Below are 115,343 nucleotides of genomic sequence, written 5' to 3'. Positions count from 1 at the left end.
CGGCCAGCTGCGTCTGATAAGCGTCGGTCCGGATAACCCGAAAGAGGCCATCCGGGAGATGATCAAAGAAAGCCAGGTGGGCGCCATCTTTAACACCGTCACCCGCCAGGATATCCGCAAAATGCAGGATCAGGTGATGGCGCTTAGCCGCCTGAAGATCCCTCTCTTCTTCGCCTATGACGTGGTACACGGCCAGCGCACCGTCTTCCCTATCAGTCTCGGCCTGGCCTCCTCCTTTAACCTCGATGCGGTGAAAACCGTCGGTCGCGTGTCGGCTTATGAAGCGGCGGATGACGGCCTGAACATGACCTGGGCTCCGATGGTCGATGTCTCGCGCGATCCGCGCTGGGGCCGCGCATCGGAAGGCTTCGGTGAAGATACGTATTTAACCGCCACGATGGGCAAAACCATGGTGGAAGCGATGCAGGGCAAAAGCCCGGCAGACCGCTATTCGGTGATGACCAGCGTCAAACACTTCGCGGCCTATGGCGCAGTGGAGGGCGGTAAAGAGTACAACACTGTCGACATGAGCCCGCAGCGCCTGTTCAACGACTATATGCCGCCGTACAAGGCAGGGCTGGATGCAGGCAGCGGCGCGGTGATGGTGGCGCTTAACTCGCTGAACGGCACGCCGGCGACCTCCGATTCGTGGCTGCTGAAAGACGTGCTGCGTGACCAGTGGGGCTTTAAGGGCATCACCGTGTCTGACCACGGCGCGATTAAAGAGCTGATCAAACACGGCACTGCATCCGACCCGGAAGACGCCGTGCGCGTGGCGCTGAAGTCTGGCATCAACATGAGCATGAGCGATGAATACTACAGCAAATACCTGCCGGGGCTGGTGAAGAGCGGCAAGGTGACGATGGCGGAGCTGGACGATGCCACGCGCCACGTGCTGAACGTGAAATATGACATGGGGTTGTTTAACGATCCTTACAGCCACCTGGGACCAAAAGATTCCGACCCGGCGGACACCAATGCTGAAAGCCGCCTGCACCGCAAAGAAGCGCGTGAAGTGGCGCGCGAAAGCCTGGTGCTGCTGAAGAACCGCCTCGACACGCTGCCGCTGAAAAAATCCGGCACCATTGCCGTGGTGGGCCCACTGGCTGACAGCAAACGCGACGTGATGGGCAGCTGGTCTGCGGCAGGCGTCGCCGATCAGTCCGTGACCGTGCTGACCGGTATCAAGAGCGCCGTCGGTGAAAACGCCAAAGTGGTGTACGCCAAAGGGGCAAACGTCACCAATGATAAAGACATCGTCACCTTCCTCAACCAGTACGAGGAAGCGGTGAAGGTCGATCCGCGCACGCCGAAAGAGATGATCGACGAAGCGGTAAACGCGGCTAAGCAGTCGGACGTCGTTGTCGCGGTCGTGGGCGAAGCGCAGGGGATGGCGCATGAAGCTTCCAGCCGTACCGATATCACTATTCCGCAGAGTCAGCGCGATCTGATTGCCGCCCTGAAAGCCACCGGCAAGCCGCTGGTGCTGGTGCTGATGAACGGTCGTCCGCTGGCGCTGGTGAAAGAAGACCAGCAGGCAGATGCCATACTGGAAACCTGGTTCGCCGGTACCGAAGGCGGTAACGCTATTGCCGACGTGCTGTTTGGCGATTACAACCCGTCCGGCAAGCTGCCGATGTCCTTCCCGCGCTCCGTCGGGCAGATCCCGGTTTATTACAGCCACCTGAACACCGGTCGCCCGTACAACGCCGACAAGCCGAACAAGTACACGTCACGTTACTTCGATGAAGCCAACGGCCCGCTGTATCCGTTTGGTTATGGTCTGAGCTACACCACCTTCAAGGTCTCCGAGGTGAAAATGTCGGCCCCGACCCTGAAGCGTGATGGCAAAGTGACCGCCAGCGTCGAGGTGACCAACACCGGCAAGCGCGAAGGGGCAACGGTGATTCAGATGTACGTGCAGGATGTCACTGCGTCGATGAGTCGTCCCGTGAAGCAGCTGCGTGGTTTCGAAAAGGTTGACCTGAAGCCGGGTGAAACCAAAACCATCAGCTTCCCGATTGACGTGGATGCGCTGAAGTTCTGGAACCAGCAGATGAAATACGATGCGGAACCCGGCAAATTTAACGTGTTTATCGGGGTGGACTCCGCTCGCGTGAATAAAGGCGAGTTCGAACTGCTGTAACCTTTCCTGCCTTTGCATCCCCCCGTCCTGCGGGGGATGCATCTTACCTTATGCTAAAAAGGCATTTTGACGGTTAATTCTGCCGTTTTAAGCTACGCTTTTCTCTCAAGCCTCTGAAAAAGGCAGCAAAAAAATGAGGATAGCGGAATGACGATTATTAAGGGGATGTTGGGATCGGCGGCATTACTGGCGGCGCTGAGTGTGCCGTTACAGGCGGCGGAGCCGGTAAAAGTGGGTTCCAAGATCGATACCGAAGGCGCGCTGCTCGGGAATATTATTTTGCAGGTGCTGGAAAGCCACGGTCTGAAAACCGTCAATAAAGTCCAGCTCGGCACCACGCCCGTGGTGCGCGGGGCGATTACCTCCGGCGAACTGGATATCTACCCGGAATACACCGGCAACGGGGCATTCTTCTTTAAAGATGAAAACGATCCGGCATGGAAAAACGCCAAAGCCGGGTATGAGAAAGTCAAAAAACTCGACGCGGAACAGAACAAACTGGTCTGGCTGACCCCGGCTCCTGCCAACAATACCTGGACCATCGCTGTGCGCAAAGATGTGGCGGAGAAAGGTAAGCTTACCTCACTGACGGATCTTAGCCGCTACCTGAAAGAGAAGGGTGATTTTAAGCTTGCGGCGTCCGCAGAGTTTATCGAGCGTCCTGACGCGTTGCCCGCGTTCGAAAAAGCTTACGGTTTCAAACTCGACCAGGCGCAGTTGCTCTCTCTGGCGGGCGGGGATACTGCGGTGACCATCAAAGCCGCGGCGCAGCAAACCTCGGGTGTTAATGCGGCCATGGCCTACGGTACCGATGGCCCGGTGGCGGCGCTCGGCCTGCAGACCCTGACCGATCCTAAAGGCGTTCAGCCGATTTACGCCCCGACCCCGGTCGTGCGTGAGGCGGTGCTGAAAGCCCATCCGGAGATTGCCGACTGGCTCAAGCCGGTCTTCGAAAAGCTGGATGAAAAAACGCTGCAGCAGCTGAATGCCAGCATTGCCGTCGAGGGACTGGATGCCAAAAAAGTGGCCGCCGACTTCCTGAAACAACAAGGGCTTGTGAAGTAACGGGAAAGGGCTGTGCCAATAAAATGTCATAACCGCGTACTGCTGCTGTTGGCCTGCACGGCCATCGCGGCGGTTGCGTTACCGTTTGTGAATGTCGCCCCTAACCGCCTGATGTCGGGGGAGGGAAAAGCGCTCTGGCAGGTCTGGCCGTTTACGCCGGGGTGGCTGGCGGCGTCGCTGGGCGCGTGGGTGATCCTGTCGCTCTGGCAGGGACGCCCGGCGCAGTGGCTGACGCTGCTCCTCTCCGAAGGGCTGTTTATTATCCTGTTCTGGAGTGCCGGACTGGCGGCGACGCATATGGCGTCGGCGGAAAGTCCACTGGCGAGGACCTCTATAGGCAGCGGCCTCTGGCTCTGGCTGGCGCTCTGTTTGCTGGCCTGCAGCGATGCGATTCGTCGACTCATCTCCAGTGCCGTCTGGCGCTGGGTACTGAATGCGCAGATATGGTGTATACCCTTGTTCCTGCTGTTCAGCGGGGAGCTGAACAATCTCTCGCTGTTAAAAGAGTACGCCAACCGCCAGGAGGTATTTGATGATGCCCTGGCGCAACACCTGACGATCCTCTTCGGCACGCTCCTTCCGGCGCTTCTGCTCGGGATTTCGCTGGGCATGTGGTGTTACCGCCATCCTTCCCGCCAGGGCGGCATTTTTGCCGTGCTCAACGTCATCCAGACGATTCCTTCCGTTGCGCTGTTTGGCCTGCTGATTGCCCCGCTGGCCGGGCTGGTGAAGTCGTTTCCGGTGCTGGGCGCGGCAGGCATCGCCGGAACGGGATTAACCCCGGCGCTTATCGCGCTGGTGCTCTATGCACTGTTGCCGCTGGTGCGCGGCGTGGTCGCGGGGTTAAGCCAGGTCGCGCCGGATGTGCTGGAAAGCGCCCATGCCATGGGGATGAGCGCGCGGCAGTGTTTCTGGAAGATACAGCTCCCGCTGGCGCTACCCCTGCTGCTGCGCAGCCTGCGGGTAGTCGCCGTTCAGACCGTGGGCATGGCGGTGATCGCCGCGCTGATTGGCGCGGGTGGCTTTGGTGCGCTGGTGTTCCAGGGGCTGCTGAGCAGTGCTCTCGATTTGGTGTTGCTGGGCGTGGTGCCCACGATTGCGCTGGCGGTGGTTGTCGACGCGCTGTTTGCCTTATGGCTCGCGCTGCTCAGGAGAAGCGCCAATGATTGAATTTCATGATGTCAGTAAAACCTTTGCGGGTCGCCCGGCGGCGAGCCATCTCAACCTGAACTTTGCCGAAGGCGCGTTTTCCGTGCTGATTGGTACGTCAGGGTCGGGAAAATCCACCACGCTGAAGATGATCAACCGTCTGGTCGAGCATGACAGTGGGCTGATCCGCTTTGCCGGGGAAGAGATCCGCAGTCTGCCGGTGCTGGAGTTGCGCCGTCGGATGGGCTATGCCATTCAGTCCATCGGACTGTTTCCCCACTGGACGGTGGCGCAAAACATTGCCACCGTGCTGCAGCTGGAGAAATGGTCGCGGGCTAAAACGGCTGACCGGGTGGAGGAACTGATGTCTCTGCTGGGGTTAGAGCCTGCCCTGCGCGACCGCTATCCGCACCAGCTTTCCGGTGGGCAGCAGCAGCGCGTGGGCGTGGCGCGCGCGCTGGCGGCCAATCCGCAGGTGTTGCTGATGGACGAACCCTTTGGTGCGCTGGATCCGGTGACGCGCGGGGCGCTGCAGACGGAAATGACCCGTATTCACCGCATTCTCGGAAGGACGATTGTCCTCGTGACGCACGATATTGATGAAGCTCTGCGTCTGGCTGACCATCTGGTCCTGATGGATCACGGCGAAGTGGTGCAGCAGGGCGCGCCGCTCGCGCTGCTGACCAGCCCGAAGAACGACTTTGTGCGTGAGTTTTTTGGCCGCAGCGAGCTGGGCGTCAGGTTGCTCTCCCTGCGCACGGTCGGTGACTATATGCGTCGACAGGATACGTCGCTCGCCGGTGAACCGCTACAGGCGCAAATGACCCTGCGGGATGCTCTCTCCGCGTTTGTGGCGCGCCAGTGTGAAGTGCTACCCGTTTCGGATGCCCGGGGGGCACCGTGCGGAAGCTTACATTTTCGCGATCTGCTGGCCGGGGAGGTGACGCGTGAAGGCTCTGCGTGATCCGCTCCTCTGGCTGGTAGCGCTGTTTGTCGCCTTACTGTTTTTGATGCCTCACAGCGCGGTACTGTTCAGCGCACTTTTCCCTGGGCTGCCGCGCCCGGTGTACCAGCAGGAGAGCTTTATTAATCTCGCCGTGGCGCATCTCTGGCTGGTGGCGATCTCCAGTTCTGTCGCGATTGTGCTGGGCACCGGCGCGGGTATCGCGGTGACCCGGCCTGCCGGGCGGGAGTTTCGTCCCCTGGTGGAAACCATCGCGGCTATTGGACAGACGTTTCCGCCGGTGGCGGTGCTGGCCATTGCGGTGCCGGTCATGGGATTTGGTCAGCAGCCTGCGCTTATCGCGCTGATTTTATACGGGGTGTTGCCCATTCTGCAGGGCACGCTGGCGGGTATTGCGGCTGTCCCGGCATCGGTGTTAAGCGTGGCAGCAGGGATGGGGATGAGTCGCTGGCAGCGGCTGCGCAAGGTGGAACTGCCGCTTGCAGCACCGGTTATCATTGCCGGGATCCGCACGTCGGTGATTATTAACATCGGGACGGCGACCATTGCGTCTACGGTGGGGGCCAATACGCTGGGAACGCCGATCATTATCGGCTTAAGCGGGTTTAACACGGCTTATATTGTGCAGGGGGCGGTGCTGGTCGCGCTGGCGGCTATCGTCGTCGATCGCCTTTTCGAGCGGCTGGCGATGTACCTCAGCCGACACCGCCACGAACAATAAACGAGTACCCTGCCAGCATTACGCCGCCGATACCGCTTACGGCCATCAGGACAAAAAGGGTAATCACGGCCAGTTTGGTTGCCTTCATCATGTGCTCCTGTTGTTAACGGAACAATTATACGGTGAAGCGCGGCTGTTAATGAACCATTAAATGCCGTTATGGCTCATCCGGGCCAAGGGAATAAACCGGATACCCATTCTCACGCCATTCCGTCAGCAGCTGTTGCTGCGTGGCGGACGGCACTTCGCCACACCAGACCAGCAGAGTCTGGCCGTCGAAAAACTCAGGCTTAAGCTGCGCCAGCGAGTGCGCAAGGACATCCACGCGCCAGCCCTGCTGGGTGGCAATCCACGCTTCCAGCCACAGGCGGGTGGTGTCGTGCACGTTCCATCCGACCACCAGCGCATCTTTTCCGGCCTTGTTCTTCGCCGAGGCGAGGCAGACGGCAATGTAGTTAATCAGCACGCCGTCGAGCATGCTGAGCAGCGCCTGCAGGGTGGACTGCTGGCATTGCAGGCGTCGACGGAGCGGAATGAAAAGATGGGCGATGAGCGTCTGTGCCGGATAATCGCGGCCCTGCTCTTTGATCCATGCGCGCAGGCGCTGCACATTACCCGCCTGCAGGAGCCGCAGCAGGGTTTCCTGCTGTTCGCGCCAGAGGTGCTGCGTGTCCGGGTCGTCGTGGCTCAGCAAGGACTTCACTTTACCGACCTGCACGCCGTTGTCTATCCAGCTTTTAATTTCGCGGATCCGGTCGATATCGGCATCGTTGAACAGGCGATGTCCGCCGTCCGTTCTCTGCGGTTTAAGCAATCCATACCGTCGCTGCCACGCCCGTAGGGTAACGGGATTGATATCACAAAGGAGTGCCACTTCACCTATCGTGTAAAGCGCCATATTTGCCCCCTGGCTTACGCGTTCCCAGCTTAACTGTAGACCCACTTTGCCGAACCAGGAAGGATTGATTGATTTTTGAACAAATAATGCGAAGGATGCGCGATGATCGGAAAAAGGTGTGATAACGGACACGATTTTGCGCTTTTTTGGGATGCTTCAAAGAAAGCAAACCTGCAACAGTGTATGTTACGCGTTTTTAGCGTGTGCGGTTTTGAGTATGTACGAGTTTAATCTGGTGCTGCTGTTGCTTCAGCAGATGTGCGTGTTTCTGGTCATCGCCTGGCTGATGAGCAAAACGCGTCTTTTTATCCCGCTGATGCAGGTCACCGTACGTCTGCCGCATAAGCTGCTCTGCTACGTCACCTTCTCTATTTTTTGCATAATGGGGACTTATTTTGGTCTTCATATCGAAGATTCTATCGCCAATACGCGCGCGATCGGCGCGGTGATGGGCGGGCTGCTTGGCGGCCCCGTCGTCGGTGGCCTTGTGGGGTTAACCGGCGGGCTGCATCGTTATTCCATGGGCGGGATGACGGCGCTCAGCTGTATGATCTCTACGATCGTGGAAGGGCTGCTTGGCGGCCTGGTACACAGCTACATGATCAAGCGTGGTCGCCCGGATAAAGTCTTTAGCCCGCTCACTGCCGGGGCGATCACCTTTGTTGCCGAAATGGCGCAGATGGCGATCATCCTGCTGATTGCCCGTCCCTATGACGATGCGCTGCACCTGGTCAGCAGTATTGCGGCCCCGATGATGGTGACTAACACTGTCGGCGCGGCGCTGTTTATGCGCATTCTGCTTGATAAACGCGCCATGTTTGAGAAGTACACCTCGGCCTTTTCTGCCACGGCGTTGAAGGTTGCCGCCTCGACCGAAGGGATCCTGCGCCAGGGGTTCAACGAGGAGAACAGCATGAAGGTGGCGCAGGTGCTCTACAAAGAGCTCGATATCGGCGCGGTCGCCATCACCGATCGCGAAAAGCTGCTGGCGTTTACCGGCACCGGAGACGATCACCATCTGCCAGGCAAACCTATCTCCTCAACCTATACGCTGCGGGCCATTGAAACCGGCGAAGTAGTGTATGCCGATGGTAACGAAGTGCCTTATCGCTGCTCGCTGCATCCGCAGTGTAAGCTGGGCTCCACGCTCGTCATTCCGCTGCGCGGTGAAAATCAGCGGGTGATGGGCACCATCAAGCTGTATGAGGCGAAAAACCGCCTGTTCAGCTCCATCAACCGCACGCTGGGGGAGGGGATCGCTCAGCTGCTGTCAGCGCAAATCCTCGCCGGGCAGTATGAACGGCAGAAAGCCCTGTTAACGCAGTCTGAGATTAAGCTCCTGCATGCGCAGGTTAATCCGCATTTCCTGTTTAATGCCCTGAATACGCTTAAAGCGGTGATCCGCCGCGACAGCGATCAGGCCGCGCAGCTGGTGCAGTTTCTGTCGACCTTTTTCCGCAAGAACCTGAAACGTCCGTCAGAGATAGTGACCCTGTCCGATGAGATTGAGCACGTGAACGCCTATCTGCAGATTGAGCAGGCGCGTTTCCAGTCTCGCCTGCAGGTGTCGCTTTCCGTCCCGGATGACCTGGCGTATCAGCATCTTCCGGCCTTTACCCTGCAGCCTATCGTGGAAAATGCCATCAAACATGGAACTTCGCAGCTGCTCGGGATCGGAGAGATCACGATTGCTGCCAGCCGTTTTAACCATCATCTGGTGCTGGATATTGAAGATAATGCCGGGCTTTATCAGCCTTCCACGTCGGGCGGGCTAGGGATGAGCCTGGTGGATAAACGTCTGCGTGCCCACTTTGGCGACGACTGCGGTATTACCGTGGCCTGTGAGCCGGACCGATTTACCCGTATTACCGTTCGACTGCCGCTGGAGGAAAACGCATGTTAAGAGTGCTGATTGTGGATGATGAGCCGCTGGCACGGGAAAACCTGCGCGTTCTGCTGCAGGAGCAGCCAGATATTGAGGTTGTGGGAGAGTGTGCGAACGCCATTGAGGCCATTGGTGCCGTGCATAAGTTGCGCCCTGACGTGCTGTTCCTCGACATTCAAATGCCGCGTATCAGCGGGCTGGAGATGGTGGGTATGCTCGACCCGGCGCATCGTCCCTACATCGTGTTTCTGACGGCCTTCGACGAGTATGCCGTTAAGGCTTTTGAGGAGCACGCGTTTGATTATTTACTCAAGCCGATTGAAGAGAAGCGGCTGGAAAAGACCCTGAACCGGTTACGCCAGGAGCGAACCGTCCAGGATGTCACGCTGCTGCCAGAGAACCAGCAGCCGCTGAAATTTATCCCGTGCACCGGGCACAGCCGAATCTATCTTTTGCAGATGGATGATGTGGCCTTCGTGAGTAGCCGACTGAGCGGCGTGTTTGTCACCAGTGCAGAGGGAAATGAAGGATTTACCGAACTGACTCTGCGCACGCTGGAGAGCCGCACGCCGCTGATCCGCTGTCATCGCCAGTATCTGGTGAACATGGCGCATCTGAAAGAGATCCGCCTGGAAGACAACGGCCAGGCCGAGCTGGTCCTGCGCGCCGGGCAGACTGTTCCCGTCAGCCGCCGCTATCTGAAAAGTTTGAAAGAGGCGATTGGCCTGTAAAGCTGGTACACTGCGCGCCATTGCATCATCGACATTCGAAGGCTCTATGCTCAGTAACGATATTCTCCGTAGCCTGCGCTACACCCTGAAAGCAAACAACAACGACATGGTGCGCATTCTTGCACTGTCCGACATGGAATCCACGTCTGCAGGCTTTGACACCTGGATGACCAAAGAGGATGAAGAGGGCTTCGTGCGCTGCCCCGACATCATTCTGTCGGGTTTCCTGAACGGTCTGATTTATGACAAGCGTGGCAAAGATGAGTCCGCCCCGGAGCTGGCGCTGGAGCGTCGCGTGAACAACAATACGGTACTGAAAAAGCTGCGCATCGCGTTCTCGCTGAAAACGGACGATATTGTGGCGATCATGACGGAGCAAAAATACCGCGTATCCGTGCCGGAAGTGACTGCCATGATGCGCGCGCCGGACCACAAAAACTACCGCGAGTGCGGTGATCAGTTTCTGCGTAATTTTCTGCGCGGGCTGACCCACCGGGTGCATCACCCTAAAGCGTAAAGACGGCATGGGTGCGGCCTGATGCCCTCACCCCGACCCTCTCCCACAGGGAGAGGGAGAACAAAAAAGCCGGAGATAATCTCCGGCTTTTTTGTTATTTCACCTGCTGACCCGGCTTCGCGCCTTCGTCAGGGCTTAACAGGAAAATGTCTTTCCCGCCGGGGCCTGCGGCCATCACCATCCCCTCAGAGATGCCGAAGCGCATTTTACGCGGTGCCAGGTTCGCCACCATCACGGTCTGACGGCCAATCAGCACCTGTGGATCCGGGTAGGCTGAACGGATTCCGGAGAAGACGTTGCGCTTCTCGCCGCCCAGATCCAGCGTCAGGCGCAGCAGCTTGTCAGAGCCTTCCACGAATTCCGCGTTTTCAATCAGCGCTACGCGCAGGTCAACTTTGGCGAAATCGTCAAAGGTGATGGTTTCCTGAATCGGATCGTCCGCCAGCGGGCCGGTCACCGGTGCTGTAGCGGCCTTCACCTCTTCTTTAGAGGCTTCGACCAGGGCTTCAACCTGCTTCATCTCAATGCGGTTATACAGCGCTTTGAAGGTGTTCACCTTGTGGCTGAGCAGCGGCTGCTGGATAGCATCCCAGGTCAGTTCGGTGTTCAGGAAGGCTTCAGCACGCGCGGCCAGCTGCGGCAGAACCGGTTTCAGCCAGGTCATCAGCACGCGGAACATGTTCAGACCCATGGTGCAGATCGCCTGCAGGTCGGCGTCGCGGCCTTCCTGTTTGGCAACCACCCATGGCGCCTGCTCGTCTACATAGCGGTTGGCAACATCTGCCAGCGCCATGATTTCACGAATGGCTTTACCGAATTCACGGCTTTCCCACGCTTCGCCAACCGCAGCGGCGGCGTCAGTGAAGGTTTTATACAGCTCAGGATCGGCCAGCTCTGCGGAGAGCACGCCGTCAAAGCGTTTGGCGATAAAGCCTGCGTTACGGGACGCCAGGTTCACCACCTTGTTGACGATGTCCGCGTTCACGCGCTGGACGAAATCTTCCAGGTTCAGGTCAATGTCGTCGATGCGAGAGGAGAGCTTCGCCGTGTAGTAGTAGCGCAGGCTGTCCGCGTCGAAGTGGTTCAGCCAGGTGCTGGCTTTAATGAACGTCCCGCGAGATTTAGACATCTTCGCGCCGTTAACCGTCACGTAGCCGTGCACGAACAGGTTGGTCGGCTTGCGGAAGTTGCTGCCTTCCAGCATTGCCGGCCAGAACAGACTGTGGAAGTAAACGATGTCTTTACCGATGAAGTGATACAACTCGGCAGTGGAATCTTTCTTCCAGTATTCGTCGAAGCTGACGGTGTCGCCACGCTTGTCGCACAGGTTCTTGAAGGAGCCCATGTAGCCGATGGGGGCGTCCAGCCAGACGTAGAAGTATTTGCCCGGTGCGTTCGGGATTTCGAAGCCGAAGTACGGCGCATCGCGGGAGATATCCCACTGTTGCAGACCGGATTCGAACCACTCCTGCATCTTGTTCGCCACCTGCTCCTGCAGCGCGCCGCTGCGGGTCCACGCCTGCAGCATTTCGCTGAAGGATGGCAGGTCAAAGAAGAAGTGCTCGGAATCACGCATCACAGGCGTAGCGCCGGACACCACGGATTTCGGCTCGATAAGCTCAGTCGGGCTGTAAGTTGCGCCACACACTTCGCAGTTATCGCCGTACTGATCCGGTGATTTGCATTTCGGGCAGGTGCCTTTGACGAAACGGTCCGGCAGGAACATGCCTTTTTCCGGATCGTACAGCTGAGAGATGGTGCGGTTTTTGATAAAACCGTTCTCTTTCAGACGCGTGTAGATTAGCTCCGACAGCTCACGGTTCTCGTCGCTGTGGGTGGAGTGATAGTTGTCATAGCTGATGTCAAAGCCAGCAAAATCGGTCTGATGCTCCTGACTCATTTCGGCAATCATCTGCTCCGGGGAGATAACCAGCTGCTGCGCTTTCAGCATGATCGGCGTGCCGTGAGCATCGTCTGCACAGATGAAGTTTACCTCGTGGCCGCGCATTCGCTGGTAACGGACCCAGACATCAGCCTGGATATGCTCCAGCATGTGGCCGAGGTGGATTGAGCCGTTGGCGTACGGCAGGGCGCACGTTACCAGAATTTTTTTCGCGACTTGAGTCATAGTAGGCATTACTTCTTTTAACTGTGAAAAGGGTTTTCGATATTACCAAAAGGGGCATTATTAAGTAAGCACAAACCGCGGCCTTTCAGGTAAACTTGTTGTCTAAGGTCTTATTCACAAGAACAAAGGAGTCGGGATGAGTTCTCAATCCCAGGCCAAATCACCGGAAGCCTTACGAGCAATGGTCGCCGGGACGCTGGCTAACTTTCAGCATCCAACCCTGAAACATAATCTCACGACGCTGAAAGCGTTACACCACGTTGCGTGGCTGGACGATACGCTGCACATTGAGCTGCAGATGCCCTTCGTCTGGAGCACCGCCTTTGATGCGCTGAAAGAGCAGACCAGCTCTGAGCTGCTGCGCATTACCGGAGCGAAAGCGATCGACTGGAAGCTGAGCCACAGCATCGCCACGCTGAAGCGTGTGAAGAATCAGCCTGGCGTGAACGGTGTGAAAAACATCATCGCCGTGAGCTCAGGTAAAGGCGGGGTGGGCAAATCGTCTACCGCAGTAAACCTGGCGCTTGCGCTGGCGGCGGAAGGGGCGAAGGTGGGTATTCTCGATGCCGATATCTATGGTCCGTCCATTCCAAACATGCTGGGTGCGGAAAACCAGCGTCCAACCTCGCCGGACGGTACGCATATGGCGCCGATCGTGGCGCATGGGCTGGCGACCAACTCAATCGGTTACCTGGTGACTGACGATAACGCCATGGTCTGGCGCGGCCCGATGGCCAGCAAAGCGCTGATGCAGATGCTGCAGGAAACCATGTGGCCGGATCTCGATTATCTGGTGCTGGATATGCCGCCGGGTACCGGTGATATCCAGCTGACGCTGGCGCAGAACATTCCGGTAACGGGCGCTGTGGTGGTGACCACACCGCAGGACATCGCGCTGATCGACGCCAAAAAAGGCATCGTCATGTTCGAAAAAGTGGAGGTGCCGGTACTTGGTATCGTTGAGAACATGAGCATGCACATCTGCAGCAACTGTGGGCACCACGAGCCAATCTTTGGTACTGGTGGCGCAGAAAAGCTGGCCGAACAGTATCATACCCAACTGCTGGGTCAGATGCCGCTGCATATCACCCTGCGCGAAGATCTGGACAGTGGAAAACCGACGGTTGTTAGCCGTCCGGACAGCGAATTTGCGGATATGTATCGTCAGCTGGCGGGGCGCGTTGCGGCGCAGCTTTACTGGCAGGGCGAAGTCATTCCGAGCGAAATCGCGTTCCGCGCGGTGTAACTCCTCTGCACTTTAATGCCGGGTGGCGCTTCGCTTACCCGGCCTACAAATGGCACCATCACGTAGGTCGGGTAAGGCGAAGCCGCCACCCGACGTTAACCCAGCCGATAATGCATCAGATAGTACTCTCCGTCCGGAGAATCACCCGTTGCCTCAATGTGCCAGCCATGTCGCTGGTAAAACGCAATAGCCCGCCTGTTCTTCACCAGACACTTCAGTGCACCCGTGCTGGTAAACGTTTTCTGTACGTGCTCAAGTAACAGATGTCCGACACCCAGGCTCTGATACTGCGGATCAACAAACAGGTTGTGCAGAAAATTATCGTTGGTCCAGACGGAAGCAAACCCCAGGCGATGGCCGTCCTGCTCTGCAACCCAGATGGCTTCGTCCCGGGTAGCGGCGTCGAAATCTTCCAGATGCCAGCCAGAGTCATCAAGCCAGGGCCAGGCATCGCGTCGGGCGTGGAGATAGAGCGTGCGCAGGAAAGGCCGATCGCTCTCCTGCCACGGACGGATGACGATCGTATCAGCGATGATAGAAGATATCCCCATTATAGGCTTTGTAGATTTTGCCATCTGCATCGCCAATCAGGACGTAGTTTTCGCCCATGTAGGTCCAGTGGGTCCCTGCATCCGGTGCCGGCAGGTTACGCAACTGATACTGTTTGATGGTGTATTCGGGCGTTTGATACTGCGCCGGTGCGGTATCGCCGATTTTGAACTTAGTGAAATCAGCGATGAACTCTTGTTCCTCATAGGCTTTGATGCCTGATGGCGCAGCGGCGGTTTGCGGGGCAGAAAATGCGGGTCCCGCCAGAGACAGTAATACACCCAGAAGCAGCAATTTACGCTTAGCCATTTTTTCTCCAGTGATATCGTTACAGATGTTTTGTCTGCGGGCGCGCGTATGAAGCAAGGCAGACAGTCCATTTTAAGGATCAACGCAAGCCGTGTATGAAAAAAATGTAACAAAAATGGACGGTTTTGTGTAGTCGAACCGTGTGGGTCTTATTTGTGTGGTCGATATTTACCATTACTAATATTTGTTATTTTTATTAATCTATTCTGAAAATAACTTTTAGCATCAAAATTGCGCGGTTAAGCGAATGCTTTACTGAGGAATACCCTTTAGTATCGCCTTCGGATGAAGTGATATTACTTTTGATTTTATTAGACGATTGTGCATCGGCTCAGTTTTTTAAAGCGAATGTATTCGTTTTTAGAATTTCATGGTAATGCCATTAAAATAATAACTAATTATATTTCATGGTGTTAGTTGCATTCTTTTTGCAGATGTAACGCCTGGCGCAACGATAAACCAACATTTTATATAAATGAAAAACACAACTGCATTCCCACTACTCTTTCTTTTTCTTAGCCAGTTAACAGGGTGTGTATTTTCACCGGGTCAGCACTTAAGTCTGTCTGGAAAAAAAGTTACGCCGAGTGAAGGAATTAATCATCAACTGGATAAACGTGTAGAAATTTTTCCAGTGACCCCTGGGTTGATTGAAAAACTGCGTCCGCCCGTATCGAAATCTCAGGCGAATCCTAATCTGGATGAGCAGCTCAAAAACTGGGAATACCGTATTGGCACAGGCGACATCCTGACGGTCACCGTCTGGGATCACCCTGAATTAACGACGCCTGCCGGGCAGTATCGTAGCGCGAGCGATGCGGGCAACTGGGTCAACGCCGACGGTACGCTTTTTTACCCCTATGTCGGTAAGCTGCACGTAGCGGGCAAAACAGTTTCACAGATACGTGAAGAGATTACCGCGCGACTGGATAAGGTCATTGAGAGCCCTCAGGTGGATGTCAGCATAGCCTCCTTCCGTTCGCAAAAAGCCTATATCACTGGTGAGGTAGAGAAATCGGGCCAGCAGCCCATTACCAATATTCCACTGACGGTGATGGATGCAGTCAACGCTGCTGGTGGGCTATCTGCGGATGCCGACTGGCGGAATGTGGTACTCACGCATAATGGTCAGGACTCACGCCTTTCCCTCTATGCCCTGATGCAGCACGGCGATTTAACGCAAAACAAGCTGCTTTATCCTGGCGATATCTTGTTTGTTCCCCGAAACGACGCGCTGAAAGTGTTCGTGATGGGGGAGGTGGTTAAACAGAGCACCCTTAAAATGGATCGTAGCGGCATGACGCTGGCCGAAGCGCTGGGAAATGCTGGCGGCTTAAACCAGAACATGGCCGATGCCACCGGCATTTTTGTTATTCGACAGGTAGCGAAAAAAGGCGACGCGGACAAAATTGCCAACATCTATCAACTGAATGCAGAAGATGCGTCAGCCATGGTACTAAGCACGGAATTTCAGCTGGAGCCGTATGACATTGTCTATGTGACCACCGCACCGCTTTCACGCTGGAATCGCGTCATTACCCAACTGGTGCCGACTATCACAGGTGTTCACGATCTGACCGAAACCGTCCGCTATATCAGATCGTGGCCGCAATAATGTTCAATTCAATCTTAGTGGTTTGCACAGGCAATATTTGCCGTTCGCCAATGGGTGAACGGCTGTTGCGCCAGCAGCTACCCGGCAGGCAGGTGACCTCGGCAGGTATCTTCGGTCTCGAAGGATGCCCGGCGGATGCCGCTGCGCAGGCCGTGGCCTGGCGTCATGGTATTTCGCTGGAGGGGCATGTTGCCCGCAAGGTGACGCGTAGCCTGTTACAAAAATCCGATTTGATTCTGGTGATGGAGCCGAAACACCTTCGTTTTATCGCCACTATGGCCCCGGAGAACCGGGGAAAATCGCTGCTATTTGGACAATGGCTGGAAACCAAGGACATTCCCGACCCGTATCACAAAAGTCGTGAAGCCTTCGAATATGTTTTCAACCAATTGGGAAAAGCCAGTCAGGAATGGGCTCGTCGTTTGAGTCAACAAGGAATGAAGCAGTAATGTCGTCTTCTAAATCAGACAAATTTGGTGCTGCGACACCGCAGAATAATGAAATCGATCTCATTCAGTTGCTTGCTGAGATGTTTGATCACCGGATCATGATTGCGTGTATCACACTCCTGTTCACGGTATGTGCGGGGATTTATGCATTCAGCGCCACGCCAGTTTATCAGGCTGATGCCCTGGTGCAGGTCGAGGCGAAGCAGGATAACTCGCTACTTAAAAGCTTAAGCCAGTTCGGGTCCGATCTCTCCCCCGATGTCGCCCCAGAACTTCTGCTCCTTAAATCACGGATGATTCTGGGAGAGACCGTTGATCAACTCGGGCTAACATACCACGTTAAGCGGCGCGTACTCCCTGTTATCGGTCCTGTGTGGGAACAGATTCGGGGACGAAAATCTGATGAAATAACGATTGGCGCACTGACTATTCCGCTTCTGGAAGGTGAGCCACAAACGCTTTTACTCACCGTACAGGACCAGGGGCGATTTCATCTTGAGGGAAAGACGCTGGCTGTAGACGGCGTTGTGGGAAAAGCGCTGGTTAAAGATGGGGTATCTCTGCTGGTGACATCCCTCGATTCGGTTCCGGGTACCCAATTTATCCTCAAAACCGTCACGAAACTTGAAGCGATCAACGCCATTCAAAAGAGGCTTACGGTTGCTGAATCGGCGAAACAGAGCGGTATGATCGCGTTAACCATAGCGGGTGAAGACCCCAGTAAGATCGCCAGAGTGCTTAATACAATCGCTGAAAATTATCTCAGCCAGAATATCGCGCGTCAGGAAGCTCAAGATACCCGGAGCCTGACGTTTTTACAGACTCAATTACCGAAGATCAGTCGGGAGCTGGATGAAGCCGAAGCACGACTGAATGCCTACAGAGAGAAGCGTGATTCTGTCGACTTGTCTCTGGAGGCAAAGTCGGTTCTTGATCAGGTTGTTAATGTGGAAAACCAGCTTAACGAGCTGACATTCCGCGAAGCAGAGGTTTCTCAGCTTTTCAAGAAGGATCACCCCACTTACCGCGCGTTACGGGAAAAGAAACAAACGCTCGAGCAGGAGCGTACGCGCCTCAACAAACGCGTTTCAGCCATGCCCTCCACGCAGCAGGAAATATTACGCCTGAGTCGTGACGTGGAATCCGGGCGTACCATCTACCTGCAGCTTCTGACGCGGCAGCAGGAGCTGAATATCTCCCGCTCCAGCGCGATTGGAAACGTGCGGATCATTGACCCGGCCGTGACGCAGCCCATTCCGATTAAACCGCGTAAAGCGCTTATTATTGTGCTGGGCATGCTGATGGGGTTAATGCTCTCGACCGGAACGGTTTTCGTGCGTTCGGCCTTTAAGCGGGGCATTACGTCATCTGAGCAACTTGAAGTGCAGGGAATACCGCTTCTGGCGACGCTCCCGCGCTCAGTCTGGCTCTGGAAAAAGACGCATCTGCGCAGGCGGAACCTGTTTGCTTCCCACTGGAAACACAGAACATCAAACGTACCTTTCCTGCCTGTTGACCGGCCGACCGATATGTTTATCGAAGCGGTGCGCGGGCTCCGTACCAGTCTGCATTTTACGATGATGGATGCAACAAACCGGATCGTAGTGGTGTCAGGCCCTACGCAGGACTGCGGAAAGACCCTGGTCAGTACCTCACTGGCGTCGATTGCGGCTCAGGCGGGACAGCGAGTCTTGTTTATTGATGCGGATATGCGCAAGGGGTATGTCCACAATATTTTCAAACTGAACAATCATCTTGGATTGTCCAGCGTGCTCGGAGGAAACGTAGAATGGCAGGACGCGGTTCAACGCTTTGACAAAGGCGGTTTTGATGTCCTGACCTGCGGACCCCGGCCTTCACATCCCGTTGATTTGCTCATGAGTGAACGCTTCCAGGCGGTAATGTCACGGATCGACACACTTTATGACATCGTCATTATCGACACCCCACCCGTACTTGCCGTGACGGATGCATTGCTGATCACCAGAGCCGCGGCCACCACGCTACTGGTTGCCCGTTTTGGAAAAACCAGCGGTAAAGAGGTCGAGCACTCACTGAAGCGTCTGCGGCAAACGGGCGTGCAGGTGAATGGCGCCATCCTCAACGATATCGTGAAATCCGCTGCGCTCTATTACAACTCGGGGTATAGCCACTACGACTACGGTTACACTCAGGAATAAGCGTGGCGCGACACTTCTTTACAGCACCGCGCCGAACAGCCCGTTAAGATGACCTCCGTTACAACGAGAGGTCATAATGGATAACCGTAAATTGAGTCGACTGCGCCGTTGGGCGCGGGAAGGGATCATTTTCTTTTTGCTCGCGCTGGCCGTGATGTGGGGCGTGGATCAATACCGCAAGCCCACACTCCCCGCCAGTTTTAGCGCCACCCCAATGCAAAGCATTGACGGAAAGCGCCACGATATCGAAGCGCTCAGCCAGGAGCGGCCACTGCTGATCTACGTCTGGGCAACGTGGTGTAGCATCTGCCGTTATACGACACCGGCGGTGGATAAGCTGGCAGAAGAGGGCGGTAACGTCATCAGTATTGCCATGCGTTCCGGTGATGATGCGAAGCTGGCTCGCTGGGTCGAGAAGAAAAGCCTGAGTATGCCGGTGATTAACGATGCAAACGGTGCGGTGTCACAACAGTGGCAGGTGAGCGTAACGCCGACGCTGGTGATTGTATCGAAGGGGAATGTGGTCAGTACCACAACGGGCTGGACGAGCTACTGGGGATTAAAAGTCAGGATGTGGTGGGCAGGTCTGTAAAAATAACCCCTCTCCCGGTGGAAGAGGGGTTTTGTATTACTTAGCCAGAACTTCCTGCGCGGTGCGCTCAACCAAAGACAGCAGGGTTTTAATATCCTCCAGCGTCACGGTTGGGTTCAGCAGCGTAAGCTTCAGGCAGGTAACGCCGTTATGCTCGGTCACACCGACGTTCGCGCGACCAGACTCCAGCAGCGCATCACCAATTTTCTGGTTCAGCAGGGCGATACCCGCATCGTCCATCTGCACCTGGCCACGGAAGCGGAACAGCACGCTTGCCAGCTGTGGCTGCATAACCAGTTCCAGAGCAGGCTGCTCTTTCACGTAGGCGGCAACCTGCTGCGCCAGCGTCACGCCGTGATCGATGATCGCGGCGTATTGCTCCTGACCCAGTGCTTCCAGGCTCATCCACAGCTTCAGCGCGTCGAAACGACGGGTCGTCTGCAGAGATTTGGACACCAGGTTTGGCACGCCCGCCTCTTCGTCGAACTCAGAGTTCAGGTAGGCAGCCTGATAGCGCATCAGTTCATAGTGACGTGCTTCTTTCAGCAGGAACGCGCCGCAGCTGATGGTCTGGAAGAACTGCTTGTGGAAGTCCAGCGTGACGGAATCCACCAGCTCAATACCGTCCAGGTAATGACGATACTGCTCAGACATCAGCAGCGCCCCGCCCCAGGCCGCATCAACGTGTACCCAGATGTTCTGCTTCGCCGCCAGTTCAGCAATCGCACGCAGCGGGTCGATAGCACCGGCATCGGTGGTACCGGCTGTCGCGACGATCGCCAGAATCTGCTCGCCGTTCGCGTTGCACTGCGCAATTTTCGCCGCCAGATCGGACAGATCCATACGGGAGAATTCATCCGTTTTCACCTGCACCACGGACTGGTAGCCCAGACCCATCAGCGCCATGTTTTTCTGCACGGAGAAGTGCGCGTTTTCGGAGCACAGTACGCGGATCTTACGCAGATCGCCCACCAGACCGTCCTGCTGAACGGAGTGACCCTGACGCGCGAAGAACGCATCACGGGCCAGCATCAGACCCATCAGGTTGCTCTGAGTGCCGCCGCTGGTGAAAACACCTGCGTCGCCAGCCTGATAACCCACGCGGGTACGCAGCCATTCGATCAGTTTGATCTCAATGATGGTTGCGGACGGGCTTTGATCCCAGGAGTCCATACTCTGGTTAGTGGCGTTAATCAGCACTTCTGCCGCCTGGCTTACGACCAGACTTGGGCAGTGCAGGTGCGCCACACACTGTGGGTGATGAACGGACAAGCTGTCTTTCAGGAAGAACTCGACGGCGCGTTCAATCGCCGCTTCGTTGCCCAGCCCTTTCGGGTTGAAATCCAGCTTAATACGGTCGCGCAGTTCCGCGACCGTTTTGCCCTGGTACATCTCAGGCTGTTTCAGCCACTGCATCACAGCCTGAGTGCTTTGTTCAATCGCCTGCTGATAAGCGTCAATGCTCTGCGCAGAGGAGAACAAAATTGGGTTTGAATCTGACATCGTAATCAACTACTCCGGTTACGCCGGGCGAACGCCCGCAGCAAGCAGTGCCTGCTCGAATTTATCCAGGAAGATTTTCAGCTCTTCATCGCTGATCAGCAGAGAAGGCAGCAGACGCAGAACGATACCGTTGCGACCACCACGTTCCAGAATCAGACCGGCTTCGAAGCATTTCTTCTGAATCAGTGCAGACAGCTCTCCGTCGCCCGGGAAGCAACCCATGTGGTCAGCCGCTTCGTGTGGCTTAACGATCTCAATACCGATCATCATGCCCAGACCGCGAACGTGGCCGATGACCGGATAACGTTTCGCCATCTCTTTCAGCTGGCCTTTCAGCCATTCGCCCTGTGCAGCCACTTTGCCTGCGATGTTCTGGTCTTTCAGGATTTTCAGCGTCGTCAGACCGGTTGCCATCGCCAGCTGGTTGCCGCGGAAGGTGCCGGTGTGGTGACCCGGTGCCCATGCGTCGAACTGCTTTTTGATACCGAGCACGGCCAGCGGCAGACCGCCGCCAACGGCTTTAGACATCACGATAATGTCTGGCTCAATGCCCGCGTGTTCGAAGGCGAAGAATTTACCGGTACGGGCAAAGCCTGCCTGAACTTCATCGAGGATCAGCAGAATGCCATGTTCCTGCGTCACTTTACGGATGCGCTGCAGCCACTCAGCCGGAGCCGGGTTCACGCCGCCTTCACCCTGAACGGCTTCGAGGATCACCGCTGCAGGTTTACGCACGCCGCTTTCAACGTCGTTAATCAGGTTGTCGAAGTAGTAGGTCAGCGCTTTAACACCCGCTTCACCACCGATACCCAGTGGGCAGCGGTATTCGTGCGGATAAGGCATGAACTGCACTTCTGGCATCATACCGTCAACCGCTTCTTTCGGAGAGAGGTTACCCGTCACGGACAGTGCGCCGTGGGTCATCCCGTGGTAACCACCTGAGAAGCTGATGATACCGCTACGGCCGGTCACTTTTTTCGCCAGCTTCAGCGCCGCTTCAACGGCGTCAGCACCGGATGGACCGGTGAACTGCAGGCAGTACTCTTTGCCCTGACCCGGCAGCAGAGAGAGCAGGTATTCAGAAAACGCGTCTTTCAGAGGCGTCGTCAGATCCAGTGTATGTAACGGCAAGCCGCTGGTAATGACATTTTGGATGCTTTTCAGCACATCAGGATGGTTATGTCCAAGCGCAAGGGTCCCTGCACCTGCTAAACAGTCAAGGTATTCTTTATTATCTGCATCGGTGATCCACACGCCTTCTGCTTTAGTGATCGCTAAAGGCAGTTTGCGCGGATAACTCCTGACGTTAGATTCAAACTCGGCCTGACGGGCCAGATAGGTTTCGTTGCTTTTGTGGGCATCTACAGTGTCAATACGGACTTTATCCGTCATCATATCACTCCTACAACCGCCGCTTCGTTATGAGCCACGATTGAATAAAAAGTTAAAAAACAGATGGGGCCTGAAAAAAACGCCGCCAATATAGAGCCTTTTGCCACGGGGCTCAATGGTTAATTTGTTTACTGTTTTGTGACATGGGTTACAGGGGCGGGTTTATCCCCGTTTAAGGAGAGGAAATTACACTTTATGGTAAATAAAAACAGCCTGTTACGTACTTTACGCCCTGATTGTAAAATCATAAAAAAGAGTGTGGCAAATTGTGCGATTCGCTTGATGAAAAGGAGGTAAGCCGCCTCCTTTGCACGCTTATTTCTGCGACCTGTGCAAAAAGCTGCGGTCAGGATGCATGCGCAACGGAATCACGCTTTAAATATGGACTTTCAACACGTGTGGTTTCCAGGTGTTGCTCACCGTTAATAATATGCAGGGCGCTCAGGCGACCAATTTCATAATGCGGCAACTGAACCGTAGAGAGCGGAGGGAGGAAGAGTTCCCCAATGCCGACCATATTGTCGTAGCCGATAACCGCGACATCCTCGGGAATGCGAAGCCCTTGCGCCAGTAGCGTCTGATAGACCATCAACGCGATGCGGTCGTTGCCGCAGATCACGGCGTCGAACCGTGGGACACCATTCTGGATGCGCGCCAGCAACACTGAGGGAATGTCACGATAGTGCTCATCGCCGGGCGCCATATAGTTGTGCTCCAGGCTATCCGGGTCGATTCCCGCTTCAAGGCATGCGCGTTCCAGCCCCTGACGGCGTCGGGTTGTGGCCAGGTGGCCCGCAGGCAAATGCAGGCAGAGTGGTTGTTGATAGCCCTCCGCAAGCAACGCGCGTACGGCGGTGTACTGCCCCAGTTCGTCATCTGGAATATAGCTGGCTACCCGTTCACCGTCACTTTCGCAATTGGCCAACACACAGGGCAGGGTGAGCAACTTAGCCGGGAGAGGAACCTGACGTAGCCCCATGGTGGTGTAAATAATCCCGTCAGGCCGATGAGACAGGAGAAGGTCGACAATGGCGTCCGGGTTATCATCGCTAAACATATTCATCACGAAGCTGTTCCAGCCGTGCATCCTGGCGGTCTCTTCAATGGACAGCGTAATCTCCACCGAGAAAGGTGTCGTCACCGTATCAAGGGCCAGCACGCCGATGGTTTTAGGTGAGGCATGTGCACCACGTATCTTCTTGGCGGACAGATCGGGCACATAGTTGGTCTGCTCGATGGCCCGATGTACGCGCGCCAGCGTTTCCGGTTTTAGGCGCTCCGGGCTGTTAAGCGCACGTGATACGGTCATCAGAGACACGTTCGCCAGCTTTGCGACGTCCTTCAGGGAAGCCATTTTCTTACTCCGTCAATGATCTGTAAGAGAGAATATACAACTAAGTAACTGATGTAAAAGGGAAGCCTGTTCAAGGGTTGTGTCGTGCAGCGATCACAGATGAATATTTGATCGCGATCGCACTCCTTCAATGTTAACGTTAACTTTCGTGATTAACATCATAAATCTTAGTCAAACAGCATGAGAATAAAATTATGTTAACGTTACCATCGCGTCATTACTCCAACATGAGAATGTCATGATGAAAACGCATCACTCTCACAGCTACCCTTTATTGAGCGCATTACTGTTTTTCTTTTTTGTGACCTGGTCGTCTTCCGGCTCGTTGCTTTCTATCTGGCTCCACCAGGAAGTGGGCTTAAAGGCAGGGGATACCGGCATTATCTATGCCGTGCTTTCAGTCTCTGCGCTGTTTGCTCAAATCTGCTATGGATTCATTCAGGACAAGCTCGGTCTGCGAAAAAACCTGCTCTGGTTTTTGACCAGTCTGCTCATTCTTTCGGGTCCGGCGTTTTTGCTGTTTGGTTATCTGCTGCAGATTAACGTTTTACTCGGCAGTATTTTCGGCGGGGTTTTTATCGGTTTGACGTTTAACGGCGGGATAGGGGTACTGGAATCCTATACCGAGCGCGTGGCACGCCAAAGCCAGTTTGAATTCGGCAAAGCGAGGATGTGGGGATCGCTTGGCTGGGCAGTGGCGACCTTTTTTGCGGGACTCTTGTTTAACATCGATCCGAAGCTGAATTTCGCTGTCGCGAGCTGCGCAGGACTGGTGTTTTTTATTTTGCTGGCGCGTCTCAGGGTCTCTTCGGCACCGCACGCCATGCAGGAAGCGGTCTCCGGCGGCAAGGTCACGCTGGAAGACGCGCTGCGCCTGCTGACGCTGCCACGCTTCTGGGCGCTGGTGTTTTTCGTAATCGGGACCTGCATTTACGGCGTTTACGACCAGCAGTTTCCGGTCTATTTCTCCTCCCAGTTCCCAACGTTGCAGGAAGGGAACGCCATGTACGGCTACCTCAACTCCTTCCAGGTTTTCCTTGAAGCGGCGGGGATGTTCTGCGCTCCCTGGCTGGTGAATCGCCTCGGCGCGAAGAATGGCCTGATTTTCGCGGGAATGGTGATGGCGATGCGTATGGTGGCATCGGGTCTGGTTGAGGGGCCGGTATTGATCTCCATAACCAAACTATTGCACGCAGTAGAACTGCCTGTTTTGCTGGTCTCAATCTTTAAATACAACAGTTTACATTTTGATAAGCGGCTCTCTTCCACCCTTTATCTGGTGGGCTTCGCCTGTACAAGCTCGGTAATTGCCTCAGTCCTGTCGCCGCTGGCAGGTTACAGCTATGAGAAATACGGTTTTGCCCAGTCTTATCTGATTATGGGGCTGTTAGTGTTCAGCACCACGTTTATCTCCATCTTCCTTTTGCGCTCGGGTAAGTCCTCTTCTGACCCGCTCATGCCGCAACCTTCCACTATCTGATCGAAAGAGTAGAGCAATGACGTATTCCATTACGAAAGCAGAGCAGGAACTTCTGTCCAGACGCGAGGGGCTTAACCTGCGCTGGTATCCGCGTTACCACCTCGCTGCACGCGCTGGCTGGATGAACGACCCTAATGGCCTGGTCTGGTTTGATGGCTGGTATCACGCCTTTTATCAACATCATCCGTATTCGACCCAGTGGGGCCCGATGCACTGGGGCCATGCGCGCAGCAAGGATTTAGTTCACTGGGAACATCTCCCGGTTGCACTGGCGCCAGAAGGAGCAGAAGACAAGGATGGCTGTTTTTCCGGATCGGCAGTGGTGGATGGCGATACGCTTGCGCTGATTTACACCGGACATAAATTCCACGGCGATCCTGATGATGAGGCAAATCTCTACCAGGTGCAGTGTCTGGCGACCAGCCGTGATGGTATTCATTTTAGCCGGGAAGGCATGGTTGTTGACACGCCGCCTGGCCTGCATCACTTCCGTGACCCGAAAGTGTGGCGTGAGGGGGAGAGCTGGTACATGGTCGTCGGTGCGCGGGACGGCGAAACGGGTCAGGTGCGCGTGTATCGCTCTGAAGATCTGCACGCGTGGCAGGATATGGGCGTGCTTGCGGTGGCAGAAAAAGAGATGGGGTATATGTGGGAATGCCCTGACTTTTTCACTCTCAATGGCAAGCGCGTACTGATGTTTTCACCTCAGGGAGTGGTGGCTGAAGGATACAAAAATCGTAATCTATTTCAGAGTGGCTATCTGTTGGGCGAGTGGCAGCCTGGTCAGCCTTTTGTGCGAGAAGGTGAGTTTGTGGAGATGGATCGCGGACATGATTTCTATGCGCCACAAAGTTTCCTGACCCCTGATGGCCGCCGTATCGTTATCGGCTGGCTGGACATGTGGGAATCCCCACTGCCGGAGCAGGAAGATGGATGGGCTGGCATGCTCTCTTTACCGCGTGAACTGACGCTGAGTGCGGATAACCGCCTGCAAATGCGACCGGCCAGAGAGGTCGAAGGCCTCCGGGGAGAGTGGTTCCCCTGGCCAGTAAGTACTCTTAAAAACCAGCAGATTACTCTGGTGGAACACTGCGACGCGATGGAGGTCATGCTGAAGTGGGATTGCGCCAACAGCGGTGCAGAGCAATACGGCATTCGTTTTGGAGATGGCTTACGCGTCTATGTTGATGCGCAGATGCAGCGCCTGGTGCTGGAGCGTTATTATCCGCAGTATGGCCTGTGCGGTACCCGAAGCGTCGCGCTGAACCTGAACGACACGCTAAGCCTGCGCCTGTTCGTTGACAGCTCGTCAGTGGAAGTGTTTGTCAATGAAGGGGAGGCGTGCCTGAGCAGCCGCATTTACCCTGATGCAGAGTGTCGCGAACTGGCGTTGTTCGCGTGGACCGGGGCCGCTTCGCTTATCGATGCCGGAGCATGGCAATTAGGGTAAACGAATGACGTCAGGAATAACGTCCTGAATTTCCTGACGTCATAATCCGTATGGTCTGCAAATAAAAAGGCGACAGGCGACGCCTTTGTTTTACGTTGCTTCTTTACTCACCGCCGATCTGCTCTGACAGAGTAATAAACGAAGATGAACAGGTGATTCCTTTCCCGGTCTCTGCTGTGATGAGTACCGCGATAAATCGAAACCCCTTGCGCCTGGCACGCCGCCGCGGTTACACTAAACAACAGCAATAAGCGTTAATTAACTCATTGTTTTAAAAGTATTTTGACTCGGGGTGCCCTTCTTTGTGAAGGCTGAGAAATACCCGTATTACCTGATCTGGATAATGCCAGCGTAGGGAAGTCAGATGCCTCACCGGTCATCGCTTCTTCACGCAAGGCAGGAGCGAACCCATGCAGCCTGACCTGCTCGATTTACACGTTTTACATCATTTCCGTACCCGTTCTCCGCTTACCCATTGCATGACCAACGATGTCGTACAGACCTTCACGGCTAACGTGTTGCTGGCGCTTGGCGCATCCCCTGCGATGGTGATTGAGGCCGAAGAAGCTGAACAGTTTGCCGGGATTGCCGATGCCCTGCTGATAAACGTCGGCACGTTGACCTCGCCACGCGCCCAGTCGATGCGTCGGGCGATTGAAAGCGCGGTGGCGGCAGGAAAGCCCTGGACGCTGGACCCGGTGGCCGTGGGCGCGCTGACGTTCCGCACCCGCTTTTGCCACCAAATTCTTGCCCTTAAACCGGCCGCCATTCGCGGCAATGCCTCCGAAATCCTTGCCCTTGCCGGAATGAGCGCCGGTGGGCGCGGCGTTGATACCACCGATACCGCGGTCAGCGCGGTGCCAGCTGCACAGGCGCTGGCCCGTCAGACTAATACCATTGTGGCGGTGACGGGGGAAATAGATTACATCACTGACGGACAGCGCACCCGAACGGTTGCGGGCGGCGACCCGCTGATGACCCGCGTGGTGGGTACGGGCTGTGCGCTCTCCGCCGTCGTCGCGGCCTGCTGTTCGCTGCCGGGCGACAGGCTGGATAACGTTGCCGCCGCCTGCGGATGGATGAAGCGTGCCGGAACGATTGCCGTTACGCACGCTCGCGGGCCAGGCAGTTTTGCCAGCGCGTTCCTTGATGCGCTCGATACGCTGGAGGAACAGGCATGAAACGGATTAACGCCCTGACCATTGCCGGTACCGACCCCAGCGGCGGCGCGGGTATCCAGGCTGACCTGAAAACCTTCTCGGCCCTCGGCGCGTACGGCTGTTCAGTGATTACCGCGCTGGTGGCGCAAAATACGCGCGGCGTGCAGTCGGTTTACCGAATCGAACCGGATTTTGTTGCCGCGCAGCTTGATTCGGTGTTCAGCGACGTGCGCATTGATACCACCAAAATCGGCATGCTGGCCGAAACGGACATTGTTGAAGCGGTGGCAGAACGACTGAAGCGTTATCAGGTGCAAAACGTGGTGCTGGACACCGTGATGCTGGCAAAAAGTGGCGATCCGCTGCTTTCCGCTTCCGCGGTTGAGACGTTGCGCCGGAAATTGCTGCCGCAGGTGGCGCTCATTACCCCTAATCTGCCGGAGGCCGCCGCGCTGTTAGGCACATCGCATGCGCAAACTGAACGTGAAATGAAAGCTCAGGGAAACGCGCTGCTGGCGATGGGATGTGGCGCAGTGCTGATGAAAGGTGGGCACCTGGATGATGCTGAAAGCCCTGACTGGCTCTTTACCCGCGAGGGGGAAGTGCGTTTTACCGCCCCGCGCGTACAGACAAAAAATACCCACGGCACGGGCTGTACGCTCTCTGCCGCGCTGGCGGCGCTGCGTCCACGGCATGACAACTGGGCCGATACGGTACGCGAAGCGAAGACCTGGCTCTCGGCGGCGCTGGCAAAAGCCGATACTCTGGAAGTCGGTCACGGTATTGGGCCGGTTCATCATTTTCATGCATGGTGGTAAGCCAGTATACTGGCAGGAAACACCACGTCTGAGAAAACAGAGATGGAACAAGCGCATACCCGATTAATCGCTCAACTGAATGAACGGATCGCCGCGGCTGATAACACACCGCTGTACCTGAAATTTGCCGAAACGGTAAAAAACGCGGTGCGCAGCGGGGTGCTGGAGCACGGGAATATTCTGCCCGGCGAACGCGATCTCAGCCAGTTAACCGGCGTGTCGCGCATCACCGTGCGCAAAGCGATGCAGGCGCTGGAAGCTGAGGGCGTTGTAACGCGTGCCCGGGGTTACGGAACGCAAATCCACAACATCTTCGAATATTCGCTGAAAGAGGCGCGCGGTTTTTCTCAGCAGGTGGTGCTGCGCGGTAAAACGCCCAACACGCTGTGGGTCAATAAACGGGTGGTAAAATGCCCGGAAGAGGTGGCCAGCCAGCTGTCGCTCGAGCCTGAAAGCGAGGTGTTCATGCTGAAACGCATTCGCTATGTTGACGACGACGCGGTGTCGATTGAAGAGTCCTGGGTGCCGGTCGGGTTAATTCCCGATCCGGATGCGATTGGTATTTCGCTGTACGATTACTTCCGCAGTCAGAATATTTTCCCGCAGCGTACCCGTTCACGGGTGAGCGCCCGTATGCCGGACAGCGAGTTTCAGGCGCACATCAAGATGGACGAAAAAATACCGGTGCTGGTGATCAAGCAGGTTGCGCTTGACCAGCAACACCGGCCGATTGAGTACAGCATCAGCTACTGTCGTAGCGATCTATACGTCTTTGTGTGCGAGGAGTAGTTCCTCGCGAGTGGGGGCGCAATCACCGCCGCGGTGGCTGACCACCCAGGACGCCACGGCATTCCCCAACAGAATGGCATCTGCCAGTGACCATCCTGCCGCCAGCCCGGCGAGCGTGCCGCCCGCATGGCTGTCGCCTGCGCCAATGGTATCCACGACCGTGGCCGGAAACGCCGGAACAACGCCTGAAGCGTCACCGTCATACCAGGCCGCGCCGTCTTTATCATGACGGACAATCAGCGCGGCGCCGAAACGCCGCTGCCATGCCACGCCGAGGTTTTCAGGCTTCACCCCCAGTCTTTCTGCCGCAATTTCTGCCTCCTGACGATTAAGCGACACGATCGGCCTGCAGGCCATAATCCGCGCCATAAGGGGGTCTGGAATATCCCCGATGCGCGGGCCGAAATCGATCAATGCCGTCACCTCCTGTAACCCTTCCAGCCAGCTCGTCAGCAGCTCACCGCACGGTGAGGCCAGCTGATATCCGGACAAATAAACCAGGCTGTGTGATGGTACAGACAGCGTATCAAGCCAGCCCGGTTGCCACTGGTTCTCCACCCCGCTAAACGACATAAAGGTGCGCTCGCCGTCAGGCTCTACCAGCGCCAGGCACCAGCCGTTGTCGCCGGTTTCGGCCTCCACGGCGCTGTGCAAATCCTGTTTTGCCATCGCGTTGCGGATAATATCCGCCCACACGCCGTGGCCGACGGGAAGGGCGTTTTGTGCCGCAATGCCGAGTCGTTTCAGGGCGATGGCAATGTTCAGCGCGCAGCCGCCGATATTCACACCCTGCTGTTTAAGCTCGATATCGCACCCGCGCCAGGGCAGGGCGTAGGCGTCGGCGATGACGTCAATCACCGCCGCGCCCAGCACCGTCACCGGGCGTGTGGCATACAAGGTTTCGAGACGTCGGGCAAACGAGTTCATACGCCCTCCCTTTGCTCCCGGTAGTGCAGCAGTTTTTCGCAATAGTGGCCGAAATCGAGCTGGTTGACGGCGTCGAGCTCGGCCTTGAGCGCCGGATCAATCGCCTGCACACCATGCAACGCCCCGCAGATGGCCGTTGCCATCGCGCCAATGGTGTCGGTGTCGCCGCCCAGGTTGGCGCACAGGACCGCGCAGCGGTTCGGGTCGGTTCCGCCAGTTCGACCATCGCAATGGCCGCCGGAACGGATTCGATGGTGCTGGTTCCCGCGCCCGTGAGCTGATAAATCTGCTCGCTGGCGGAGTCGATGCCGTTAGCTTCCCGCACGGTCTTAAGTGCCAGCTCAATACGCGCTGCCAGCGATGCGCTGAAGGTGGTCGTTTTCGCCTCCTGCGCATAGCGGGCGATACCCGGCAGGGCATCGACGATGTTCTGCCAGCGTTCGCCGTCGATGGCGCGGGAAACCGCCCAGGCAACCACCACCGCACCGGCGATGGCAAGATCCGATTTATGGGTCGGGCTGGAGGCCAGCGCCACCTGCTCCACAAAATGTTCCAGACGCGTGGCCGGGAGCAGGCAGCCCAGCGGGGAGGCTCGCATCGCCGCCCCGTTGGTCACGCCGTTGTTTTCCAGTTCGCTGACCGGTTTCCCGTCACGGATCGCGTTGAGCGCGATTTTCGACGTCGGGCCGAGCACGTTCTTATTAAACGCGTCGAAATCGAGCGCCCAGTGCAGGATATGTTTGCCGATAACATCCGCATCAATCTGCCCGTCGCATTCGATAATCGCATTCGCCAGGCACAGCGCCATTGAGGTATCGTCGGTGAACTCTGCCTGTTTGAAATAGCAGGCCGCATTATTCTCCGCCGGGCCGGGTAAAAAGCGGTCAATCCAGCCGAAGTGCGCCTTAACGCGCTTTCTCGGCCACAGCTCCGACGGCATGCCCATCGCATCGCCTAACGCCTGCCCGTAAAGGGCGCCGAGAATACGTTCTTGCTTCATTTAACTTCCCCTTGTGTCAGCGCGGCATCGCCATCAACCACCTCAATTGCAGTGATCTCTTTGTCCGATTCGCGGAAAAACAGCATAAACAGCACGGCGATCACGGCAATCATGATCCCACCGAATGTCCACATTCCGGCCCAGTTGAAGGTCAGCCCATTCACCGGCTCTTTGTAGGCGAACATTTTTTCCATCATCACGCCGCCCAGGCGGTAACCCAGCAGGCTACCAAAACCCTGGCAGCACAGCGTAATCAGGCCTTGCGCGGCGGTGCGCATATGCACCGGCGCTTTTTTATCCACGTAGATATACGCGGTAACGTAGTAGAAGTCGTAGCTCACGCCATGCAGCAGAATACCGAGGAACAGCAGGGCATAGGTGAAGTACTGTTCCGCGCCGCCGTAAACGAAGAATCCATAGCGAATGGCGGCCGTAATCAGACCCAGCAGTAAGACCTTCTTAATACCAAAGCGTTTGGTGAAGAACGGCAGGGCCAGCATAAAGAAGATTTCGGAGAACTGACCGAGCGTCATCCAGCCGGTGGCGTTTTTCATTCCCACTTCGGTGAGATAGCCGTTGGCGAAGATGTAATAGAAGGCCAGCGGCATGGCGAATAAAAATGAGCAGAAGAAGAACACCAGAAAGTTTTTATCACGCAGCAGGATAAGGGCATCCAGCCCCAGCATCACTTTGAAATCCAGCTTGCCGGTACTCTTCGGCGGCGTGTCTGGCAGGAACAGGGCAAAGACACCGAGCAGGGCGGAGCTGGCTGCCGTCATCAGCAGCGGAATATTGGTATCCGAGATGTCGCTATAGCCCAGCATTTGCGGCAGGAACCCGCACGCCAGCCCGGAGGCGATCCAGCCGATCGTTCCCATCACGCGGATGCGCGGGAAATCGGCCTCGACATCGCCCACGTTGGCGAAGGCGATACTGTTGGTCAGTGCGATGGTGGGCATATAGGTCAGGGAGTAAGCCAGCAGCAGCGGGAAGAAGGTGCTGAACTGGGTTTGCTGCGCGGCGAAGTACATCAGAATGGCACCGGCAAACATCAGTACCGCCAGCACTTTCTGGGCGGCGAAGAAGCGGTCCGTCAGCGAGCCGACCAGAATAGGCGAGAGGATAGCGGCAATGGCGGTACAGGCATAAGACCAGCCGATTTCCCCGGCGGTAAACCCGCTTTTACTCAGCCACAGCCACAATGGCACAAACCAGGCGCCCCAGATAAACCATTCAACGAACATCATGAATGACAGTTGGACTTTCGTTTTCATTTTTTAATCCTGCATGTCAGTGAGGGTACGCCTTTAACATACCACTCAATAATACCTTTTAAATACCTTTGTGGCGATTGTTTGATCAATGTAACAGTTTTGTTGTACACGAATCGAGCCAGCAGATTGTGCTGAAAAAAAATGCAAAGGGTGGAAAATCGGTTAAGTCGGTACCAGGCTTAGTCTGCCCATAAAAAATGGGACGGGATAAACACACACCGACACGATGTCGGATTTACGGGAGTATCACATGACTGATATTGCGCAGTTGCTTGGCAAAGACGCCGACAGCCTTTTACAGCATCGTTGTATGACCATTCCAGCCGACCAGCTTTACCTGCCTGGTCATGACTATGTTGACCGGGTGATGGTGGATAACAACCGTCCGCCAGCGGTTCTGCGAAATATGCAAACGCTCTATAACACCGGACGACTGGGTGGCACCGGCTATCTCTCTATTCTGCCGGTAGACCAGGGCGTTGAACACTCGGCGGGTGCCTCCTTTGCCGCGAATCCGCTCTATTTCGATCCGAAGAACATCGTTGAACTGGCGATAGAAGCGGGCTGTAACTGCGTGGCGTCCACCTACGGCGTGCTGGCCTCCGTCTCGCGTCGCTATGCCCACCGCATTCCGTTCCTCGTGAAGTTGAACCACAACGAAACCCTCAGCTACCCAACCGAATATGACCAGACCCTCTACGCCAGCGTCGAGCAGGCGTTCAATATGGGGGCGGTGGCCGTTGGCGCGACGATTTACTTTGGCTCTGAACAGTCCCGCCGTCAGATTGAAGAGATCTCTGCGGCGTTTGAGCGTGCGCACGAGCTGGGTATGGTCACCGTGCTGTGGGCGTACCTGCGTAACTCAGCGTTCAAAAAAGACGGGGTAGATTACCACGTCTCCGCTGACCTGACCGGGCAGGCGAACCATCTGGCCGCGACCATCGGCGCGGATATTGTGAAGCAGAAAATGGCCGAGAATAACGGTGGCTATAAAGCGGTCAACTTCGGCTATACCGACGATCGCGTCTACAGCAAGCTGACCAGCGAAAACCCAATCGACCTGGTGCGCTACCAGCTGGCGAACTGCTATATGGGCCGCGCGGGGCTGATCAACTCCGGCGGGGCTGCAGGGGGCGACACTGACCTGTCAGATGCGGTGCGTACAGCGGTTATTAACAAACGCGCGGGCGGCATGGGGCTGATCCTGGGCCGTAAGGCGTTTAAGAAATCGATGGCCGACGGCGTGAAGCTGATCAATGCGGTTCAGGACGTCTATCTGGACAGCAAAGTAACGATTGCCTGATCTGAGGACGAAACGTAGGCCGGGTAAGGCGTAGCCGCCACCCGGCAATACAATCAGCGCAAAAGCACACAGTCCGGCGGCAATCTGCACTGCAGCGCGCCGGGCAATACCTCAATGCGGAACTGCGTCCCGCTCAGCGGTTCGCCGTCGAGATTAAAGGTCATCCCGTGCGGGGCATTCACCTCAAACCATGCCGATTTCCCGGCAATAATATTCGGGCTCTCTTCGGGCTGCGTCAGCGTGGTAAACAGCGCGGGCAGCAGGCCGTCACCTGTGAAAATTCGCAGCTGGAGCTGGCCGTCATTGATCAGCGCCTCCGGGCAGAGCTGCTGTCCGCCGCCTGCCTGACGGCCATTGCCAATCCCAATCACCAGCGCATCTCCCTGCCAGTGAAAATCCTCGCCATGAATTTCGCAGCGGTCTGGCTTAAGGGTATCCATGCGCATCAGACCGTGGATCAGATAAGACACGCCGCCCAGCGCCGCCTTCAGCTTTTCCGGCGTTTCGCTGGTGATGCGCGTGCCAAATCCGCCCGTCGCCATATTAATAAAGCAGGTTTTGTCATTCACCTGGGCAATATCTACCGCGGTGGCTTTGCCAAGGATGGCCAGCTGGAGTGCTTTCTCTAAATCTTCCGGGATCCCGGCGCTGGTGGCGAAATCATTGGCGGTGCCGAGCGGTAAGATGCCCATCACCGGGCGGTCAGCCGGGGGAAGGTCGATAAGCGCAGAGGCGATCTCATTGATGGTGCCATCGCCGCCGCCGGAAATAATAGTGCTGACGCCTAACGTTAAGCCTTCATGGATATAGCGTGCCGCGTCGCCCTTTTCCCAGGTTACCCGCACGTGGATACGTGCGCCATCGTCACGCAACCCCTGAATTGCCTGACGCAACAGATCGTTGCCTGCACTTTTGCCATTGAGAATCAATAAACTGTCTGGATAGGTTGCCATCCGCGCTGCTCCCTTTTTTAGCGTTAGTAAGAGTGTATAGCAGAGCGGCAAAAAGCGGGTAAGAACAGGATGAAAGGCAAAAAATAAGCCCGCGTAAGGGAGATTACGCAGGCTAAGGAGGTGGTTCCTGGTACAGCTAGCATTTATGGGTTATGTTTTTCAGCGGGGGGATAATACCCGTATTGAACGAAGCGGTATGTGATCCGATTCTAAGAATTATCCCACCGTGAAAAAATTCCCCTGATTAACTATTTACCGTGTGGGTTTCGGGTGCTTTCACCGTTGAAATTACGCATCAGTAGCGCGAATTTCAGCTCCACCTCTTCCGGAACCGGCAGCCAGACGGTATGACCGTCACCCGGGGCAACCTCAATCGCTTCGCCTTTACCGTTTTCCAGATGCTCCAGCGTGAAGTTCATATTGCCCTGCGGGGTCATCAGCTCCAGGCTGTCGCCTTTGGTGAACTTATTTTTCACCGCCACGGCCGCCAGTGCGCCCTTACGCTCGCCGGTGAAGTCACCGACAAACTGCTGGCGCTCGGAAACGGAGTAGCCGTGCTCATAGTTCTGGTAGTCATCGTGAGTGTGACGACGCAGGAAGCCTTCGGTATAGCCGCGGTGCGCCAGACCCTCCAGGGTTTCCAGCAGGCTGGTATCGAACGGTTTACCGGCTGCCGCATCGTCGATGGCTTTGCGGTAGACCTGCGCGGTACGCGCGCAGTAGTAGTAGGATTTGGTGCGGCCTTCGATCTTCAGGGAGTGCACACCCATCTGGGTCAGGCGCTCAACGTGGGCGATAGCGCGCAGATCTTTCGAGTTCATGATGTAGGTGCCGTGTTCGTCTTCAAAGGCGGTCATGTACTCGCCCGGACGTTTGGCTTCTTCAATCATAAACACGCTGTCGGTTGGTGCGCCGATGCCCAGCGTCGGCTCAACGTTGGTCACCGGGATCGGCTCATGTTTGTGGACGATGTTGCCGATGTCGTCCTCTTTGCCTTCCTGGACGTTGTATTCCCAGCGGCAGGCGTTGGTGCAGGTACCCTGGTTCGGGTCGCGCTTGTTGATATAGCCGGAAAGCAGGCAGCGGCCGGAGTAGGCCATGCACAGCGCGCCGTGAACGAAGATTTCGATTTCCATATCCGGCACCTGAGTGCGGATCTCTTCGATCTCTTCAAGGGACAATTCGCGAGACAGGATAACGCGGGTCAGCCCCATCTGCTTCCAGAACTTCACCGTCGCCCAGTTGACGGCGTTAGCCTGTACCGAGAGGTGAATATCCATCTCCGGGAAGTTCTCCCGAACCAGCATGATTAAACCCGGGTCCGACATGATCAGCGCGTCCGGCCCCATATCCACCACCGGCTTCAGGTCACGGATGAACGTCTTCAGCTTGGCGTTGTGCGGCGCGATGTTGACCACCACGTAGAATTTTTTGCCAAGGGCATGCGCTTCGTTGATGCCGAGCTGCAGGTTCTCGTGGTTGAATTCGTTGTTACGCACGCGCAGCGAGTAGCGAGGCTGGCCCGCGTAAACGGCGTCGGCACCATAGGCGAAAGCGTAACGCATATTTTGCAGCGTTCCCGCCGGGGAAAGGAGTTCCGGTTTAAACATGTTTGTTCTCGTTCTGATGACAGGTCAGATCCGCATGCACCAGGTGCAGCGGTAAGGGGAGATCCCCCACTTTAAGGGCGGGCATTGTAGCGCTGAGGGGCAGGGAGGTAAAGTGATTGTGCCGGGTGGCGGCTTCGCCTTACCCGGCTTACGTTGACCCGCGGCTGACTAGGCTATCCTGCACGCATCCGCTTCCCAGCGGTACCCCACGCCGTACACCGCGCGGATAAACGACTGCTCGGCGTCCAGCGCCTCCAGCTTGCGGCGCAGGTTTTTGATGTGGCTGTCGATGGTGCGGTCAGTCACCACGCGGTAATCATCGTACAGATGGTTCAGCAGCTGTTCTCGGGAAAATACCTTCCCGGGCTCATGAGAGAGGGTTTTCAGCAGGCGGAATTCGGCAGGCGTCAGGTCCAGCAGCTTACTGCGCCAGCTTGCCTGGAAACGGCTTTCGTCGACAATCAGCGGGCTTTGTGCATCCAGCACCTGTAGTTCGCGCTGCGGTTTGCAGCGGCGCAGAATGGTTTTCACCCGGGCGACCACTTCACGCGGGCTGTAGGGTTTACAGATGTAATCGTCCGCGCCGATTTCGAGGCCCAGCAGGCGGTCAATCTCTTCAATTTTGGCGGTGACCATGACGATCGGCACGTCGGAGAAGCGACGAATTTCCCGGCACAGGGTCAGGCCATCGGTACCCGGTAGCATCAGGTCCAGCAGGATCAGGTCCGGCGGCGTCTGGCGCACGTACGCCAATACCTGGTCGCCGTGGCTTATCAGTGACGGGGCATAGCTGGCCGCGCGTAAATAGTCGATCAGCAGTTGCCCCAGCTTGGGTTCGTCTTCGACAATCAAAATACGTGGCGTGTTTTCGTCAATCGGTAACTCGGTCATGCTTCTCTCGATAAATCCCGTTCCAGAGGTAACTCTACTGTAATGCTAACCCCGCCAAAAGGCGAATGGGCGGCGCGGATCGTTCCATTATGCGCCTCGACGATGTTAACGCAAATCGCCAGCCCCAGGCCGGATCCGCCGCTGGCACGGTTGCGGGAGCCTTCGGTCCGGTAAAAACGTTCGAACAGCTTGTCCAGTTGCGCATCCTGCACCCCTGGAGCGGAATCGGCGAAGGTGAGGGCGAAGCGCCCGTTTTCCTGTCTGCCGGAGATATGCAGCCCGCCGCCGCTGTCGGTATAGCGCAGGCTGTTTTCCAGCAGATTATTGAAGAGCTGCATCAGACGGTCTTTGTCGCCAAACACCACCGCGCTGTCCGGCAGGGAGAGATCGATCTTCAGGTTGCGGCTGGCAAACCGTTCCCGGAAGGCGCCGCTGGCAACTTCAAGCACGTTAATCACATCAACCGGCGCCTTCTGGTAGGCCAGTGCACCTTCGTCGGACATAGAGAGCTGATGGAGGTCATCCACCAGCTTGGTGAGTGTGCCCACTTCCGCCTGCAGAGAGGCCACCGATTCAGGCGTAAACTGACGCACACCGTCCTGAATGGCTTCCAGCTCGCCGCGCAGGACCGCCAGCGGCGTGCGCAGTTCGTGAGAAATATCGGCCATAAAGTCGCGTCGCATCTGCTGGTTTTTCTCCAGCGTGCTGGCGAGCTGGTTAAAGTCCTGCGCCAGCCGGCCGAGTTCGTCCTGGCTACGGGTATCGACGCGGGTGGTGAAATCCCCGGCGGCCAGCTTGTGCGTCCCTTCCACCAGCCGCTTTACCGGGGCGAGCAGACCGCGCGCCAGGGGGAAGGTGGCGAGCGCGGCGAGCAGGGTGGAGAGAGCGACAATCAGCCAACTGGTCCGGCGCTGCTGGCGATCAAAGTTGATGTCGGTGTTGCGCGTCAGGCGCTCCACCGGGGAGGCGATAACCCAGCCGACAGTGGCGTTATTGACCTTAATCGCCCGCCGGGTGCCGTCCGGCGGAATCGGTGCGCGCGGGCCAACCAGCGTGCGCATCTCCTGGTCAATGACCCAAAACTGGGTGCGCCAGCCGTGCGGCGGCATGCCCGGGCCGGGACGATCGTCCCCGGTATCGTGCTCCAGCGAGCGCAGGATCTGGAAAATAAAGCGGTCATTGTTGCGCAGAAAACGCCAGTTGCCGTGCTGGGCGTACTGCTCGCCCAGCGCATCGCTTAAGCCCTGCAGACGCTGCTCGTTGCCGTGCTTAATGTAATCAATAAAACCCCGCTCAAAGCTGACCCGCACGGCCCAGTGCATGGTGATCAGCAGGACGATACAGGTGGCGAAGATCGCCACAAAGAGCTTGCCGGTGATCCCCGGTCGCCAGAATTTCATGAGCCACTCCTTTTGCCGCGCCTAATCACGACGTTCTTGCTGGTATCATCCGGCACTCTGGCGAAGATGAATGCGGGCAGGGCGATGATGACCGCCATGCTGAGATACGTATATAAAAAGATCTGATGCGCCACCGGCGTATCGACGCTGAGATGGTGCTGGCCGTACATGCCGAGCAGCAGTCCGGCGATCGTCACCCCCACGCTCATGGAGAGCTGCATGATCATCGACAGCAGGCTGTTGCCGCTGCTCGCCAGTTCGTCCGGCAGATCTTTCAGCGTCAGGGTATTCATCGACGAGAAACGCATGGAGTTGATGATCCCCTGGCAGAACAGGACCAGCGGCAGAACGTAGAACCAGCCCATTAACGCCACGGCCATGAACAGCAGGCTGACCAGCGCCAGCCCCAGCGTGGCGGCCACCAGCACGTGACGATAGCCAAAGCGGTTCACCACCTGCACTACGATGCGCTTCATGCCCATGCTGCCGAGCACCATCGGGATCATCATCAGGCCCGCGTGAAACGGTGAAAATCCCATCCCGATTTGCAGAAAAACGGGGGTCATGAACGGCAACATGCCGCTGCCAATACGTCCGGCAAAACTTCCCAGCAGTCCCAGACGGTAGGTCGGGTTTTTAAACAAATTCAGGCTGAACAAGGCCCGATCGTTTCCTCTGGCATGCCACAGGTACCACAGAATCGCGGTGATGCCGAGGGCGACCAGAACACCGAGCATGAGGGAAGAGATCCCCAGCCCCTTTTGTCCGTCGAGCGCCAGGGTGAGCGTGGCCATGCCCGCTGCCAGCAGAATGAAACCGAAGAAATCGAAGCGACGCGTCTGCATTGTGTAGTTCGGCATCAGCGCCAGGGTGGCAATCGCGCCGATGATGCCCACCGGCAGGTTGATTAAGAAAATCCAGTGCCACGAGGCGTATTCCACCAGCATCCCGCCCAGCGCCGGGCCCAGCAGCGGCCCCACCTGGCCGGGCAGGGTGACAAAGGTCATCGCCGCCATGTACTGCTCGCGCGGGACAATCTTCATCACCGTTAACCGCCCGACGGGCACCATCATCGCCCCGCCAACGCCCTGCAGCACGCGCGCCATGACCAGCTGGTCGAGGGTACTGGCCTGAGCGCAAAACAGCGAGCCGGTGGTGAACAGCACGATGGCGGTAAAGAAGATATTTCGCACGCCCACTTTGTCCGCCAGCCAGCCGCTGGCAGGCAGCATGACGGCAACCGTCAGCACGTAGGCGACAATCACCATATGCATATGCAGCGGGCTCTCCCCCAGGCTTTTCGCCATGGAGGGGAGGGCAGTATTGACGATGGTCGTGTCCAGCGACTGCATAAAGAAGCCGAAGGCGACTATCCATAACTGCCAGCGAACGTTAGCGGGGAGGTCGGTCATTTACTCGGTCACCGTGGATCTGTTTTTACGCGAAAAACGCAGCCGCAGGCGATCGAAGAACAGATAGACCACCGGCGTGGTGTACAGCGTCAGCAGCTGGCTCATCACCAGGCCGCCGACAATGGTGATCCCCAGCGGCTGGCGCAGTTCAGACCCGTCGCCGCCCGAGACAACCAGCGGCAACGCACCAAACAGTGCCGCCAGGGTGGTCATCATGATCGGACGAAAACGCAGCAGGCACGCCTGGAAGATCGCCTCTTCCGGGGAGAGATTGCCATTACGCTGGGCGTCCAGCGCGAAGTCGACCATCATAATCGCGTTTTTCTTCACAATACCGATCAATAGCATGATCCCGATGAGCGCGATAAGGCTGAATGGCGCACCAAACAGCTCAAGCGCCAGCAGTGCCCCCACGCCCGCGGAGGGTAGCGTCGAGAGAATAGTCAGCGGGTGAACGTAGCTCTCATACAGGATACCCAGCACAATGTAGACCGTGGCGATGGCGGCCAGAATCAAAATCACCTGCGAGTTCATCGTCTCCTGGAACACCTGCGCGGTGCCGGCAAAACTGCCGCGCACGGTGGACGGCACGCCGAGCTGCGTCATCGCACGGTTGATCGCATCGCTGGCTTCGGAAAGCGACGAACCGGCGGGGAGGTTGAAGGAGATGGTCGACGCCGCTGACAGCCCCTGGTGGTTTACCGACAGCGGCGCGTTGGCTGGCTGCCAGCTGGCAAAGTAGGAGAGCGGTATCGCCTTGCCGTCGTTGTTAATCACAAACATTTTGTCCAGGGCGCTGATGTCCTGTGTATAACGCGGATCCACCTCCATCACCACCTTGTACTGGTTCATCGGCTGGTAGATGGTCGAGATCTCGCGCTGGCCGAAGGCGTTGTTTAGCAGGCTGTTGGCGGCCTCAACGTTGATGCCCAGCCGCGACATGGTTTCGCGGTCGTAGGTCAGGGCCATCTCGGCGCCGTTGTCCTGCTGATCGGAGTTCACGTCCGCCAGCTCTGGAAGGGCGGCCAGCGCCTTGCGGATCTTCGGTTCCCACTCGCGCAGGGCGGCCAAATCATCCGAGAGCAGCGTGTACTGATAGCTGGCGTTAGCCTGACGCCCGCCGACGCGGATATCCTGAACGGCCATCAAAAACAGGTTGGCCCCCGGCTCTTTGGCGAGCTTGACCCGCAGGCGGTCGATCACCTGCTGGGCGGTTTCATTGCGCTCGCTGCGCGGTTTGAGGGTGATAAACATCATCCCGCTGTTGACGCGCGATCCGCCGGTAAAGCCGGTGACGTTATCCACGGCGTTGTCTTCACGAATGATCTTCATAAAGTCCTGCAGCTTGCCGCGCATCGCCTGGAACGAAATGCTCTGGTCCGCCTGAATGCCGCCCATCAGCACGCCGGTATCTTGCTCCGGGAAGAAGGTTTTCGGGATGGTGATATACATCCAGACGTTGAGCACAATGGTGCCGATGAGCACCAGGCCGACAAGCCGGGTATGGTTGAGCACCCACTTCAGCGATTTGCCATAGCCTTCCTGCATCGCCATCAGGAAACGGCCAAAGCCTTTGCGACGCGGCTGGGAGTGCGGCTTGCTGCGCTTGAGCATCCACCCGCACATCATCGGCGTGAGCGTCAGCGAAATCAGCAGCGAGATGCCGATGGCGACCGAAAGCGTGACGGCAAACTCCCGCAACAGCCGACCCGGCAGGCCGCCCATCAGCAGCAGCGGCAGGAACACCGCCACCAGGGACAGGCTCATGGAGAGCACCGTAAAGCCCACCTCGCGCGTCCCCTGCAGTGCGGCCTGAAGCGGCTTCACGCCCGCTTCCAGATGGCGGGAAATGTTCTCCAGCACCACGATAGCGTCATCCACCACAAAACCCGTCGCAATGGTCAGGGCCATCAGCGACAGGTTATTGAGGCTAAACCCGCACAGGTACATGGCGGCAAAGGTGCCAATAAGCGACACCGGCACGGCCACCGCCGGGATCAGCGTCGCCCGACCGGAGCGCAGGAACAGGAATACCACCAGGATCACCAGTGCGACGGAGATCACCAGCGTCTGCTCCACCTCCTCAAGCGAGGCGCGAATGGTCGGGGAACGATCCTGGGCAATTTGCAGATCGATCGCGGCCGGGATAGTCTCCTGCAGCTCCGGGAGGCGGGCGCGAATGCTGTTCACCGTCTCAATAATGTTCGCTTCCGGCAGCTTACGAATCATCAGCAGGATAGCCGGTTTGGCGTTGGTCATCCCGGCGTTGCGTACGTCCTGCACGGAGTCCGTCACGCTGGCGACATCGCTTAAGCGTACCGCCGCGCCGTTGTTGTAGTGAATAATCAACGGCTGATATTCAGCTGCAGTTTTCAGCTCGTCGTTGGTGTGGATCTGCCAGCGGTGGCTGCTGTCCTCAACCGCCCCTTGCGGTTTGCGCACGTTGGCGTTGCTGATGGCGGATCTCACATCGTCCAGCGACACGCCCTGATTGAACAGCGCCTGCGGGTTTAATCCCACGCGCACGGCGGGCAGGGAGCTCCCGCCGACGCTCACGTCACCGACGCCGTTAATCTGTGAGATCGTCTGCGCCAGTTGGGTGGACGCAAAGTCGTAAAGCTGCCCCTGAGAATAGGTATCGGAGGTCAGCGTCAGGATCATGATCGGCGCATCGGACGGGTTGGCCTTGCGGTAGGTCGGGCGGCTCGGCATCCCGCTCGGCAGCAGGCTTTGCGCGGCGTTGATGGCGGCCTGCACGTCGCGCGCTGCGCCGTTAATATCCCGGTCGAAGCTGAACTCCAGAATGATGCGCGTACTGCCGAGCGAACTGCTGGAGGTCATCTCGTTGACCCCGGCAATCCGCCCGAGCGAGCGCTCCAGCGGCGTGGCGACGGATGACGCCATGGTTTCCGGTGAGGCGCCCGGCAGCGAGGCGCTGACCATGATCACCGGGAAATCCACCTGCGGCAGGGGAGCCACCGGCAGTAGCCGGAAACCGAGCACGCCGCAGAGGGTGATGGCGAGCGAGATTAATATCGTCGCCACCGGGCGATAAATGAAGAGGGCGAAAAACTTCACTTACGCCTCCTCTTCACGTTTCGGGAAGCGGCTTTTCGTCCACAGCGCCAGACGGTCAAACAGCAGATAAATCACCGGAGTGGTGAACAGGGTCAATACCTGGCTCACCAGCAGACCGCCGACCATGCCTATCCCCAGCGGACGGCGCAGCTCCGCCCCGACGCCGGTGCTGAGCATCAGCGGCAGCGCGCCAAGCAGGGCCGCCAGCGTGGTCATCAGGATTGGACGAAAACGCAGCAGACAGGCCTGAAAGATGGCTTCACGCGGTGACATGCCCTGCTCGCGTTCGGCGGCCAGCGCAAAGTCGATCATCATGATGGCGTTTTTCTTCACGATCCCAATTAACAGGATGATGCCGATAATGGCAATCACGTCCAGCTCGCTGCCCGCCAGCATTAATGCCAGCAGCGCCCCCACGCCTGCCGTCGGCAGGGTAGAGAGGATGGTGATCGGGTGGATAAAGCTTTCGTACAGCACGCCGAGCACGATGTACATTGCCACGACGGCGGCGACAATCAGCCAGATGGTATTGCCCAGTGCGGCCTGGAACGCCAGCGTGCTGCCCTGGAACTGGGTCTGAATATCGGACGGGAAGCTGAGCGCTTTTTCAGCCGCCTGGATCGCCTCCACCGCTTCGCCGAGCGAATAATTGTCCGACACGTTGAAGGAAATCGTGGTGGACGGGAACTGATCCAGGTGGTTAATCGACAGCGGGGTATAGCGCTCTTCCACCGTGGCGATAGCGCTTAACGGCACAATCCCCCCGTCTTTGCTGGTCAGGCGCACCGAATCCAGCCCGGCCAGACCGGGTGTATTTTCCGTGTTGTGCTCCAGTACCACGCGGTATTGATTCGCCTGGGTGTAGATGGTGGAGATCAGTCGCTGCCCAAACGCGTTATACAGGGCGTTATCCACGTCCGCCATGGTAATGCCGAGACGGCTTGCCGTGTCGCGGTTGACGTTCACATACGCGGCCAGCCCTTTGTCCTGCCAGTCGCTGCTTACATCGTTAAGTTGCGGCAGGGTTTTTAGCTTATCGACCAGCTGCGGCACCCAGGTGCTGAGGGCATCCAGCGTGGTGGCCTGCAGCGTAAACTGGTACTGCGTGCGGCTGACCTGGGTATCAATGGTCAAATCCTGTATCGGTTGCAGATAAAGCTCCACGCCCGGGACGCGAGCGACGGCGCTTTGCAGCCGTCCAATAACGGCATTGACGCGATCGTCACGCTCATCCAGCGGTTTGAGGTTGATCTGCAGACGGGCGCTGTTCAGCGACGGGTTGGTGCCGTCGACGCCAACGTAGGACGTCAGGCTCTCTACCGCCGGGTCTTTCATGACGATCTCAGACACCTGCTGCTGACGCTGCGCCATATTGGCGAAGGAGACCGACTGCGGCGCCTGCAGGGTTCCCTGAATAATGCCGTTGTCCTGAATCGGGAAGAAGCCTTTCGGGATAAAAATCCACAGCATTACGCTGAGCGCCAGCGTGCCAAGCGCCACGCCGAGCGTGGCCCATGGATGGTTCAGCACTTTGGCCAGCACGCGACCATACGCCGCAATGATCCGTTCGAACATCCGCTCGGAGGCGCGCGAGAAGCGGTTTTGCTTGCGCAGGGACGCGTGGCTCAGCATGCGGGCGCACATCATCGGCGTCAGGGTCAATGACACCACGGCGGAGATCAAAATGGCCACCGCCAGCGTGACGGCAAACTCGCGGAACAGTCGCCCGACGATATCGCCCATAAACAGCAGCGGGATCAGCACGGCAATCAGCGAGAAGGTCAGCGAGATAATGGTAAAGCCGATCTCACCCGCCCCTTTCAGCGCCGCCGCCAGCGGTTTTTCGCCTTTCTCGATATAGCGCGAGATGTTCTCAATAACCACGATGGCGTCGTCCACCACGAAGCCGGTGGCGATGGTGAGCGCCATTAGCGTCAGGTTGTTGATTGAAAAATCGAGGAACACCATCACCGCAAACGTGCCAACCAGCGAGAGCGGCACGGCGACGGCGGGAATAATGGTTGCCGGGACGTTGCGCAGGAACAGGTAGATAATCATCACGACCAGGGCAATCGCCAGCATCAGTTCGAACTGAGTATCGGTGACCGACGCGCGAATGTTCGTGGTGCGGTCGGAAAGCACCTTCACGCTGACCGACTTCGGCAGGCTTTCGATCAGCTGCGGCAGCATGGTGCGAATGCTGTCGGCGGTTTCGATGATGTTGGCGCCCGGCTGGCGCTGGACGTTCATTACGATCGCCTGCTGCTTGTTCGCCCATGCGCCAAGCCAGCTATTCTCCGCCCCTTGCTCCACCGTCGCCACATCGCCCAGACGCACCGGGGCGCCGTTCTGGTAAGCAATAATCAGCTGACGGTATTCATCCGCGGACTGCATCTGATCGTTGGCAGAGAGCGTGACGGCGCGGGTTGGGCCGTCCAGCGAGCCTTTTGCCGAATTAACGTTGGCGCTGCTGATGGCGGTGCGGATGGTTTCACTGGTCAGCCCCAGTGCGGCAATCGCCTGCGCATTAAGCTTAACGCGCACCGCCGGGCGCTGCCCGCCCGCCAGCGTGACGAGACCGACGCCTGAGACCTGAGAAATCTTTTGCGCCACGCGGGTCTCGACCATGTCTTCCACCTGCGTCATTGGCATGGCGGAGGAGGTGACGGCAAGCGTCATGATCGGCGGATCCGCCGGGTTTACTTTGCTGTAGACCGGCGGGTTAGGCAGGTCCGACGGCAGCAGGTTGGTGGCCGCATTGATGGCGGCCTGAACTTCCTGCTCGGCGACATCCAGCGACAGCGTCAGCTGGAACTGTAGCGTCACGACAGAGGCCCCGCCGGAGCTTTGGGAGGACATCTGCTTCAGGCCCGACATCTGCCCAAACTGGCGCTCCAGCGGGGCGGTAATGGCGGACGTCACCACGTCAGGGCTGGCGCCGGGATAAAGCGTCACCACCTGAATGGTGGGGTAATCCACTTCCGGCAGCGCCGAGACGGGCAGGAAGCGGTAGCCGATAATCCCGGCCAGCAGGATCGCCACCATCAGTAGCGTGGTGGCGACAGGACGGAGGATAAACAGGCGTGACGGCCCACCTGTAGCGACGGGAGGCATAACCTGCATTAGGAGGCCGCTCCCTGTTTCGCAGGTTCAACCACTTCCACTTTCGCCCCTTCGGTCAGACGGTCGATACCGTCGGTGACCACGCGGTCGCCAGCGGAAAGCCCGGCGCCGATCACCACCGTCTGACTGTCCTGAATCCCGGTTTTCACCAGATGCTTACTGACTTTGTTTTCACTGTTCAGTACCCAGACAAAGTTGCCTTCGTTACCCATCTGCAGCGCGGCGGTGGGGATCACCACCGCGTTCTCTTCGGTCGCGACCAGCATTCGCGCGTTGACGAACTGGTTCGGGAAGAGGGCATCGTCCTGGTTGTTAAAGCGGGCCTTCAGCTTAATGGTACCGGTCGTGGTGTCGATCTGGTTATCCAGGCTGAGCAGGCTACCTTCGCTGAGCTTCTGTTTATTGGTGCGGTCCCAGGCTTCCACCACCAGGCCTTTCCCGGCTTTTTGCGCCTGAATGACCGTCGCAATGTCGCTTTCCGGCAGGGTAAAGACTAAATCAATCGGGTGAGTCTGGGTGATCACCACGATGCCCGTGGTATCTCCGCTGGAGATTTGGTTGCCGATATCGACCTGCTTCAGACCAACCCGCCCGTCAATCGGTGCGGTGATGCGGCTCCAGTCGAGCTGTAACTGGGCGCTGGCCACGGCGGCTTCGTCGGCTTTGATGGTGCCCTGCGTTTCGCTGACCAGCGACTGCTGTGTGTCCAGCTCCTGGCGGGAGACCAGATTGGTTTTTACCAGCTGCTGATAGCGCGCTAAATCACGCCGGGCGTTGGCAAGGGTGGCTTTGTCTTTCGCGAGCTGTCCCTGCGCCTGGGCGAGGGCCACTTTAAACTGGCTTGGGTCGATCTCCGCCAGTAAGTCACCGGCCTTAACCTGCTGACCTTCCTGGAAGTGGATCGCAATGAGCTGACCATCGACGCGGCTACGCACCGTGGCGGTGTTAGCGGCGGTAATGGTTCCGAGCCCCGTCAGATAACGCGGAACGGCTTTACTCACCGCCGTAGCTGCCTGAACCGGCGCCAGCGCACCGCCTCGCATACCGTGACGGCCACCACCTGCCGGGCGCTGTGATGCGCTGTTGGCACCGGCGGGTGCGCCAGAGTTTGCGGATTGGCTGTGCCAGTACCAGGCGGCGGCAACTGCCACCACAATGATGCCAGCGGCGATTGCCCAGCGGGATTTATTACGGCCTTTCATCGTTATACGTTCTCATCCTGAATACTTCGGGGAATGATACTAGTTTAGTCAGGCAACACAGCGGAAAAATGGAGGAAATATGGAAGACTGTCTGGAATTGTCTGAGTGTGGTGCTTTTTTTCGCCGGGTGGCGCTTCGCTTACCCGGCCTACGGTTCGAGGGTTTTGTGGGCCGGGTAAGGCGAAGCCGCCACCCGGCACAGCGGCACTAGCTAAACATCACCTGCGCCCAGCGCGCCAGCCCCGCGGTAACGGAGCCAAAGTCATCGCCACCGGCAACCGGAATACCCGGCAACTGTTCCGCCAGCGCTTTTTTGATCAGCGGTGAACGGGCGCTTCCGCCGGTGAGGTAGATGACGTCCGGCTTCTCTTTGCCGTTCTCCAGCGCGAGTTGCACCTGTTCCAGTATGCGCTGTAGCGGCTGCGCGAGCGCGGTCTCTAGCCCCTCCTGTGAAATCGCCGTGGCCAGATCGTCGCTGATAAATGGCAAGGACACCGCATGTTCAGCGCGGTTTGAAAGGGCAATTTTGCTCTCTTCGGCGGTGCGTACCACGCGGTAGCTCAGGCGCTGACGCCACACTTTATACAGCAGGGCGACTTTATCGGCGTCCTGCGCGTCACGCATCAGGTCATTCAGGAAGCGGCCGTTGGCGGTACTGTAAAAATCACTCTGCGCCGGGACGTCGTTGATGGCAATCGCGTTCCACCACGGCAGGATCGGCAGGGCGATGCCTTTTTCCGTTTGCCCGCCCATGCCGAGCAGCGGCATCAGGCTCTTGAATGCCAGGGCGATATCCAGATCGTTACCGCCCACGCGGCAGCCGCTGTGCCCCAGCAGGCTATTTTCACGGTCGCGGCGGTGATGCCACTGCGGCCCCATCAGCAGCAGCGAGCAGTCCGTTGTACCCCCGCCGATATCCACGACCAGCACCCGTTTTTCTTCCGTCAACGTGGCCTCAAAGTCCAGCCCCGCCGCAACCGGCTCATACTGGAACACCACGTCGCGAAAGCCTGCCCGGTGCGCCGCGCGCTCAAGGATCCCCTGCGCCTGCTGGTTGGCCTCATCGCCGCCCAGCCCCTGGAAGTTGATCGGGCGGCCAATCACGGCCTGGGTAATCGTCTCGGGGACCTGCGTCTGCGCCTGATGACGGATATGGAGCATCATGGCGCATACCAGGTCTTCAAACACCGCCACCTGCTGCGGCTTGAGGCCGCTGGCCCCGAGGAAAGATTTTGGCGATTTAACAAAGTAGACCTCTTCCGGGTCTTCAATGTAATGCCCGAGTGAAGAGAGGCCGAACTGCACGCTGGAAGGCGTAACGTCGATATCTTCCTCGCGGTTAAAGCTCACTGCCCGGCGCAGCAGCGCCTGGGTTTCTGCCGCAGTCGCCGGAACCTGATGATGGCGGAACAGCCACTCGCTCACCGCTTCACGCGTCGGCGCGCAGAGCATTGACGGCAGCAGCGTGCTCTCTTTTTCCATTTTCAGGAGCTGTGGTTGCCCGTTTTGCATAATTGCAACCGAGCAGTTTGCCGTACCGTAGTCGAATCCGATAAACACAATAAATCCCCATGCCAGTGAGAAGGGGCGAGACTTTAGCGGAATGCCTGTCCGGCGACAACAGGAATATGAAAGCAAGGCGTAACACGCTTTTTCAGTTTATCCTGAGGGGAACAAAAAAGGAGCGACAATGTATACCCTGACCTGGCACCCCCCTTACGACTGGCAATGGATGTTTGGCTTTCTTGGCGCCCGTGTGGTGGCGGGGGTTGAGACGGTCACGGAAAGCTATTACGAGCGCAGTTTTGCCTGTGAAGGGCATCAGGGGATCTTCCGCGTTACGCCGGACACGCAAACCCATACGCTACAGGTCACGCTCAGCCCGGGGTTAACGCCGGTGGCCGGACTTTGCCTTGAGCGTATCGGGCGTCTGTTCGATCTTGCCTGCGATCCGCAGGACGTCCACCGGACTTTGGGCGATCTCGGCGCCGCGCGGCCAGGCCTGCGTTTGCCCGGGGCGATGGATGCCTACGAACAGGGCGTGCGCGCCATTCTGGGTCAACTGGTCAGCGTGGCGATGGCGGCGAAACTGGCTTCACGCGTTGTCGCCCTGTGCGGCGAGCCGGTCAAGGATGCGCCGGGCTATGTCTGCTTTCCCTCCCCACAAGCCCTGGCGGCTGCCGACCCGCTGGGGCTCAAAGCGCTCGGGATGCCGGTCAAACGCGCGGAATCGCTGATTCATCTGGCACAGTCGGTCGTCGACGGGACGTTTCCGCTCACGCCGCCTGAGGACGTTGAGGCAGGCATGAAGGCGTTACAACAACGGCCGGGTATTGGCCGCTGGACGGCAAATTACCTCGCCCTTCGCGGCTGGCAGGCAAAAGATGTGTTTCTTCCGGATGATTATCTGATTAAGCAACGTTTCGCCGGGATGACGCCTGCGCAAATTCGTCGCTATGCCGAGCGCTGGCAGCCGTGGCGTTCCTACGCGCTGCTGCACATCTGGTATACCGACGGCTGGGCGCCGTCAGTTGATGGCGAAATAACTGGTGTTGAGCAGTAGATCCAGCGGCTGCGGCTCGGCGATGGTGTCACCATAGATAAAATCAATGCCAATGCCGGAAAGCGTATCCATCATGATGGGCTGGTTGCAGGGGCCTGCGATGGTTCTCATCCCCAGACGCTGGGCATGGCCCTGAACGATGGTCACCATCATCTCATCCATCAGGTTGCCATAGACGTTGCTCACGACTTCGGCATCCAGCATCAGGTAATCGGCCATGTTCGGACTCAGGTGGGTGAAAATGTCCATGTCGCGGCCTATCTGGCTGAGGATCACGCGGCAGCCCGCCTGGCGAAGCTTTTGTAAACCCCGCTGCAGATTCTCATCCGAATCACACACCACGCCGGCAGGGATCACCAGATGCAGCAGACGGCCCGGCATTGGGCTTTTATCAAGAAGATCGAGAAGTTCGTCGACCAGCGTCACGCTGGCTAAACCGGCTGCCGAAAGCGGCAATGCGATCCCCATGCCTTTACTGGCGATCCTGGCGGCAGATGTCCGGAAGAAGTCGCTAAAGATGCGTCTGTCGAGGGCGTGCAGCAGTTCCGGCTCTGCCAGGCCAGAACGGAAGGCGTGTTCCTCCAGGACTTCGCCCTGGCTGGTCCACAGGCGCAGCGAAATCAGCCAGAAATTACAGCTCTCCGGTATGCGAGGGGAGGCGACGCTACGGGCTATCATCATCAGGTGATTGTCTTTGATCATGTGCCATTGTTCGTCCAGCGACATCATGCTGCGCGTGCTGTGATCCCGCTCCTGCTGCGGTTCGTAAACCGTCACGATGCCGCGCCCGCTATTTTTCGAGGCATAACAGGCAATATCCGCCTGTGACATCACTTCTGACGCCAGGTGGTTATGTTCATCGATCAGCGTGATCCCGGCGCTGGCGCCAATTCGATGCAGGCGGCCTTCCCACATAAAGTGATAGTCGTTGATGCTATGGACCAGACGACCGGTGATATAGCGTGCGCTCTCAATATTGCAGTCCGGCAGCAACAGCCCAAACTCATCACCCCCCAGACGCGCCAGCACATCGCTGGAGCGCAGCATGGTTAACATCATGGAAGAGAGTTCCCGCAGCAGGGCATCGCCCGCCGCATGGCCTGCGGTATCATTGACGGCTTTGAAGCGGTCCAGATCGATAAAGACCAGCGCATGACGCTGCCGCGTCTCACGAACCGTTTGCAGGAGTCGTTTGAGGTGGTTTTCAAAGCTGACCCGGTTTGCCAGGTGGGTCAGGGCATCGTGCGACGCGCTGTAACTCAGCTGACGCAGCATTTTGCGCGACTCGGTGACATCCTGAATAACGATAACCGAGCCGATACTTTGTCCATCCAGCGTGCTGAGTGGCGTAATGCTGTAATGGATGTCAAACGCTCCACCCGTGCGGCAGTTCAGCACCACGTCCTGGTCGATATCTGAGCGTGACATATCCCCGCTGTGGATGTTCTCCATCAGCGGCCCTCGCTCCCCAAACGTGATGTGTAATACCTTGAGAACCGGCTGGCCGATAGCCTCGGTTTGTAGCCAGCCGCTCATCTTCTCGGCGACCGGGTTCATAAAGGTGACGTTCATGTCGATATCGGTACAGAGCACGGCTTCGCCGATGGAGTCGAGCGTGATATGCAGACGCTCTTTTTCCTGGAACAGCGCCTCGTTAAGCTGCTTAACCTCGGTCATGTCCATGTTGATGCCAAGCAAACGCTCGACTTCACCCTCTTTATTCAACACCCGGTTTGCCAGGGAGCGAATATGGCGCACGCCTTCCTTCACGCGGATACGGAATTCCAGCTTAAACGGCAGACGTGAGATCAGTGAATCCCGCAGCACCTGTTCTGCATGGGCGCGGTCTTCCGGCAGCATCGTGTCGTGCCAGAGCTGCCAGGTGGGCTTGATGTGCGGTGGGATTTCATACAGTTCGAACATCCGCTTATCCCAGCTGATGATGTCAGGCTCCAGATCCCACTCCCAGATGCCGATGCCGCCCGCTTCGTTGGCCAGCGTAATGCGCTCCATCAGGCGTTTGTTGACCCACTCGGTCTGCTTCAGGTCGTTAATGTCTTCAATCTGGGCGATAAAATAGAGCGGCGAGCCGTCGGTATGGCGCACAACGGAGACGGCAAGCAGCGCCCAGACCACTTCACCGTTGCGCGTGTAATAGCGCTTTTCAAGGGTATAGGTGTTGATGTCGCCGTTGACCAGCTGCTCCAGCTGTTCGAGGTCGGTGTGCAAATCTTCCGGCCAGGTGAGCTGCTGGAAGGTCAGTGACTGTAGTTCGGACTGGCTGTAACCGAGGAAATTGCACAGCGCTTTGTTGGCCTGTAGCCACTGCCCCTCAATGCTGACTAACGCCATCCCGATGGCGGAATACTCCATCGCATTACGAAAACGCGCTTCGCTTTCAGTGATGTGTTTGCGTTCGGCACGGAAGGCATACATCACCATGGTCATCACGTTCGCCGGGAGAAGCAGCATCAGGAACGGCAGCCAGGGCGCGTTGATCATCGGCCCTTCGTGTTGGGTGGTCAGCGCCTCAGGGTTATGGGCAATCATCAGGGACACGACCATCACGGTGACCAGAAACACCAGGAACGCTTCCATTCGCGGTAAGCGCACGGCGCTCCACATAAGCAGGACGATCACGCAGGTAAATGGCCATGGAAGCCAGGTGATGGCTGCCCAACTCAGGGCCAACGTCACGGCCATTGTGAGCAGCGTTTCCAGCAGCAGTCGCGGATCACGGTGGCGCAGCAGGTAGTGGGGTTTAAACAGTAATCCCAGCGGCACCAGTGCCAGCGCGCCAATGGATTCAGATAACACCCAGACAATGAAATCGCGCAGTGGCTCAGGACCGGGAACCAGAAAAATCACCAGAATACCGCCCACCAGCGGCGGCACCAGCGCGCTGCCCATCGCCAGACGGATCCAGTCACTTAAATTTTGCAGCGGGTTATACCACGGGAGCAGTTTGCGCAGTAGTAATGCACCGACGACGGCCTCAATCACATTTATGGCGGTGTAGGTGAGGTTAATCGCCCCCCACGAGAACAACATCCACGAGGCCAGAATATTGCCGAACGAACAGGCCAGGGCAATGCCCGGCCACATTTTTCCCGCGTGGCGGTAAAACGCCACCATCATGATGGCGGTGGGGAACCAGAGCGGCGCCAGCAGGGTGCCGAAGCGGGTAAGCTCCAGCGAAAATAAGGTAAAGATAAAGGTGACCAGGCCCAGACAGACAAGTCGTAATAAAGGATGTGGGGTGGTAACCAAAACCCGCTGGTATTGTTTATTCATTACCGCTTTATCCAGAGACGCCGTGCCGTCAGGAGAGAAGTCCGTACGAGTGAATTTGATAATTTGGTTTATGCTAGTACAAACAATTTACAATTCATATGGCGACTGCTCATAATTTGACATCATAGACTTATTAAATAGTTACAGGTTAAAAAATCGCTGTGAAACGCTGAAAAAACGCGCATTAAAATTTCACTCAGGGAACAATTCGCAACTTTACAGGCTGTCTCGCATTACCTGCGCTTTCGACTGGTATCACGCCCGCGAAATCCCTATAATTGCCGCGTTTGACGCTCCGGCGTCGTCCTTCCTTAACATCCAGGTTAATCAGGTCGCTAAATTTATGACTGATAAGTCTCATCAGTGCGTCATTATAGGCATCGCCGGCGCATCGGCTTCAGGTAAAAGTCTAATTGCCAGTACGCTTTATCGCGAACTGCGTGAACAAGTAGGTGATGAGCACATCGGCGTCATTCCCGAAGACAGCTATTACAAAGATCAATCCCATCTGTCGATGGAAGAGCGCGTAAAAACCAACTATGACCATCCGAATGCAATGGATCACAGTTTACTGTTCCAGCATTTAGAAGCCCTAAAAAGCGGCCAGGCAATTGAGCTGCCCGTTTACAGTTACGTAGAACACACCCGCACCCAGGAGACGATCCGCATCGAGCCGAAAAAGGTGATTATCCTTGAAGGTATCCTGCTCCTGACCGATGCTCGCCTGCGTGAATCGATGAACTTTTCGATTTTCGTCGATACCCCGCTGGATATTTGCCTGATGCGCCGCATCAAGCGAGACGTTAACGAGCGCGGCCGTTCGATGGATTCCGTCATGGCGCAATACCAGAAAACGGTCCGTCCGATGTTCCTGCAGTTTATTGAGCCCTCCAAACAATACGCCGATATCATCGTGCCGCGCGGAGGCAAAAACCGCATTGCCATTGATATCTTAAAAGCGAAAATCAGCCAGTTTTTTGAATAAGCCGCGCGAATTGTGTACCGTTCAGAGATAACCTGGTTTTACCCTGAGATGTTAAGGTCTCAGGGGTCGATGCATGAAAGGAGAAAGTGCCATGCGTCTTTGTGATCGCGATATTGAAGCCTGGCTGGATGAAGGCCGTTTGTCTATTACCCCACGTCCTCCTGTAGAGCGTATCAATGGGGTGACCGTTGATGTACGGTTGGGGAATAAATTCCGCACCTTTAGTGGCCATACTGCACCGTTCATCGACCTCAGCGGGCCGAAGGATGAAGTCAGCGCCGCGCTCGATCGCGTGATGAGTGACGAAATCGTCATTGACGAAGGTGACGCTTTTTATTTGCATCCAGGTGAACTGGCGCTGGCGGTGACGTTCGAATCCGTGACCCTGCCTGCTGACCTCGTCGGCTGGCTGGATGGCCGTTCTTCTCTGGCCCGTCTGGGGCTGATGGTGCACGTGACCGCGCACCGTATCGATCCCGGCTGGTCGGGCCGTATCGTGCTGGAGTTCTTCAATGCCGGCAAACTGCCGCTGGCGCTGCGTCCCGGCATGATGATTGGTGCGTTAAGCTTTGAGCCGCTAACCGGCCCGGCAGACAGGCCTTATAACCGCCGGCAGGACGCAAAATACCGCGACCAGCAGGGTGCGGTTGCCAGCCGTATTGATAAAGACTGATCGTTAGTCCATTGAGGATGCCATGAGAAGAGTTCTGACAACGCTGATGATTTTGCTGGTCGTGCTGGTTGCTGGCCTTTCGGCGTTGGTTCTGCTGGTTAACCCTAACGATTTCCGCGCTTACATGGTGCGGCAGGTCGAGGCGCGCAGTGGTTACCAACTGAAGCTCGACGGACCGCTACGCTGGCACGTCTGGCCGCAGCTCAGCATTCTCTCTGGCCGCATGTCGTTAACGGCACCGGGCGCTGCCCAGCCGATCGTGTCTGCGGACAACATGCGTCTCGATGTGGCGCTCATCCCCCTCATTTCTCACCAGTTGCAGGTAAACCAGGTGATGCTCAAAGGGGCGGTCATTCAGCTTACCCAGCAGACTGAAGCCGTGCGCAACGCGAATGCGCCGGTTGCACCGCGTGAGAATACCTTACCGGATGAGCCGTCCGATACGGGCTGGTCCTTTGATATTGCCAAACTGAAAGTTGCCGATAGCGTGCTGGTATTCCAGCATGAGGATCAAGAGCAGGTTACGGTTCGCAATATTAATCTGCAGATGGAACAGGATGCGCACCATCTTGCGTCGCTGGAATTCAGCGGGCGAATGAATCGCGACCAGCGCGATCTGACCCTCTCGCTAAATGCCAGGGTCAATGCGTCAGATTATCCCCATCAGCTGACGGCCGATATTCAGCAGCTCAACTGGCAGCTCACGGGCGCAGATCTTCCGACCCAGGGGATCACCGGACAGGGGACGATGCAGGCCGTCTGGCGCGAAGAACAAAAACAGCTGGAGCTGGATAACCTCAACCTGCAGGCCAATGACAGCAGCCTGAAGGGGCAGGCGAGCGTCACGCTCGAAGAGAAGCCGAAATGGGTGCTGAACCTGCAGTTTGACAAGCTCAACCTGGAAAACATCCTACCGCCGCTACCGGCTGGCACAACGGACAGCGATGCTGTGCAGACAGGACAAAGCCAGCCGCCGGTGTCGCGTCCGGTTATCTCGTCGAATCTTGATCAACCTGACTATAACGCCCTGCGCGGATTCACGGCCGATATCCTGTTGAAAGCCAACAGCCTGCGCTGGCGCGGTATGGACTTCACCGACGTGAGCGGCCAGATGTTTAACCACAACGGGTTGCTGGTGATCTCCGAGCTGAGCGGCAAAATGGGGGCAGGGCATCTTTCACTGCCTGGCACGCTGGACGTGCGTAAGGACGAAACCCGCGCGCAATTCCAGCCGCGTCTCGACAACGTTGAGATTGGTACCATCCTCAAAGCCTTTAACTATCCGATATCCCTGACAGGGCAGTTGACGCTGGCGGGGGATTTCTCAGGCACAAAAATTGATGCCGAAGCTTTCCGCCGTGAATGGCAGGGCGAGGCGCACGTGGACCTGAAAGACTCCCGTATGGAAGGTCTTAACTTCCAGCAACTGGTACAGCAGGCAGTGGAGCGCAGCAGTGACGTCAAAGCGCAGGACAACTACGATAGCGTCACGCGCCTCGACAGTTTCTCCACGGATCTGACGCTGGATAACGGGCAACTGACGCTGGCAGCTATGCAGGGAACCTCTTCTATGCTGTCGTTGACCGGAGAAGGCTCGCTGGATCTGGTCAAAGAGACGGCGGACACGCGCTTTAACGTCCGGGTACTTTCCGGCTGGCAGGGCGAAAGTAAGCTGATTGATTTCCTGAAAGAGACGCCAGTGCCGCTTAGCGTCTATGGTAAATGGCAGGCGCTGAATTACAGCCTTCAGGTGGATCAGATCCTGCGTAAGCATCTGCAGGATGAAGCGAAACGTCGGCTTAATAGCTGGGCAGATCGTAATAAAGATTCCCAGAACGGCAAGGATGTGAAGAAACTGCTGGATAAGCTTTGATGCTGGTTTTGCCGGGTGACGGCTTCGCCTTACCCGGCCTACAAAAGCCTGACGTCGTAGGCCGGGTAAGCGCAGCGCCACCCGGCTTTTTTACACCTCAAAATCCAGTTCTTCCTCATCCCGCAGTGGAATGAGCTGCACTTTCTGCACGCGATGGTTTTCAATCTGCAGCGTTTTAAGCCGATAGTCACCTACCTGAACCTCTTCACCTGGCTGCGGGATACGCTGTAAGTATTCCATCAGCAGGCCCGCAATGGTGTGGTACTCCCGCTTTTCATCCAGCGGCAGCGGCACATACTGCACCAGGTCTTCCAGCGGCATATGGCCGTTGGCCGTCCACGAGCCGTCGGCGTTTTTCTGAATATCATGGCGGGCATCAATCTCATCCACTTCGTTTGGCAAATTGCCGGCAATGGTTTCCATCACGTCGCTGAGCGTGACCAGCCCTTCAACCGAACCAAACTCATCCACCACAAAGGCAAAGTGCGTTCGCGCATTTCGGAATTGCTCAAGGGCAGAGAGCAATTGCAATCCTTCCGGGAAGACCAGGGGCTGGCGTACCAGGGCGCGCAGATTGAGCGCCTCCCCGTGCAGCTGCTGCTGGAGCAGGTCGATAACGTGCACGACGCCCAGTAATTCTTCTTCCTCTTCACCGCCGGTCACCACCACGCGCGTGTGCTGGTTTTTATCCAGCAGGGCGCGGATGTGCTCTTCGGGTGCCGTCAGATCGATATGCTCAATGTCATGCCGGGAAGTCATGATGCTGCTGACCGTGCGCTCATTAAGGTTAAGCACTCGCTCAATCATCAGGCGCTCCTGCGGGTTAAAGATCTGCCCGTCGCTGTGATCGGCCAGCATGGCAGCAGATTCGGCGTCCAGCTCTGCATCCTCTTTTTTACCGCTCAGCAGGCGCATAACGGTGTCGGCCGTGCGCTGACGCAGGGTCTGATTAGCGGAAAGGAAGCGGCGGCGGTTAAATATCGCCAGCTGGTTAAGCGCTTCAATCATGACGGAGAAACCAATGGCGGCGTACAAATAGCCTTTCGGAATGTGGAAGCCAAAACCGTCGGCCACCAGACTAAAGCCAATCATCAGCAGGAAGCTCAGGCAGAGGATCACGATGGTCGGGTGGCTGTTCACAAAGCGGGTGAGTGCCTTGCTCGCCATCACCATCAGCGTGATGGCGATAATCACCGCTGCCATCATAACGGCCAGATGGTCCACCATCCCGACGGCGGTGATCACCGAATCCAGGGAGAAGACGGCATCCAGCACCACGATTTGCGCTACCACCGGCCAGAATCTCGCGCCACGTCGCTGGGTCGGGTTCTCGCTGTCTTTACCTTCGAGCCGTTCATTGAGCTCTACCGTGGCTTTGAACAGCAGGAACAACCCGCCGAAGAGCATGATCAGATCGCGGGCGCTAAAGCTGAGGCCGTGAACGGAAAACAGCGGTTGCGTGAGTGTGACCATCCAGGAGATAGAGGCCAGCAACAGTAAACGCATCACCATCGCCAGCAGCAGGCCCGTTACGCGCGCGCGATCGCGCTGGGAAGGGGGCAGTTTTTCAGCGAGGATGGCAATAAAGACCAGATTATCAATCCCGAGCACTAATTCGATGACGACCAGCGTCACCAGCCCGGCCCAGATTGATGGATCGGCAATCCATTCCATAGTAATAGCAATACCTTCTGTTATATGACGATTGTCACACTTCGATCATGGATAAAGCCGGGGAAAATTGCAATGCCGGGCTGAGATTTCTCTTAATACGAAACGCTTAAAAGAGAGCAAACTCATCGGGGTGTAAATAAGCAAAATACGTATATTTAATTATAAAGAGAACATTTTAGGATATATCGCAGATAATGGTTTTTACTCCCGCCTTGTCAATATAAAGAAAATCCTAAAAGGTCAAAACTTTGCTCTTAATATTAATCTTAAAAACAGATATTAGGACAGTTGTCTCCTTGCCTGCTATTAGGTTAGCTGCAACAATTCTCCCAGCATCAAATGTTAAATCTTGTTGTTGCTATTTTTGTTTTGGTCTTCCGGGATGGTTATTCATTATCCGTTGGGTGTCTCACCCGGCTGATATATTTCCAGAAGGCCTTGCTCAAGAGGGTGTCTATCCATAACACATTGTTTAGTCAGTGGATTGGTAACTGAAAGCCAAGGGCGGTAGCGTGCCTGAAAGCGTGTGAATCAGCCTCGGTTATTCTGTCAATAGCCAATGGATGAATAAGCTTTTTTTAGGACTGATGCCAGTTATATTTCTATTTGATTAACTGCATGCTGAAACCCAATACGACCCAAGCTTATTTAAATTGCACAGGATAATTACTCTGCCAAAGTGATAAATAATCAATGATGAAATCCAAAATGAAATTGATGCCATTATTGGTGTCTGTGACCTTGATGAGTGGTTGCACGGTCTTTCCCGGCAGCAATATGTCAACAATGGGTAAGGATGTGATCAAGCAACAGGATGCCGATTTTGATCTCGACAAAATGGTGAATGTTTATCCACTTACGCCACGTCTGGTCGAACAATTACGCCCACGTCCGAATGTTGCTCAGCCGAATATGTCTCTGGACCAGGAAATCGCCGCTTATCAGTATCGCGTGGGGCCGGGTGACGTGATCAACGTGACCGTCTGGGATCACCCCGAACTGACCACGCCAGCGGGCCAGTATCGTAGCTCAAGCGACACCGGGAACTGGGTACAGTCAGATGGCACGATGTTCTACCCCTACATTGGTAAAGTCCATGTTGCCGGGAAAACCCTTGCCGAGATCCGGAGTGATATTACCGGCCGCTTAGCGCAGTACATCGCCGATCCGCAGGTGGACGTTAATATTGCCGCATTCCGCTCGCAAAAAGCCTACATTTCCGGCCAGGTCAATAAATCCGGCCAGCAGGCCATCACCAACGTACCGTTAACCGTTCTGGATGCCATTAACGCCGCAGGCGGGTTAACCGACGGTGCCGACTGGCGCAACGTGGTCCTGACCCACAACGGCAAAGAGCAGCGCATCTCACTGCAGGCGCTGATGCAAAACGGCGATCTGACCCAGAACCGCCTGCTCTATCCGGGCGATATTCTCTACGTACCGCGTAATGACGATCTGAAAGTCTTCGTGATGGGTGAAGTGAAGAAACAGAGCACCCTCAAAATGGACTTCAGCGGCATGACGCTGACCGAAGCGCTGGGCAATGCGGAAGGCATCGATCTGACCTCCTCCAACGCCAGCGGCATCTTCGTGATTCGCCCACTTAAGGACGACGCCAGCAACAAAGGCAAGATTGCCAACATTTACCAGCTCGATATGTCCGACGCCACCTCGCTGGTGATGGCAACGTCGTTCCGCCTCCAGCCATACGATGTGGTGTATGTCACTACCGCGCCGGTTGCCCGCTGGAACCGTCTGATCAACCAGTTGCTGCCAACCATCAGTGGCGTTCGCTACATGACGGATACGGCGCGCGACATTCATACCTGGTAATCCGCGATGTTTAACAAAATTCTGGTGGTATGCGTGGGGAACATTTGCCGTTCCCCGACGGCAGAGCGGTTGTTGAAACACTACCAGCCTGAACTGACCGTCGAGTCCGCAGGCCTTGGCGCGCTGGTCGGTAAAGCGGCCGATGAGCGCGCAACGAGCGTGGCCCGCGATCATAACCTCTCCCTTGACGGGCATATTGCCCGCCAGGTCACCGGCCGCATGTGCCGGGAATATGACCTGATCCTGGCAATGGAAAAACGCCATATTCATGCGCTATGCGATATCGCACCGGAGATGCGCGGCAAGGTGATGCTGTTTGGTCACTGGGACAATGAACGCGAAATCCCCGATCCGTATCGCAAAAGCCATGAGGCCTTCGAGGCGGTTTACACCTTACTTGACCAGTCTGCCCAACAGTGGGCGCAGGCACTGAAAGCTCAGCAGGGATAACAATGACAGAAAAAACAAGACCTTCTGCCGCCCCGACTTCGGGCAGTGATGAAATTGATATTGGTCGCCTGGTCGGCACGGTTATCGAGGCAAAGTGGTGGGTGCTTGGCATTACCGCTGTGTTTGCCGCGGCAGCCGTCGTCTACACGCTGTTCGCCACGCCTATCTACAGCGCCGACGCGCTGGTGCAGATTGAGCAAAATACCGGCAACTCGCTGGTGCAGGATATTGGCTCTGCGCTGGCGAACAAACCACCGGCATCCGACGCTGAAATTCAGCTGATTCAGTCACGTCTGGTACTGGGGAAAACGGTTCACGACCTCGGTCTCGATATCTCCGTCACCAAAAATACCTTCCCGATCTTTGGTGCCGGCTGGGATCGCCTGATGGGACGAAGCAACGATACGGTAAAGGTGACTGACTTTGTGCTGCCGAAAGGGGCGGGCGATCAAACCTTTACCCTGACGGTGCTGGGTCCGACACAGTACCAGTTGACCAGCGATGCGGGATTCAGCGCGCGCGGCGAAGTGGGCCAGATGCTGACGAAAGATGGCGTCAGCATGATGGTGAGCGCCATTCATGCCCAGGAGGGCGGCGAGTTCACCGTGACCAAATTCTCCACGCTGGGAATGATCAACAATCTGCAAAACAACCTCACCGTGACTGAAAACGGTAAGGACACCGGCGTGCTGAGCATGACCTTTACCGGTGAAGATAAAGATCAAATCCGCGACATCCTGAACAGCATCACCCGCAACTATCTTGAGCAGAACGTTGAGCGTAAGTCGGCGGAAGCGGCGAAAAGCCTGGCTTTCCTTGCTAAACAGCTCCCGGAAGTGCGGGCCCGTCTGGATGATGCCGAGAATAAACTGAACGCTTACCGTCAGGATAAAGACTCTGTCGACCTGCCGCTGGAGGCGAAGTCTGTTCTTGATTCAATGGTTAACATCGACGCCCAGCTCAACGAGCTGACCTTCAAAGAGGCGGAGATTTCCAAGCTGTACACCAAACGCCACCCGGCCTACCGGACGCTGCTGGAAAAACGTCGCACGCTGGAAGAAGAGAAGGCGAAGCTGAACGACCGCGTAACCGCGATGCCGAAAACGCAGCAGGAAATTGTGCGTCTGACCCGCGACGTGGAATCTGGTCAGCAGGTGTACATGCAGCTGCTGAACAAACAGCAGGAGCTGAAAATCACCGAAGCCAGTACCGTGGGTGATGTGCGCATCGTCGACCCGGCGATTACCCAGCCGGGCGTGCTGAAGCCGAAGAAAGCGCTGATCGTTCTCGGCAGCATTATTCTCGGCCTGATGCTCTCCATTGTCGGTGTGCTGCTGCGCTCGCTGTTCAACCGCGGAATCGAAAGCCCGCAGGCGCTGGAAGAGAGTGGTATCAACGTCTATGCCAGTATCCCGCTTTCCGAGTGGCAAAAATCCCGTGACAGCGTCAAAACCATTAAAGGCGTTAAGCGATACAAACAGAGCCAGTTGCTGGCCGTGGGTAACCCGACGGACCTGGCGATTGAAGCGATACGTAGCCTGCGTACCAGCCTGCACTTCGCCATGATGCAGGCCAAAAACAACGTCCTGATGTTAACCGGTGTCAGTCCGTCAATCGGTAAGACCTTTGTCTGCGCCAACCTGGCGGCCGTCGTCAGCCAGACCAACAAACGCGTGCTGCTGATCGACTGCGATATGCGCAAGGGTTATACCCACGAGCTGCTGGGCACCAATAACGTTAACGGTCTGTCGGAAATCCTGCTGGGGCAGGGGGAGATTAGCCAGAGCGCCAAGCCGACCTCGATTCCGAGATTCGATCTGATCCCACGTGGTCAGATACCGCCTAACCCGTCGGAACTGCTGATGAGCGAACGCTTCACCCAGCTGATTGAGTGGGCGAGCAAACACTATGACCTGGTGCTGATCGATACGCCGCCGATTCTGGCCGTGACCGATGCCGCCGTGGTAGGTCGCCATGCGGGTACCACCCTGATGGTGGCACGTTACGCGGTGAACACCCTGAAAGAAGTGGAAACCAGCCTGAGCCGCTTCGAGCAGAACGGGATTGAGGTGAAAGGGGTGATCCTGAACTCCATCTTCCGCCGCGCGACCGGGTATCAGGATTACGGTTATTACGAGTACGAATATAAGTCTGACAGTAAATAACAGCCAAAACATACCCTTACACCCCTCACCCTAACCCTCTCCCCTGAGGGGAGAGGGGACTGTTCGGTGCCGCTTTCACCCTATCCCCCTCAGGGGAGAGGGCCGGGGTGAGGGGTAGGAGAAAGAAATGACCACACAACGCCCTTTGATTTCTATCTATATGCCGACATGGAATCGTCAGCAGCTGGCGATCCGCGCAATCAAGTCGGTGTTACGTCAGGATTATGACAACTGGGAACTGATCATCGTGGATGACTGTTCTTCTTCGTATGAACAGCTGCAAAAATTTGTCACCGATCTCAATGACCCGCGCGTGATGTACACCCATAACCCGATTAACTCCGGGGCATGCGCGGTGCGTAACCAGGCGATTATGCAGGCCAAAGGGCAGTATCTGACCGGCATCGACGACGATGACGAATGGACCCCGAACCGACTGTCTGTCTTCCTTTCACATAAAGCACAGCTGGTGACGCATGCGTTCCTGTATGCCAACGACTATGTCTGTCAGGGTGAAGTTTATTCGCAGCCTGCCAGCCTGCCGCTGTACCCGAAATCACCCTATTCTCGCCGCCTGTTCTACAAGCGCAACATTATCGGCAATCAGGTTTTCACCTGGGCATGGCGCTTTAAGGAGTGCCTGTTCGATACCGAACTGAAAGCCGCGCAGGATTACGACATCTTCTTGCGGATGGTGGTTGAGTATGGCGAACCGTGGAAAGTGGAAGAGGCCACGCAGATCCTGCACATCAATCACGGGGAGATGCAAATTACCTCCTCGCCGAAGAAGTTCTCGGGCTACTTCCATTTTTACCGCAAGCATAAGGACAAGTTCGACCGTGCCAGCCGGAAGTATCAGCTCTTTACCCTCTATCAGATCCGCAATAAGCGCATGAACTGGCGCACGCTGCTGACGCTGCTGTCCGTCCGTAACGGCAAACGTCTGGCTGATGGACTTCGGGGGAAATAATGTTTCTTGAAGATTGCCGCGCAAACAGCTGGAGCCTGCGCCCATGCTGCATGGTCCTGGCGTACCGTATCGCGCATTTTTGTTCGGTGTGGCGCAAGAAAAACGTGCTGAACAACCTCTGGGCAGCGCCGGTTCTGGTGCTGTACCGCATTATTACTGAATGCTTTTTTGGTTATGAAATTCAGGCCGCTGCCACCATTGGCCGCCGCTTTACCATTCACCACGGCTATGCGGTGGTGATCAATAAGTTCGTGGTCGCCGGGGATGATTTCACCATTCGTCATGCGGTCACCATTGGCAACCGAGGGCCAGACAGCCTGGCCTGCCCGGTTATCGGCAATAACGTCGAGCTGGGCGCGAACGTGGTGATCATTGGTGACATTACCATCGGTAACAACGTGACGATTGGTGCGGGCAGCGTGGTGCTGGACAGCATTCCGGACAACGCGCTGGTGGTGGGAGAAAAGGCCCGCGTGAAGGTGATTAAATGAACATTCTGCAATTTAACGTCCGCCTCGCTGAAGGCGGAGCGGCAGGCGTGGCCCTGGATCTGCACCAGCGCGCACTGCAAAAAGGACTTCAGTCTCGTTTTATTTATGGCTACGGCAAAGGCGGCAAGAAAAGCGTCAGTCACGATAACTTCCCGCAGGTGCAAAAGCACACGCCGCGTCTGACCTCGATGGCCAACATTGCCTTGTTCCGCCTGTTTAACCGCGATCTGTTTGGCAACCTGAATAATCTTTATCGCACTGTGACCCGAACCACGGGCCCGGTTGTGCTGCATTTCCACGTCCTGCACAGCTACTGGCTGAATCTGGAAGAGGTGGTGGCGTTTTGTCAGAAGGTGCAGGCGCACAAGCCTGATACACGCTTCGTCTGGACGCTGCACGATCACTGGAGCGTGACCGGACGCTGCGCCTTTACCGATGGCTGCGAAGGCTGGAAAGATAACTGCCAGAAATGCCCGACGTTAAGCAACTACCCGCCGGTGAAAGTGGATCGTGCTCACCAACTGGTAACCGGCAAGCGCAAACTGTTCCGCGACATGCTCTCGCTCGGCTGCACGTTTATCTCCCCGAGCCAGCACGTGGCCGATGCCTTCAACAGCCTTTACGGGGCAGGGCGCTGCCAGATTATCAACAACGGTATCGACGTGGCGACGGAAGCCATTCTGGCGGAGCTGACGCCGGTGGCGGACACCGCGGGTAAACCGAAAATCGCCATCGTTGCGCATGACCTGCGTTACGACGGCAAAACCAACCAGCAGCTGGTGCGCGACATGATGGCGCTCGGTGACAAGATTGAACTGCATACCTTCGGCAAGTTTTCCCCGTTCGAAGGGGCAAACGTCGTGAACCACGGGTTTGAAACCGACAAGCGCAAACTGATGAGCGCGCTGAACGGCATGGATGCGCTGGTGTTCAGCTCCCGCGTGGATAACTACCCGCTGATCCTCTGCGAAGCGCTTTCCATCGGCGTGCCGGTGATTGCCACCCACAGCGATGCCGCGCGTGAAGTGCTGGAAAAGTCGGGCGGTAAAACGTTCTCGGAAGGGGAAGTGCTGCCGCTGGTGCAGATGCCGAAGGCGCAGATCGCTGAGACTGTTTTTGGCACTGACCTGGAATCGTTCCGCAACCGCAGCCGCAAGGCCTACAGTGGACAACAGATGCTGGAGGAGTATGTCTCGTTCTATCAGAGTCTGTAGTTATCTGCTGCTGCCGCTGATCTACCTGCTGGTCAACGTCAAAATTGCCCAGCTTGGCGAAAGCTTCCCGATAACCATCGTCACCTTCTTGCCCGTTCTGCTTCTGCTGTATGTCGATAAAATCAACCTGAAGAAGCTGATGATTGCCCTGGGGTTGGGCACGGGCCTGACGCTGTTTAACTACATCTTTGGTCAGTCACTGGATGCCAGTAAATACGTCACCTCCACCATGCTGTTTGTCTATATTGTCATTATTATCGGTATGGTCTGGAGTATTCGGTTTAAAACGATTTCTCCGCACAATTATCGGAAAATCCTCAGGTTCTTTTATATTGCCGTTGCGTTAATTGTTATGCTTGCTGCACTGGAAATGGCGCAAATCATTCTCACCGGTGGCAGCAGCCTGATGGAGATAATTTCGAAATATCTCATTTACAGCAACAGCTATGTATTGAACTTCATTAAGTTTGGCGGAAAGCGTACCACGGCGCTCTATTTTGAACCGGCGTTCTTCGCTCTGGCGTTAATCTCAATTTGGCTCAGCATCAAACAGTTTGGTATCAAAACACCTAAGACCGATGCTATGATTCTTGCAGGAATTGTTCTGTCTGGATCGTTCTCAGGGGTAATGACATTTATCCTGTTTTACCTGCTGGAGTGGGCGTTCCAGTACCTGAACAAAGATGCGATTAAGAAAAAACTGCCGCTGGCGATTATCTCCCTGACGGTATTTTTGGTCGGCGTGATATTTGCGTTCCCGTACATCTCAGAACGTCTGGGAGATTTGGGAACAGAAGGCTCATCGTCCTATTATCGCATCATTGGTCCGCTGGTGATGGTGGGTTATTCCTTAACCCATATTGATGGTGTAGTAAGATTCGGCTCACTTTACGAATATGTTGCATCATTCGGAATCTTTAACGGTGCGGATGTCGGTAAAACCATAGACAATGGTCTGTATCTGTTAATTATTTATTTTTCGTGGTTCGCCGTACTGTTGACGCTGTGGTATCTGTTTAAAGTTTTCAAAATGATGATTAACGCGTTTGGTGATAACCAGAACTTTCGCGTGCAACTTTATCTGTTTACACCGGTGTCGCTGTTTTTTACCGGGTCAATATTTAGCCCGGAATATGCTTTCTTGATTGTCTGTCCGTTTATTTTGCGCAAAGCGCTTAATATTACGAACGTATGACGAAATGAGGTGATTTATGTTTCTTAGCGTCATTACTGTCGCTTTTCGTAATTACGAAGGGGTGGTAAAAACCTGGCGCTCGCTGCGCAACCTGGCGCGCGATCCAAGCCTCACTTTTGAGTGGATTGTGGTCGACGGCGGCTCGAACGATGGCACGGCGGAGTTTCTGGAAAAACTCAACGGTGAGTTCAACTTACGTTACATCAGCGAGAAAGATAAAGGCATTTACGATGCGATGAACAAGGGCATTAACATGGCCCAGGGTCGTTATGCCATCTTCCTCAATTCTGGCGATGTTTTCCATGATGACGTGGCGCTGTTTGCCCGTCAGCTGGCGCGTCAGAAAGAGGAGGCCATGTATATTGGCGATGCACTGCTTGATTTTGGTGATGGGCATAAAGTGTGCCGCAGCGCAAAGCCAGGCTGGTATATCTACCACAGTTTGCCCGCCAGCCATCAGGCCATTTTCTTCCCGGTAAACGGTCTGAAAAAACAGCCATACGATTTGCAGTATAAAGTGTCATCGGATTATGCCCTGGCCGCCAGCCTGTATAAATCAGGCTATCCGTTCCGCCGAATTAAAGGGCTGGTCTCTGAATTCTCAATGGGTGGCGTGTCAACATCGAATAATCTGGAATTGTGCCAGGATGCCAAAAACGTGCAGCGCAAAATATTACGCGTGCCGGGGTTCTGGGCGGAATTGTCTTATTTATTGCGCCTGCGGACGACAGGTAAAACGAAAACCTTATATAACAAAGCCTGAATATAAGGAAACGCAATGCAGGATTTGAAGGGTTTCTCCGTGCCGAAAGGCTTTCGGGGCGGCAACGGTATTAAAGTGCAGCTGTGGTGGGCCGTTCAGGCAACGTTATTTGCCTGGTCACCACAAATATTGTACCGCTGGCGAGCATTCTTATTGCGTCTGTTTGGCGCAAAAATCGGAAAAAACGTAGTCATTCGACCTTCGGTAAAAATTACCTACCCCTGGAAATTAACGCTTGGGGATTACGCCTGGGTAGGGGATGACGCGGTGTTATATACCCTTGGCGAAATTACGATTGGCGCAAATTCGGTGGTGTCACAGAAGTGTTATTTGTGCACCGGCAGCCACGATTTTATGAGTCAGCATTTTGATATTACCGCTTCGCCTATTGTGATTGGTGAAAAATGCTGGCTGGCAACGGATGTTTTTGTTGCACCAGGTGTTTCTGTTGGCGATGGCACGGTAGTGGGTGCCCGCAGCAGCGTTTTTAAATCGCTACCGGCAAATAAAGTTTGCCGTGGCAACCCCGCAGTGGTGATACGCGAACGCGTTGAAACTGATTAAATTCATAAGTAGAGGAATATAAACATGTCTAAAGTCGCTCTCATCACCGGCGTTACCGGGCAGGATGGTTCTTATCTGGCAGAGTTCCTGCTGGAAAAAGGGTATGAAGTACACGGTATTAAACGTCGTGCCTCTTCGTTCAACACCGAACGTGTCGATCATATTTATCAGGATCCTCACGCGGCAAATCCGAAATTCCACCTGCACTACGGCGACCTGACCGATACCTCCAACCTGACCCGTATCCTGCAGGAAGTGCAGCCGGATGAAGTGTACAACCTGGGCGCGATGAGCCACGTGGCGGTCTCCTTCGAATCCCCGGAATACACCGCTGACGTTGACGCCATGGGTACTCTGCGTCTGCTGGAAGCGATTCGCTTCCTGGGTCTGGAGAAGAAAACCCGTTTCTATCAGGCCTCTACCTCTGAGCTGTACGGTCTGGTGCAGGAAATCCCACAGAAAGAGACCACGCCGTTCTACCCACGTTCTCCGTATGCGGTCGCAAAACTGTACGCCTACTGGATCACCGTGAACTACCGTGAATCCTACGGTATGTATGCCTGTAACGGTATTCTGTTCAACCACGAATCCCCACGTCGCGGTGAAACGTTCGTTACCCGTAAAATCACCCGCGCTATCGCGAACATCGCCCAGGGTCTGGAATCGTGCCTGCACCTCGGCAACATGGACTCCCTGCGTGACTGGGGCCATGCGAAAGACTACGTGAAAATGCAGTGGATGATGCTGCAGCAGGAACAGCCAGAAGACTTCGTGATCGCAACCGGCGTTCAATACTCCGTACGTCAGTTCGTTGAGATGGCCGCTGCACAGCTGGGCATCAAGCTGCGCTTCGAAGGTACCGGCGTGGAAGAGAAAGGTATCGTTGTTTCCGTAACCGGCCATGATGCGCCAGGCGTGAAACCAGGCGACGTCATTGTTCAGGTTGACCCACGTTACTTCCGTCCTGCTGAAGTGGAAACACTGCTGGGTGACCCAACCAAAGCGCACGAGAAACTGGGCTGGAAACCAGAAATCACTCTGCAGGAGATGGTTTCCGAGATGGTCGCCAAAGATCTTGAAGCAGCGAAAAAACACTCCCTGCTCAAGTCTCATGGCTACGAGGTTGCCATCGCGCTGGAGTCCTGAGAATGACAAAACAACGTATTTTTGTCGCCGGTCATCGCGGAATGGTGGGTTCCGCGATTGTTCGACAGCTGGAACAGCGCGGTGACGTAGAAGTGGTTGTCCGCACGCGCGACGAGCTGAACCTGCTCGATAGCCGTGCGGTGCAGGACTTCTTTGCTAACGAACACATTGACCAGGTGTATCTGGCGGCGGCGAAAGTGGGCGGCATTGTCGCCAACAACACTTACCCGGCGGATTTCATCTACGAGAACATGATGATTGAGAGCAACATCATTCACGCGGCGCACCTGCACAACGTGAATAAGCTGCTGTTCCTCGGTTCATCCTGCATCTACCCGAAAATGGCAAAACAGCCGATCGCGGAAAGCGAACTGCTGCAGGGCACGCTGGAGGCAACCAACGAGCCTTACGCGATTGCCAAGATTGCCGGGATTAAGCTCTGCGAATCTTACAACCGTCAGTACAACCGCGACTATCGCTCGGTGATGCCGACCAACCTGTACGGACCGCACGACAACTTCCACCCGAGCAACTCGCACGTGATCCCGGCGCTGCTGCGTCGCTTCCACGAGGCGACCGCCGAGAACGCACCGGATGTGGTGGTGTGGGGCAGCGGCACGCCGATGCGCGAATTCCTGCACGTGGACGACATGGCTGCCGCCAGCATTCACGTGATGGAGCTGGATCGCGAAGTGTGGCAGGAGAACACCGAGCCGATGCTGTCGCACATCAACGTGGGAACCGGCGTGGACTGCACCATTCGCGAGCTGGCGCAAACCATCGCGCAGGTGGTGGGCTACAAAGGCCGCGTGGTGTTTGACGCGACGAAACCGGACGGCACGCCGCGCAAACTGCTGGACGTGACCCGTCTGCATCAGCTGGGCTGGTATCACGAGGTATCACTGGAGCAGGGGCTGGCCAGCACCTACCAGTGGTTCCTGGAAAACCAGCACCGCTTCCGGGGGTAACGATGTTTTTAAGTCAGGAAGATTTTGCCACGGTGGTGCGTTCCACTCCGCTCATCTCGATTGATTTGATCGTGGAGAACGAACGCGGCGAGTTCTTGCTGGGGAAACGAACCAACCGTCCTGCACAGGGCTTCTGGTTCGTGCCCGGCGGGCGCGTGCAGAAGGATGAGACGCTTCATGATGCGTTTGAGCGTCTCACTCTGGCGGAACTGGGCCTCCAGCTGCCGATGGCGGCGGGCCAGTTTTACGGGGTCTGGCAGCACTTCTATGACGATAACTTTTCAGGCACCGGGTTCACCACGCACTACATCGTGCTGGGGTTCCGCCTGAAGGTGACTCAGGCAGACCTGCGTCTGCCTGATGCTCAGCATGACGACTACCGCTGGCTGGCGCCGGAGCCGCTTCTGGCAAGCGAGAACGTCCATGACAACAGTCGGGCGTATTTCCTGGCGGATCGTCAGGCCGAGGTGCCAGGCATATGAAAATCCTCGTATACGGAATCAACTACTCGCCGGAATTAACCGGTATCGGAAAATATACCGGCGAGATGGTCGAGTGGATGGCGAGCCAGGGACATGACGTGCGGGTCATTACCGCGCCGCCGTACTACCCGGAATGGAAAGTCGGTGAGCGCTACTCAAGCTGGCGCTACCGTCGTGAAGAGGGGGCGGCAACCGTCTGGCGCTGCCCGCTTTATGTACCTAAGCAGCCCTCGACGCTGAAACGGCTACTGCATCTCGGCAGCTTTGCCCTGAGCAGTTTTTTCCCGCTGATGGCGCAGCGTCGCTGGAAGCCGGATCGCATCATTGGTGTGGTGCCGACGCTGTTTTGCACGCCGGGTATGCGCCTGCTGGGCAAACTCTCCGGCGCACGCACCCTGCTGCACATACAGGATTATGAAGTGGACGCCATGCTGGGCCTGGGGATGGCAGGCAAAGGCAAGGGTGGAAAAGTGGCGAAGCTCGCCAGCGCCTTTGAGCGTAGCGGTCTGCATAACGTGGATTACGTTTCGACCATCTCACGCTCGATGATGAACAAGGCGCAAGAGAAGGGCGTACCTGCCCGGAAGGTGATCTTCTTCCCGAACTGGTCCGAAGTGGCGCGTTTTCGCGACGTGACGGAGCAGGACGCTCAGACGCTACGCGCCCAACTCGGTTTGCCTGAAGACCAAAAAATCATTCTTTACTCAGGCAACATCGGCGAAAAGCAAGGGCTGGAAAGCGTGATTGAAGCGGCTCAGCAGCTTAACGAGCATCCGTGGATGTTTGTGATTGTCGGGCAGGGCGGCGGGAAAGCGCGGCTGGAAAAGATGGTCAGCGAACGCGGCCTGAGCAACGTGAAATTCTTCCCGCTTCAGTCTTACGAGGCGTTACCTGCGCTGCTGAAGATGGGCGACTGCCATCTGGTGGTACAAAAACGTGGCGCGGCGGATGCGGTATTGCCTTCCAAGCTGACAAACATTCTGGCGGTGGGCGGCAACGCGGTGATCACGGCAGAAGCCGAAACTGAATTAGGCCAGCTGTGTGACAGCTATCCGGGGATTGCCGTGTGCGTCGAACCGGAATCGGTCCCGGCACTGGTCTTCGGCATTGAACAGGCACTTGCCATGCCAAAAGTGAACACGGTGGCACGTGAATATGCCGAACGCACGCTCGAGAAAGAGAACGTGCTGAGTCAATTTATTGCAGATATACGGGGATAAATCATGAGTCAAACCACTTTGTATCCGGTCGTAATGGCGGGTGGATCCGGGAGCCGGTTGTGGCCACTGTCCCGCGTGCTTTATCCAAAACAATTTCTGTGCCTGAAGGGTGACCTCACCATGCTGCAGACGACGGTAAACCGTCTGCACGGTGTGGAGTGTGAAAGCCCGGTGGTGATTTGTAACGAACAGCACCGCTTTATTGTTGCCGAGCAGCTGCGCCAGCTGAATAAACTCACAGAAAACATCATTCTGGAGCCTGCCGGACGTAATACCGCGCCTGCTATCGCCCTCGCGGCGCTGGCGGCAAAACGCAGCAGTCCTGATTGTGACCCGCTGATGCTGGTGCTGGCGGCAGACCACGTTATCCAGCAGGAAGAGGCGTTCCGCGAGGCGGTGCGTGCAGCGATCCCTTACGCCGAAAGCGGCAAACTGGTGACCTTCGGCATCGTGCCGGATCTGCCAGAAACCGGCTATGGCTATATTCGCCGCGGTAATGTGACGCCTGGCGAAGGCGACAGCGTGGCGTTTGATGTGGCGCAGTTTGTCGAAAAACCGAATCTGGAAACCGCTCAGGCCTATGTCGCAAGCGGTGAGTACTACTGGAACAGTGGGATGTTCCTGTTCCGTGCCGGGCGCTATCTGGAAGAGCTGCGCAAATACCGTCCGGATATTCTGAATGCCTGTGAGAAGGCGATGGCAGTGGTGGACCCGGATCTCGACTTCATCCGCGTGGATGAGGAGGCGTTCCTCGCCTGCCCGGAAGAGTCCATTGACTATGCGGTGATGGAACGCACGGCCGACGCCGTTGTGGTTCCGATGGATGCGGGCTGGAGTGATGTGGGCTCCTGGTCCTCACTGTGGGAGATCAGCGCCCATACCCCGGAGGGTAACGTCCATCACGGCGATGTCATTAGCCACAAAACGGAAAACAGCTACGTCTATGCCGAGTCCGGCCTGGTGACCACGGTCGGGGTGAAAGATCTGGTGGTTGTCCAGACCAAAGACGCCGTGCTGATTGCCGACCGTAACGCCGTGCAGGACGTTAAAAAAGTGGTCGAGCAAATCAAGGCCGATGGCCGACACGAACACCACATTCACCGCGAAGTGTACCGTCCGTGGGGCAAATATGACTCCATCGATGCAGGTGAGCGTTATCAGGTGAAACGCATCACCGTGAAGCCGGGCGAAGGGCTGTCTGTGCAGATGCACCATCACCGCGCCGAGCACTGGGTCGTGGTGGCGGGCACGGCTAAAGTCACCATCGACGGCGAAGTCAAACTGCTGGGTGAAAACGAGTCCATCTATATTCCGCTGGGGGCCACGCACTGTCTGGAGAACCCGGGGAAAATTCCTCTCGATTTAATTGAGGTGCGCTCCGGCTCGTATCTGGAAGAGGACGATATCGTGCGCTTCCAGGATCGCTACGGCCGGGTGTAGCACTCTGCAATATGCCCGGTGGCGCTGCGCTTGCCGGGCCTACGAATGACAAAAAAATCAATTTGGCCATTTAGTGGTCAGGGCCGACTGTTGCCTGAAAAAGGGGTCATCATGGAAAAATTAACCTGTTTTAAAGCCTACGATATTCGCGGCAAGCTGGGCGAAGAGCTGAATGAAGATATCGCGTGGCGCATTGGCCGCGCCTATGGCGAATACCTGAAGCCGCAGACCATCGTGCTGGGCGGCGACGTGCGTCTGACCAGTGAATCCCTGAAGCTGGCGCTGGCTAAAGGGTTGCAGGACGCGGGCGTGGACGTGCTGGATATCGGACTTTCCGGGACCGAAGAGATTTACTTTGCCACCTTCCACCTGGGCGTGGACGGCGGTATTGAAGTGACCGCCAGCCACAACCCGATGGACTACAACGGCATGAAGCTGGTGCGCAAAGGTGCGCGTCCTATCAGCGGCGACACCGGCCTGCGCGACGTGCAGCGTCTGGCGGAAGCCAACGATTTCCCGCCAGTGAACGACGCGAAACGCGGCAGCTATAAGCAAATCAACCTGCAAAAAGAGTATATCGATCACCTGCTGGGCTACATCAACGTGGCGAACCTCAAGCCGCTGAAGCTGGTCATCAACTCCGGTAACGGCGCGGCCGGCCCGGTGGTGGATGCCCTGGAAGCCCGCTTTAAAGCGCTGAACGTGCCGGTGACCTTCATCAAAGTGCACAACACCCCGGACGGCAACTTCCCGAACGGTATTCCTAACCCGCTGCTGCCGGAGTGCCGCGACGACACCCGTAACGCGGTGATTGAGCACGGCGCGGATATGGGCATTGCCTTTGACGGCGATTTCGACCGCTGCTTCCTGTTCGACGAGAAAGGGCAGTTCATCGAGGGCTACTACATTGTCGGCCTGCTGGCGGAAGCGTTCCTTGAGAAAAACCCGGGTGCGAAAATCATTCATGACCCGCGTCTTTCCTGGAACACCATCGATGTGGTGTCAGCGGCAGGCGGCACGCCGGTGATGTCCAAAACCGGTCACGCCTTTATCAAAGAGCGCATGCGTGAAGAAGACGCTATCTACGGCGGAGAGATGAGCGCCCACCACTACTTCCGTGATTTTGCCTACTGCGACAGCGGGATGATCCCGTGGCTGCTGGTGACTGAACTCCTGTGTCTGAAAGGGAAAACGCTGGGTGAGCTGGTGCGCGACCGCATGGCGGCGTTCCCGGCGAGCGGGGAGATCAACAGCAAGCTGGCGCAGCCCGCCGAGGCGATTGCCCGCGTGGAGCAACACTTTGCCATTCACGCGCTGGAGGTTGACCGCACCGACGGCATCAGCATGGCGTTTCCACAGTGGCGCTTTAACCTGCGCTCTTCTAATACCGAGCCGGTGGTGCGCCTGAACGTGGAATCCCGCGCGGATACGGCGCTGATGGAAGCCCGAACGAAGGACATTCTGGCGCTGTTGAATCAGTAACAATTGCCCCTCCGGGAGGAGGGGAAACCGAATACAGGAACAACGATGACGAATCTAAAAAAACGCGAACGAGCGAGAACGAATGCATCGTTAATCTCTATGGTGCAGCGTTTTTCTGATATCACCATCATGGTCGGCGGACTGTGGGCGGTGTGTCGGATCGGCGGGCTGCCGTTTTTATATATGCATCTGCTGATGGCGCTGATTGCGTTGGTCGTGTTTCAGATGATCGGCGGGATGACCGATTTCTACCGCTCGTGGCGCGGCGTGAAAATGACTACCGAACTGATGCTGTTGCTGCAGAACTGGACCCTGAGTCTGATCTTCAGCGCGGGCCTGGTAGCGTTCAGCCATGATTTCGATAATCGCCTCGTGACCTATCTCAGCTGGTATCTGCTGACCAGCGTCGGCATGGTGGTGTGCCGCTCCCTGATCCGCTTTGGCGCGGGCTGGCTGCGTAACCGCGGCTATAACCGTCGCTTTGTGGCGGTAGCAGGGGATTTACCGGTTGGAAGGGTTCTGCTCGAGAGCTTCCGCAAAGAGCCGTGGTTAGGGTTTGAAGTGGTGGGCATTTATCACGACGCGAAACCGGGCGGCGTGCCGTCGGACTGGGCGGGGAATTACGTCCAGCTGATTGAAGACGCGAAAGCCGGAAAAATTCACAACGTTTATATCGCCATGCAGATGAAAGACGAATCCCGCATTAAGCAGCTGATGCGCGAACTGGCGGATACCACCTGCTCGGTGATCCTCATCCCGGATGTGTTTACCTTCAACATTCTGCATTCCCGTATTGAAGAGGTGAACGGCGTGCCGGTGGTACCGCTGTACGATACGCCGTTGTCGGGCATTAACCGCGTGCTCAAGCGCGTGGAGGATATCGTGCTCTCTTCGCTGATTTTACTCCTCATCTCCCCGGTACTGTGCTGCATCGCTCTGGCGGTGAAGCTGAGCTCCCCCGGCCCGGTCATTTTCCGTCAGACCCGCTACGGCATGGACGGTAAGCCGATCATGGTCTGGAAATTCCGCTCTATGAAGGTGATGGAGAACGACAAGGTGGTGACCCAGGCGACGCAGAACGATCCGCGCGTCACCCGCGTGGGGAACTTCCTGCGACGCACCTCGCTGGACGAGCTGCCGCAGTTTATCAACGTCTTTACCGGCGGCATGTCGATTGTTGGCCCCCGTCCGCACGCCGTGGCGCACAACGAGCAGTACCGCTCGCTGATTGAAGGCTACATGCTGCGCCATAAGGTGAAGCCGGGCATCACCGGCTGGGCGCAGATCAACGGCTGGCGCGGTGAAACCGACACGCTGGAAAAAATGGAAAAACGCATCGAGTTCGATCTGGAGTACATCCGCGAGTGGAGCCTCTGGTTCGATATCAAGATTGTTTTTCTGACCATTTTCAAAGGCTTCGTGAACAAAGCGGCATACTAAGATGAGCTTACGTGAAAAAACCATCAGCGGCGCCAAGTGGTCAGCGATGGCGACCATCGTCATCATTGGCCTCGGCCTGGTGCAGATGACGGTGCTGGCGCGCATTATTGATAATCACCAGTTCGGCCTGCTGACCGTCTCGCTGGTGATTATTGCGCTGGCCGACACGCTGTCGGACTTTGGTATCGCCAACTCGATTATCCAGCGTAAAGAGATCAGCCATCTGGAGCTGACCACGCTCTACTGGCTGAATGTGGGGCTGGGAATTTTCGTGTTTGTGCTGGTCTTTCTGCTGAGCGGTACTATCGCCAGCGTGCTGCACAACCCGGATCTCGCCCCGCTGATGCGCACATTGTCCTTTGCCTTCGTGGTGATCCCACACGGGCAGCAGTTCCGCGCGCTGATGCAGAAAGAGCTGGAGTTCAACAAAATCGGCATGATCGAAACCAGCGCCGTGCTGGCGGGCTTTACCTTCACCGTGGTCAGCGCCCATTTCTGGCCGCTGGCGATGACGGCCATCCTCGGTTACCTGGTCAACTCCGCCGTGCGTACGCTGCTGTTTGGCTATTTTGGCCGCAAAATTTATCGCCCGGGGCTGCATTTCTCTCTCGCGTCCGTCTCGTCTAACCTGCGCTTTGGCGCGTGGCTGACGGCGGACAGCATCATTAACTACGTGAATACCAACCTCTCAACGCTGGTGCTGGCACGTATTCTTGGGGCGAGCGTCGCGGGGGGCTACAACCTGGCCTACAACGTCGCGGTGGTGCCGCCGATGAAGCTGAACCCGATTATCACCCGCGTCCTGTTCCCGGCGTTTGCCAAGATTCAGGACGATACCGAAAAGCTGCGCGTTAATTTTTACAAGCTGCTGTCCGTGGTAGGGATCATCAACTTCCCGGTGCTGCTGGGGCTGATGGTGGTTTCGAGCAACTTCGTACCGCTGGTGTTTGGCGAGAAGTGGAACGGCATTATCCCGATCCTGCAATTGCTCTGCGTGGTGGGGCTGCTGCGCTCCGTGGGGAATCCGATTGGTTCGCTGCTGATGGCGAAGGCGCGGGTGGATATCAGCTTCAAGTTCAACGTGTTCAAAACCTTCCTGTTTATTCCGGCAATTATCGTCGGTGGCCATATGGCGGGCGCCATCGGCGTCACGCTGGGCTTCCTGCTGGTGCAGGTAGTCAATACCGTTCTGAGCTACTTCATCATGATTAAGCCGGTGCTGGGCTCCAGCTACCGTCAGTACATTTTGAGTCTGTGGCTGCCGTTTTACCTCTCACTGCCGACCCTGGCTGTGAGCTACGGTCTGGGCATTATCCTTCGCGGCCATCTGCCGCTGGCCGCACTGCTGGCGGTGCAGGTGGCCGCCGGCGCGCTGGCATTTGGCGTGATGATTGTGCTGTCACGCAATGCGCTGGTGGTCGAAATGAAGCGCCAGTTTTGCCGTAACGAAAAAATGAAAACGCTGCTTCGCGCAGGCTAGTTATTTAAGAGGCCATTATGAAATTATTAATTCTTGGCAACCATACCTGCGGCAACCGTGGCGACAGCGCCATCCTGCGCGGTTTACTGGATGCAATTAACACCCTTAAGCCTGAGACCGAAGTGGACGTGATGAGCCGTTATCCGGTCAGCTCATCCTGGTTACTGAACCGCCCGGTAATGGGCGACCCGCTCTACAGCCAGATGAAACAGCATAACAACGCCGCAGGCGTGATGGGGCGGGTCAAGAAAGTCCTGCGTCGTCGCTACCAGCACCAGGTGCTGCTTTCCCGCGTGACGGATACCGGCAAGCTGCGCAACATTGCGATTGCGCAGGGATTCACCGATTTCGTGCGGCTGCTGTCCGGCTACGACGCGATTATTCAGGTTGGCGGTTCGTTCTTCGTCGATCTCTACGGCGTACCGCAGTTTGAACATGCGCTCTGCACGTTTATGGCCAAAAAGCCGTTGTTTATGATTGGCCACAGCGTCGGACCTTTCCAGGATCCGCAGTTTAACCAGCTGGCGAACTATGTCTTTGGGCACTGCGACGCGCTGATCCTGCGTGAGTCGGTGAGTCTGGATATGATGAAGCGCAGCGAAATTGACACGTCTAAAGTAGAACACGGCGTGGACACCGCCTGGCTGGTGGATCATCAGGATGACAGCTTCCAGGCAAGCTACGCGGTACAGCACTGGCTGGACGTGGCGGCAAAACAAAAAACGGTCGCCATCACGCTGCGTGAACTGGCTCCCTTTGATAAACGGCTAGGCACCACCCAGGCGGCGTATGAGAAAGCCTTTGCCGACGTGGTGAACCGCGTGCTGGACAGCGGTTATCAGGTACTGGCGCTTTCTACCTGTACCGGCATCGACAGCTACAACAAAGATGACCGCATGGTGGCGCTGAACCTGCGCAACCTGGTTAACGATCCGTCCCGTTATCACGTTGTGATGGATGAGCTGAACGACCTTGAAATGGGCAAGCTGCTCGGCGCCTGTGACCTGACCGTCGGCACCCGCCTGCATTCGGCCATAATCTCCATGAACTTCGGTACGCCGGCCATCGCAATTAACTACGAACACAAATCCGCCGGGATTATGCAGCAGCTTGGCATGCCGGAAATGGCCGTGGATATCCGTCATCTGCTGGATGGTTCGCTTGGTGCGATGGTGGGGGACACGCTGGGTCAACTGCCCGCCATCAACGAACGGCTGGCCGTGGCGGTGAAAGCCGAGCGCGAGAAGGGCATTGGCATGGTGAAATCGGTACTCGACCGCGTACGGGAGGGGAAATGAAGGTTGGTTTCTTCTTACTGAAATTTCCGCTGTCGTCCGAGACCTTTGTGCTGAACCAAATTACCGCGTTTATCGATATGGGATATGACGTGGAGATTATCGCCCTGCAAAAGGGCGATACCCAAAACACCCATGCGGCCTATACCCAGTATGGGCTGGAGGCGAAAACCCGCTGGCTGCAGGATGAGCCTTCCGGGAAGTTGAGCAAGCTGCGCCACCGGGCCAGCCAGACCTTACGCGGGATCCATCGGCCGCAGACCTGGCGGGCGCTGAATGTTTCCCGCTACGGGTCCGAATCTCGCAATCTGATCCTGTCGGCCATCTGCGGGCAAACGGCGCAGCCGTATCGTGCCGATGTGTTTATCGCCCACTTCGGCCCGGCGGGTGTCACTGCCGCGAAGCTGCGCGAACTGGGGGTAATAGACGGCAAGATTGCGACTATTTTCCACGGAATCGACATCTCAAGCCGTGAAGTGTTGAACCACTATACGCCAGAGTATCAGCAGCTTTTCCGCCGCGGTGACATGATGCTGCCCATCAGCGACCTGTGGGCCGGACGCCTGAAAAGTATGGGCTGCCCGGGTGAGAAGATTGCCGTTTCGCGCATGGGCGTCGATTTAACGCGCTTTACGCGTCGTCCGGTGAAGGTGCCGGGAAAACCGCTACAGATCATCTCTGTGGCGCGTCTGACCGAAAAGAAAGGTCTGCATGTGGCCATTGAGGCCTGCCGTCAGCTAAAAGCACGCGGGGTGGCGTTCCACTATCGCATTCTCGGCATTGGGCCGTGGGAACGTCGTCTGCGCACGCTTATCGAACAGTATCAGCTGGACGATGTCGTGGAGATGCCGGGCTTTAAGCCGAGCCATGAAGTTAAGGCCATGCTCGATGAGGCGGACGTGTTCCTGCTGCCCTCCGTGACGGGCGCCGATGGTGACATGGAAGGCATTCCGGTGGCGCTGATGGAGGCGATGGCCGTGGGTATTCCGGTGGTATCGACCCTGCACAGCGGGATCCCGGAGCTGATTAAATCTGACCATTCCGGCTGGCTGGTGCCGGAGAATAACGCGATGGCCCTTGCTGATCGGTTAGCGGCCTTCAGCGACATCGACCAGCAGGCGCTGGAGCCCGTGCTTCACAATGCCAGACAAAAAGTAGAAACCGATTTTAACCAGCAGGTAATAAATCGCCAGTTAGCGAGCCTGCTGCAAACGCTGTAACGCCGAGGTTGTATGCTGAAAAAGATTACCCGACGCACTTTTGTCTCTTCTCTGTCCGTTCTGGCGGCCACGCCGCTGCTGTCGTCCCGCCTCGCGCGGGCGGCAGGCGGAAAGACGGTCTCTGTTAATCAGTACAATAACAACGACTGGATCGCTGCCTTTAAGCAGGCGTTTAAAGAAGGTGACATCGTCGTTGTCCCGGCGGGACTCACCTGCGAAAACATCAATACGGGCATTTTCATTCCTGACGGTAAAACGCTGCTGATCCGCGGGGCGTTAACCGGCAACGGGCGCGGCCGCTTTGTTCTGCAGGAAGGCTGCAAGGTCATTGGCGAAGGGGCAGGGCGCACGGAAAACATTACGCTCGACGTTCGTGGCTCAGATTGTGTGATTAAAGGGCTGGCAATGAGTGGGTTTGGCCCGGTAACGCAGATCTACATTGGCGGTAAGAAACCCAAAGTGATGCGCAATTTGCTGATTGATAATATCAGCGTGAGCCATGCTAACTACGCTATCCTGCGTCAGGGTTTTCATAACCAGATCGATGGGGCCCGTATTACCAACAGCAAATTCAGCCACCTGCAGGGCGATGCGATTGAGTGGAATGTGGCGATCAATGACCGCAATATCCTAATCTCCGATCACGTCATCGACAACATCAACTGCACCAACGGCAAGGTCAACTGGGGTATCGGTATTGGCCTCGCCGGGAGCACCTACGACAACGACTATCCTGAAAAACAGACCGTTAAGAACTTCGTGGTGGCCAACATCACCGGCAGCAACTGTCGCCAGCTGGTGCATGTTGAAAACGGTAAACACTTTGTTATCCGCAATATAAAGGCCAAAAATATTACCCCCGACTTCAGTAAAAAGGCGGGAATAGATAACGCCACGGTAGCTATTTATGGCTGTGATAATTTCATTATTGATAATGTCGATATGGTCAATAGTGCCGGAATGCTAATTGGCTATGGGGTCATTAAAGGCGATTATTTGTCCATTCCCCAGAACTTCAAGCTAAACAATATTCATCTGGATAATCGCCAGCTTGCGTATAAGCTGCGCGGAATCCAAATATCATCCGGCAATGCCACCTCCTTTGTGGCGATCACCAACGTCGAGATGAAGCGCGCGACGCTTGAGCTGCACAATAAGCCGCAGCATCTGTTCTTACGTAATATCAACGTGATGCAGGAGGCTGCTATCGGTCCTGCGCTGAAGATAAACTTTGACTTACGTAAGGATGTGCGGGGCAAATTTATGGCCAAAGATGAGACCCTGCTGTCACTGGCGAACATAAAAGCGGTGAATGAGAAGGGGCAGAGCTCGGTGGATATTGACCGAGTGGACCAGCAGGTGGTGAATGTGGAAAGGCTGAACTTTGCACTTCCGCGCAAATAATCGACGATCGTCTGTTTTGAGACTATTCCTGGCACAAAAGCGCGATCGAATCAGATTACAACTACAGAAATTTGTGATGCTGAGGCGTAACATTACCTCAGGATTACGGCAAATCATGCTGGCGAAAACAGGTTTAAGAGCTATAATTCGTCAACCATTTTAAGGTGGAAGAAATAATGATTAATTTGAAAGCAGTCATTCCGGTAGCAGGCCTGGGCATGCATATGTTGCCAGCCACAAAAGCCATTCCTAAAGAAATGCTGCCGATCGTCGACAAACCGATGATTCAATACATCGTCGACGAGATTGTTGCTGCAGGGATCAAAGAAATCGTCCTGGTTACGCACTCGTCCAAGAATGCGGTTGAAAACCACTTCGACACCTCTTACGAACTCGAAGCGTTGCTTGAGCAGCGCGTCAAACGCCAGCTGCTGGCGGAAGTGCAATCTATTTGTCCACCTGGCGTGACCATCATGAACGTGCGCCAGGCGCAGCCGCTGGGGCTGGGCCACTCCATCCTGTGTGCCCGTCCGGTTGTCGGTGATAACCCGTTCATCGTTGTTCTTCCGGACATCATCATTGATACCGCGTCTGCCGATCCGCTGCGCTACAACCTGGCGGCCATGGTGGCGCGTTTCAACGAAACCGGTCGCAGCCAGGTACTGGCAAAACGCATGAAGGGCGATCTCTCTGAGTACTCTGTGATTCAGACGAAAGAAGCGCTGGAGACGGAAGGGCAGGTGAGCCGCATCGTTGAGTTCATCGAAAAGCCGGATCAGCCGCAGACGCTGGACTCCGACCTGATGGCGGTGGGCCGTTATGTTCTGAATGCCGATATCTGGGCGGAACTGGAGAAAACCGAGCCAGGCGCCTGGGACCGTATTCAGCTGACTGACGCGATTGCCGAACTGGCGAAGAAGCAGTCTGTGGATGCCATGCTGATGACGGGTGACAGCTATGACTGCGGTAAGAAAATGGGGTATATGCAGGCGTTTGTGAACTATGGGCTGCGTAACCTCAAAGAGGGCCATAAGTTCCGCGAGACCATTAAAAAGCTGCTAGATACGCATGACTGATTGTCAGCTTTGATAGTCCAGTAAAACAGGAGACTACCCTGAAATATCAGTGTGGTCTTTTGTCTTATATAAACCCAATAAATTTGATTTCAGTTTCTGGCGAAACAGCAGCCCAAAAACTTATTATTCATCTCGTCAACTGCTGAAACGACATGCAGTCCGAGAGTTTTAATGGCGAGTATTGCTTCTGGTAGCGTAGGCCAGGGGCGGTAGCATGCTTTTTTACACACAAACCGTATTGAGCAAAGCAGGAGAAGCAGGATGTTACTTCCAGTGGTGATCGCAGGAGGAACAGGGAGTCGACTATGGCCGATGTCTCGAGAATTGCAGCCCAAGCAATTTCTTTCATTCCATCAGGGAGGGTCGATGCTTCAAAATACGATCTCGCGTCTTGATGGCCTGGAAGTAGCCGACCCCATTGTCATCTGTAATGAAGATCATCGTTTTCTGGTGGCCGAACAGTTAAGGCAAATGCATAAACTGGCCGGTAATATTATCCTCGAACCCGTTGGGCGAAATACAGCGCCAGCAATCACGCTTGCCGCTCTTCATGCGCTGGAAACCGGCAACGATCCTGTCATGCTCATTCTTGCTGCCGATCATCTCATTGCGAATACTGCGGCTTTCCATTCGGTTATCAGCAACGCTATTCCATTCGCTGAAGAGGGTAAACTGGTTACCTTTGGCATCGTGCCTGTGCAACCAGAGACGGGGTACGGATACATTCAGCGCGGTGAAGTGCAGCATGCGGGTCAGTCTATAGCATGGAAAATCAAACGATTCGTGGAAAAGCCGGATCTGACGACCGCCATGTCCTACCTTGAAAGCAAAGAGTACCTTTGGAACAGCGGTATGTTTATGTTCCGGGCCTCGTCCTATCTGAACGAAGTGGCTAAGTTTTGTCCGTCGATTCTGGAAGCATGTAAAAATGCTATGCAGCAGCCGGTTAACGATCTCGACTTCATTAAGCTCGACAAAGAGATTTTCAGCCGTTGCCCTTCAGACTCCATCGACTATGCGGTTATGGAACATACTGAACTGGGGATTGTGACCGCAATGGATGCAGGTTGGAATGACGTAGGGTCATGGTCAGCGCTATGGGAAACGTCTGCCCACGATGCTGAAGGTAATGCGTTGATCGGTGATATCTTTACTCATCATACTCGGGATTGTTATATCCGTAGCGAGGATAAATTAACGGCAGCACTTGGCTTAGAAGACCTTATTATTGTCAATACGAAAGATGCATTGCTGGTATCCCATAAAGATAGTGTCCAGGATGTGAAAGTCGTTGTTGAACACCTAAAAGCCAATTCACGTAGTGAATGCCGTGAACATACTACCCGTTATATGCCCTGGGGCCACGTTGAAACGCTGGTTCGGGACGCACGATATAGAGTTAACCGTGTGACTATTATACCCGGTGGTGAGCTTTCCCTTCAGTTGCATCACCATCGCATTGAACACTGGGTTGTGCTCACTGGAACCGCGCTTATTGGTGTTGAAGAAAACGAAATCTATCTTACCGAGAATGAATCAACGACGATTCCAGTTGGAAAAAAACACAAGCTCTCGAATCCAGGAAAAATAAATCTTGAGGTTCTGGAAATTCAGTTTGGTAGTTATTTAGGCGAAGATGACGTACTAAGGATTTCATGATGGTAAATAAAAATAATAATAAGTTAAGTTGTTTTAAAGCCTATGATATTCGTGGGAAATTGGGCGAAGAACTTAATGAAGATATTGCCTGGCGTATTGGCCGTGCTTACGCACAATGTCTTGCTCCGAAGCAGGTTGTCGTTGGAGGGGATGTTCGTTTGACCAGTGAGTCATTAAAGCTGGCTCTGGCTGAGGGGCTCATGGCTGGCGGATGCGACGTGCTTGATATTGGACTGTCGGGCACAGAAGAGATCTATTTCGCCACATTTCATTTGAACGTCGACGGCGGTATTGAAGTCACCGCGAGCCACAATCCCATCGATTATAATGGGATGAAGCTTGTTCGTAGCGGTGCGCGACCTGTCAGTGGTGATACGGGTTTAAAAGAGATTCAGCACGTAGCGGAAATGAATGATTTTGCGCCCACACAGCATAAAGGCAATTATAAGAAGATTAATATTCTCAGGGAGTATGTTGATCATTTATTAAGCTATGTGAATCTCAATAATTTCCGTATCAAACCGATGAAATTAGTCATTAACTCCGGCAACGGTGCGGCAGGGCATGTCATTGATGCAATCGAACTACGCTTCAAACAGGCCGGTGTACCGGTAGAATTTATAAAAGTTCATAACGATCCGGACGGTACCTTCCCACATGGCATTCCCAATCCGCTTTTACCAGAAGCACGACAGGATACGGCTAATGCTGTGTTAGCTGCTCAGGCCGATATGGGGATTGCGTTTGACGGTGATTTTGATCGCTGCTTCTTTTTTGACGAAAAAGCCAACTTTATTGAAGGTTATTACATTGTTGGCTTGTTAGCTGAGGCGTTTCTCAACAAAGAGCCTGGGTCAAAAATCATCCACGACCCACGACTCACATGGAATACGGTTGATATCGTCCAGAGTGCTGGGGGTATCCCTGTAATGTCTAAAACAGGCCACGCTTTCATTAAAGAACGCATGCGTGCTGAGAACGCGGTTTATGGTGGAGAAATGAGTGCCCATCATTATTTCCGTGAATTTGCATACTGCGACAGTGGCATGATCCCCTGGCTGCTTGTGGCAGAACTGGTATTAACAACAGGCCACTCTCTTGGCTCATTGGTTGAGTCGCGAATTGCGCGTTTCCCTGTCTCGGGTGAGATAAACAGAAAAGTTATAAATGCTTCGAGATTAATCGCTGATATCGAGGAGCGCTATGCCTCACAAGCTACCGATATTGACTATACGGATGGCTTGAGTATGTCTTTTCCTGAGTGGCGATTTAATATCCGTACATCGAATACCGAGCCTCTGCTTCGTCTGAATGTTGAATCGCATGGAGATCAGAGATTAATGGAAACAAAGCGAGAAGAACTATTAGGGCTGATAAATAGATAGTTTTGGGTTGCTAAATCTCGTGGGATAAAATTAATGATTGAAGTCTTATTAGCAGCAGTCGTAGGTTTACTCGTATATTTTGTTTTCCTCGCGCTGTCCTTACGAACCCGATTGTTGCTGGTGCTTGTATGCAGCATCCCGCAGCTCTACCTGGTGCAATTAAGTGGGGCGGATGTCCCGCTGGCTTTTCTTTTGCCCGCTATACTCCTTCCTGAATTTATCATTAACGCCAATCGGTTCTTAGGCAAACCGGCAAATGTGATGCTGCTTGGGTTGATTGGTATTAGCCTCTTAAGCCTGGCATGGTCAGTTGAGAAATCAATGGGCATCCGTGATATTGCCTATTTGTGTGAGTTTATCGTTATTTCCAACGCCATCTATGTTCTGGCATTAAAAGATCGCATTGCATTATATAAGATTATTAATTTGATGCTGTTCTTTGTTTGCTTGCAGGCTATAACAGTAATCATTTTCCGGTTTAATGAGTCCCTTGAATTAGCAGTTATTCTTTCACCTGTAAGTAAGTTTACGATGGGGATGAACACGCTGCAGGGCTTGTTAGATGGTGCCAGAAACAACTTTTACGACCCGGTAAAATCTGGGGGACTGTTGTTCGTCAATGCCAATGCGGCAGCCTGTTACGTCGGTATCTCTTCGTTTATGGCATGGGGTATCTATAAAGTTTCAAAGGCGAAAATAACGCTATTAATGGCTATCCTGTTGTGGGCCACTGTTTTCTTTACTGGCTCCAAAGCTGGCATCCTTTTTGCCATTCTTATCCCGGCATTCGTTTTCTACCTGACATTGCAGCGCTCGACTAAGGTCATTGTGGTGACAGCAGGCGCTTCTTTTGCCATCGTCTTAATTGCTATCAGCGTTATCTTTAGCGTAATCGGACAAAACGGATTTTTACAGGAATCAACTGATACCGCTGAAACGCGTTACCAGATATGGAGTTATGCTTTTAATGCGTTTACTGATAATCCAATGATGGGACAAGGATTTGGTGGATGGGAAGCCGATTACAGTAAACATACTGATTATTTCCTTCCACCGCATAATACACTTATCTATCTTTGGTCAAAGTCAGGCTTGATCGCCTCTCTTTTGGGGCTCGGCTTTATTCTGTGCTGCATTCGAATTGCCCTTCGGGCGATACGAAGCATCGATGAAAAGCAGAAAAACATCGGATTTTCATTTTTAATGGTGATCTCATGGCTATTCGCACATGGCTTTGGTGAGAACTTTGGTTTGATTGGTGAGCAACACCAGATGGTTGTTTTTGCAGTAATGCTTGGGCTTTGTCTGGCAGGAAATTTACCGATAAACAGGAATTTTAGGGTACAGGAATGAACACGGTCGGTATTTTCAGAAATCAACTATTCAAGGGTTCTGAAGTTTTTATCCAACAGCAGGCAGAAGCCCTCGAGAATTTCAAAAAGTGCTATATCGGCAGACGAGTCATTGGCAAAAAACCAGAGGGGGCTGTCGCACACGTTTTAAATGAACGCGGAGACCTTGCGGGTAAAATTTCTGAGATTGCGAACGCATTCACAACCTCCGCGCTGCCCTATCAAACAGTGCTAAAAGCTCAACCCCTTGATCTTATTCATGCACATTTTGCGATAGATGGACTATATGCGTTAAAACTGGCGCAGCTGAAAGGAATCCCACTGTGTACGACGCTGCATGGATTTGATGTGACTGTGAGTAACAAAGATTTACTAACATCACGGTCTCCAGCCTGGATTAGCTATTTTCTTCATCAGAAGAAACTTAAAAATCAGGGTGATAAATTTATCTGTGTTTCTGATTTTATTGCCCAACAGGCTTTGCGCCATGGCTTCCCTGAAAATAAGATCGTTCAGCACTACATTGGTATCGACATTGACAAATATAAGCCGCGTGAAAGACAAGACTATCAAGGTATCATCCTGCATGTAGCTCGTTTGGTTGAGAAGAAAGGCACTGCCGTATTAATCAACGCCATTAAGCATGTGAAAGAACGAAATGCTGACGTAAAACTCGTTATCATCGGTGATGGTCCTTTGATGGGGGAGCTTAAAGCTCAGGTCTCATCGCTAGGGCTCGAACGGAATGTGACATTCACTGGTGCGCTTTCGCACGGTGACGTGATGACGTGGATGCGTAAAGCAAGTATGTTGGTTCTACCAAGCATTACAGCGAAGACAGGGGATGCAGAAGGATTAGGGATGGTACTTCTCGAAGCGGCAGTGACAAGTGTACCCGTTATTGGTACCCGTCATGGAGGCATTCCTGAAGCGATAATCGACGAGCACACTGGATTTTTGGTCAGGGAACGAGATGCTAATCAGCTTGCTGAGAGAATAGACTACTTATTGAACAACGAACAAACATCTTTTGAAATGGGCGATAATGCGCGCAACTTTATTCGCGAAAAATTTAATCTCTCAGAACAAACCTTGAAATTAGAAAAAATTTACCAGGAACTGATTCATGGCTAAAGAAGTAATTATTTTTTCCCGCTCTCTTCCATTTCATCATCTTGGTGGGATGGAAGTGGTGGCATGGGATTTAGCTGTTGAGTTGCAAGCAAAAGGATTTGATGTAAAAGTTGTTACAACTAATTTTGATGCGGAAACAATATTACCAGTAAACAGTCCTGAAATAATCAAGATTAAAAATATACCGCAGGCAGTCTATTCTAAGGAGTGGTGGTCTGAGACTGAAAAACTGGCCAATTCCTGGCGTAATAAAGATAACGTAGTTGCTGTAATAAGTATCAGCGCAGGTGCGTTCAGTGTCTTGCAGCATAAAAAATGCTTCCAGAATGCTAAGTTTATCATGCAGGCGCACGGAACATCTGTAGGTGAGATGATTTCAAAGCTCAAAACCCGACAGCTTAAAAAAATTCTGTCCAGTGTAAAAAATATTTTAGGTTTTTATGCTGATGCAAAACATTATTCTCAGTTTGACTGGATTGTTGCTGTCGGTGAAGCGGTAAAGACTGATTTAACACATTTTCCTACTACGCTGATCTGCCAAAAAGAAAAAGTTGTAAAGATCGAGAATGGCATTGATGAAATATTATTCTCTGATGAAACATCAAATCGAGCGGCATTGCGGGCAGAATTGAAAATCGATTCTGATGCGTTGGTGTTTCTTTCGGCTTCACGCTTACATGAGCAGAAAGGTATCGATAACAATATTGATGTTTTTGCGAAAATTAAAAAATCAAAACCTAATGCAAAACTTCTCATATGTGGCAACGGTCCCTACGAACCACAATTGCGAAAGAGAGTTGATGACCTTTCCCTGAACAATGACGTATTGTTCCTTGGCGCTAAAAGTCGCTATGATTTAGCGAAGCTTATGCAGTGTGCTGATATATTTTTATTCCTGACGAAAAGGGTTGAAGGGTTACCTTTAAACGTGCTGGAAGCCATGAGTGCTGGGGTACCAATTGTCATCTCTGAACATCTCACTTTCACTGCTGGAGAGAAAGTATTTAAGTGCAATCCGAGTGAGATATCAATTAATGATTTATTAGGTTATATAGATATGATTAGTTGTAAAGAAAGAAAATCATATATATCCAAGCAGAATACATTAAGTCATGCGGTTAACGAATACATTTCATTATTTCTTAGAGCATTCAAATGAAAAAAGCCATAAGCCAATTGCTTAGTGGAAATATGCTCTCAAAGGTACTTGGATTAGCCAGGGAAGTTTTTATGGCTAAGTTTTTTGGCACAGGTGATGTTAATGGGGCCTACCGTATTGCCCAGACAGGAACTTTAGTGCCAATTAATTTTATGACAAGTGATAGCCTTAATTCAGCGTTTATTCCCTTATACAAAAAATATTTAACAGAAAATGAATTTCGTGCATCAACATTCAAGTTATGTATGTTTATTTTCTTTGCGTTGGTATCGATAGCGATATTTATAGTTCTCTACTTTTTGTCAGACTATTGGGTTGGCATCATGGCACCTGGAATTAGCGGGAACGCACGTGAGATGTCGACCGAACTACTAAAGATAATGGCAATTTGCTGCCCATTTTATCTGTTTTCAGCATTAATAAACTACCTCTCAATGGCACATGGGGACTACAAACCCATATCGATGCGAGCTTCTATCCAGAATGTTGGAATGCTGTTAGGGGTGGTCGCTGCATACTATTTTCGCAATTATTTATATTTAGCCTGGGGATTTACCGGCAGTTATATCATTTTCAGTATATGGGCGCTTTTACGTGCCAGAAAAAGTACCATATTAACTCTCCCACACCGTTTTGATATTGTAGAAGTTAAGTTGGTATCGAAGAGCTTTTGGATAACTCTGCGACCTTTGCTTATATTGCCGTTAATCTTGCAGGGAAATATTACTCTTGAAAGAGCCCTTGCATCATTTATTAGTATTGATGTGGTATCTGGTCTAGATTATGCGCGTTTTATCACCGATACCGTTGTTTTTATTTTATCTGTACCAATAGCTTTTGCGGGCTTGTCCGAATGGTCCTCACAGAAACCAGAGGTTGTCAGAGACAAGATCAAAGTTATTTATAAATGGTTGGCTTTATTAGTAATTAACATATCTTTTTTCATCTTTTTCTATGCGAAAGACCTTGTTATCCTCCTGTTTATGCGCGGTGCTTTCGACCACCATTCTGTAGCGGTGACTACAGATATTATCCAGGGTATGTGTATAGGACTCTGGGCACAGGTAATTGGCTATATATTTATAAAAGCACTCAGTGCGCACCTTAAAAATAAGCAGGTACTGATTGTTATGATGGTTGCTCTGCTCAGTAATGCTATTGTAAACCTGGTGACTTACAAAGTCTGGGGCGCTTTCGGTTTAGGTTTGGGGAACTCAATTTACAGTTTAATGATGTTCATTCTTAGCGCCTGTTATTTGAAAATTGCAAAAGATCTCCTCCCGGTACTCATTAAAATATCTATTGGTCTTGTTGTTTATACATCACTCATTCTTGCATTTGGACATTATTTAGTTGAACCAGATAATGTGATTCTCCGGATAATGATGAATGGTTCAATTTTCGTGATGTTTAGCTTAATATGGGCTATGTCATTCCCTATGTACAGAAATGGTATTAAAGGGATTCTCACTAAGAAAGGACTACGATAGCGTAATAATTTATGAAGAAAAATACAGACATTAAAGATATTGTCGTTTTATCTACTGCTGACTGGGATAATCCTTTCTGGACCAACAAACAGCATGTTGCTTTAGAACTGGCGAAACGTGGTCATTGTGTTCTTTATATTGAATCTTTGGGATTACGTCGACCCAGCGTAAACAAGAAAGATCTATCGCGAATTCTTCGCCGCATAATTAAAGCAATTAAGGCGCCGCGAAAAGTTCGCGATAATATTTGGGTATGGTCGCCAATTTCTATCCCGTTCAACAGCTATGCATTTGTTCGCAAGCTAAACAAACTCATTCTAAGTAGTGCTCTTAAGTACTGGTGTTGGCGCTTAAAATTCAAGAATGAAACGCTATGGACTTATAATCCTTTGACAACACGTTTTCTTGAACCCGATAATTTCAGTTACGTAGTATACCATTGCGTTGATGAAATTAAGGCCCAACCTGGGATGCCAGTTGACATTCTTCAAAATGCTGAAGAAGAATTAGTGCGACGCGCTGATATTACGTTTGTTACGTCATTGACGTTGCTTAAAACAAGGAAGAAATGGAGTGATGAAGTCTATTACTTCTCCAACGTCGCGGATTATAACCATTTCTCAAAGGCGCTGGATGAACATTTGCCGATACCTGTCGACTTGAGCAACATTCCAGAACCACGAATGGGATTTATCGGTGCAATCAGTGGCTATAAGGTAAATTTCTCGTTACTTGAAAGAATTGCGGAAGCTCATCCTGAATGGTCAATAGTGATGATTGGGGATATAGGAGAGGGGGATCCAGACACCGACGCAACACAGCTTACTCGGCATAAAAATATTCATCTTCTTGGACCGAGAGCCTATCAGGAACTGCCTGGTTATCTGAAAGGATTTACGGCGACATTGCTTCCGAATAACCTAAATGAATATACAGCTTCGATGTTCCCAATGAAATTCTTTGAGTATCTGGCTGCGGGAAAAGCTGTAGTGAGTGTGGATTTAGCCTCGCTTTGTGACTTTACGGACTATGTTCGTATCGCCCACAGTCCCTCTGAATTTATTTCTGCGCTAGAAGATATCACTTCTGGAAACCGGATTTCGGTAGAAAAGTGTCAGGAACTCGCTAGGGAATATACATACCAGTCACGCACTGAAAAAATGTTCAAGTTAATTGATGAGAAGCGTAATGAAAGTAGCAATCGTACATGAGTGGTTCAGTTCCTATGCAGGTTCTGAAAAAGTCGTTGAGCAAATCCTTCATTGCTATCCTGATGCGGATGTGTTCGCTGTCTGTGATTTCTTAAAACCAAATGACCGCCACTTTTTAAATAATAAAAAGGTCACCACAACATTTATCCAGCGTTTGCCATTTGCATCTAAAAAATTCCAGTCATATCTTCCATTAATGCCGCTGGCAATTGAACAGCTTGATATGTCTGAATACGATGTTATTATCTCAAGCAGCCACGCTGTATCTAAAGGGGTTATCACTGGGCCGGATCAAATTCATATTTCATATGTTCATTCTCCTATCCGCTACGCATGGGATTTCCAACACCAATACCTGCGCGAATCTGGACTGGATAAGGGTCTGAAGGGTTTACTTGCAAAATATTTGCTACATAAAATCCGTATTTGGGATTACCGTACTGCTGCGGGTGTTAATCATTTTATTGGCAACTCGAATTTTATCGCACGGCGTATTAATAAAGTTTATGGAAGACAAGCTGATGTTATTTATCCTCCTGTAAATACTGAAAAATTCGAATTTAGCGATAGTAAAGAAGATTTCTACCTGGCCGCGTGTCGTATGGTGCCTTATAAGCGGGTTGATCTCATTGTTAGCGCATTTGCTAATATGCCAGAAAAGAAATTAATTGTTATCGGTGACGGCTCTGAAATGGAGAAGATTAAACAGCTGGCTACGGATAACGTTACGCTTCTGGGATATCAGGACGATGCTGCACTAGTTGATTTTATGAAGCGTGCTAAGGCATATGTTTTTGCCGCAGAAGAAGATTTCGGCATATCACCTGTTGAAGCGCAGGCAAGCGGTACTCCGGTCATCACCTACGGTAAAGGTGGTTGCCTCGAAACGGTTAAACCACTGGGTAGTAAGAAAGCGACCGGCGTGTTCTTCTTTGAACAAACCGCAGATGCCATTTGTGAAGCAGTGAATACCTTTGAAAAATATGCGAGCGAGATTAAGCCGGAAGATTGTCGCGAACATGCTTTAACGTTCTCGGAGCAGCGCTTCCGTGACCAACTTAGTCAATATGTTGAAAGCGCCTGGGCGCAATACTCTGAGTCCTTAATTAATACTCAGGCTGCAAGACTACAGAACAGCTATACTCATTCGGAAAAATAATGACCACGGCATAGATCAAATGATTTATGCCAGGGATTAAATAATGAAAATCAGCGTATTTAAAGATCAAAAGAAAGAATTTATTTGCCGTAGCGCCCTAATGGCGTCAGACTTTTTTTGGCTAAATGCTTCTTTAGGACTCTCGTTTCTAACCGTCATGTTCTTTATTGGCGACCTGAATACCTTCATGCCGATCCGTCAGATAGATGTGCGTGTTTTATCACACGTTATTCTCACTGCGTTGTGTGTTTTCTGGTTTGGCGTCCGCCTTCGCCACTATGCACAAAAAAAGCCGTTCTGGTCAGAGCTAAAAGAAACATTACGAACTATCGTCATTTTTTCGATCTTCGATCTTGCATTGGTTGCATTCTCCAAATGGCATTTTTCTCGCTATATTTGGGCCTATTGCTGGTTATACGCCATTATCATGGTTCCATTATCGCGTGAAATCACCAAATCTATACTTAACAAGTTGGGCTACTGGAAAAAACGTACGGTTATTCTAGGTTCAGGCAGGAATGCGCGTGAAGCCTATTTTGCTTTACAGAGCCACGAAGTCTCAGGTTTTAAAATTGATGCGTTTTGTGATTTTGATGCAACTGACGATATGATGGAAGAATGTCCCATAGTCAAAGACGAGGAGACATTACTCACATCTTATAATTCATTTTCAACGCAGTTTGTTGTGGCGTGTGATTTTGATGAAAAAGATAAGTTTGAAAACTGGTTAAGGTTCCTGGCGAAACATAAGTGCCGAAATGTGATTATTATTCCTTCCCTGCGAGGATTCCCTTTATACGGCACTAGTATGTCCTTTATATTCAGTCATGAAGTATTACTGTTGCAGGTTCACAATAATCTTTCCAAAGCAACGTCACGCTTCATCAAACGGACGTTCGATATTGTCTGTAGTCTGGGTATTCTCGTTGTTTCGTCACCTTTGTTTGTTTATCTCTGGTATAAAGTCTCCCGCGACGGCGGCCCTGCAATCTATGCACATACAAGGATAGGTCGTCGGGGTGAAAAATTTGACTGTTACAAATTCCGCTCGATGAATATCAATTCGAAAGAAATTCTTGCGCGTTTGCTAGAAAATGACCCAGAAGCCAGGGCGGAATGGGAAAAAGATTTTAAGCTCAAAAACGACCCCCGGATTACACCTATTGGCCACTTTATTCGTAAAACCAGCCTCGATGAATTACCTCAATTGTTCAATGTGCTCAAAGGGGAAATGAGTCTCGTTGGCCCTCGTCCAGTCATTCATGAAGAGCTGGAACGATATGCTGATGATGTTGATTATTATCTGATGGTTAAGCCAGGAATGACCGGGCTATGGCAGGTCAGTGGCCGTAACGACGTAGATTACACAACCCGTGTCTATTTTGACTCCTGGTATGTCAAAAACTGGTCTCTATGGAATGACATAGTGATTTTGTTTAAAACGGTTAGCGTGGTTCTTTTTAGAAAAGGTGCTTATTAATTTTCATACCTGGATGTGATCGGTAATACGGAGTTTTAATGAAAGCTTTTGTTTTTGTTAATGATAATGGTGCGGCCTATTGTCGCTATGCTAAAAATGAGATACCTGCACAGTTTGTGTATGGTGTATCAAAACTGGAAAAAATGGGATTTGAGGTAAAGGTTGGCGAAGGACGCTTATTCAAAGATTTAGTCTCCTTCTGGAAATTTAAGCCTGACTTGTTTTTTATGCCATTTCTCAAAAGAAAGACGATGATCTATTTCATTCTGGCAAAAATTTTCATGTTCCCAACAAAATTCGCGGGCTGGATGCATCTCGACGTCTTTTCGCAACCAGGTTCCAGACTCAAAAGAATGATTCATTCACTGCTGCTGCCTTTTTTGCAGCTATATGTTAAACGCATTGATGCCATTTTCTTTCTTTCTGATAAAACTCGCGAAGAAATCATTCTATCAAGACAGCTTCCTCAGGACCGATGTCATTTTGTTCCCTGGGGGGGGGAGGCGAATTTTTACGCCCCCTTTGTTAAAATGCGCCATGATGATAAAATCATTTCTACAGGGCGGGAGAATAGGGATCTCCCGGCAGTAATGAATGCGTTAAAAAATAGCGACGTTACGATAGATATTTATACCAGCGATTTGTCATTACAGGATAGTTATGTTAATGCAACAGGAAAGGTTGATGTAAATAAAGGAAGATGGGAATATAAAGAATTACTTGAAAAAGTAAGTGCTTCAAAATGTATGATAATTCCGCTTAAACTTTCTAAGGTAAATTATTGTGTCGGATTATCTTCGTTGATTGAAGCAATATCTCTGGGAGTTCCAGTTATAGCAACCTATAATCCATACTGGTACGTCGATATCGAGAAAGAAAATTGCGGTATTTATATTAGAAACAATTCAGAGAGTGAGTGGTTGCGAGCTCTTGAACAGTTGAATAATAATCCGGCGTTGGTAGAGCAAATGTCGAAAAATGCCTTGAAGGTATTTAAAGCGAAATGTGATTTTGCCCGTACGGAAGACATACTCGCGTTACATGTAGATAAATTACTAAGAAAAATGTAATCCTTGTATTTTCCTTATTTATTTTATAGCAATATGATGATTGCATAATCTTAAAATTAACTAATTGAAAGTGAAAATTATGAAAATTCTTGTCACTGGTGGTGCGGGTTTTATTGGTTCAGCCGTGGTCCGTCATATAATAAACAATACTCAGGATGTGGTTTGTGTTGTTGATTGTTTAACGTATGCCGGAAACATAGAGTCCCTGGCTCCGGTTCAGGACAATCCACGCTATTCATTTTCTCTAACTGATATTACCGATGCAAAAGGTGTGGCAGATGTCTTCAATACCTTTCAGCCCGATATCGTAATGCATTTAGCGGCCGAAAGTCATGTTGACCGCTCGATAGATGGACCCGCAGCTTTCATACAGACCAATGTAATCGGCACATTTATTCTGCTTGAGGCGTCACGCCAATATTATGCATCACTTGATGATGAGCGTAAAAAGGCTTTTCGTTTCCATCATATTTCTACCGATGAGGTATTTGGTGACCTGCACGATGCAGATGACCTCTTTACTGAAGAGACACCTTATGCGCCAAGTAGCCCTTACTCTGCATCCAAAGCGGGAAGCGATCATTTAGTTCGCGCCTGGAACCGTACCTATGGTTTACCAACGGTGATCACTAACTGTTCGAATAACTATGGTCCGTACCACTTCCCGGAGAAATTAATTCCTCTCATCATCCTTAACGCACTGGCAGGAAAACCGCTTCCCGTTTATGGGAATGGTGAGCAAATTCGTGACTGGCTATATGTCGAGGATCATGCCCGGGCACTGTATAAAGTAGCGACAGAGGGCGAGAATGGTGAAACCTATTGTATAGGTGGCCATAACGAACGAAAAAATATTGATGTTGTAAAAACCATTTGTGCAATACTTGATAAAATTATCGATAAAAAACCCAAAGAAATTTCCAGTTTCGCCGACCTTATTACTTTTGTGGCTGACCGCCCTGGACACGATCTTCGCTATGCCATTGATGCTACCAAAATGAAGAATGCTCTTCACTGGGAACCTCTCGAAACGTTTGAAAGCGGGATTGAAAAAACGATTCACTGGTATTTAAACAACCAGGGTTGGTGGCAGCGCGTTCTTGATGGCTCTTATGCTGGCGAACGTCTTGGACTGAATAAATAATCGAGGTACAGAGTTATGAAAGGCATTGTTTTAGCTGGAGGTTCAGGCACGCGTTTGTACCCCATTACCCAAGGTGTGTCAAAGCAGTTGCTTCCAATATATGACAAACCTATGATTTTCTATCCAGTATCGGTGCTTATGCTTGCCGGTATTCGGGATATCCTGATTATTACGACGCCTGAGGATATGCCTGCTTTTCAACGCTTAATGAAAGATGGCTCTCAGTTTGGCGTAAATTTCACTTATGCAGTCCAACCTTCACCTGATGGTTTGGCTCAGGCTTTCACTATCGGTGAGAAGTTTATTGGTAACGATCCTTGTGCTTTGGTTCTTGGTGATAATATTTTCTTTGGCCAAAGTTTTGGAATGAAGTTAAATGCAGCGGCTAAGAAAACTACAGGCGCGACTGTGTTTGGTTATCAGGTTCAGGATCCCGAGCGTTTTGGTGTCGTCGAGTTTGATGAACATTTCAAAGCGTTATCTATTGAAGAAAAACCGCTGAAGCCAAAATCTAACTGGGCAGTGACGGGGCTTTATTTCTACGATAACAATGTTGTGGATATGGTTAAAGAAATCAAACCTTCTGCGCGCGGCGAACTTGAAATTACCACATTGAATCAGATGTATCTTGATCTCGGTAAGCTTGATGTTGAACTTCTTGGCCGTGGCTTTGCCTGGCTTGATACAGGCACGCATGACAGCTTAATTGAAGCTTCTCAGTTTATCCACACCATCGAAAAACGGCAGGGTATGAAAGTGGCGTGTCTTGAAGAAATTGCCTACCGGAATAAATGGTTAAGTGCTGACCAATTAGCTATCCAGGCCGAACTGCTTCAGAAAACCGCCTATGGTCAGTATTTGAAAATGTTGATTGGACAATAATCGGTTATGGCACTCAAAATATTACTTGTTGGAAAAAATGGTCAGGTCGGATGGGAATTACAACGTTCTCTTTCTATCCTTGGCGACGTCATCGCAGTCGATTATTTTGATAAGGATTTGTGTGGTGACCTGACGAATTTACCGGGCATCGCACAGACGGTTCGAACCGTAAAACCTGACGTTATTGTTAATGCGTCAGCACATACTGCCGTTGACAGAGCGGAGCAAGAACGCGAGTTGTCAGAATTACTGAATCATAAAGGCGTCGCAGTGCTGGCTGAGGAATCAGCGAAGATCGGTGCGCTTCTTATCCATTATTCTACTGACTACGTGTTCGACGGAGAGGGTGAACATTATCGCTTAGAGGATGAGAACCCCTCACCGCTGAATGTTTATGGTGAGACCAAATTAGCGGGAGAATTAGCGATTGCCCGTCTTAATCCTCGTCATCTTATCTTCCGCACCAGTTGGGTCTACGCCACGCGCGGGAATAATTTTGCGAAAACGATGCTGCGCCTAGCGCGTGAAAAAGAAACCCTTTCTGTTATCAACGACCAGCACGGTGCTCCGACAAGTGCTGAACTGCTTGCCGATTGTACTGCTCTGGCCATTCGTGAAGAGCAACGTAATAAAAATGTCGCCGGTAGCTACCATCTGGTTGCGAGCGGGGAAACGACATGGTTTGATTATGCCAGTTTTGTATTCAATGTCGCTAAGGCTCATGGTGAATCACTTGCTGTGAATGATGTTATCGGCATACCGACCAGCGAATATCCAACCCCGGCTACCCGGCCATTGAATTCACGCCTTTCTAACGAAAAATTTGAGCGTGTTTTTGGCGTGAAGCTTCCTGACTGGAAAAAAGGGGTTGAGCGCGTGGTTGTTGAAGTATTAGGTAAATAAAGAGTGAATAATGAAAGTTATTGATACTGAAATTTCTGATGTCAAAATCATTGAGCCAGTTGTTTTTGGCGATGAACGCGGTTTCTTCATGGAAACATGGCAACAGAAAAAGTTTTGTGAGCTGGTTTGTAATCGCAGCTTCGTGCAGGACAATCACTCGAAATCTGCAAAGAACATTTTGAGAGGCTTACATTACCAGACTCAAAATCCGCAGGGTAAATTAGTCCGTGTCGTCAGTGGAGAAGTATTTGATGTTGCGGTCGACATGAGAAAATCATCAGCCACTTTCGGACAGTGGGTCGGCGTTATTCTTTCCGCCGAAAACAAACGACAACTCTGGATCCCTGAAGGCTTTGCTCACGGCTTCTACGTTTTGTCTGAAAGTGCAGAGTTTGTCTATAAATGCACTGATTATTACAACCCGCAGTCCGAGCATTCTTTATTGTGGAACGATGATTCTATCGGGATCACATGGCCTCTTACCGAGGGTGAGTTACCTGTGCTCTCATCCAAGGATCGAGAGGGTAAGCCCTTCGCCGACGCCGTGTATTTTGACTAATTGATAGCCAGTTTGCTTATCTCGCAGTGGTAAGCGCACCAAAGGCTATCTAAAACTCACATGCATGAGTTAACATCATAGATACATTCAAACTGCATCGCATCGCAGTGATTATCCCTAAGACAGGAGTATGTAATGTCCAAGCAACAGATCGGCGTTGTCGGTATGGCAGTGATGGGGCGCAACCTGGCGCTCAACATCGAAAGCCGTGGTTATACCGTCTCCGTTTTCAACCGCTCCCGTGAAAAAACTGAAGAAGTGATTGCCGAAAACCCAGGCAAGAAACTGGTTCCTTTCTATACGGTTAAAGAGTTCGTTGAGTCTCTGGAAACGCCTCGTCGTATCCTGTTAATGGTGAAAGCGGGCGCGGGTACCGATGCTGCTATCGATTCCCTGAAACCGTATCTGGATAAAGGCGACATCATCATTGATGGCGGCAACACCTTCTTCCACGACACCATCCGTCGTAACCGTGAACTGTCTGCTGAAGGCTTTAACTTCATCGGTACCGGTGTCTCCGGTGGCGAAGAGGGCGCCCTGAAAGGCCCATCAATCATGCCTGGCGGTCAGAAAGAAGCCTACGAACTGGTTGCACCTATCCTGACCAAAATCGCAGCGGTTGCCGAAGATGGCGAACCGTGCGTGACCTATATCGGTCCGGACGGTGCGGGCCACTACGTTAAGATGGTTCACAACGGCATCGAATACGGTGATATGCAGCTGATTGCAGAAGCCTACTCCCTGCTCAAAGGCGGTCTGAACCTTTCTAACGAAGAGCTGGCTGAAACCTTCACCGAGTGGAACAAAGGTGAGCTGAACAGCTACCTGATCGACATCACCAAAGATATCTTCACTAAAAAAGATGAAGAGGGTAAATACCTGGTTGATGTGATTCTGGATGAAGCAGCGAACAAGGGTACCGGTAAATGGACCAGCCAGAGCTCTCTGGATCTGGGCGAACCTCTGTCCCTGATCACCGAATCTGTGTTTGCACGTTACATTTCCTCTCTGAAAGAGCAGCGCGTTGCGGCATCTAAAGTGCTCTCTGGTCCGCAGGCTAAGCCAGCGGGTGACAAAGCGGAATTCGTTGAGAAAGTTCGTCGCGCTCTGTACCTGGGTAAAATCGTTTCCTACGCGCAGGGCTTCTCACAGCTACGTGCAGCGTCTGACGAGAACAACTGGGATCTGAACTACGGCGAAATCGCGAAGATCTTCCGTGCGGGCTGCATCATTCGTGCGCAGTTCCTGCAGAAAATCACCGATGCTTATGCTGAAAATGCCGGTATCGCGAACCTGCTGCTGGCACCTTATTTCAAGAAGATTGCCGACGAATACCAGCAGGCACTGCGTGATGTGGTTGCTTACGCTGTTCAAAACGGTATTCCGGTTCCGACGTTCTCCGCTGCCGTGGCGTACTATGACAGCTACCGTGCTGCCGTACTGCCAGCGAACCTGATTCAGGCACAGCGTGACTACTTCGGCGCGCACACTTATAAGCGCACCGATAAAGAAGGTGTGTTCCATACCGAATGGCTGGATTAATCTGATTTAACTCCGTCTGATAACAAAGCCTGATGAACCTCATCGGGCTTTTTTTATCGCGCTTACGCCCATGTGGACTTGCTTTGCTCAACGAGCATCGTTTAACACCATATAAACCACTGCATTTTCTCATTTCTGTAGCCAGGCATTCGCCTTGACAGCCGCTCAACATAAGAGGTAAAAACCTCAACAGTTGTTTATTGCGGTGGGGTGTTTATGCCTCCTGAAACTCAAAACTTGAAGAAGTTGAACGAATGAAAATAACTATCTCCGGAACGGGCTATGTTGGGCTTTCAAACGGCATCCTGATTGCACAAAACCATGAAGTGGTGGCGCTGGATATCGTTCAGTCCAAAGTAGATATGCTCAATCAGAAGCAGTCTCCGATTGTCGATAAAGAGATCCAGGACTATCTTGCCAACAAACCTCTGAATTTTCGTGCGACGACGGACAAAGAAGATGCCTATCGTGGTGCGGATTTCGTCATCATCGCGACACCAACAGATTACGATCCCAAAACCAACTACTTCAACACCTCTACTGTTGAAGCCGTGATCAAAGACGTTATCGCAATTAATCCAAAAGCGGTAATGATCATCAAATCGACCATTCCGGTAGGCTTCACCAAATCGATTAAAGAAGAGTTGGGTATTGATAATGTCTTCTTCTCGCCAGAGTTTCTGCGCGAGGGCAGGGCGCTATACGATAACCTGCACCCCTCGCGTATCGTGATCGGTGAGCGCTCTGAGCGGGCGGAGCGTTTTGCCGCGCTGCTCCAGGAAGGCGCAATCAAGAAAGACATTCCGGTTCTGTTTACCGACTCCACGGAAGCCGAAGCCATCAAGCTGTTCGCCAATACTTATCTGGCGATGCGTGTAGCGTACTTCAACGAGCTGGACAGCTACGCAGAGAGTTTGGGCCTGAATACCCGTCAGATCATAGAAGGCGTGTGCCTCGACCCTCGAATCGGCAACCACTATAACAACCCGTCATTCGGTTACGGCGGCTACTGCCTGCCAAAAGATACCAAACAGTTGCTGGCCAACTATCAGGCTGTACCGAATAACCTGATTTCAGCCATTGTAGATGCCAACCGCACGCGTAAAGATTTCATCTCTGACTCCATCCTTGCGCGTCAGCCTAAAGTTGTGGGTGTGTATCGTCTGATCATGAAGAGCGGTTCAGATAACTTCCGTGCCTCTTCCATTCAGGGCATCATGAAGCGCATTAAGGCTAAAGGGGTGCAGGTTATTATTTATGAACCCGCGATGCAGGAAGATGAGTTCTTCCACTCCCGCGTGATTCGCGATCTGGATGCGTTCAAGCAGGAAGCGGACGTGATCATCTCTAACCGCATGGCGGAAGAGCTGGCGGACGTGGCGGATAAAGTCTATACCCGCGATCTGTTCGGGAGCGATTGATTACTCTTAACGCACGTAAAAAACCCGGCCATGTAGCCGGGTTTTTTATTTTCAGACCTTGTAGAAAGCGCGATACCAGTCGACAAAGTTCTTCACTCCGTCTTTGACCGACGTCTGCGGTTTAAAGCCAATAACGTCATACAACGCTTTCGTATCCGCGCTGGTCTCCAGCACGTCACCCGGTTGAATCGGCATCATGTTTTTCTCTGCTTCTTTGCCGAGAGCTTCTTCCAGCGCCGTGATGTAATCCATAAGCTCGACCGGAGAGCTATTACCAATGTTGTAAACGCGATAAGGCGCGGAGCTGGTCGCCGGGGAACCGGTCTCGACGGTCCAGTCTGCATCGGCCTGAGGAATGACATCCTGCAGACGAATAATAGCTTCGGCGATGTCGTCGATGTAGGTGAAGTCTCGTTTCATCTTACCGTAGTTGTAAACATCAATCGGCTTATCTTCGATGATTGCTTTGGTAAATTTGAACAAGGCCATGTCCGGTCGCCCCCACGGGCCGTACACGGTAAAGAAGCGCAGGCCGGTCGTTGGCAGGTTGTACAAATGAGAATAGGTATGCGACATCAGCTCATTGGCCTTTTTAGTTGCCGCATACAGCGAAACAGGGTGATCCACTGAATCGTCCGTAGAGAAAGGCATCTTACGGTTGAGCCCATAAACGGAGCTGGATGAGGCGTAAAGCAGGTGTTGAACCTTATTATGGCGACAGCCTTCCAGCACGTTGAGATGACCCACCAGGTTGGCTTCTGCATAAGCATGTGGATTATCCAGCGAGTAGCGAACCCCAGCCTGCGCGGCCAGATGGATCACACGGTCAAACTTCTCATCGGCGAAGAGCGCAGACATCCCTTCACGTTCGGCTAAATCAAGTTTATGGAAAGAGAAATTGTCAGATTTGAGCAAGTCCAGACGTGCCAGCTTAAGATTGACGTCATAGTAGTCATTCAGATTATCAATACCGACAACCTGATGGCCTGCGTCCAGCAGTCGCTTGCTGACATGTGAACCGATAAAACCTGCTGCGCCCGTTACCAAAAATTTCATATCTTTCCTCGTTAACGCTTCGTTCTTGTGATGCATAGGGCATCCGAATTTGTCTATGATAGCGCGTAGCACACCCGATACATAACCCATCTTTCCGATATAACTCATCGAATTCCTATAGAAAAATCCTCAGCAACAGATAAACTACGTAAACATAATTTTTTTTGCCCTTTTTCATCTGTTAGGGATTGTATGACGCAAAACAACAATAGCCTGGTCACGCGCAGTACTGACCCGGAGCAAATTGATTTACTTGATTTAGTGCTGCAACTTTGGCGCGGAAAGTGGGTAATTGGGGCATTTATTGCGGTTTTTATCGTATTAGCGGGCGTATACATTACAGTCGCGAAAGAGAAATGGACCTCCTCCGCCATTATTGCTCAGCCAGATGCGGCGCAGATCGCCACTTACGCCAATGCACTGAATATCCTTTACGGTAGCGCTGCACCTTCAATGCTGGATATCCAGAACCGTGCTATTAATCGTTTCAATTCCTCGTTTTCTGCTTTAGCTCAGGCTCTCGAAAACCAGGACATTCCAGAAAAGCTGACTATCGACACCACCGTTAAGGGGCAACCGCTGCCGTTAAGCGTCTCCTATCAGGGGGAGTCTGCAGAAGCGGCTCAAAAACAGCTGGCGCAATACATACAGCAGGTTGATCAGCAAACAGCGAAAGAACTTTCTCTCGACCTCAAAGATAATATCAAGCAGCAAATTACCACGCTAAATGACTCTCTGGAAAACCAGGAAAAGGTTGCTCAGGAGCAGAAAGATCTGCGAATCAAACAGATCACTGAGGCGCTTAAAAATGCGGAAGCTGCAAAAATCGCGACCCCACAGATCCAGCAAACTCAGGATGTGACCCAGGAAACTATGTTCCTGCTGGGTAGTGAAGCGCTGAAATCGATGATTGATAACGAAGCGTCTCGCCCGTTAGTGTTCTCTCCTGCTTACTATCAGACGAAACAAAACTTACTGGATATCGAGAAGTTGAATGTGAATCCAGACACGATTCACGTCTATCGTTACGTCATGAAGCCGGATCTACCTGTCCGACGTGATAGCCCGAAAAAGGCGATCACCTTAATTCTGGCGGTTCTGCTGGGCGGGATTATTGGTTCTGGTGTGGTACTGGGCCGCAATGCACTGCGTAACTACAAACCCAAATCCTGAACCACATCGGATATAAAAAAACCGGGGAAATTCCCCGGTTTTTTTATTTGTGGCGCTTACGAAGATTCTCGATCACCGCCGTCAAATCCAGCTCCTGATCCTGCAGCAGTACCAGCAGGTGATACATCAAATCCGATGCCTCATTGGTCAGCTCCTCGCGGTCATGCACCGTCGCAGCCAGCGCAGTCTCAACGCCTTCTTCCCCTACCTTTTGCGCAATACGCTTAGTTCCGCTGGCGTACAACTTCGCAGTGTAAGAGCTTTCAGGATCCGCCGTTTTACGCTCTGCCAACAGCTGTTCCAGTTGATACAGGAACAGCCACTGGTGGCTCGCCTCACCGAAGCAGCTGCTGGTGCCCTTGTGGCAGGTCGGCCCGATCGGATTGGCCAGCACCAGCAGGGTGTCGTTATCGCAGTCTGGCGCCATGCTGACCACATTCAGGAAATGACCAGAGGTTTCACCTTTGGTCCACAGACGCTGTTTCGTGCGTGAGAAAAACGTCACCTTACCGCTGTCGATCGTTTTCGCCAGCGCGTCCTGGTTCATATACCCCAGCATCAGCACTTCGCCTGAGACGGCATGCTGTACAACCACCGGCAGTAATCCGTCAGTTTTTTCCCAGTCCAGCTGCGCCTGTTGTTGCTCTGTTAACATACCCTGATCTCCACGCCCTGGTCGGCCAGGTACGTCTTTAACTCACCAATATTAATAATCTGTTTGTGGAACACGGACGCCGCCAGCGCACCGTCTACGTTCGCATCACGGAAAGCTTCCAGGAAGTGCTCCATGGTGCCCGCACCGCCGGAGGCAATCAGCGGCACGTGGCAGACCGCGCGGACTTTTTTCAGCTGCTCGAGGTCATACCCGTTACGCACGCCGTCCTGGTTCATCATGTTCAGCACAATCTCACCCGCGCCGCGCTTCTGCACTTCCTGCACCCAGTCCAGCGTTTCCCATTGGGTGACACGCGTCCGGCTCTCATCACCGGTATACTGGTTGACGTGATATTTACCGGTTGCAGCGTCATACCAGGTGTCGATCCCAACCACAATGCACTGCACGCCAAAGCGATCGGCCAGACGAGTAATCAACTCCGGGTCGGCCAGGGCAGGGGAGTTGATGGAAATCTTGTCGGCACCAAAAGAGAGAATTTTGGCCGCGTCGTCAGCGGACTTAATCCCGCCCGCGACACAGAACGGAATATCAATCACTTCCGCCACGCGCGCGACCCAGCTTTTGTCGACCACGCGACCATCGCTTGAGGCGGTGATATCGTAAAAGACTAGTTCGTCTGCGCCTTCATCGGCATAACGTTTTGCCAGCGGAACGATGTCGCCAATAATCTCGTGGTTGCGGAACTGCACGCCTTTCACAACCTGACCGTCGCGTACGTCAAGACAAGGGATTATCCGTTTTGCCAGCATTGAATCGCCTCCGTTACAGTAAATTTACCTTCCAGCAGGGCACGGCCTACAATCACACCCTTTACACCGGTACCGCGCAGCGCAGCCACGTCGTCTATATCGCCGATGCCGCCTGAAGACTGGAACGCCACCTGCGGATAACGTGCACAAACCTCTTCATACAGCGAGACATTAGAGCCTGCCAGCGTACCGTCGCGAGAGATATCGGTGCACAGCACGTGCTTCAGGCCAACGGGCAGATACATCTCGACCAGTTCTTCCAGCGTTACCCCGGAGTTTTCCTGCCAGCCGCTGATCGCCACCTGCTTATTACCTTGTTCGTCAATGCGAACGTCCAGCGCCAGCACCAGCGCATCGGCGCCGAAGCGGCGGAACCAGCCTTTCACGGTCTCAGGATCGTTGACCGCGGTTGAGCCTACCACCACGCGCGCCACGCCTGCATCCAGCAGTGCCGCAACGTCCTCTTCCGTACGCACGCCGCCGCCGACCTGTACGGGCACATTAACGCCAGCAACCAGGTTTTTCAGCAGCGGGATCTGGCGTTTCGCCGGATCTTTCGCGCCCGTCAAATCCACCAGATGCAATACCTGCGCGCCCTGAGCCGCATAATCCTGCAGACGCGGCAGCGGGTCGTTCCCGTAGTCACGCTGCTGGCCGTAATCGCCCTGATGCAGACGGACAACCGTGCCGTCAATTAAATCTAAAGCGGGAATGATCATCACATCTCCAGGAAGTTTTTCAGCAACTGCGCGCCCGCGGCGCCCGAACGTTCCGGGTGAAACTGCACGCCGAAGAAATTGTCTTTCTGCACCGCGGCAGTAAATGCCTCGCCGTAGTTGCACTGGGCGATGGTATGGGCGTTCACCGGCATGGCGTAGCTGTGCACGAAGTAAAAATACGCACCGTCTTCGATGCCGCGAAACAGACGGTCACCTGCTTTCGCGTAAACGCGGTTCCACCCCATATGCGGTAGCGGCAGGCCGTGGTCGGTCATTTTCGGTACGTCTTCGTCAATAATACCCAGCAGGTCAACGCCGTTGCTCTCTTCGCTGCGGCGACCCAGAAGCTGCATGCCTAAGCAAATCCCCAGTACCGGTTGGGTACAGGCTTTGATCAAATCGACCAGCTCGCGCTCGTGGATCTGATCCATCGCCGCCTGGGCGGTGCCTACGCCGGGCAGGAAAAGCTTGTCGGCGCGCAATACCACGTCCGGATCACGGCTCACCACCGGCTCGTAGCCGTGGCGCGCAATGGCCGATTTGACGGAGTTCAGGTTGGCGCATCCGGTATCCAGAATCACCACGTTCATCACAGCACTCCTTTCGACGAGGGAAGGGCGTCACCTTCCACGCGGATCGCCTGACGCAGCGTACGGCCAAAGGCTTTAAACAGACTTTCCACGCGGTGGTGATCGTTTTTGCCTTTCGTTTTCAGATGCAACGTCAGGCCCATGGTGTAGGACAAGGAACGGAAGAAATGCTCCACCATTTCGGTGCTGAGATCGCCCACGCGCTGATAGGTGAAGTCGGCTTTGTATTCCAGGTGCGGACGACCGGAGATGTCCATCGCGCAGCGCGCCAGACATTCGTCCATCGGCAGAACAAAACCAAAACGGTTGATGCCGCGTTTGTCGCCGAGCGCCAGCTTCAGGGCTTCACCCAGCGCCAGACCGGTATCTTCTACGGTGTGGTGATCGTCAATGTAAAGGTCACCCTTCACCGAGATTTCCATGCGGAAACCGCCGTGCGTGGCAATCTGGTCCAGCATATGGTCAAAGAAACCGACACCGGTGTGGATCTTGCTGCCGCCTTCACGGTCCAGCCAGACCTTCACATCAATCTGTGTCTCTTTGGTGTTGCGTTCAACGTGCGAGTAGCGGTCACGTTTTGTCAGCTGTTCGCCAATCTTTGCCCAGCCAAGATTGTTGCGGTCGTAGCGAAGCCCCGCAATGCCCATATTTTCCGCCAGCGTAATATCAGTGATGCGATCCCCGATGACATAGCTGTTGGTTTTATCCAGCATATCCTCAGCCAGATAGCGCTCAACCAGCTTCACTTTTGGCTTACGGCAGTCGCACTCATCGGCTGGCATGTGCGGGCAAATCAGTACCTCATCGAACACTACGCCCTGAGAGGTCAACACCTGCATCATTAAATTATGGGGGCCGTCAAAGTCTGCCTGCGGGAAGCTGTCGGTACCCAGACCGTCCTGGTTGGTGATCATCACCAGCTTATAACCGGCTTTTTGCAGCGTAAGCAGCACCGGTATCACGTCCGGTTCAAAAGCCAGTTTGTCGAAACGATCGACCTGAAAATCGGCTGGTGGCTCCGAAATAAGGGTGCCGTCACGATCGATGAAAAGGATCTTCTGGGTCATACTTTCTCCGCTTTCAGGGCGTCAATCACGCGCTGGCTCTCTGCACGGGTGCCTACGGTAATGCGCAGGCAGCCGCTCAGGGAAGGTTGTTTATTCTGGTCTCGTAAGATAATGCCCTGATCCCACAAAGATTTAAATACGGCACTCGAGGCGGTAAAACGCACCAGGATGTAATTGGTTTCCGAGTCAAACACCTGCTCCACGCACGCAATATCCTTCAGGGCGGTGACCAGGTACTGGCGTTCTTCCAGGATCTGCGCCACGCGTTCGCGCATCGCATTAATGCCCTGAGGCGTCAACGCCTGGGCCGCAATATCCGCAACCGGCGTAGAGAGTGGATACGGGGCGATGACTTTCAAAAGCAGGTCGATGACCGCTTTATTCGCCAGGGTGAATCCGCAGCGCAAGCCCGCGAGGGCGAAAGCCTTCGACAGTGTGCGCAACACAACAAGATGCGGATACTCCTCAAGCCAGCCTGTCAGCGTCGCCTGTGGGCAGAACTCAATATAGGCTTCGTCCGCCACCACCAGCGCTTTACCGCGCGTCATTTCCAGCAGGGTACGGATGTCCTGTGGCGTGATAATCTGCCCGGTTGGATTGTTCGGGCTGCAGACAAACACGACTTTTACGCCGTCAAGATTGTCGGCAATCCCCTGCAGATCCAGTTGCCAGTTCTCCAGCGCCTGCACGTTGCGGCACGCCACGCCGAAAGTTTCGGCGCTGACGCTGTACATGCCGTAGGTCGGCTGGCAGTACATTACTGCGTCTTTTCCCGGCTCGCAGAACGCGCGGATCAGCAGTTCAATGCCTTCGTCTGCCCCACGGCTGACCAGCACCTGCTCCGGTTTCACGCCTGCGTACTGGGCGTAGTTTTCGATTACCGCTTTCGGCTGACACTCCGGATAACGGTTCAACGTTTGCTGCGACAGCTCAAACTGCACCGCCGTCGGGAATTCGTTGGCGTTAAGCCAGACATCGCCTTTGCCACCCAGGCGGCGCGCGGACTGATAAGGCGTCAGGCGACGGACATTTTCGCGGGCTAATTCTTCAATGTTCATGCTTGCTCCTTCAGCGCTGCAACGCGCAGCGTAACGGCATTTTTGTGGGCAGTCAGACGTTCGGCGGCGGCCAGCGTCTCAATAGTTGAAGCCAGCGAGGCAAACCCTTCTCGGGAAAGTTCCTGCACGGTCATCCGTTTCTGGAAATCTGCCAGGCCCAGGCTGGAACAGGTTGAGGTATAGCCATACGTCGGCAGAACGTGGTTGGTACCAGAAGCGTAGTCGCCCGCGGATTCCGGTGACCAGTCGCCGAGGAACACCGAGCCAGCGCTGGTAATGCTGTCGACCAGATCGCGGGCGTTGCGGGTCTGAATAATCAGATGCTCCGGGCCGTACTGGTTGGAAATAGCAATGCACTGCTCCAGGTCACGCGCCACAATCAGGCGGCTGGCGGATAACGCCTGGCGTGCCGTGTCGGCACGGGGCAGGTCGGCAAGCTGACGCTCAACGGCCTCACCCACACGTTTAGCCATATCGGCGTCCGGTGTCAGCAAAATGACCTGGGAGTCCGGGCCGTGTTCAGCCTGTGAAAGCAGGTCGGACGCCACGAAATCCGGCGTTGCGCCGCTGTCGGCAATCACCAGTACCTCAGAAGGGCCGGCTGGCATATCAATTGCCGCACCGTCCAGACGCTGGCTGACCTGGCGCTTGGCTTCGGTTACATACGCGTTGCCCGGTCCAAAGATTTTGTCGACCTTCGGAATGGACTCAGTCCCGAACGCCAGGGCCGAAATGGCCTGAGCACCGCCCACTTTATAGACTGCCTGTACGCCGCACAGCTTTGCCGCATAAAGGATCTCATCGGCAATCGGTGGCGGAGAGCACAGCACCACTTTCTGGCATCCGGCGATACGCGCCGGGGTTGCGAGCATTAATACGGTTGAAAACAGCGGCGCTGAACCGCCAGGGATATAAAGCCCGACTGACGCTACCGGGCGCGTCACCTGCTGGCAACGCACGCCGGGCAGGGTTTCTACATCCACGGTCGGCAGTTTCTGCGCGACGTGGAAGGTCTCAATGTTTTTCACCGCGACGGCCATCGCCTGTTTGATGTCGTCACCGAGGCGGCTTTCCGCCTCTGCGATTTCCTGCCCGGTGACCTGTAGCGCGCCCACTTCGGTTTTATCAAACTTTGCACTGTATTCACGCAGCGCGTCATCGCCACGCGTTTTGACGCTATCAAGGATCTCCGCCACGGTGCGGGAGATGCTTTCGGAGGCGGAAATCGCCGGGCGCATCAGCAGCTCGCGCTGCTGTGCGTCGCTACAGGTATTCCAGTCGATGATTGTGTTAAAACGCATGGCCGTTACTCCATCATCTTCTCAATTGGCAGCACCAGAATGGAGCTTGCGCCCAGTGCCTTCAGTTTTTCCATGGTTTCCCAGAAGAGGGTTTCGCTACTGACCATGTGCATTGCCACGCGCTGCTGATCGCCCGCCAGCGGCAGAATGGTTGGACGTTCTGCGCCCGGCAGCAGGGCAATCACTTCATCCAGACGCTCGGTCGGCGCATGCATCATGATGTATTTTGATTCACGTGCCTGAATCACGCCCTGAATACGGGTCAGCAGTTTGTCGATGAGCTGCTGCTTGGCATCGGCCATATCGCCATCACGCTGGATCAGACACGCTTTGGAGCGGTAAATCACTTCGACCTCGCGCAGGCCGTTCGCTTCCAGCGTCGCGCCGGTAGAGACGAGGTCACAGATAGCGTCCGCCAGACCCGCACGCGGTGCCACTTCAACCGAGCCGTTCAGCAGGCAGGATTTAAACTGCACGCCTTTCTGATCCAGATAACGCTTTAACAGGTGAGGGTAGGAGGTGGCGATACGTTTGCCATTCAGCGCGGCCGGACCGTCCCAGGGTTCATCAACCGGCGTTGCCAGCGACAGGCGGCAGCCGCCAAAGTCCAGACGACGCAGGGTGAAGTAACGCGGGTCTTCGCCCTGTGCACGGCGGGTCAGCAATTCTTCTTCCAGCACGTTTTCACCAATAATGCCGAGATCAACGACGCCATCCATGACCAGGCCTGGAATATCGTCATCACGCACGCGCAGAATGTCGATCGGCATGTTTTCAGCCAGAGCAATCAGGCGCTGGGTGTGCAGGTTGATTTTAATCCCGCAGCGGGCCAGCAGTTCGCGTGAATCATCACTCAAACGACCTGATTTTTGAATAGCTATGCGTAAGCGTGAGTTATCTAACATTCTTTATTCCTCGTTAACCTGTTTTAACCTGTCTGAATTTGGTCCAAAAAAAGCCCCCGGAAGAAGATCTTCCGGGGGCTTTATCATGCGTTCATGCACCACTGGAAGATCCAAACGTCTTCCAGCACACATCGCCTGAAAGACTAGTCAGGATGATGGTGATGATGGTGGTGTTTAAATTGAACGCGTGTCATATAAATTCTCGATGAATGCTTATTCATTTGATGTCTTTTAACCTAAACCAGTTGTGTGACAGATTGCAAGGGCTTTTTTTGATCATTAATTCATTTCATATTGATGCTATGAATTGTGTGTTCTGCCAGGCTGGCGTAGCCTTATGAAAGACGAGTGAGAGTCAGGAGAATTCGCATGAAAAAGGTCGCGATTGTCGGTTTGGGCTGGCTGGGAATGCCGCTGGCGATGTCATTAGCCGCGAAAGGCTGGCAGGTGACCGGGAGCAAAACGACGAGGGATGGGGTCGAAGCGGCACGCATGTGCGGTATTGATGGCGTTGAACTGCGTCTGGAACCGGAGCTGGTGTGTGATGCGGACGATCTGGACACGCTGATGAACGTCGATGCGCTGGTGATTACGCTACCCGCGCGGCGCAGCGGCCCGGGTGAATCATTCTATCTGCAGGCGATGCAGGAGATTGTCGACAGTGCCCTTGCGCACCATGTTCCGCGTATCATTTTTACCAGTTCGACGTCGGTCTATGGCGATGCTCCGGGCGTAATGAAAGAAGGAACTGAGCGCCGTCCGGTGACCGCGAGTGGCAAGGTCCTTAAAGAGCTGGAAGACTGGCTGCATAATTTGCCCGGCACGCAGGTGGATATCGTCCGTCTGGCGGGGCTGGTCGGCCCCGGGCGGCATCCGGGACGCTTTTTTGCCGGGAAATCGGCGCCGGACGGGCAACATGTCGTCAATCTTGTTCATCTTGAGGATGTTATTGCCGCGATTGAGCTACTCTTAAAAGCTCCAAAAGGTGGACACATCTATAATATATGTGCACCTTCTCATCCTTCGCGCAGCACGTTTTACCCGCTAATGGCGCGTCAGCTTGGCCTGGCTCCGCCGGTTTTTGCTGAGGCAAAGGACGAAAGCAAAGGCAAAATTGTTGATGGCAATCGCATTTGTCATGAGCTGGGGTTTGAGTATCAATATCCCGATCCGCTGGTGATGCCCATGGAATAAGTCCCGCAGCGGAAACGATCGCACACCGGAAGGGGGCGAGCATGAAACCGCTGCTGGATGTTCTTATTATTCTGGATGCACTGGAAAAAGAGGGGAGCTTTGCGGCTGCTTCAGCAAAGCTCTATAAAACCCCTTCGGCATTGAGTTACACCGTTCAAAAACTGGAAAGCGATCTTAATATCCAAATCCTCGATCGCACCGGACATCGCGCGCGTTTTACCCGTACCGGACAGATGCTGCTGGAAAAAGGCCGCGAAGTCCTGCACACCGTTCGTGAACTGGAAAAACAGGCCGTCAAGCTCCACCAGGGATGGGAGAACGAGCTGGTCATTGGCGTGGATGATACCTTCCCGTTCTCTCTTTTGACCCCGCTGATCGAAGCGTTTTATCAACATCACAGCGTCACCCGGCTTATCTTCATCAACGGTGTGCTTGGCGGCTCCTGGGATGCCTTAACGCAGGGCAGGGCAGATATTTTTGTCGGGGCATTGCATGAGCCCCCCCAGCTGAGTGAATTTGGCTTTGCCCGACTTGGCGTGCTGGAGCAGGTGTTCGCCGTGGCGCCTCATCATCCGCTGGCTCAGGAGCCAGAGCCCCTTAACCGCCGCGTGATTAAAGGCTATCGCGCCATCGTGGTGGGGGATAACGCTCGCCCGGAATGTTCGGTTTCCTCGCAACTGCTTGATGAGCAGGAAGCCATCACGGTTTTTGACTTTAAAACTAAGCTGGAACTGCAAATTAGTGGACTCGGCTGCGGCTACTTACCGCGCTATCTGGCGCAGCGGTTTATTGATAGCGGTGCGCTTGTTGAAAAACAGGTACTTGCTCAAAGCAGTAACGAATCGGTATGGATGGGCTGGAATGAACAAACCGCCGGGCTTGCGAGCGCCTGGTGGCGGGATGAAATTTTAGCAAATAGTGCTATCGCGGCAATTTACTCTCAGCCCGGCGTCCAGAAATCAGCCAGTTAGCAGAAAGAAAACGGCCCGGTGCGTTGCAAAGTATTGCCTTTTGTATCCGATGTGGGGCAAAATGCCGCCGCTGCAACCAAATGAATAATCGACGATATAAAAGGCGTCGGTTATTTTTTTTTGCATGTACGAAACGAAACTAAAAACCAAGAGGCCGGGCTTCGTACCGGATAGATATTTACTAAAATCCGACAGTTGTTGTCGCTGAGGAAGAAAGAAATGGGGCAATTTTTCGCTTACGTGGCGGTTATCACCGTAAAGGAGAATAACTATGTCGCATAACGCAACTCCAAACACCTCTCGCGTGGAATTACGTAAAACGCTTACGTTGATTCCGGTTGTTATGATGGGCCTTGCCTATATGCAACCGATGACGCTGTTCGATACATTCGGTATCGTATCGGGCCTCACCAACGGTCACGTTGCGACGGCGTACGCCTTCGCACTTGTCGCGATCCTCTTTACCGCGCTGAGCTACGGAAAACTGGTCCGCCGTTTCCCGTCAGCAGGCTCTGCGTACACCTATGCTCAAAAATCCATTAGCCCGGCAGTTGGCTTTATGGTGGGCTGGTCATCTCTGCTGGACTACCTGTTCATGCCGATGATCAACATTCTGCTGGCAAAAATTTACTTTGAAGCGCTGGTGCCTTCCGTGCCGTCGTGGATCTTTGTTGTCGCGCTGGTGGCCTTTATGACCATTTCTAACCTGCGCAGCATCAAGACCGTGGCAAACTTCAACACCCTGATTGTTATTCTGCAGATGGGCATCGTGGCAGTTATCGTCGGCCTGATCATCTACGGTGTTTCTCACGGTGAAGGTGCGGGCACGCTGACCAGCACGCGTCCATTCTGGTCTGAAGGCGCACATGTTGTGCCGATGATTACCGGTGCGACGATTCTGTGCTTCTCGTTCCTGGGCTTTGACGGTATCTCTTCTCTGTCAGAAGAGACCAAAGATGCTGAGCGCGTGATCCCGAAAGCGATTTTCCTGACGGCGCTGATTGGCGGCCTGATCTTCATCGGTGCCTCCTACTTCCTGCAGCTGTACTTCCCGGATATCTCTCGCTTTAAAGATCCGGATGCGTCGCAGCCTGAAATCATGCTTTATGTTGCGGGTAAAACGTTCCAGTGGGGCGTGCTGATTTTCTCCAGCGTGACCGTACTGGCATCCGGTATGGCAGCACACGCAGGCGTTTCTCGTCTGATGTATGTTATGGGCCGTGACGGCGTGTTCCCGACTCGCTTCTTCGGTTATGTGCATCCAAAATGGCGTACTCCGGCGTGGAACGTGCTGTTGGTTGGCGCGATTGCACTGATGGCGATTAAATTCGACCTGGTGACTGCAACTGCGCTGATTAACTTCGGTGCGCTGGTGGCGTTCACCTTCGTTAACCTCTCCGTGATCTCGCAGTTCTGGATCCGTGAAAAGCGCAACAAAACGCTGAAAGACCACTTCAACTATCTGGTGTTGCCAGTGTGTGGTGCGCTGACGGTGGGTGCGCTGTGGATCAACCTTGAAGAGAGCTCTATGATTCTGGGGCTGATCTGGGGCGGTATCGGCCTGGTTTACCTGGCCTGCGTAACGAAGAGCTTCCGTAACCCGGTTCCTCAGTACGAAGACGTTGCGTGATGACTCGCCGGGTGGCGCTAGCGCTTACCCGGCCTACAAAACATCACTCCTGTAGGCCCGTGTAAGCGAAGCGCCACCGGG

96 protein-coding genes, 1 pseudogene, 1 riboswitch and 1 other annotated feature (1 of these 99 cut by a window edge) are annotated in these 115,343 nt (G+C 54.0%); of the genes and pseudogenes, 65 read left to right on the top strand and 32 right to left on the bottom strand.

The annotated features are described in order from the left end of the window. The 5 genes from bglX to ACMGGM_RS06070 all read left to right on the top strand — a co-directional run. Positions 1–2,146: the 3' portion of a beta-glucosidase BglX gene (gene bglX / locus ACMGGM_RS06090; protein ID WP_063614552.1), read on the top strand. Its footprint begins 152 nt before the window's first position; only the last 2,146 of its 2,298 coding nucleotides appear in the window; its start codon lies off the left edge, out of view; its stop codon occupies positions 2,144–2,146. A 147-nt stretch (positions 2,147–2,293) separates the two neighbouring features. Next, positions 2,294–3,211, top strand: a complete 918-nt coding sequence (locus tag ACMGGM_RS06085) for an ABC transporter substrate-binding protein (RefSeq protein WP_014884549.1) — start codon at positions 2,294–2,296, stop codon at positions 3,209–3,211. A 12-nt stretch (positions 3,212–3,223) separates the two neighbouring features. Continuing rightward, positions 3,224–4,381, top strand: a complete 1,158-nt coding sequence (locus tag ACMGGM_RS06080) for an ABC transporter permease (protein ID WP_059373547.1) — start codon at positions 3,224–3,226, stop codon at positions 4,379–4,381. After that, complete coding sequence (locus ACMGGM_RS06075) at positions 4,374–5,324, top strand: ABC transporter ATP-binding protein (RefSeq protein ID WP_014884547.1); 951 nt, start codon at positions 4,374–4,376, stop codon at positions 5,322–5,324. Before ACMGGM_RS06080 ends, ACMGGM_RS06075 begins: the two co-directional genes overlap by 8 nt. Then, positions 5,308–6,045, top strand: a complete 738-nt coding sequence (locus ACMGGM_RS06070; protein ID WP_063943706.1) for an ABC transporter permease — start codon at positions 5,308–5,310, stop codon at positions 6,043–6,045. The genes ACMGGM_RS06075 and ACMGGM_RS06070 overlap by 17 nt, the downstream gene beginning before the upstream one ends. On the opposite strand, the gene ACMGGM_RS06065 is transcribed toward ACMGGM_RS06070, so the two are convergent. Together ACMGGM_RS06065 and mlrA are read right to left on the bottom strand one after the other, a co-directional pair. After that, positions 6,020–6,133 carry a protein YohO gene (locus ACMGGM_RS06065; protein ID WP_010433613.1) on the bottom strand — a complete coding sequence of 38 codons (114 nt, stop codon included), beginning with the start codon at positions 6,131–6,133 and terminating at the stop codon, positions 6,020–6,022. The two genes, ACMGGM_RS06070 and ACMGGM_RS06065, sit on opposite strands and share 26 nt — an antisense overlap. A 69-nt stretch (positions 6,134–6,202) precedes the next feature. Then, positions 6,203–6,943 (bottom strand): HTH-type transcriptional regulator MlrA, encoded by a 741-nt coding sequence (mlrA, locus tag ACMGGM_RS06060; RefSeq protein WP_014884545.1) that lies wholly within the window; start codon positions 6,941–6,943, stop codon positions 6,203–6,205. Positions 6,944–7,160: 217 nt separating this feature from the next. On the opposite strand from mlrA, the gene ACMGGM_RS06055 reads away from it, so the two are divergent. The 3 genes from ACMGGM_RS06055 to ACMGGM_RS06045 are packed head-to-tail and all read left to right on the top strand — an operon-like array spanning position 7,161 to position 10,076. Then, complete coding sequence (locus ACMGGM_RS06055; RefSeq protein WP_047625315.1) at positions 7,161–8,846, top strand: sensor histidine kinase; 1,686 nt, start codon at positions 7,161–7,163, stop codon at positions 8,844–8,846. Next, entirely contained in the window at positions 8,840–9,559 is a 720-nt protein-coding gene (gene btsR, locus ACMGGM_RS06050; protein ID WP_014884543.1) for a two-component system response regulator BtsR, read from the top strand. The genes ACMGGM_RS06055 and btsR overlap by 7 nt, the downstream gene beginning before the upstream one ends. Before the next feature lie 46 nt (positions 9,560–9,605). Continuing rightward, a complete protein-coding gene (locus ACMGGM_RS06045) occupies positions 9,606–10,076 on the top strand; it encodes a DUF1456 family protein (RefSeq protein ID WP_014884542.1) in 471 nt (156 codons plus the stop codon). A gap of 94 nt (positions 10,077–10,170) precedes the next feature. Here the strand turns inward: ACMGGM_RS06045 and metG are convergent, their stop codons facing one another. Continuing rightward, complete coding sequence (gene metG, locus ACMGGM_RS06040; RefSeq protein WP_063943704.1) at positions 10,171–12,204, bottom strand: methionine--tRNA ligase; 2,034 nt, start codon at positions 12,202–12,204, stop codon at positions 10,171–10,173. A 136-nt stretch (positions 12,205–12,340) separates the two neighbouring features. Here metG and apbC point away from each other — a divergent pair, with 136 nt between their 5' ends. Beyond that, entirely contained in the window at positions 12,341–13,450 is a 1,110-nt protein-coding gene (gene apbC, locus ACMGGM_RS06035) for an iron-sulfur cluster carrier protein ApbC (protein ID WP_023330911.1), read from the top strand. A 95-nt stretch (positions 13,451–13,545) separates the two neighbouring features. On the opposite strand, the gene ACMGGM_RS06030 is transcribed toward apbC, so the two are convergent. Both ACMGGM_RS06030 and ACMGGM_RS06025 read right to left on the bottom strand, forming a co-directional pair. After that, entirely contained in the window at positions 13,546–14,001 is a 456-nt protein-coding gene (locus ACMGGM_RS06030) for a GNAT family N-acetyltransferase (RefSeq protein ID WP_237766989.1), read from the bottom strand. Next, on the bottom strand, positions 13,976–14,308 hold the full coding sequence (locus ACMGGM_RS06025) for an RcnB family protein (RefSeq protein WP_050862514.1): 333 nt from the start codon (positions 14,306–14,308) through the stop codon (positions 13,976–13,978). Before ACMGGM_RS06025 ends, ACMGGM_RS06030 begins: the two co-directional genes overlap by 26 nt. A gap of 475 nt (positions 14,309–14,783) precedes the next feature. On the opposite strand from ACMGGM_RS06025, the gene ACMGGM_RS06020 reads away from it, so the two are divergent. From ACMGGM_RS06020 to ACMGGM_RS06005, 4 genes are all read left to right on the top strand, one after another. After that, positions 14,784–15,923 (top strand): polysaccharide export protein, encoded by a 1,140-nt coding sequence (locus ACMGGM_RS06020; RefSeq protein ID WP_023337539.1) that lies wholly within the window; start codon positions 14,784–14,786, stop codon positions 15,921–15,923. Further along, positions 15,923–16,372 carry a phosphotyrosine protein phosphatase gene (locus ACMGGM_RS06015; RefSeq protein ID WP_023330908.1) on the top strand — a complete coding sequence of 150 codons (450 nt, stop codon included), beginning with the start codon at positions 15,923–15,925 and terminating at the stop codon, positions 16,370–16,372. Before ACMGGM_RS06020 ends, ACMGGM_RS06015 begins: the two co-directional genes overlap by 1 nt. Next, positions 16,372–18,552, top strand: coding sequence for a polysaccharide biosynthesis tyrosine autokinase (locus tag ACMGGM_RS06010; RefSeq protein ID WP_045135124.1), 2,181 nt, complete (start codon positions 16,372–16,374; stop codon positions 18,550–18,552). Before ACMGGM_RS06015 ends, ACMGGM_RS06010 begins: the two co-directional genes overlap by 1 nt. Positions 18,553–18,628: 76 nt before the next feature. Next, positions 18,629–19,144, top strand: a complete 516-nt coding sequence (locus tag ACMGGM_RS06005) for a protein disulfide oxidoreductase (protein ID WP_032636035.1) — start codon at positions 18,629–18,631, stop codon at positions 19,142–19,144. Between the two features lie 36 nt (positions 19,145–19,180). On the opposite strand, the gene ACMGGM_RS06000 is transcribed toward ACMGGM_RS06005, so the two are convergent. The 3 genes from ACMGGM_RS06000 to ACMGGM_RS05990 all read right to left on the bottom strand — a co-directional run bounded on the left by ACMGGM_RS06000 (position 19,181) and on the right by ACMGGM_RS05990 (position 23,393). Then, positions 19,181–20,647 carry a pyridoxal phosphate-dependent decarboxylase family protein gene (locus ACMGGM_RS06000; RefSeq protein ID WP_014884534.1) on the bottom strand — a complete coding sequence of 489 codons (1,467 nt, stop codon included), beginning with the start codon at positions 20,645–20,647 and terminating at the stop codon, positions 19,181–19,183. Positions 20,648–20,665: 18 nt separating this feature from the next. After that, positions 20,666–22,042 (bottom strand): diaminobutyrate--2-oxoglutarate transaminase, encoded by a 1,377-nt coding sequence (locus ACMGGM_RS05995; RefSeq protein ID WP_014884533.1) that lies wholly within the window; start codon positions 22,040–22,042, stop codon positions 20,666–20,668. A 343-nt stretch (positions 22,043–22,385) separates the two neighbouring features. After that, the gene (locus ACMGGM_RS05990) at positions 22,386–23,393 is read right to left on the bottom strand and encodes a LacI family DNA-binding transcriptional regulator (RefSeq protein ID WP_014884532.1); all 1,008 of its coding nucleotides are present in this window, start codon (positions 23,391–23,393) and stop codon (positions 22,386–22,388) included. A 238-nt stretch (positions 23,394–23,631) separates the two neighbouring features. On the opposite strand from ACMGGM_RS05990, the gene ACMGGM_RS05985 reads away from it, so the two are divergent. From ACMGGM_RS05985 to ACMGGM_RS05965, 5 genes are all read left to right on the top strand, one after another. After that, positions 23,632–24,873, top strand: a complete 1,242-nt coding sequence (locus ACMGGM_RS05985) for an MFS transporter (RefSeq protein WP_014884531.1) — start codon at positions 23,632–23,634, stop codon at positions 24,871–24,873. A 16-nt stretch (positions 24,874–24,889) separates the two neighbouring features. Further along, positions 24,890–26,323: a glycoside hydrolase family 32 protein gene (locus ACMGGM_RS05980; protein ID WP_047027520.1), complete on the top strand. Its 1,434-nt coding sequence runs from the start codon at positions 24,890–24,892 to the stop codon at positions 26,321–26,323. Between the two features lie 278 nt (positions 26,324–26,601). Then, positions 26,602–26,698, top strand: a riboswitch (TPP riboswitch). Between the two features lie 35 nt (positions 26,699–26,733). Beyond that, on the top strand, positions 26,734–27,504 hold the full coding sequence (thiM, locus tag ACMGGM_RS05975) for a hydroxyethylthiazole kinase (RefSeq protein WP_063943702.1): 771 nt from the start codon (positions 26,734–26,736) through the stop codon (positions 27,502–27,504). Next, positions 27,501–28,301: a bifunctional hydroxymethylpyrimidine kinase/phosphomethylpyrimidine kinase gene (gene thiD / locus ACMGGM_RS05970; protein ID WP_045268768.1), complete on the top strand. Its 801-nt coding sequence runs from the start codon at positions 27,501–27,503 to the stop codon at positions 28,299–28,301. Before thiM ends, thiD begins: the two co-directional genes overlap by 4 nt. Positions 28,302–28,343: 42 nt before the next feature. Next, positions 28,344–29,090, top strand: a complete 747-nt coding sequence (locus ACMGGM_RS05965) for a GntR family transcriptional regulator (RefSeq protein ID WP_023330895.1) — start codon at positions 28,344–28,346, stop codon at positions 29,088–29,090. Here the strand turns inward: ACMGGM_RS05965 and ACMGGM_RS05960 are convergent. The 3 genes and pseudogenes from ACMGGM_RS05960 to ACMGGM_RS05950 all read right to left on the bottom strand — a co-directional run bounded on the left by ACMGGM_RS05960 (position 29,064) and on the right by ACMGGM_RS05950 (position 32,291). Next, positions 29,064–30,017, bottom strand: a complete 954-nt coding sequence (locus tag ACMGGM_RS05960) for a PfkB family carbohydrate kinase (RefSeq protein WP_045135119.1) — start codon at positions 30,015–30,017, stop codon at positions 29,064–29,066. The two genes, ACMGGM_RS05965 and ACMGGM_RS05960, sit on opposite strands and share 27 nt — an antisense overlap. Continuing rightward, positions 30,014–31,017: pseudogene (locus tag ACMGGM_RS05955) on the bottom strand (ADP-ribosylglycohydrolase family protein). Before ACMGGM_RS05955 ends, ACMGGM_RS05960 begins: the two are co-directional and overlap by 4 nt. Beyond that, positions 31,014–32,291 (bottom strand): nucleoside permease, encoded by a 1,278-nt coding sequence (locus tag ACMGGM_RS05950; protein WP_023330893.1) that lies wholly within the window; start codon positions 32,289–32,291, stop codon positions 31,014–31,016. Before ACMGGM_RS05950 ends, ACMGGM_RS05955 begins: the two are co-directional and overlap by 4 nt. A 250-nt stretch (positions 32,292–32,541) precedes the next feature. Here ACMGGM_RS05950 and fbaB point away from each other — a divergent pair, with 250 nt between their 5' ends. Next, positions 32,542–33,594: a class I fructose-bisphosphate aldolase gene (gene fbaB / locus ACMGGM_RS05945; RefSeq protein WP_014170857.1), complete on the top strand. Its 1,053-nt coding sequence runs from the start codon at positions 32,542–32,544 to the stop codon at positions 33,592–33,594. A gap of 53 nt (positions 33,595–33,647) precedes the next feature. On the opposite strand, the gene yegS is transcribed toward fbaB, so the two are convergent. From yegS to yegD, 9 genes are all read right to left on the bottom strand, one after another. After that, the gene (yegS, locus tag ACMGGM_RS05940) at positions 33,648–34,547 is read right to left on the bottom strand and encodes a lipid kinase YegS (protein WP_023330892.1); all 900 of its coding nucleotides are present in this window, start codon (positions 34,545–34,547) and stop codon (positions 33,648–33,650) included. A 248-nt stretch (positions 34,548–34,795) separates the two neighbouring features. After that, positions 34,796–36,157 carry a tRNA 5-hydroxyuridine modification protein YegQ gene (gene yegQ / locus ACMGGM_RS05935; RefSeq protein ID WP_008500866.1) on the bottom strand — a complete coding sequence of 454 codons (1,362 nt, stop codon included), beginning with the start codon at positions 36,155–36,157 and terminating at the stop codon, positions 34,796–34,798. Between the two features lie 168 nt (positions 36,158–36,325). Then, positions 36,326–37,048 (bottom strand): two-component system response regulator BaeR, encoded by a 723-nt coding sequence (gene baeR, locus ACMGGM_RS05930; RefSeq protein ID WP_014884522.1) that lies wholly within the window; start codon positions 37,046–37,048, stop codon positions 36,326–36,328. Then, positions 37,045–38,448: a two-component system sensor histidine kinase BaeS gene (baeS, locus tag ACMGGM_RS05925; RefSeq protein WP_023330891.1), complete on the bottom strand. Its 1,404-nt coding sequence runs from the start codon at positions 38,446–38,448 to the stop codon at positions 37,045–37,047. Before baeS ends, baeR begins: the two co-directional genes overlap by 4 nt. Continuing rightward, positions 38,445–39,860, bottom strand: coding sequence for an MFS transporter (locus ACMGGM_RS05920; protein WP_014884520.1), 1,416 nt, complete (start codon positions 39,858–39,860; stop codon positions 38,445–38,447). Before ACMGGM_RS05920 ends, baeS begins: the two co-directional genes overlap by 4 nt. Continuing rightward, positions 39,861–42,938, bottom strand: coding sequence for a multidrug efflux RND transporter permease subunit MdtC (gene mdtC / locus ACMGGM_RS05915; RefSeq protein WP_032636049.1), 3,078 nt, complete (start codon positions 42,936–42,938; stop codon positions 39,861–39,863). Next, positions 42,939–46,061, bottom strand: a complete 3,123-nt coding sequence (locus ACMGGM_RS05910; RefSeq protein WP_063943696.1) for an MdtB/MuxB family multidrug efflux RND transporter permease subunit — start codon at positions 46,059–46,061, stop codon at positions 42,939–42,941. It lies immediately after the preceding gene. Continuing rightward, complete coding sequence (locus ACMGGM_RS05905) at positions 46,061–47,263, bottom strand: MdtA/MuxA family multidrug efflux RND transporter periplasmic adaptor subunit (RefSeq protein ID WP_063943693.1); 1,203 nt, start codon at positions 47,261–47,263, stop codon at positions 46,061–46,063. The genes ACMGGM_RS05910 and ACMGGM_RS05905 overlap by 1 nt, the downstream gene beginning before the upstream one ends. A 207-nt stretch (positions 47,264–47,470) precedes the next feature. Continuing rightward, positions 47,471–48,823 carry a molecular chaperone gene (gene yegD, locus ACMGGM_RS05900; RefSeq protein WP_023330888.1) on the bottom strand — a complete coding sequence of 451 codons (1,353 nt, stop codon included), beginning with the start codon at positions 48,821–48,823 and terminating at the stop codon, positions 47,471–47,473. Positions 48,824–48,953: 130 nt separating this feature from the next. Here yegD and alkA point away from each other — a divergent pair, with 130 nt between their 5' ends. Continuing rightward, entirely contained in the window at positions 48,954–49,826 is an 873-nt protein-coding gene (gene alkA, locus ACMGGM_RS05895) for a DNA-3-methyladenine glycosylase 2 (protein WP_063943691.1), read from the top strand. Here alkA and ACMGGM_RS05890 read toward each other — a convergent pair. Continuing rightward, positions 49,791–53,120 carry a diguanylate cyclase gene (locus ACMGGM_RS05890; RefSeq protein WP_014884514.1) on the bottom strand — a complete coding sequence of 1,110 codons (3,330 nt, stop codon included), beginning with the start codon at positions 53,118–53,120 and terminating at the stop codon, positions 49,791–49,793. The genes alkA and ACMGGM_RS05890 overlap by 36 nt on opposite strands. Positions 53,121–53,463: 343 nt before the next feature. On the opposite strand from ACMGGM_RS05890, the gene udk reads away from it, so the two are divergent. The 3 genes from udk (at position 53,464) to asmA (ending at position 56,651) form a co-directional block, all read left to right on the top strand. Beyond that, positions 53,464–54,105: a uridine kinase gene (gene udk, locus ACMGGM_RS05885; protein ID WP_008500855.1), complete on the top strand. Its 642-nt coding sequence runs from the start codon at positions 53,464–53,466 to the stop codon at positions 54,103–54,105. Between the two features lie 91 nt (positions 54,106–54,196). Next, positions 54,197–54,778: a dCTP deaminase gene (dcd, locus tag ACMGGM_RS05880; RefSeq protein WP_014884513.1), complete on the top strand. Its 582-nt coding sequence runs from the start codon at positions 54,197–54,199 to the stop codon at positions 54,776–54,778. A 22-nt stretch (positions 54,779–54,800) separates the two neighbouring features. Beyond that, positions 54,801–56,651 (top strand): outer membrane assembly protein AsmA, encoded by a 1,851-nt coding sequence (gene asmA / locus ACMGGM_RS05875; protein WP_045281001.1) that lies wholly within the window; start codon positions 54,801–54,803, stop codon positions 56,649–56,651. A 90-nt stretch (positions 56,652–56,741) separates the two neighbouring features. Here the strand turns inward: asmA and ACMGGM_RS05870 are convergent, their stop codons facing one another. Next, entirely contained in the window at positions 56,742–58,325 is a 1,584-nt protein-coding gene (locus tag ACMGGM_RS05870; RefSeq protein WP_023330884.1) for a TerC family protein, read from the bottom strand. Between the two features lie 693 nt (positions 58,326–59,018). Here ACMGGM_RS05870 and ACMGGM_RS05865 point away from each other — a divergent pair. The 37 genes from ACMGGM_RS05865 to ugd all read left to right on the top strand — a co-directional run bounded on the left by ACMGGM_RS05865 (position 59,019) and on the right by ugd (position 102,173). Beyond that, the gene (locus ACMGGM_RS05865) at positions 59,019–60,158 is read left to right on the top strand and encodes a polysaccharide export protein (protein ID WP_014884510.1); all 1,140 of its coding nucleotides are present in this window, start codon (positions 59,019–59,021) and stop codon (positions 60,156–60,158) included. Positions 60,159–60,164: 6 nt separating this feature from the next. Next, the gene (wzb, locus tag ACMGGM_RS05860; RefSeq protein WP_014884509.1) at positions 60,165–60,608 is read left to right on the top strand and encodes a low molecular weight protein-tyrosine-phosphatase Wzb; all 444 of its coding nucleotides are present in this window, start codon (positions 60,165–60,167) and stop codon (positions 60,606–60,608) included. 2 nt (positions 60,609–60,610) lie between these two features. After that, the gene (gene wzc / locus ACMGGM_RS05855; protein WP_063614385.1) at positions 60,611–62,773 is read left to right on the top strand and encodes a tyrosine-protein kinase Wzc; all 2,163 of its coding nucleotides are present in this window, start codon (positions 60,611–60,613) and stop codon (positions 62,771–62,773) included. A 127-nt stretch (positions 62,774–62,900) separates the two neighbouring features. Continuing rightward, positions 62,901–63,743, top strand: a complete 843-nt coding sequence (gene wcaA, locus ACMGGM_RS05850) for a colanic acid biosynthesis glycosyltransferase WcaA (RefSeq protein WP_014884507.1) — start codon at positions 62,901–62,903, stop codon at positions 63,741–63,743. Further along, positions 63,743–64,234 carry a colanic acid biosynthesis acetyltransferase WcaB gene (gene wcaB / locus ACMGGM_RS05845; RefSeq protein WP_014170825.1) on the top strand — a complete coding sequence of 164 codons (492 nt, stop codon included), beginning with the start codon at positions 63,743–63,745 and terminating at the stop codon, positions 64,232–64,234. Before wcaA ends, wcaB begins: the two co-directional genes overlap by 1 nt. Continuing rightward, positions 64,231–65,448: a colanic acid biosynthesis glycosyltransferase WcaC gene (gene wcaC / locus ACMGGM_RS05840; protein WP_063614384.1), complete on the top strand. Its 1,218-nt coding sequence runs from the start codon at positions 64,231–64,233 to the stop codon at positions 65,446–65,448. The genes wcaB and wcaC overlap by 4 nt, the downstream gene beginning before the upstream one ends. Further along, complete coding sequence (gene wcaD, locus ACMGGM_RS05835) at positions 65,423–66,643, top strand: colanic acid polymerase WcaD (RefSeq protein WP_063614383.1); 1,221 nt, start codon at positions 65,423–65,425, stop codon at positions 66,641–66,643. Before wcaC ends, wcaD begins: the two co-directional genes overlap by 26 nt. A gap of 16 nt (positions 66,644–66,659) precedes the next feature. Beyond that, a complete protein-coding gene (wcaE, locus tag ACMGGM_RS05830) occupies positions 66,660–67,406 on the top strand; it encodes a colanic acid biosynthesis glycosyltransferase WcaE (protein WP_023330882.1) in 747 nt (248 codons plus the stop codon). A 15-nt stretch (positions 67,407–67,421) separates the two neighbouring features. After that, complete coding sequence (gene wcaF / locus ACMGGM_RS05825; RefSeq protein ID WP_023330881.1) at positions 67,422–67,970, top strand: colanic acid biosynthesis acetyltransferase WcaF; 549 nt, start codon at positions 67,422–67,424, stop codon at positions 67,968–67,970. 24 nt (positions 67,971–67,994) lie between these two features. Further along, the gene (gene gmd, locus ACMGGM_RS05820; RefSeq protein WP_014884502.1) at positions 67,995–69,116 is read left to right on the top strand and encodes a GDP-mannose 4,6-dehydratase; all 1,122 of its coding nucleotides are present in this window, start codon (positions 67,995–67,997) and stop codon (positions 69,114–69,116) included. Positions 69,117–69,118: 2 nt separating this feature from the next. Continuing rightward, entirely contained in the window at positions 69,119–70,084 is a 966-nt protein-coding gene (gene fcl / locus ACMGGM_RS05815) for a GDP-L-fucose synthase (RefSeq protein ID WP_014884501.1), read from the top strand. Between the two features lie 2 nt (positions 70,085–70,086). Beyond that, a complete protein-coding gene (locus tag ACMGGM_RS05810; protein WP_014884500.1) occupies positions 70,087–70,566 on the top strand; it encodes a GDP-mannose mannosyl hydrolase in 480 nt (159 codons plus the stop codon). Then, positions 70,563–71,786 carry a colanic acid biosynthesis fucosyltransferase WcaI gene (wcaI, locus tag ACMGGM_RS05805; RefSeq protein ID WP_063943689.1) on the top strand — a complete coding sequence of 408 codons (1,224 nt, stop codon included), beginning with the start codon at positions 70,563–70,565 and terminating at the stop codon, positions 71,784–71,786. Before ACMGGM_RS05810 ends, wcaI begins: the two co-directional genes overlap by 4 nt. A gap of 3 nt (positions 71,787–71,789) precedes the next feature. After that, positions 71,790–73,226, top strand: coding sequence for a mannose-1-phosphate guanyltransferase (cpsB, locus tag ACMGGM_RS05800; RefSeq protein ID WP_014884498.1), 1,437 nt, complete (start codon positions 71,790–71,792; stop codon positions 73,224–73,226). Positions 73,227–73,337: 111 nt separating this feature from the next. Continuing rightward, positions 73,338–74,708, top strand: coding sequence for a colanic acid biosynthesis phosphomannomutase CpsG (gene cpsG, locus ACMGGM_RS05795; RefSeq protein ID WP_063943687.1), 1,371 nt, complete (start codon positions 73,338–73,340; stop codon positions 74,706–74,708). Positions 74,709–74,753: 45 nt separating this feature from the next. After that, complete coding sequence (gene wcaJ / locus ACMGGM_RS05790; RefSeq protein ID WP_014884496.1) at positions 74,754–76,148, top strand: undecaprenyl-phosphate glucose phosphotransferase; 1,395 nt, start codon at positions 74,754–74,756, stop codon at positions 76,146–76,148. 1 nt (position 76,149) lies between these two features. After that, positions 76,150–77,628, top strand: coding sequence for a colanic acid undecaprenyl disphosphate flippase WzxC (wzxC, locus tag ACMGGM_RS05785; RefSeq protein ID WP_014884495.1), 1,479 nt, complete (start codon positions 76,150–76,152; stop codon positions 77,626–77,628). Positions 77,629–77,645: 17 nt separating this feature from the next. Further along, entirely contained in the window at positions 77,646–78,926 is a 1,281-nt protein-coding gene (gene wcaK, locus ACMGGM_RS05780) for a colanic acid biosynthesis pyruvyl transferase WcaK (RefSeq protein WP_023330878.1), read from the top strand. After that, complete coding sequence (gene wcaL, locus ACMGGM_RS05775) at positions 78,923–80,143, top strand: colanic acid biosynthesis glycosyltransferase WcaL (protein ID WP_023330877.1); 1,221 nt, start codon at positions 78,923–78,925, stop codon at positions 80,141–80,143. Before wcaK ends, wcaL begins: the two co-directional genes overlap by 4 nt. 12 nt (positions 80,144–80,155) lie before the next feature. After that, positions 80,156–81,547 (top strand): colanic acid biosynthesis protein WcaM, encoded by a 1,392-nt coding sequence (gene wcaM, locus ACMGGM_RS05770; protein WP_045135109.1) that lies wholly within the window; start codon positions 80,156–80,158, stop codon positions 81,545–81,547. Positions 81,548–81,723: 176 nt separating this feature from the next. Further along, the gene (galF, locus tag ACMGGM_RS05765; RefSeq protein ID WP_014884491.1) at positions 81,724–82,623 is read left to right on the top strand and encodes a GalU regulator GalF; all 900 of its coding nucleotides are present in this window, start codon (positions 81,724–81,726) and stop codon (positions 82,621–82,623) included. A gap of 261 nt (positions 82,624–82,884) precedes the next feature. Next, positions 82,885–84,282, top strand: coding sequence for a mannose-1-phosphate guanylyltransferase/mannose-6-phosphate isomerase (locus ACMGGM_RS05760; RefSeq protein ID WP_045281008.1), 1,398 nt, complete (start codon positions 82,885–82,887; stop codon positions 84,280–84,282). Continuing rightward, a complete protein-coding gene (gene cpsG, locus ACMGGM_RS05755) occupies positions 84,282–85,667 on the top strand; it encodes a phosphomannomutase CpsG (protein ID WP_045135107.1) in 1,386 nt (461 codons plus the stop codon). Before ACMGGM_RS05760 ends, cpsG (ACMGGM_RS05755) begins: the two co-directional genes overlap by 1 nt. Before the next feature lie 33 nt (positions 85,668–85,700). Beyond that, the gene (locus ACMGGM_RS05750) at positions 85,701–87,020 is read left to right on the top strand and encodes an O-antigen ligase family protein (RefSeq protein ID WP_014884488.1); all 1,320 of its coding nucleotides are present in this window, start codon (positions 85,701–85,703) and stop codon (positions 87,018–87,020) included. Then, on the top strand, positions 87,017–88,153 hold the full coding sequence (locus tag ACMGGM_RS05745) for a glycosyltransferase (RefSeq protein ID WP_014884487.1): 1,137 nt from the start codon (positions 87,017–87,019) through the stop codon (positions 88,151–88,153). Before ACMGGM_RS05750 ends, ACMGGM_RS05745 begins: the two co-directional genes overlap by 4 nt. After that, positions 88,146–89,312 carry a glycosyltransferase family 4 protein gene (locus ACMGGM_RS05740; RefSeq protein WP_045135106.1) on the top strand — a complete coding sequence of 389 codons (1,167 nt, stop codon included), beginning with the start codon at positions 88,146–88,148 and terminating at the stop codon, positions 89,310–89,312. Before ACMGGM_RS05745 ends, ACMGGM_RS05740 begins: the two co-directional genes overlap by 8 nt. Positions 89,313–89,383: 71 nt before the next feature. Further along, positions 89,384–90,802, top strand: a complete 1,419-nt coding sequence (gene murJ, locus ACMGGM_RS05735; protein ID WP_052687569.1) for a murein biosynthesis integral membrane protein MurJ — start codon at positions 89,384–89,386, stop codon at positions 90,800–90,802. 11 nt (positions 90,803–90,813) lie between these two features. Continuing rightward, on the top strand, positions 90,814–92,013 hold the full coding sequence (locus tag ACMGGM_RS05730) for a glycosyltransferase (protein WP_045134932.1): 1,200 nt from the start codon (positions 90,814–90,816) through the stop codon (positions 92,011–92,013). Next, on the top strand, positions 91,991–93,172 hold the full coding sequence (locus tag ACMGGM_RS05725) for a glycosyltransferase family 4 protein (protein ID WP_014884483.1): 1,182 nt from the start codon (positions 91,991–91,993) through the stop codon (positions 93,170–93,172). The genes ACMGGM_RS05730 and ACMGGM_RS05725 overlap by 23 nt, the downstream gene beginning before the upstream one ends. A 43-nt stretch (positions 93,173–93,215) precedes the next feature. Beyond that, complete coding sequence (gene wbaP, locus ACMGGM_RS05720; RefSeq protein ID WP_014884482.1) at positions 93,216–94,652, top strand: undecaprenyl-phosphate galactose phosphotransferase WbaP; 1,437 nt, start codon at positions 93,216–93,218, stop codon at positions 94,650–94,652. Between the two features lie 38 nt (positions 94,653–94,690). Continuing rightward, positions 94,691–95,722, top strand: coding sequence for a hypothetical protein (locus ACMGGM_RS05715; RefSeq protein ID WP_063943684.1), 1,032 nt, complete (start codon positions 94,691–94,693; stop codon positions 95,720–95,722). Between the two features lie 79 nt (positions 95,723–95,801). Next, on the top strand, positions 95,802–96,866 hold the full coding sequence (gene rfbB / locus ACMGGM_RS05710) for a dTDP-glucose 4,6-dehydratase (RefSeq protein ID WP_014884480.1): 1,065 nt from the start codon (positions 95,802–95,804) through the stop codon (positions 96,864–96,866). Between the two features lie 15 nt (positions 96,867–96,881). Next, positions 96,882–97,748 carry a glucose-1-phosphate thymidylyltransferase RfbA gene (rfbA, locus tag ACMGGM_RS05705; RefSeq protein ID WP_014884479.1) on the top strand — a complete coding sequence of 289 codons (867 nt, stop codon included), beginning with the start codon at positions 96,882–96,884 and terminating at the stop codon, positions 97,746–97,748. Positions 97,749–97,754: 6 nt separating this feature from the next. Further along, positions 97,755–98,651, top strand: a complete 897-nt coding sequence (gene rfbD, locus ACMGGM_RS05700; protein ID WP_045134936.1) for a dTDP-4-dehydrorhamnose reductase — start codon at positions 97,755–97,757, stop codon at positions 98,649–98,651. Positions 98,652–98,661: 10 nt separating this feature from the next. Continuing rightward, entirely contained in the window at positions 98,662–99,210 is a 549-nt protein-coding gene (gene rfbC / locus ACMGGM_RS05695; RefSeq protein ID WP_023330866.1) for a dTDP-4-dehydrorhamnose 3,5-epimerase, read from the top strand. Between the two features lie 135 nt (positions 99,211–99,345). Continuing rightward, positions 99,346–100,752: an NADP-dependent phosphogluconate dehydrogenase gene (gene gndA / locus ACMGGM_RS05690; RefSeq protein ID WP_014884476.1), complete on the top strand. Its 1,407-nt coding sequence runs from the start codon at positions 99,346–99,348 to the stop codon at positions 100,750–100,752. Positions 100,753–101,006: 254 nt separating this feature from the next. Beyond that, positions 101,007–102,173, top strand: a complete 1,167-nt coding sequence (ugd, locus tag ACMGGM_RS05685) for a UDP-glucose 6-dehydrogenase (RefSeq protein WP_045134937.1) — start codon at positions 101,007–101,009, stop codon at positions 102,171–102,173. Positions 102,174–102,224: 51 nt separating this feature from the next. Here the strand turns inward: ugd and ACMGGM_RS05680 are convergent, their stop codons facing one another. After that, a complete protein-coding gene (locus tag ACMGGM_RS05680; RefSeq protein WP_045281012.1) occupies positions 102,225–103,229 on the bottom strand; it encodes an NAD-dependent epimerase in 1,005 nt (334 codons plus the stop codon). Between the two features lie 192 nt (positions 103,230–103,421). Between ACMGGM_RS05680 and wzzB the strand changes: the two genes are divergently transcribed. After that, complete coding sequence (wzzB, locus tag ACMGGM_RS05675; protein WP_023337515.1) at positions 103,422–104,402, top strand: LPS O-antigen chain length determinant protein WzzB; 981 nt, start codon at positions 103,422–103,424, stop codon at positions 104,400–104,402. 43 nt (positions 104,403–104,445) lie between these two features. On the opposite strand, the gene hisIE is transcribed toward wzzB, so the two are convergent. From hisIE to hisL, 9 genes are all read right to left on the bottom strand, one after another. Next, a complete protein-coding gene (hisIE, locus tag ACMGGM_RS05670; protein ID WP_014884472.1) occupies positions 104,446–105,057 on the bottom strand; it encodes a bifunctional phosphoribosyl-AMP cyclohydrolase/phosphoribosyl-ATP diphosphatase HisIE in 612 nt (203 codons plus the stop codon). Beyond that, a complete protein-coding gene (gene hisF / locus ACMGGM_RS05665) occupies positions 105,051–105,827 on the bottom strand; it encodes an imidazole glycerol phosphate synthase subunit HisF (RefSeq protein ID WP_023330862.1) in 777 nt (258 codons plus the stop codon). The genes hisIE and hisF overlap by 7 nt, the downstream gene beginning before the upstream one ends. Further along, positions 105,809–106,546, bottom strand: a complete 738-nt coding sequence (gene hisA / locus ACMGGM_RS05660; RefSeq protein ID WP_023330861.1) for a 1-(5-phosphoribosyl)-5-[(5-phosphoribosylamino)methylideneamino]imidazole-4-carboxamide isomerase — start codon at positions 106,544–106,546, stop codon at positions 105,809–105,811. The genes hisF and hisA overlap by 19 nt, the downstream gene beginning before the upstream one ends. Beyond that, positions 106,546–107,136, bottom strand: coding sequence for an imidazole glycerol phosphate synthase subunit HisH (gene hisH / locus ACMGGM_RS05655; protein ID WP_014884470.1), 591 nt, complete (start codon positions 107,134–107,136; stop codon positions 106,546–106,548). The genes hisA and hisH overlap by 1 nt, the downstream gene beginning before the upstream one ends. After that, positions 107,136–108,203: a bifunctional histidinol-phosphatase/imidazoleglycerol-phosphate dehydratase HisB gene (gene hisB, locus ACMGGM_RS05650; RefSeq protein ID WP_023330860.1), complete on the bottom strand. Its 1,068-nt coding sequence runs from the start codon at positions 108,201–108,203 to the stop codon at positions 107,136–107,138. Before hisB ends, hisH begins: the two co-directional genes overlap by 1 nt. Continuing rightward, the gene (gene hisC / locus ACMGGM_RS05645; protein WP_014884468.1) at positions 108,200–109,261 is read right to left on the bottom strand and encodes a histidinol-phosphate transaminase; all 1,062 of its coding nucleotides are present in this window, start codon (positions 109,259–109,261) and stop codon (positions 108,200–108,202) included. The genes hisB and hisC overlap by 4 nt, the downstream gene beginning before the upstream one ends. Then, positions 109,258–110,562 carry a histidinol dehydrogenase gene (gene hisD, locus ACMGGM_RS05640; protein WP_045134939.1) on the bottom strand — a complete coding sequence of 435 codons (1,305 nt, stop codon included), beginning with the start codon at positions 110,560–110,562 and terminating at the stop codon, positions 109,258–109,260. Before hisD ends, hisC begins: the two co-directional genes overlap by 4 nt. A gap of 5 nt (positions 110,563–110,567) precedes the next feature. Further along, complete coding sequence (gene hisG, locus ACMGGM_RS05635; RefSeq protein ID WP_023330857.1) at positions 110,568–111,467, bottom strand: ATP phosphoribosyltransferase; 900 nt, start codon at positions 111,465–111,467, stop codon at positions 110,568–110,570. Positions 111,468–111,511: 44 nt separating this feature from the next. After that, positions 111,512–111,635, bottom strand: a sequence feature (His leader region). Then, complete coding sequence (hisL, locus tag ACMGGM_RS05630; protein ID WP_001364200.1) at positions 111,611–111,661, bottom strand: his operon leader peptide; 51 nt, start codon at positions 111,659–111,661, stop codon at positions 111,611–111,613. Its footprint overlaps the feature before it by 25 nt. A 175-nt stretch (positions 111,662–111,836) precedes the next feature. Here hisL and ACMGGM_RS05625 point away from each other — a divergent pair, with 175 nt between their 5' ends. From ACMGGM_RS05625 to ACMGGM_RS05610, 4 genes are all read left to right on the top strand, one after another. Next, positions 111,837–112,661, top strand: a complete 825-nt coding sequence (locus ACMGGM_RS05625; protein WP_045134940.1) for an SDR family oxidoreductase — start codon at positions 111,837–111,839, stop codon at positions 112,659–112,661. 41 nt (positions 112,662–112,702) lie between these two features. Then, positions 112,703–113,632, top strand: a complete 930-nt coding sequence (locus tag ACMGGM_RS05620) for a LysR substrate-binding domain-containing protein (protein ID WP_045134941.1) — start codon at positions 112,703–112,705, stop codon at positions 113,630–113,632. A gap of 219 nt (positions 113,633–113,851) precedes the next feature. Continuing rightward, positions 113,852–113,914, top strand: coding sequence for a membrane protein YoeI (yoeI, locus tag ACMGGM_RS05615; protein WP_099458931.1), 63 nt, complete (start codon positions 113,852–113,854; stop codon positions 113,912–113,914). Continuing rightward, positions 113,904–115,262, top strand: a complete 1,359-nt coding sequence (locus ACMGGM_RS05610; protein WP_014884463.1) for an APC family permease — start codon at positions 113,904–113,906, stop codon at positions 115,260–115,262. Before yoeI ends, ACMGGM_RS05610 begins: the two co-directional genes overlap by 11 nt. Positions 115,263–115,343 lie beyond the last annotated feature (81 nt).

The sequence above is a fragment of the Enterobacter sp. BNK-14 genome (assembly GCF_047456095.1).
Classification (GTDB): Bacteria; Pseudomonadota; Gammaproteobacteria; order Enterobacterales; family Enterobacteriaceae; genus Enterobacter; species Enterobacter kobei.
Note: the sequence above shows the minus strand (reverse complement) of the source record. Positions and strands in the feature narration are given on the sequence as shown.

Excerpts from the sequence above, each read along its gene's own strand:
- ACMGGM_RS06085 (WP_014884549.1), top strand. The coding sequence starts at position 2,294 with ATGACGATTATTAAGGGGATGTTGGGATCGGCGGCATTACTGGCGGCG.
- ACMGGM_RS06075 (WP_014884547.1), top strand. The coding sequence starts at position 4,374 with ATGATTGAATTTCATGATGTCAGTAAAACCTTTGCGGGTCGCCCGGCG.
- ACMGGM_RS06065 (WP_010433613.1), bottom strand. The coding sequence starts at position 6,133 with ATGAAGGCAACCAAACTGGCCGTGATTACCCTTTTTGTCCTGATGGCC.
- mlrA (WP_014884545.1), bottom strand. The coding sequence starts at position 6,943 with ATGGCGCTTTACACGATAGGTGAAGTGGCACTCCTTTGTGATATCAAT.
- ACMGGM_RS06055 (WP_047625315.1), top strand. The coding sequence starts at position 7,161 with ATGTACGAGTTTAATCTGGTGCTGCTGTTGCTTCAGCAGATGTGCGTG.
- btsR (WP_014884543.1), top strand. The coding sequence starts at position 8,840 with ATGTTAAGAGTGCTGATTGTGGATGATGAGCCGCTGGCACGGGAAAAC.
- ACMGGM_RS06045 (WP_014884542.1), top strand. The coding sequence starts at position 9,606 with ATGCTCAGTAACGATATTCTCCGTAGCCTGCGCTACACCCTGAAAGCA.
- metG (WP_063943704.1), bottom strand. The coding sequence starts at position 12,204 with ATGACTCAAGTCGCGAAAAAAATTCTGGTAACGTGCGCCCTGCCGTAC.
- apbC (WP_023330911.1), top strand. The coding sequence starts at position 12,341 with ATGAGTTCTCAATCCCAGGCCAAATCACCGGAAGCCTTACGAGCAATG.
- ACMGGM_RS06030 (WP_237766989.1), bottom strand. The coding sequence starts at position 14,001 with ATGGGGATATCTTCTATCATCGCTGATACGATCGTCATCCGTCCGTGG.
- ACMGGM_RS06025 (WP_050862514.1), bottom strand. The coding sequence starts at position 14,308 with ATGGCTAAGCGTAAATTGCTGCTTCTGGGTGTATTACTGTCTCTGGCG.
- ACMGGM_RS06020 (WP_023337539.1), top strand. The coding sequence starts at position 14,784 with ATGAAAAACACAACTGCATTCCCACTACTCTTTCTTTTTCTTAGCCAG.
- ACMGGM_RS06015 (WP_023330908.1), top strand. The coding sequence starts at position 15,923 with ATGTTCAATTCAATCTTAGTGGTTTGCACAGGCAATATTTGCCGTTCG.
- ACMGGM_RS06010 (WP_045135124.1), top strand. The coding sequence starts at position 16,372 with ATGTCGTCTTCTAAATCAGACAAATTTGGTGCTGCGACACCGCAGAAT.
- ACMGGM_RS06005 (WP_032636035.1), top strand. The coding sequence starts at position 18,629 with ATGGATAACCGTAAATTGAGTCGACTGCGCCGTTGGGCGCGGGAAGGG.
- ACMGGM_RS06000 (WP_014884534.1), bottom strand. The coding sequence starts at position 20,647 with ATGTCAGATTCAAACCCAATTTTGTTCTCCTCTGCGCAGAGCATTGAC.
- ACMGGM_RS05995 (WP_014884533.1), bottom strand. The coding sequence starts at position 22,042 with ATGATGACGGATAAAGTCCGTATTGACACTGTAGATGCCCACAAAAGC.
- ACMGGM_RS05990 (WP_014884532.1), bottom strand. The coding sequence starts at position 23,393 with ATGGCTTCCCTGAAGGACGTCGCAAAGCTGGCGAACGTGTCTCTGATG.
- ACMGGM_RS05985 (WP_014884531.1), top strand. The coding sequence starts at position 23,632 with ATGATGAAAACGCATCACTCTCACAGCTACCCTTTATTGAGCGCATTA.
- ACMGGM_RS05980 (WP_047027520.1), top strand. The coding sequence starts at position 24,890 with ATGACGTATTCCATTACGAAAGCAGAGCAGGAACTTCTGTCCAGACGC.
- thiM (WP_063943702.1), top strand. The coding sequence starts at position 26,734 with ATGCAGCCTGACCTGCTCGATTTACACGTTTTACATCATTTCCGTACC.
- thiD (WP_045268768.1), top strand. The coding sequence starts at position 27,501 with ATGAAACGGATTAACGCCCTGACCATTGCCGGTACCGACCCCAGCGGC.
- ACMGGM_RS05965 (WP_023330895.1), top strand. The coding sequence starts at position 28,344 with ATGGAACAAGCGCATACCCGATTAATCGCTCAACTGAATGAACGGATC.
- ACMGGM_RS05960 (WP_045135119.1), bottom strand. The coding sequence starts at position 30,017 with ATGAACTCGTTTGCCCGACGTCTCGAAACCTTGTATGCCACACGCCCG.
- ACMGGM_RS05950 (WP_023330893.1), bottom strand. The coding sequence starts at position 32,291 with ATGAAAACGAAAGTCCAACTGTCATTCATGATGTTCGTTGAATGGTTT.
- fbaB (WP_014170857.1), top strand. The coding sequence starts at position 32,542 with ATGACTGATATTGCGCAGTTGCTTGGCAAAGACGCCGACAGCCTTTTA.
- yegS (WP_023330892.1), bottom strand. The coding sequence starts at position 34,547 with ATGGCAACCTATCCAGACAGTTTATTGATTCTCAATGGCAAAAGTGCA.
- yegQ (WP_008500866.1), bottom strand. The coding sequence starts at position 36,157 with ATGTTTAAACCGGAACTCCTTTCCCCGGCGGGAACGCTGCAAAATATG.
- baeR (WP_014884522.1), bottom strand. The coding sequence starts at position 37,048 with ATGACCGAGTTACCGATTGACGAAAACACGCCACGTATTTTGATTGTC.
- baeS (WP_023330891.1), bottom strand. The coding sequence starts at position 38,448 with ATGAAATTCTGGCGACCGGGGATCACCGGCAAGCTCTTTGTGGCGATC.
- ACMGGM_RS05920 (WP_014884520.1), bottom strand. The coding sequence starts at position 39,860 with ATGACCGACCTCCCCGCTAACGTTCGCTGGCAGTTATGGATAGTCGCC.
- ACMGGM_RS05910 (WP_063943696.1), bottom strand. The coding sequence starts at position 46,061 with ATGCAGGTTATGCCTCCCGTCGCTACAGGTGGGCCGTCACGCCTGTTT.
- ACMGGM_RS05905 (WP_063943693.1), bottom strand. The coding sequence starts at position 47,263 with ATGAAAGGCCGTAATAAATCCCGCTGGGCAATCGCCGCTGGCATCATT.
- alkA (WP_063943691.1), top strand. The coding sequence starts at position 48,954 with ATGTATACCCTGACCTGGCACCCCCCTTACGACTGGCAATGGATGTTT.
- ACMGGM_RS05890 (WP_014884514.1), bottom strand. The coding sequence starts at position 53,120 with ATGAATAAACAATACCAGCGGGTTTTGGTTACCACCCCACATCCTTTA.
- udk (WP_008500855.1), top strand. The coding sequence starts at position 53,464 with ATGACTGATAAGTCTCATCAGTGCGTCATTATAGGCATCGCCGGCGCA.
- dcd (WP_014884513.1), top strand. The coding sequence starts at position 54,197 with ATGCGTCTTTGTGATCGCGATATTGAAGCCTGGCTGGATGAAGGCCGT.
- asmA (WP_045281001.1), top strand. The coding sequence starts at position 54,801 with ATGAGAAGAGTTCTGACAACGCTGATGATTTTGCTGGTCGTGCTGGTT.
- ACMGGM_RS05870 (WP_023330884.1), bottom strand. The coding sequence starts at position 58,325 with ATGGAATGGATTGCCGATCCATCAATCTGGGCCGGGCTGGTGACGCTG.
- ACMGGM_RS05865 (WP_014884510.1), top strand. The coding sequence starts at position 59,019 with ATGATGAAATCCAAAATGAAATTGATGCCATTATTGGTGTCTGTGACC.
- wzb (WP_014884509.1), top strand. The coding sequence starts at position 60,165 with ATGTTTAACAAAATTCTGGTGGTATGCGTGGGGAACATTTGCCGTTCC.
- wzc (WP_063614385.1), top strand. The coding sequence starts at position 60,611 with ATGACAGAAAAAACAAGACCTTCTGCCGCCCCGACTTCGGGCAGTGAT.
- wcaA (WP_014884507.1), top strand. The coding sequence starts at position 62,901 with ATGACCACACAACGCCCTTTGATTTCTATCTATATGCCGACATGGAAT.
- wcaB (WP_014170825.1), top strand. The coding sequence starts at position 63,743 with ATGTTTCTTGAAGATTGCCGCGCAAACAGCTGGAGCCTGCGCCCATGC.
- wcaC (WP_063614384.1), top strand. The coding sequence starts at position 64,231 with ATGAACATTCTGCAATTTAACGTCCGCCTCGCTGAAGGCGGAGCGGCA.
- wcaD (WP_063614383.1), top strand. The coding sequence starts at position 65,423 with ATGTCTCGTTCTATCAGAGTCTGTAGTTATCTGCTGCTGCCGCTGATC.
- wcaE (WP_023330882.1), top strand. The coding sequence starts at position 66,660 with ATGTTTCTTAGCGTCATTACTGTCGCTTTTCGTAATTACGAAGGGGTG.
- wcaF (WP_023330881.1), top strand. The coding sequence starts at position 67,422 with ATGCAGGATTTGAAGGGTTTCTCCGTGCCGAAAGGCTTTCGGGGCGGC.
- gmd (WP_014884502.1), top strand. The coding sequence starts at position 67,995 with ATGTCTAAAGTCGCTCTCATCACCGGCGTTACCGGGCAGGATGGTTCT.
- fcl (WP_014884501.1), top strand. The coding sequence starts at position 69,119 with ATGACAAAACAACGTATTTTTGTCGCCGGTCATCGCGGAATGGTGGGT.
- ACMGGM_RS05810 (WP_014884500.1), top strand. The coding sequence starts at position 70,087 with ATGTTTTTAAGTCAGGAAGATTTTGCCACGGTGGTGCGTTCCACTCCG.
- wcaI (WP_063943689.1), top strand. The coding sequence starts at position 70,563 with ATGAAAATCCTCGTATACGGAATCAACTACTCGCCGGAATTAACCGGT.
- cpsB (WP_014884498.1), top strand. The coding sequence starts at position 71,790 with ATGAGTCAAACCACTTTGTATCCGGTCGTAATGGCGGGTGGATCCGGG.
- cpsG (WP_063943687.1), top strand. The coding sequence starts at position 73,338 with ATGGAAAAATTAACCTGTTTTAAAGCCTACGATATTCGCGGCAAGCTG.
- wcaJ (WP_014884496.1), top strand. The coding sequence starts at position 74,754 with ATGACGAATCTAAAAAAACGCGAACGAGCGAGAACGAATGCATCGTTA.
- wzxC (WP_014884495.1), top strand. The coding sequence starts at position 76,150 with ATGAGCTTACGTGAAAAAACCATCAGCGGCGCCAAGTGGTCAGCGATG.
- wcaK (WP_023330878.1), top strand. The coding sequence starts at position 77,646 with ATGAAATTATTAATTCTTGGCAACCATACCTGCGGCAACCGTGGCGAC.
- wcaL (WP_023330877.1), top strand. The coding sequence starts at position 78,923 with ATGAAGGTTGGTTTCTTCTTACTGAAATTTCCGCTGTCGTCCGAGACC.
- wcaM (WP_045135109.1), top strand. The coding sequence starts at position 80,156 with ATGCTGAAAAAGATTACCCGACGCACTTTTGTCTCTTCTCTGTCCGTT.
- galF (WP_014884491.1), top strand. The coding sequence starts at position 81,724 with ATGATTAATTTGAAAGCAGTCATTCCGGTAGCAGGCCTGGGCATGCAT.
- ACMGGM_RS05760 (WP_045281008.1), top strand. The coding sequence starts at position 82,885 with ATGTTACTTCCAGTGGTGATCGCAGGAGGAACAGGGAGTCGACTATGG.
- cpsG (WP_045135107.1), top strand. The coding sequence starts at position 84,282 with ATGGTAAATAAAAATAATAATAAGTTAAGTTGTTTTAAAGCCTATGAT.
- ACMGGM_RS05750 (WP_014884488.1), top strand. The coding sequence starts at position 85,701 with ATGATTGAAGTCTTATTAGCAGCAGTCGTAGGTTTACTCGTATATTTT.
- ACMGGM_RS05745 (WP_014884487.1), top strand. The coding sequence starts at position 87,017 with ATGAACACGGTCGGTATTTTCAGAAATCAACTATTCAAGGGTTCTGAA.
- ACMGGM_RS05740 (WP_045135106.1), top strand. The coding sequence starts at position 88,146 with ATGGCTAAAGAAGTAATTATTTTTTCCCGCTCTCTTCCATTTCATCAT.
- murJ (WP_052687569.1), top strand. The coding sequence starts at position 89,384 with ATGGCTAAGTTTTTTGGCACAGGTGATGTTAATGGGGCCTACCGTATT.
- ACMGGM_RS05730 (WP_045134932.1), top strand. The coding sequence starts at position 90,814 with ATGAAGAAAAATACAGACATTAAAGATATTGTCGTTTTATCTACTGCT.
- ACMGGM_RS05725 (WP_014884483.1), top strand. The coding sequence starts at position 91,991 with ATGAAAGTAGCAATCGTACATGAGTGGTTCAGTTCCTATGCAGGTTCT.
- wbaP (WP_014884482.1), top strand. The coding sequence starts at position 93,216 with ATGAAAATCAGCGTATTTAAAGATCAAAAGAAAGAATTTATTTGCCGT.
- ACMGGM_RS05715 (WP_063943684.1), top strand. The coding sequence starts at position 94,691 with ATGAAAGCTTTTGTTTTTGTTAATGATAATGGTGCGGCCTATTGTCGC.
- rfbB (WP_014884480.1), top strand. The coding sequence starts at position 95,802 with ATGAAAATTCTTGTCACTGGTGGTGCGGGTTTTATTGGTTCAGCCGTG.
- rfbA (WP_014884479.1), top strand. The coding sequence starts at position 96,882 with ATGAAAGGCATTGTTTTAGCTGGAGGTTCAGGCACGCGTTTGTACCCC.
- rfbD (WP_045134936.1), top strand. The coding sequence starts at position 97,755 with ATGGCACTCAAAATATTACTTGTTGGAAAAAATGGTCAGGTCGGATGG.
- rfbC (WP_023330866.1), top strand. The coding sequence starts at position 98,662 with ATGAAAGTTATTGATACTGAAATTTCTGATGTCAAAATCATTGAGCCA.
- gndA (WP_014884476.1), top strand. The coding sequence starts at position 99,346 with ATGTCCAAGCAACAGATCGGCGTTGTCGGTATGGCAGTGATGGGGCGC.
- ugd (WP_045134937.1), top strand. The coding sequence starts at position 101,007 with ATGAAAATAACTATCTCCGGAACGGGCTATGTTGGGCTTTCAAACGGC.
- ACMGGM_RS05680 (WP_045281012.1), bottom strand. The coding sequence starts at position 103,229 with ATGAAATTTTTGGTAACGGGCGCAGCAGGTTTTATCGGTTCACATGTC.
- wzzB (WP_023337515.1), top strand. The coding sequence starts at position 103,422 with ATGACGCAAAACAACAATAGCCTGGTCACGCGCAGTACTGACCCGGAG.
- hisIE (WP_014884472.1), bottom strand. The coding sequence starts at position 105,057 with ATGTTAACAGAGCAACAACAGGCGCAGCTGGACTGGGAAAAAACTGAC.
- hisF (WP_023330862.1), bottom strand. The coding sequence starts at position 105,827 with ATGCTGGCAAAACGGATAATCCCTTGTCTTGACGTACGCGACGGTCAG.
- hisA (WP_023330861.1), bottom strand. The coding sequence starts at position 106,546 with ATGATCATTCCCGCTTTAGATTTAATTGACGGCACGGTTGTCCGTCTG.
- hisH (WP_014884470.1), bottom strand. The coding sequence starts at position 107,136 with ATGAACGTGGTGATTCTGGATACCGGATGCGCCAACCTGAACTCCGTC.
- hisB (WP_023330860.1), bottom strand. The coding sequence starts at position 108,203 with ATGACCCAGAAGATCCTTTTCATCGATCGTGACGGCACCCTTATTTCG.
- hisC (WP_014884468.1), bottom strand. The coding sequence starts at position 109,261 with ATGAACATTGAAGAATTAGCCCGCGAAAATGTCCGTCGCCTGACGCCT.
- hisD (WP_045134939.1), bottom strand. The coding sequence starts at position 110,562 with ATGCGTTTTAACACAATCATCGACTGGAATACCTGTAGCGACGCACAG.
- hisG (WP_023330857.1), bottom strand. The coding sequence starts at position 111,467 with ATGTTAGATAACTCACGCTTACGCATAGCTATTCAAAAATCAGGTCGT.
- ACMGGM_RS05625 (WP_045134940.1), top strand. The coding sequence starts at position 111,837 with ATGAAAAAGGTCGCGATTGTCGGTTTGGGCTGGCTGGGAATGCCGCTG.
- ACMGGM_RS05620 (WP_045134941.1), top strand. The coding sequence starts at position 112,703 with ATGAAACCGCTGCTGGATGTTCTTATTATTCTGGATGCACTGGAAAAA.
- ACMGGM_RS05610 (WP_014884463.1), top strand. The coding sequence starts at position 113,904 with ATGTCGCATAACGCAACTCCAAACACCTCTCGCGTGGAATTACGTAAA.